We start from the raw sequence: 115,343 nt of genomic DNA on the forward strand, positions 1-115,343 counted from the left end.
CCTACGGGATCGGACGCAAGTTGTGGAGTCGGGCGGTGAAGAGGCCGGATGCGGCCAGGCCGAGGGCACTCAGGAGGATGGTGGAGGTGAGGATCGTGAAGTGCATGAGTCCGGTCGTGGCCCAGAAGATGACGAACGCGACCAGCATGTAGGCGGTCAGGGCGAGCAGGGTGGCTCGGGTGATGCGCAGGCGCGTTGCCAGAGCCTTATCGCTCATGCGGGTGACGGATGCGCAGCAGATGGCGACGGTCTCGACCTCGACGACGAGGAGCAGGACAGTTCCGATGATGATCGAGGCGGTGATGAACGGCTGGATGAACGCGATCTCCGGCCAGTTGCGGAATCCTTCGACGACCATCTCATGGATCACGGCGACGGCGAGCAGCGTGATGAGAGCGGCGGAGGACTGCAGGATGGCGACGAGAATCTTGCGGACAGTTACGGATTCCATGGCGGTTCCTCCTAGGGAAGAATATCGTAACTTGATACTAAGTGTATCGTATTTCGATATGTTGCGGCAGTGAAAAATGCCGGGATGATGTCCCGGCATTGCATGTGGATTCTGGATTCAGCGCACGTATTACTCGGAGATGCCGCCGTCGGTGACGAGGTAGTCGGCGGAGGCGAGGGCGCGTGCGGCACGGTCCTTGACGGTCGAGAGGAACACGCCTTCTCGAGCGAACAGGAGGATCTGGCCTTCGGTGCCGTAGGGGGAGAACCCGGTGAACTTGACCAGCGGGGGATTGTCCGGCTGGGTCATGTCCGCGGTGGCCTCGGTCACGCGCTTGAGCATGTCGCGGCTCACGGCCTCCGGATCGCTGCCGCCCTTGACTGTGAACGGCACGGAGACGGATCCTTCGGACGCGGCCGTGAGCTTGGTCAGCGACGCCGTGTTGAGCACCGAGTTGGGGATCACCATGCGATCACCCGAACGGGTCTCGATCACCGTGTGGCGCCATGTGATGTCCACGACCGTGCCGGTCACGCTTTGAATGGTGACCGGATCGCCCGGCTGGATCACGCGTCCGACCATCAGACCGAATCCGCCGATCACGTTCGCGATCGTGTCCTTCAAACCGAAGGAGATCGCGACGCCGCCGACGCCGAGTGCGGTGACCAGTGTCGTCGGGTCGATGCCGAACACCGGCTTGAGCACCATACCCGCCGCGAGGCACCACAGCACCACGCGCATCAGGTTGATGAAGATCGACGCGCTCGGGATCGGTACCTGCGAATTATCGAGCACCTTGCGCACCAGTCGACGCAGCACGCGATCCGCGATCGCGGCGACGATCAACACGATCAGCAGCCAGATCAGCTTGCTCGCGTTCGCGTGGAACCAGGCCACCACCATCTCATTGAAATCAGTCATACGCCCACCATAACGGATCCGTGAAACGTCACTTCTGATGCTCGCGGCAGGTCTGGCCGAGGCCGCGGGCGAGGCGGATCGGATCGAGGATCTCGTCGAGCTGATCCGCGGGCAGATCGGTCTGCTCGCCGACGATCTCGCGCACCGTGCGGCCGGTGCGCACCGCTTCGGCCGCGATCGCCGAACCCTTCTCGTAGCCGATGTAGTGGTTGAGCGCGGCCGCGATCGACGGTGACGTCTCCGCGTGCGCGCGTCCGATCTCGGTGTGCACGACGATGCCCTCGACGCAGTTGACGCGGAACGTGTCCATCGCGTTGGTGAGCAATGCCATGCCGGAGAGGATCTCATGCACCATCACCGGGTCGAAGGCGTTCAACTGCAGCTGGCCTTCGGCGACGGCCCAGTTGACGGTCACGTCCATGCCGAACACCATGAAGCAGCACTGGTTGACGCACTCCGGAATCACCGGGTTGACCTTCGCCGGCATGATGCTGGAGCCCGCCTGACGGGCCGGCACGTCGAGGTCATTGAAACCGGCGCGCGGACCGGAGTTGAGCAGTCGCAGATCGTCGGCCGCCTTCTTCAAGTGCACGGCGAGGTTCTTCAATGCGGCGGAGGTGGCCACGTACGCGCCCATGTCGGTCATCGCGGCCACCGGATCGGGGGCAGCCGTGATCGGCAGGCCGGTGATGCGCGCCAGATGCTCGGTGGCGGACTTGCGGAATCGCAGATCCGCGCAGATGCCGGTGCCGATGGCGGTGGCGCCGAGGTTCAGCTGCGCGAGCTGCGGCACGAGTCGTTCGAAGCCGGCCAGATCGGACTTGAGGAGCGTGGCGAACGCGTGGAACTCCTGACCGAAGGTCATCGGCACGGCGTCCTGCAGCTGCGTGCGCCCGATCGTCACGTCGTTGATGTGCTTGTCGGCGAGGTCGTGGAACGCCTGCGCGAGACGTTTCGTTGACTCGGCGAGCGGGTGGATCGCGTCGATCAGGGCGAGCTTGCAGGCTGCCGGGTACGTGTCGTTGGTCGACTGCGACTCGTTGACGTCGTCGTTCGGGTGGATGTACGCGTAGTCGCCGCGCCTGTGACCGGCGAGTTCGAGCGCGCGGTTGGCGATCACCTCGTTCATGTTCATGTTCGACGAGGTGCCGGCGCCGCCCTGCATGACGTCCACCGGGAACTGGTCGGCGAGTTTGCCGGATTCGATCTCGAGGCACGCCTCGCGGATGAATCGCGCCTTGTCCTTGTCGAGGATGCCCAGCTCCTCGTTGGCGCTCGCGCAGGCGCGCTTGACCGTCGCGAACGCGCGGATCAGCTCCGGGTGCGACGAGTCGGCGATGCCGGAGACGGGGAAGTTGCTGATCGCGCGCTGCGTGTGGATGCCCCAGTACACGTCGTCCGGCACCGGCAGCTCGCCGATGCAGTCGTGTTCGATGCGCGTGCGATGTTCGTTGCCGCGAACGATGCCGGCCGCCTTGTCGACCAGCTGCGCGGTGTAGGGCACGGAAGTCGCAGATACCGCGGGTGCCTTGGCCTTGGGATCGATGTTCGAATCGTTGTTCGTCATACTTCCCATCATCCCGTGCGGCCGCGCGAAACGCCATGATGATCGTGTGATTCGGCTCTGTGAGAAAGCTTACTGCTGCTTGTTGAAGATGCGATTCCAGTAGTCGAGCATGTTCTCCTTGGACATCGACAGGTAGATGCCAAGGGCAAGCACGGCGACGTCCTCGTTGAGCAGGTCCTTGATCGAGGCCGACTGTCGCAGTTCGGGCCAGCGGCGAAGCACCGTGAGCAGGCCACCGACGGTGAAGTCGAGCATCAGATCGGTTTTGAGATCGATGCGCTCCGGGTCGAGCTCGAGCATCTCCATCAGTGACAGACGTTCGAAGTCGCGCAGTGATTCGACCAGTTCGGGGGAGCTGTGGGGGCCGGCGAGCATGGCGAGGCGATTGAGGCGTTCGCGCTCGCGCGGCGTGCTGATGAGCTGGGTGACGTGCTTGCGCCACTGCTCCTTGAGGTGCTCCTGCTCCTCCGGGCTGGGCGGCACCTCCTGCATCAGCGGGGAGGTCTTGATCTCCGAGAGGATCGCCGCGTCGGCCAGTTCGGGCAGTCCGGAGAAGTGGTAGTAGAACGAGTTGCGGTTCACCTGTGCCTTGCGCACGACGTCGGTGACGGTGATGCGCCGGTACTCGCGATCCGCGAGCAGCTCCCAGAAGGCGTCCTCCATGCGCTGCTTGGCGGGTGGAACGTTCGAATCCCTGCGTGGACGTGGCATGATGACGACCCCTTCTACTTCATTATTGGGCGACCTGTTGAGACGATTTGTCTAGACAGTATAACCAATAATGCGACATGGCGGAAGAGATGGGACTACCGCTTGCTGTTGCGGGCGATCGTGGCCTTGACCAGAATCGCCACCGCCTCCAGAAGGTGCTTGCGATCCTGCGCGGACAGGCCCAGCATCGACCCGATCATCGCCGGAATCGAACCGGGGAATCCGGCGATCACCTCGGAGAACGTCGTCGCGCCGTTCGCGTGCAGCACCGCGAACAGGGCGTCCACCGCCCGCTCGCGCTGCTCGACCGTCAGCCCCTGCATCCAGTTGTTCAGCGACTCGTTGAACAACTGCGAACTCGGTGCCAGATCGGGCTCGGAGACGAAATGATCGCCCTCCACCTGCCAGGAGAACGTGAAATGCTGCATGATGCCGTCCGAATCGGACGTCACCACGCGGCACGGCTCCGGCGTCTCGAAGATCTGTCCGACGATCGACGAACTCGGCACGATCTTCGTCACCTTCGGCTGGATGTCGATGTACTGACGGGACGTGACCACGTTCGGCGGGAATCCCGGGCCGTCAAGCGAATAGACGTGGCGTATGCGCTTCTGCACGGCCTTGGTCGCGTTCATCGCCGCATACACGGCCAGATTGCCGCCCTTCGAATGGCCGGTCAACACGATCGGGCCGCGCCACAGACGGGCCACCATGTCGAGGTACGCGCTCGCCGCCCGCTGCGCCGGCACCGGGTACTGGAAGGCCATGTTGAAGTCCTCCTTCCAGCCGATGAGCGAATCATCGGTGCCTCGGAAGGCGAGGACCAGCGTGCCGCCGCGCGTCGGGTCCTTGACGCGCGGCTTGCCGTTCCAGCCTCGGCCGTCGGGGAGCATGAACGTCATCGCGGCGAACTGCGTCTGCTCGCCGGGGTTCACATGCTCGACCACCGCGCCGAGACGGGCCTCGGCGAATCGCGGGGAATCGGCCACGGCGTCGAAGAAGTCGTGCGTCTTGTTCGGATCGACCAGTCCGACCGTCTGCGTGTCGAGATCCCCGGCCTCCGTGCCTTCGCCGTCATGCAGCGACGCCTTCGCCTCGGCGAGCGTCACCGAATCGAACGGCTCGCGCACGAGGCCCTTGAGCCACGCCCACGGGTGATCCGGCTCGAAGGCGCGCAGTCGGGCCGGGAAGGAGACCTCGCGATCCTCGTCGAGTGAAATCGTGGGGGAGAAGGCGGTCACGTCCTCGTAGGAGAGCGAGGAGAAGACGAGGGCGTCGATCTCGTTGAACGGCGCGTCAGGGTCGGTGAGAGGCCGCCGTTCCGTCATGACGTAATCGAACACGTTGGTCATGGACGCGCCTCCTTTCGGGCTTCGCCTCAATAGTAGTCGGGGAGGGGTGGTGTATCCGCTGGATAAACCTGAGGATTTCGTGTGATATTCGGCGGATATCGGGGAATCGTGTGGTTGGGGAATGGGTTGCGAATCGGCGCGACACGCCGAGGATGCGCGACGGCGGAATGTCGTGTATATTATCCCCCTGTTGCTTCGCTTCGAGCGTTGCACTGCGGACATAGCTTAGTTGGTAAAGCGCAACCTTGCCAAGGTTGAGACCGCGGGTTCGAGTCCCGTTGTCCGCTCTCGGAAAGCCGGTTTCGGCTGGATGAATGACCCGGGCGGTTGGCGCAGTGGTAGCGCACTTCCCTGACACGGAAGGGGTCACAAGTTCGAATCTTGTATCGCCCACTCGAAAACGGCCGGCAGGTGACTGCCGGTTTTGTTTTTCGTAAGCCAATAATCGAAGATTCGGGCGATTGGCGCAGCGGCTAGCGCACTTCGTTCACACCGAAGGGGTCGTAGGTTCGATTCCTACATCGCCCACCTGAACATGAAGAGCCTCCACCGGAATCCGGCAGAGGCTCTTCGCATATCAGTGCGTGTCAGTGCAGGTCGAGCTCGGGGGTCGGATGACGCTTGCGCCACCACTGCTGGACGAAGTAGGCGGCGTAGCACACGATGATGAAGACGATCTCGGCGCCGAGAGCGAACCGCTGTTCCTTGTCGAAGAAGACCAGGAGGAACGAGGCGGTGCACAGGATGAACGCGCCCCACGAGGTGTACGGGTAGCCCGGCGTCGCGTACTTGAGCTCCTTGACCGTGTGTCCCGAGGCGATCCATCGCTTGCGGAACACGATCTGGCAGTAGGCGATCGCGATCCACACCACCACCGCGGACAGGCCGGAGAGAGCCACCAATACCAAGTACACGGTCGAGGCGGCGATCACCGAACTCAGCAGGGCAAGGAGTCCGCCGGCCATCGCCGCGCACAGGGCCAGCATCGGCACACCGTGGCGGTTCGTCTTGGCGAACCAGCGGGGGATCATGCCCTCGTTGCCCATCGACCACACCATGCGCGTGGAGGCGTACAGGCCCGAGTTCGATGCGGACAGCACGGCCGTCAGCACCACGAAGTTCATGATGTCGGCCGCGTACGGGATGCCGATCGAATTGAACACGAGCACGAACGGGCTTTCGCCCACGCCGGCCTCGCGCCATGGGATCAGCGCGCACATCACGGTGATCGATCCGATGAAGAACAGAACGAGGCGCCACAATGTCGTGTGGATCGCCTTCGGCACGGCGGTCTCCGGATCGCGCGTCTCGCCGGCGGTCACGCCGATCAGCTCGGTGCCGGAGAACGCGAAGTTGACGGTGAGGATCGTTGCGAACACCGGCATGAAGCCGTTGGGGAAGATGCCGTCCTTGACGAGGTTGCCGAACAGAGGAGCGTGATCGTAGCCGGAGATCGGCACCGCGCCGAAGATCGCCAATAGGCCGATGAGGATGAACGCGCAGATCGCGAACACCTTGATCGAGGCGAACAGGAACTCCGCCTCGGCGAAGAATCGCACCGACAGGGCGTTGGCGACGAAGATCAATACGATGCACGCCGCCGACCATATCCATGTGGGCGTGTGCGGGAACCATCGCTGCATGAGCAGACCCGCGGCCGTGAACTCCGATCCCAAGGCCACCGTCCAGGTGAGCCAGTACTGGATCGCGATGACGAAGCCGGTGCCCGGTCCGATGAACTTCTCGGCGTAGACGTGGAACGAGCCGGTCACCGGCATCGCCACGGACAGCTCGCCGAGCGTGAGCATCACCAGGTACACGATGACGGCTCCGATGCCGTACGCGAGGATCGTGCCGATCGGGCCCGCCTGCTGGATCGTGTAGCCGGAGCTCAGGAACAGGCCGGTGCCGATCACGCCGCCGAGCGAGATCATCTGCAGGTGTCGCGATTCCATGCCGCGCCTGAGGTTGGTGTGCAGCGCGTGCTTGCTATTGCTGTTGCGGTCGGTGGCCTCGCTGCCGCCGGCCATGGTATGTGCGGTCGTCGCGTCGTCGTTGGACGGGGGTGCGGGTTCGGGTCGTTTCCTCATGTCGGTGTCGGTCTTGATCATGCTCTCTCTCGATCGATGATGGTCGTTGTCGTGTGCTGCTTCCTCATATGCGGTCGCCGTCCGGGGTTGCCCGGAGCTGTCCGGAACGGAAACGGCGGGTGTCCGCGAAAAGGCCGCGAACAGTATACGCGCGGGGTCCGCATTTCGGCGGGCGCGCGTTGGGACGATCCGGCCAGTGGTGGTTACGATGGAGAGTGAGGAGGCATATATGCAGTACATCGAGCGGACGATCGAGGGCATCGACGGCAGTGAGGCACGGTTCGTCGGATACGTGGCGGACAACAGTCGGGAGATGGACCCGGTGCGGCGCCGCACGTCCATCCTGATCCTGCCCGGCGGCGGGTACGCAATGACCTCGGACCGTGAGGCCGAGCCGGTGGCGCTCAGGTTCCTCGGCCGCGGATTCAATGTGTTCATCCTGCGGTATTCGGTCCGTCCGAGCCGGTATCCGGTGGCGTTGGTCGAGGCGGGTGAGGCGATGCGCCTCATTCGCGATCATGCCGACGACTGGCATGTGGACCCACGGCGCGTGGCGGTGCTGGGCTTCTCGGCCGGCGGCCATCTGGCGGCGAACCTCGCCACCGCGGCCGGCGACGACGACCTTCGCGCGCACGGTCTGGACCCGGACGAGGTCCGTCCGGACGTGCTGATGCTGGCCTATCCGGTCATCACCTCCGGGCCGCTGGCCCATCACGGCAGTTTCCGCTGCCTATTGGACGACGCGGCGGATGATGCGGCGATGCTGGAGCGCCTGTCGATCGAACGGCACATCGACGCGAAGACCCCACCGGTGTTCGTCTGGCATACGATGACCGATGCCACCGTGCCGGTGGAGAACACGCTCATGCTCGTCCAAGCCTGTCATGCCGCCGGCGTGAGCGTCGAGGCGCACCTCTTCCCCGAGGGCAGCCACGGGTTGTCATTGGGCGACGAGGAGACCGCGGGCGACGGCAAATTCGCCAACGTCGTCCCGTGCGTGCAATGTTGGCCGCGCCTGGCGGAGGACTGGCTGCGCCGCACCTTCGCGGACGCGTCCGGTCATAGGCCGGCTCGGGTGCCGGCGGATCGGTGAGGGATCGATGAATCAGAACATCGGATCCCGCGGGCGTCCTTCCGCGTCGTTGAATTGGTCCGACATCCCCGTCCACATCTCGTAGATGTACTGGGGGAACGGGTAGCCGCCGTTCTCCGGCGAGAAATGGAAGTTCCGTCCGGGGTCGGTGGCGTCGGCGTAGTCGGTGACCACATATCCGTCATCCTGCGGTGACAGGGTGACACATTCGGCGCTGACGGTGTCCGGGGACAATCCGTATTCATTGCGTTCGGCCGCTATGGCGTAGACGACCACCGTGCCGTCCTCCTGCGGCATGCAGTTGGCTACCCAGACGCCTTCGATGCCGTCGTCGTAACCCGTCACCTCGGCGCTGTGGCGGTGGAATACGGCCTTCCTCGTCGCCCGGAGAATGGGCTCCGGGCGCTTGGTGCAGTCCGTATCGGTCCGCCATATCGGCGAGATGTCCATGTATCGGTCGTGCTCGGTGCGCAGTCCGGTGACCTCGTACCCCGGTCCGATCGCCCGCTCTACAGTCGTTCCCGCTTCGGAGCGGCTGCTGTGCGCGGCGAAGACGGGCATCTCCCAATGCAGGTACTGGATTCCGTCGAGCATCGGCATGGCGGCGAGACCGCCGATGAGCAGGACGATGAATCCCGCGATCTTGGCCATGTGTCGTGCGTTCATGATGCCGTCTCCCGTCTCGTTCGCGAGTGGCCGCGATTCCGTGCTGTCACCACCATTGTGAACCGGCCGATCCCGCCCGCCAAGACGCGGTAAAGGGATCGTTTACTTCGATTAGGGGATCATCGGCCGGCTCCCTAGCATGGGCCTCATGAACAACAACAGCCGTGCATCGGAATCATCGGGATCTCCCCGCGACGGGTCCTCGGGACCCGTGAGGTCCGCGCATGCCGTCGCCATCGGGCTGGTGGATAACGATCCGTACGCCCTGGCGTACCTTCGCGTGGCCATCGAACGACTCGACCCGAGATTCCATATGATCTGGGCGGTCTCCACCGGGGCCGCGGCGATCCACCGGTGTCTGCACACGCCGAAGCCGCCGGACGTGCTGGTGAGCGACATGTCGCTCACCGACATGACCGGGCCGGAGGTGTGCGCCGCCCTGCGCCGGGGCGGATCGACGATCGGTGTCGTCGGCATCACAGCCCTCGACCCGGAGTCGTTCGCCGACAGTCTGGCTCGGGCCGGCGGGCAGGCGCTCGTCGCTAAAGAGGATATTCCGCGCGTACTCGGTTCCGCGATAGTCAAGGCGGCACAGGGCTGGAGTCGACCGGAGTCGTCCGACGGCCACAGTCAACCGGCCGCGGGTCCTGATCGTCTCGGCCGTCTCAGCGAACGCGAGCTGGCGGTCGCGAGACTGTACGGCAGGCATCTGACGACCGGGGAGATCGCGCGGGCACTCGGCATCAGCGAATCCACCGTCCACGTGCACATGCACCACGCCATGAGGAAACTGGGAGTCGCCACGCGACAGGAGGTAATACGGATATGTCAGGTACAGCATCGCATATGACGTTCATGACATCGTTGACGGGGCTAATGAGGCTGTTCCGGCCGAGAACCGCGGCGGAGGGTGGGCTGGCCGATGGCCGTCCGCATCCGTTGCTGACGGTGGTGGCCGTGCTGATCGCGGTCGCCAATCTGGTCGATACGGGCAACCTCCTCATGAACGGGTGGTTTTCGCTCGACGATCCCCGATACGCGCTCATGGGTGTCTGTTCCCTCGCGGGCACGGCGTGCCTTGTGGTCGCGACGCCGTTCATCGGCCGCACGCCATACCGTGCGGCGCATGTCGTGTGCGGGATATGGCTCGTCATGTGCTGCGTTCCCGCGTCGCTGTTCACGTCGTCGTGGACGCTGATGCTCAACGTGCTGCTCGCCATCGCCGTGACCGCGCACGGGAACGTGCTGGCGGGACAGATCGCGTTTGATCTGTGCGTGCTGACGCCGCTGGTCACTGGGTCAATCGCGGACGTGGTGCATCCCGACTACCTGATGGTGGTGTTGTGTGCCTTCATCATGGTGTGCCTCAACGCCGTGATGGCGGTGATCGTGGCGGCGTCCGCGCTCCGTCGCCGTGAGCGTGACCAGTGGGAGCGCGATCAGCGGTTGCGCCGCGACCAGGTCGTTCATCAGCTGCACGACGACGTGGCGAACCGGTTGAGCTACGTGCTGCTCCGGTTTCAGCGCGACGAACGCGATGATCGGGACGGTCGTGATGGCGGTCGGCCTGATCGCGATCAGGAGATGGTTCAGGACGTGCGTGACGCACTGGACAGTACGCGGCGGGCGGTGCATGTGCTCTCGGGAAATGAGGGCGCGGATGCGGCGGGCCCCGGCGTCGGTGATCCGGCCGATCCGTCTGGCGCGTCCGGCGGGTCCGTCTGTGACGAAACGTCGTGGGGTGCGTTGCGCGCCTTGGTGACGGCCGAATCCGCGCGGCTCGAGCGGATCGGATGCAATGGCACCGTGGTGATGCCGCAGAGTGTGCCGACCGGTCTGGGGCGCGCGGATCTGACGATGGCGGCGTCCTTCCTCAAGGAGTGTTTCGCGAACATCGCCAAGCACGCCGATCCCGAACGGGGCTATGCATTGGGCGTTTCGGGGCGCGCGGAAGGCATCGTCGTGTCACTGGCGGATACGCCGAAGCGGGCTGGCGCGCACGGCGCCGACCGTGATCGTCCGGCCGAGGGGGCTTCCACCGGCCGAGGGCTCGCCTACTACCGGGACTTCGCGGAGCGGCGCGGCGGCTCGCTCACCATTGAGGAGGACGCTGGTAACTGGTCCATGACCGCGCTCTTCCCCTGCTGACGGGTTGTTTTCTGGCCGATTACGTCCAGTGGTTTTGACTCGTCGGACATGTGGGCGTATGGTGAAGACCATGATGTCATTGCTGAAGGTCGCAGCGCCGCGACTGGAAAGAACGAGATCGGTCGCGGACATGGTTGTCTCGGTGGCCGACATGGATTCGACTCATGCGGAGGCGCGACGCATGGTCGAGCGTGGCGAGATCGTCGTGAACGTGGGCGAGTCCGGGGAACTGGCCTCGGGCCACCTGCCGATCACAGTGATCGCCGCCGACTACCTGAGCAACGCGCTGGTGCGGTTCGGCCGGCCGTGGATCACGGTGCCGGGCAAATCGCTCACTGCGACGGCGGTCGTGCCGGTGCCGACACGGGTCGCCGACGACGAGCTGTTCAACGGCTGGCTGGCGATGATCGGCGAGCTCGCCGCGCTGGACGCGCTCGAAGGCGAGATCGACGCGTGCGGCGCCCGCCCGTACGACGAGGACTGCGGGTTCAAACTGAAATGGCCGAACGACATCTACTGCCACGGGCTCAAGATCGGCGGCACCGTCACCGAGGTGATGCCGTCGCCGTCCGGTGGCCCCGCGTCCGGAGCGTGGCGCGTGGTGGCGTTCAGCTTCGGCGCGAATCTGCTGGTGCCCGCCGACCACCTGCCCACGCCGCAGGCCACGTCGCTGCAGATGAACGTGGGGCCCCTGCCCGGCATCGAGGAGCTGCGCGACGGCGTGCTCTCCCGGTTCGTCGAGTCGCTGCGCAGGCGGCTGGAGACGTTCGCGGACTCGCCGATGGTCGAGGCCGGGCGGCTGCGTTCGGAGATGCGTCACGTCTGCTGGATGATGGGACGCGAGATCGAAGCGCAGCTGATCGACGGGTCGGCCGTGCGCGGCGTGGTCGTCGCGTTGAACGACGACGCGTCGATCAACGTCGAGACGCCCGATGGCGTGACGCGAGCGCTGTTGACGAGCGAGGTGGGGTTGCTGCAGTAGCCATCCCGCGGTCTGGACTACCCCTCAGTCCCGCTTTGCGGGCCGGCTCCCCTGACAAGGGGAGCCGGAAGGACAGGGGCCTGCCGGCCGATTCAGCGCAGGCGCGCGAGGCCGGCGGCGGCGAGGGAGGCGACGAACGCCTTGACGATGTCGCCGATGATGAAGGCCATCGAGGCGGCGGTCACGGCGGCGACCGGCAGACCGGTCAGCGTCGACTGGATGAGGATGCCGAACGTGTAGACGACCACGACGCCGCCGACGAACGCCGCGGCGAAGTAGCGCAGTGCGGTCAGGATCGTGGCGGGCTTGCCCTTGGAGTCCTTGGAGTCCTTGGAGCCCTTGAGCAGCGCAATCACGACGACGCCCGGCAGGAAGCCGAGCAGGAAGCCGGCGCTCGGGCCGACCAGCGCCATCGTCGAGGCGCCGCCGGCGAACACCGGCAGGCCCGCCGCGCCCGCGGCGAGGTAGGCGGCGACGGCCGCGCCGGCCTGGCGCCACGTGAGCATGAGACCCGCGAGCATGACGACGAAGGTCTGCAGCGTGATCGGCACCGGGGTCCCCGGAACCGGGATCTGGCCGGCCGCGGCGGAGACCCACATGAGCACGGCGAACAGCACCGGCTTCCACGAAACGGCGGCCACACGGCGCGCGGTGGAGACGGTCTTGGATTCGGTCGCCTCGGCGGTCCGGGCGGTGGTTTCAGGCGTATTGGACATGATGTTCCCCTTCTTTTGAGTGATTGACCCCGACGATAATCCCGTTAAGCTACGGTGACGTTTGTGGAACGTGACAAAAGTTCCACGGTCGTTTTGTAGACATTTCGATTGAAAGCGTCAGTAATCAGGAGAAGAATCTGACGCTATGGGGCATATTGTCAAGAAACTGCTGATCGCCAATCGTGGTGAGATCGCCCTGCGCGTGGTGAGGACCGCGCGCGAGATGGGCATCGCCACGGTGGCCGTGTACGCCGAACAGGACCGCGGATCGCAATACGTCAGTCTCGCGGACGAGGCGTACCTCCTGCCCGGCGACACCTATCAGGACACGTATCTCAACGAGGATCTGCTGATCGACATCATCCACCGTTCCGGTGCCGACGCGGTGCACCCGGGCTACGGGTTCCTCTCCGAAGTGCCGAGCTTCGCGCAGAAGGTCGAGGCGGCCGGCGCGATCTGGGTCGGTCCGCATCACACCGCGCTCGTCGATCTCGGCGACAAGATCACCGCTCGCAGGGTCGCCCTGCGCGCCAAGGTGCCGCCGGTGCCGGGCCTGTCCGAATCGGTCAAGGACATCCGCACGCTGCTCGACTTCGCGCACACGCACGGCTATCCGATCATGATGAAGCGCACGGACGGCGGCGGCGGACACGGCATCACCGTCGTGCGCGACGACGAGGAGCTGCGCCGCTTCTACACCAATCACGACGCGCTCGAGGGCGGCGACCTCGACGAGTACTTCATCGAGAAGTTCATCGACAAGGCGCGTCACGTCGAAACCCAGTCCGGACGCGACTCCCACGGCAACTTCACCGTCTATTCGACGCGTGACTGCTCGCTGCAGCGTCGCAATCAGAAGCTCGTCGAGGAGGCGCCCGCGCCGTTCCTGTCCGAGAAGGTCGTCGAGACCCTCAAGGAGTACTCGCGCCGCCTGTTCGAGACGGTCGGCTACACCGGGCTCGGCACCTGCGAGTTCATGGTGACGCCGTACGGCAAGGTCTACTTCCTCGAGGTCAATCCGCGACTCCAGGTCGAGCACACCGTCTCCGAGGAGGTCTCCGGCCTCGATCTCGTGCGCGAGCAGCTCGTCATCGCCTCCGGCGGCGAGCTGACCCCCGCTCCCGAGCCTCGCGGCCACAGCTTCGAGCTGCGCATCACCTCCGAGGACCCGGCCACGAACCTGACCCCGTCGGCCGGCACGCTGGAGCGCATCGTCTGGCCGTCCGGCCCGGGCGTGCGCATCGACACCGGCGTGGTCGAGGGCGACACCGTCTCCCCGAAGTTTGATTCGATGATGGGCAAGGTCGTCGTCACCGCGCAGAACCGCCTCGACGCGGTCGCGCGCGTGCGCCGCGTGCTCGACGAGATGACGATCGAGGGCGTGCCCACGCCGATCCCGCTGTTCAAGAGGATCTTCCGCGACGACGCGTTCACCGCCGAACACGGCCACGCCTTCGACGTGAGCACGAAGTGGCTGGAACGCACGTATCTCAACCGCGAGCCGGACACGGTGCACGCGGGCCAGCCCGCATCCCTCGCCGGAGCGACGGCGGGAGCGGATGCGAATGGCGAGAAGAAGGAGACCACCGAGACGTTCGTCATCGAGATGAACGACAAGCGGGTCAAGCTCACCGTGCCGATCGACATCGTCGAGAACCTGACCGGCGGCGTGCGTGCGCGCGGAGCGAAGCGCCCGACGCAGCCGTTGCGTGGCTCCGGCTCGCACAGCGCCGGCCCCGCCCGCGGCGCGGTCGACGACGGCGCCAAGTCCGGCATCATCGCCTCCCCGATGCAGGCGGTCGTCACGCGCATCAACGTCGCCGAAGGACAGCAGGTCGCGAAGGGCGATCTGCTCGTCGTGCTCGAATCCATGAAGATGGAGAACTACGTGTACGCGCCGGCCGCCGGCACGGTCACGAAGATCTTCGTCGGCCCCGCCGATGGCGTGGAGGCCGGTGACACGTTGGTCACGCTGGACGTGGTTGGGGCGTCCGGCTCGGCCAAGGATCCGGCCAAGGGTGAGGAGGCCGCGAAATGACCGACATCGTGAACAGCCCCGCCGTGCGTGACGCCGTGAAACAACCCGTGGAACAGAGCGTCCAGCCGCTACGCGCCGCCGTGATCCGCGCGGCGCAGCTCGCCCGCGACGCCGAAAGCCGCGCCCGCGACAAGCAGCACGCCAAGCACAAGAAGACCGCGCGCGAGCGCCTCGACCTGCTGTTCGACACCGGCAGCTTCGAGGAGATCGGCCGCTTCCAGGGCGGCAACATCAACGCGGGCAACGCCGGATCGGCCGTGATCTGCGGCTTCGGACTCGTCTACGGGCGCAAGGTCGCCGTCTACGCGCAGGACTTCTCCGTGCGCGGCGGCACGCTCGGCACCGCTGAGGGCGAGAAGATCTGCCATCTGATGGACATGGCGATCAGCCTCAAGGTGCCGGTCGTCGCGATCGTCGACTCCGGCGGCGCGCGCATCCAGGAGGGCGTCGCCGCGCTCACCCAGTACGGGCGCATCTTCCGCAAGACGTGCGAGGCGAGCGGCTTCATCCCCCAGATCTCCCTGATCCTCGGCCCCTGCGCCGGCGGCGCCGTCTACTGCCCGGCCCTGACGGACCTCATCATCATGACGCGCGAGAACTCGAACATGTTCGTCACCGGACCGGACGTGGTCAAGGCCGCGACCGGCGAGACCATCTCGATGGCCGATCTGGGCGGCGGCGACGTGCACAGCCGCAAGTCCGGCGTCGCGCACTACCTCGGCGAGGACGAGTCCGACGCGATCGACTACGCGCGCACCGTGCTCGCCTACCTGCCGTCCAATTCGGACGAGCGACCGCCGGTCTACGCCTACGCCGCCACGCGCGCCGAACGTGACACCGCCAAGCGTCTCGCCGAGATCGTGCCGGACAACGATCGTCAGCCCTACGACATGCTCGACGTGATCCGCTGCATCGTCGACTACGGCGAGTTCGTGCAGGTGCACGAACGCTTCGCCGCGTCCGCGCTCGTCGGCTTCGCCTGCATCGACGGGCATCCGGTCGGCGTGGTCGCCAACCAGCCGAACGTCAACGCCGGCATCCTCGACGTCGACGCCTCCGAGAAGATCGCCCGGTTCGTGCGTCTGTGCGACGCGTTCAACCTGCCGGTCATCACCCTCGTGGACACCCCCGGATACAAGCCCGGCGCCGAACAGGAGCACGCCGGCATCATCCGCCGCGGCGCCAAGGTGATCTACGCCTACGCCAACGCGCAGGTGCCGCTCGTCACCGTCGTGCTGCGCAAGGCGTTCGGCGGCGCGTACATCGTGATGGGATCCAAGGCGATCGGCGCCGACATGAACTTCGCGTGGCCGTCCTCGCAGATCGCCGTCCTTGGTGCGGCCGGCGCGGTCAACATCATCCACCGTCACGACCTCGCCAAGGCCAAGGCCGCCGGCAAGGACGTGGAGGCGCTGCGTGCGCAGTACATCGCCGACTACGAGGAGACCACCGTCAACGCGAACCTCTCGCTCGAACTCGGGCAGATCGACGCGATGATCGACCCCGAGCAGACGCGCGAGGCGATCGTCGAATCGCTCGCGACGCTCGCCACCAAGCGGCGCGTGCGGCACACGACCAAGCACCACGGCAACCAGCCGCTCTGACTCATCGACTCATCGCATAACAGCACGTAAGAAAAACACACAGATAGGAACACACATGACCACCTTCTTCCTCAACCGCCTGGCCGAAGGCGAACCGCACGCGCTCGCCTTCGCCGGCCAGTCCACGCCGTGGCCGGTCGCGCTCGCCGATCAGACCGCCGACCCCGAGCTGGCCGACGCGCTCCACGCCCACGTGGATGCCGCCTATGCCAAGCTCACCCCCGTCAACGCCGAACTGCTGGCCACCACCGGCCGTCCGGTCGACCTGTTCGGCTTCACCCCGAACCCGGCCCGACTCGGCGCCGCGGCCGACGCCACCGCCTCGGTCGAGGGCATCGCCCTGACCCAGCTCGGCGCGCTCATCGACCTGAACCACCTGGGCTACGACGTCACCCGCGCCAACCCGACCGCCGTGCTCGGCCACTCGCAGGGCGTACTCGCCGTGCACATGGTCAAGGCCATCCGCGAGGCCGGATCGATCGACGCCGCACGCGACCAGATCGACGAGATCCTCGCCACCGCCGCACTGATCGGCGCCGCCGGCACCCGCGCCGCCCGCGAACTCGCGCTGAGCCCGCGCGCCGGCGAGGCCACGCCGATGCTGTCCGTGCGCGGCGCCACCCGCGCGCAGGTCGAGGCGCTCGCCGCCCGCGTCAACAACCCGCGCGGCCCCATCTCCATCGCCGTGACCAACTCCGCCAACCATCACGTGCTCTCCGGATTCCCGGACGATCTGGCCGCATTCGGCGTCGAAACCGCCAAGGAGCACAGGAAGCAGGCGCGTCTGCGCGAGGAGAAGGTGCGCGGCGGCGCCGTGTTCGCCCCCGTCCTCGAATACCTCGATGTCACCCTGCCGTTCCACTCGCCGCTCATGCAGCCGGCCGTCGACCGGACCGTCGAATGGGCGCGCGCCTGCGGCTTCGACGAGGATCGCGCCCGCGCGCTCGCCGAAGAAGTGCTCCTGAACCACGTCGACTGGGCCGCCCGCGTGCGCGCCACGCTCGAGGACACCGATCCGGCCAAGCTGTGGATCGTCGACCTGGGCCCGGGCACGACGCTCGGCAAGCTTATCGGACACGTCGCGGAAGGCACCGGCGCCGGCATCGTCGAGGCGACCACGCTCGCCGAGCGCGCCGCCCTGTCCACCGCGACCGACGAGCCCGCGCGCACCCAGAACTGGAAGGTGTTCGCCCCGCGTCTGGCGCATACGCCCGCCGGCGACAGGCTCGTCACCAGGTTCTCCGAGCTCACCGGCAAGCCGCCGGTGCTGCTGCCCGGCATGACCCCCACCACCGTCGATCCGGAGATCGTCGCGGCCGCCGCGAACGCCGGATACTGGGCCGAGCTCGCCGGCGGCGGCCAGGTCACCGCAGAGGTGTTCGACCGCCACGTCGCGCGTCTCGAGGAGCTGCTCGACGAGGGTCGCACCGTCGAATTCAACGCGATGTTCATGGACCGCTACCTGTGGAATCTCCAGTTCGGCTCGACCCGCATCGTGCCGAAGAAGCGCGCGTCCGGAGCCCCGATCGACGGCGTTGTCATCTCCGCCGGTGTGCCCGAACTCGACGAGGCCGTCGAACTCATCGCCAAGCTGCGGAAGGACGGCCTGCCGTACGTGAGCTTCAAGCCCGGCACCGTCGACCAGATCCGCCAGGTGATCCGCATCGCCAAGGCCGTGGCCCCGACCGTCATCCTCATGCAGGTCGAAGGCGGCGCCGCGGGCGGCCACCACAGCTGGGAGTCGCTCGACGACCTGCTGACCTCCACCTACGCCGAGGTGCGCGCCTGCGACAACCTCGTGCTCGTCGCCGGCGGCGGCATCGGCACGCCCGACCGTGCGGCCGACTACCTGTCCGGCCAGTGGTCGCGCGCCTATGGCCTGCCCGACATGCCGGTCGACGGCGTGCTCGTCGGCACCGCCGTGATGACTGCCAAGGAGGCGCACACCAGCCCCGAGGTCAAGAAGCTGCTCGTCGCGACCCCCGGCATCACCGCCGACACCGCGGCCGACTCCGACACCGACCCGTTCGCCCCCGCCGGCGAGCGCTGGGTGCCGTCCGGCAAGTCGATCGGCGGCGTCGCCTCCGGTCTGTCCCACCTGCACGCCGACATCTACGAGGTGGAGAATTCCTCCGCCGAGTGCGGTCGACTGCTGGTGCGCGTGATGAAGCACCCGGAGGAGCTGGAGTCGCGTCGCGCCGAGATCATCGAGGCGCTCGACAGGACCGCCAAGCCGTACTTCGGTGATTTGAAGACCATGACCTACTTGCAGTGGGCGCAGCGTTTCGCCGAACTCGCCTACCCGTGGGTGGATGACACGTACGCCGACCGTTTCCTCGACCTGCTGCATCGCATCGAGGCGCGTGTCGCCGACGTCGACTCCGGCGAGTTCGTCTCGAAGCTCGACGTGACGCGCGATGATGTGATCAAGGATCCGGCTCCGGCGCTCGCCGCGTTGGAGCGCGAGTATCCGCAGGCCGCCGGCATCACGGTGACGCCCGCCGACGAGGCGTGGTTCCCGGTGCTGGTTCGCGAGTATCCCAAGCCGATGCCGTTCGTGCCGGTGATCGACAACGATCTGCTGCGCTGGTGGGGTCAGGATCAGCTGTGGCAGTCCGAGGATCCGCGTTATTCTGCCGATTCCGTGCGTGTGATTCCGGGCCCGATCTCCGTGGCCGGCATCACGACCGTCGACGAGCCGGTGGCCGACATCCTCGGCCGCTTCGAGACGGCCGCGATCGAACGCGCCAAGGAACTGACGGAGGCGGAGACCGCCGCGCCGCTGTACGCGACGCTCGGCGAGGCGGCCAGCGCCGAGGACTTCATCCGCAAGTCCCCGAACGTCTCCTGGGTCGGCCACGTGACCGACAACCCGGCCTACGGCACGCCGCTCGGCGACAAGAACTACGAGATCCGCGCCGTCGACGAGGCGAAGGGCGAGTACGATCTCGACATCCATCTCGACACCTACTGGGACAACGATCCGGACGGCGGCACCTCGAAGCACGCCGTGCGCGACATCGTCATCCCGCTCACCGTGCCGGCCGACGCGACCGGCGGCATGCCGATCGTCAACCGTGAGCGTCTGATCCCGGACGTGTATGCGATGCTCGCCGCCACGGCCGGCATCGGCAACACCGCCATCACCGGCGACGTGCTCGCCGCCATGCCCGAGATCGAGAAGACGGATGGTGACAAGGAGCATGTGTTCGGCGTCGCCACCGCCGCCTACACGTTCTCCGCGAACCTCGGCTACGACCACGAGGCCGCGACCGGCGGCGCACTGCCCGCCAGCCTCAGGGCCTCGCGCATCGCGCCCGACGCGCTGGTCGGCCCGGCGTGGCCGGCGATCTACGCGGCGCTCGGCTCGGTGTCCGTCCACGGCTACCCGGTCATCGAGGGTCTGCTCAACGCCGTCCACCTCGACCACCTCATCGAACTTGAACAGACCGAGGACGAGCTGCTGAAGCACGTCGGCGAGACCGTCACCTTGAAGTCGTGGGCCGAGGACTACTTCGAATCCGCCTCCGGCCGCGTCGTCACGATCCATGTGACGCACACCGCCGCCGACGGCACGCTGCTGGCGCGCGAGACCGAACGCTTCGCGATCCGCGGCCGCGTCTACTCCGACGTGCTGCCGGCGGACGCGCCCGAATACGGCGACTGGCTCGCCGCGCATCCGAGCGAATCGGACGAGCGTGGCGAGGAGCAGACCCGGATCCTGCCCACGCAGAGGCGCCTGCTGCGCCGCGTCAAGGTCACCGCGCCCGGCGATATGACCGCGTTCGCGCGCACGTCCGGCGACTTCAACCCGATCCACACCTCGAAGCGCGGCGCCGCGATCTCCGGACTGGCCGCCCCGCTCGTGCACGGCATGTGGCTGTCCGCCACCGCCCAGCACGCGGTGCAGGCGCTCGACGACAAGGGCGCCCACTACGAGATCGCCGGATGGACGTACAACATGTACGGCATGGTCCAGCTGAACGACCAGGTCGAGATCTCCATCGAACGCGTCGGCCGCGTCGAACACGGCGGCATGGCCCTCGAGGTCACCTGCCGCATCGACGGCCAGCTCGTCTCCCGCGGCACCGCGCTCGTGCGCGCCCCGCGTGCGGCGTTCGTCTACCCCGGACAGGGCATCCAGAAGCAGGGCATGGTCCTCGACGAGCGCGCCAAGTCGCCCGCCGCCCGCGACGTGTGGGAGCGCGCCGACAAGCTCACCCGCGCCAAGCTCGGCTTCTCGATCATCGCCCTCGTGCGCGATAACCCGAAGGAGCTCACCGCCAACGGCGTCACCTACCGCCACCCGGAGGGACTGCTCAACCTGACGCAGTTCACGCAGGTCGCGCTCGCCACCGTCGCGTTCGCCCAGACCGCGCGACTGCGCGAGGCCGGCGCCGACATCTGGCCCGCCTACTTCGCCGGACACTCGCTCGGCGAATACAACGCGCTGTCCGCGTTCGCCGGCGTGATCCCGCTGGAGACCGTGCTCGAGCTGGTCTTCCACCGCGGCTCGACGATGCACCACCTGATCCCGCGCGACGCGCAGGGCCGCTCCAACTACCGCATGGGAGCCCTGCGTCCGAACCAGTTCGGCGTCGACGACGCGCACGTCAAGGCGTACATCGAATCCGTGGCCGAGCAGTGCGGCGAGTTCCTGCAGATCGTCAACTACAACCTCGCGGGCGCGCAGTACGCGGTCGCCGGCACCATCGCGGGATTGAAGTTCCTCAAGGAGGATGCGAACCGCCGTGCCAGGGAGGCGGGCGGCAAGCCGGCGTTCATGCTCGTGCCGGGCATCGACGTGCCGTTCCACTCCACGCTGCTCAGGAAGGGCGTGCCGGAGTTCCGCGACAAGCTCGACGCGCTGCTGCCGCAGTACATCGACTACCGCGGACGACTGGTAGGCCGCTACATTCCGAACCTCGTGGCCTGCCCGTTCGAAATGACCAAGGAGTTCGCCGCGAAGATCCTTCAGGTCGTGCCCTCCGAGCGCATCAAGGCCGCGCTCGACGATTCGGCCGTGTGGGACTCCTACGCCGCCGACGACCAGAAGCTCGGCCGACTGCTGCTGACCGAACTGCTCTCCTGGCAGTTCGCCTCCCCGGTGCGCTGGATCGAAACCCAGTCGCTGCTCTTCCGCCACGCGGCGCAGGGCGGTCTGGGCGTCGAGGAGTACGTCGAGGTCGGTCTCGGCAACGCCCCGACCCTCGCGAACCTCGGTTCCAAGACCCTGCGTCTGCCCGAGTTCTCCGGCACCGACGTGACCGTGTACAACGTCGGTCGCGACGAAGGCCGCGTGTACATGACCGACACCGATTCGCTCGTGCCGGACGAGTCGGCTGAGTCGGCTGAGTCGGCCCCGGCGCCCGTCGAAGCCGCCCCCGCCGGCGGATCCGCCGTCGCCAAGCTCGGCTCGGCCTCTGCCGACGGGGGAGAGAAGCCCGCCGCGGCTGCCGCAGCTGGTCAAGCGGATGGCTCCGTCGCCGGACAGTCCATTGGACTGTCCGACTCCTCGCGCGGCCTGCAATCAGGGCAGGCCGCCGGTCCATCCGGCGCCGACGTGCCCGACATCCCCTTCAAGGCGTCCGACGCGATCGGCGTGCTCATGGCCTACTCGACCAAGATCCGCATCGACCAGATCGGCACCTCCGACACCACCGACACCCTGACCAACGGCGTCTCCTCGCGCCGCAACCAGCTGCTCATGGACATCAGCTCCGAGCTGGGCGTGGCCAGCGTCGACGGCGCCGCCGAGGCGACCCTCGACCAGCTCGCCAAGATCGTCAACAAGGTGGCACCGAACTACAAGCCGTTCGGACCGGTCCTCTCCGAGGCGATCCGCGACCGTCTGCGCGCCCTGTTCGGTGCGGCCGGCGTCAAGCCCACGCACATCCGCGAGCGCGTCACCGGCGTGTGGGGCCTCAGCGAAGGCTGGGTCGCGGCCACGACCGCCGCGCTCCTGCTCGACACCCGCGAGGGTTCGAGCTCGCGTGGCGGCGATCTCGCCAAGCTGCCCACCGGCGCCGCCGCCAACCAGGCCGCCGCCGATCAGCTCATCGACGACGCCGTGGCGCTGGTCGGCCAGACCAAGGGCGTGCCGGTCTCCAAGCCATCCGCGGGAGGCGCCGCGGGTGGAGCGGTGGTCGACTCCGCCGCGCTCGACGCCTTCGCCGAGAAGGTGACCGGCTCCAACGGCGTGCTCGCCGCCACCGCCCGATTCGTGCTGAACGAGCTCGGCGTGGCCGCCCCGGCCCCCGAGGCTGGCGAGGATGAGAACGCGGCCGTGGTCGCGGCCGTCGAAGCCGAGCTCGGCTCCGACTGGCCCAAGCAGGTCGAGCCGCGCTTCGACGCGAACAAGGCGATCCTCCTCGACGATCGTTGGGCGTCGGCCCGCGAGGATCTCGCCCGCGCCTTCTACGAGAAGGACGCGGACCTGCTCTCCGGCGGATTCGTCGGCCTCGGCAAGCCGGTCGCCGACGAGGCGCAGTGGTTCGCGGTGAAGACCGATCCGGCCGATGCCGCGCTGAAGGCCGCCTTCGCGCGCATCGCCTCCGAGGCGCTGGAGCCCGTCAGCGAGGACCCGGCCGCCTCCCGCTTCGCGCGTGACATCGCCGTGGTCACCGGGGTCAGCCCGAACTCGATCGCCGCGCAGGTGGTCGAGGGACTGCTTGCGGGAGGCGCGACCGTGATCGCCACGTCGCACAGCTTCAGGCCGTCCATCAAGGAATGGGCCAAGCGCGCCTACCGCACCCACGCGGCCGAAGGCGCCAGGCTGTGGCTCGTGCCCGCGAACCTGTCCAGCTTCCGCGACGTGGACGCGCTCGTCGACTGGGTCGGCAACGTCCAGAAGAAGACGACCGGCGCGACCACCACGATCCTCAAGCCCGCGTACGAGCCGACCCTGTTCTTCCCGTTCGCGGCCCCGCCGGTGCACGGCACGCTCGCCGATTCCGGCGAACTGTTCGAATCGCAGGCGCGCCTCATGCTCTGGGGCGTCGAGCGTGCGATCGCCGGCCTGTCGAGGATCGGCGCCGACACCGATGTGCAGCATCGCCTGCACGTGGTCCTGCCCGGTTCCCCGAACCGCGGCGTGTTCGGCGGCGACGGCGCATACGGCGAGGTCAAGTCGGCCTTCGACGCGATCGTCAACCGCGCCCACGCCGAGCGCGTGTGGTCCGACCGCGTGACCTTCGCCCACCCGAAGATCGGCTGGGTGCGCGGCACCGGACTCATGGGCGGCAACGATCCGCTGGTCGCCGTCGTCGAACGCCACGGCATCCACACGTACTCGACCGCGCAGATCGCCGCCAAGCTGCTCGACCTGTGCACCGCCGAATCGCGTGCCGCCGCCGCGAAGGCGCCGCTCGACGTGGACCTGACCGGCGGACTCGGCTCCGAGCCGATCGACATCAAGGCCCTGCGCGCCGAGGCCGAAGCCGATGCGGCAAAGGCATCGGCTCCCTCCGACGAGGCAGAGAAGGCGCAGGAAACGGATGGCTCCGTCGTCGGACAGCGAATCAAGGCGCTGCCCACACCTCACACTCCGCACCAGCCGCACGTCGACCTCGCCGACTGGGCGAACGTGACCGCCCGCCCTGAGGATGAGATCGTCATCGTCTCCATCGGCGAGCTCGGACCGTGGGGCTCCGGACGCACGCGCGCCCAGGCCGAACTCGGCATCCACTCCGACGGTTCCGTCGACCTCAACGCGGGAGCCGTGCTGGAGCTCGCATGGAACATGGGCCTGCTCACGTGGGCCGACAGCCCCAAGCCCGGCTGGTACGACACCGACGGCAACCTCGTGCCCGAGGAGGACATCGCCGAGCGCTACCACGACGAGGTCGTGGCCCGCTCCGGCATCCGCCCGTTCGAGGAGGGCATGGGCAACGACTACAAGGATGGCTCCGACGAGGAGGAAAGCGAAGTCTACCTCGACCACGACGTCACCTTCTCCGTGCCCAGCGAGGACGTCGCCCGCGAATACGTCAAGCTTGACGAGGCCCACACCTCCTACGCGAAGGACGACGAGTCCGGAGAATGGAACGTGACCCGTCACGCCGGCTCGATGATCCGCGTGCCGCGCCGCGCCACCATGACGCGCACGGTCGGCGGCCAGTTCCCGAAGGGCTTCGACCCGATCAAGTGGGGCATCCCCGCCTCCATGGTCGGCGACGTCGACGAGATCGCGCTGTGGAACATCGTCACCACGGTCGACGCGTACCTGTCCGCCGGATTCAACCCGGCCGAGATCCTCGAGGCGATCCACCCGTCGATGGTCGCGTCCACGCAGGGCACCGGCTTCGGCGGCATGATGTCGATGCGCAAGCTCTACCTCGACCGCTTCCTGAACCACGAGATCCCGACCGACATCCTGCAGGAGGCGCTGCCGAACGTCGTCGCCGCGCATGTGATGCAGAGCTACATCGGCGGCTACGGCAACATGGTCCAGCCGGTCTCCGCCTGCGCCACCGCCGCGGTGTCGCTCGAGGAGGGCGCCGACAAGATCGCGCTTGGCAAGGCCGACTTCGTCGTCACCGGAGCGATCGACGACATCGGCGTCGAATCCGTGATCGGATTCGGCAACATGAACGCGACCGCCAACTCCGAGGAGATGTACGCCAAGGGCATCGACGCGCGGTTCTTCTCCCGTGCGAACGATCGTCGCCGCGGCGGCTTCCTCGAATCCCAGGGCGGCGGCACGATCCTCTTGACCCGTGGCGACATCGCGTTGAAGCTCGGCCTGCCGGTCGCCGGCGTCGTCGGCTTCATCCACTCCTACGCGGACGGCGCCCACACGTCGATCCCGGCCCCGGGCCTCGGCGCTCTGGCCGCCGGCCTCGGCGGGCGCGACGCGAAGCTCGTGAAGGATCTTGCGAAGCTCGGCGTCACGCCGGACGACATCGCCGTGGTCTCCAAGCACGACACGTCCACCAACGCCAACGATCCGAACGAGTCCGAGCTGCACAACACGCTCGCCCGCGCGATCGGACGCACCGACGGCAACCCGCTGTTCGTCATCTCGCAGAAGACCCTCACCGGCCACGCGAAGGGCGGCGCCTGCATCTTCCAGGTCAACGGCCTGACGCAGCTGTTCGCCTCCGGCGTCATCCCGGCGAACGCCTCGCTCGACTGCGTCGACCCGAAGCTCGAACGCGATGACCACATGGTGTGGTTGAGGAAGCCGCTGCGCATCGGCGGCGGTGAGGACGCGTTCGGCCGCGCCGCGGACGGCAAACCGGTCAAGGCCGGACTCGCCACGTCGCTCGGCTTCGGCCACGTCTCCGGCTTCGTGGCGCTCGTCCACCCCGGTGCCTTCGAGGCGGCCGTCGCCAAGGCCGACGGCGAGGAGGCGCTGGAGTCGTGGCGCAAGCGCGCCAACGCGCGCCTCGCGGCCGGTCAGCGTCGTCTCGAGGAGGGCATGATGGGTCGCGCCGCGCTCTACGAGCCGATCGACAACCGCCGCTTCCGCGAGGACGGCACGCGTCTCGCCTCCGGCGGCCGCTACGACGCGCACGAGGTCGAGAAGGCCATGCTCCTCGACCCGAACGCCCGCCTCGGCGCCTCCGGCTACTTCGAGGCGTGAGCCGGTAACCGGTCATCCGCGCCTGTCATGTGAGATGGGCGAGTGAAGGCCGGTGCGCCGGTGTGAAAAACCGGCGTGGCAAGGCTGGGGTAACGGGCTATGTGCCCGTTGCCCCAGCCTTTCTTCGTTATAAGGGGTACTTCTGCGGTTTTGCGGACATCTATCTCGCTTATGAGGGGTACCTGCCGCGGGTATAGAGGCATCAAAATGGCTTGACTCCAACGGAATCAAGCCACATATGGGCTTTGATACTTCGCGTGGATACCCCTCGTAAGCGAGATAGATGTCCGCAATCGACGAAATGTACCCCTTGTAACGCAGATAGCGTCTGTGGGGATATTGTTGTGACGCATGAAGTTGATGTTTGTCGGGCATGTCGATGACGCACATGGCAGTGGCGCATGCATGCTGTTGACATGCGTGCTGTTGACATGCGTGCCGTTGACGCAAGGTGAAAGGGAACCGCAATGAGCGTATATGGACTGGGCCATGATGTGGTGGACGTCGCGGCGTTCGGCGAGCAGCTGGCCGAGCCGGGCTCGCGTATGCGTAACCTGTTCTCGGTGCGCGAGGTGCGGCAGGCCTCGGCCCGCGCACGTCTGAAGAACGACGGCGAGGCCGTGCACCTCGCCGCCAAGTGGGCCGGCAAGGAGGCGTTCCTCAAGGCGTGGTGCGAGGCGTTGGGGGAGGGCGACTACCCGTTCACGCTGGATGATTTCCCGTGGTCAGGCGTCGAGATTCTCGACGATTCGCGCGGCGTACCCCACGTAACGCTGACCGGTCGGCTCGCCGAGGCGTTCCGTGACTCGATCGGAGGTGTGCTCGGTGGTGCGGGTGCCTCGGGCGTCGAAGGCGTCGGCCGGTCGGGCATCGGCTCGACTTCGGGTTTGGGGGCCGGCGGAGCGGAGACGAGCCCGTACGCCGTGATGCGCGGCTCCCGACCGGTTGATCCCTCCATGGGGCCGTACGCCGTGATGCGCGGCGCTTCCGGCGCATCGCCTCGTGGCGCCGCATCGGGCGCCGCCGGCAACCTGCCGGCGCGCATCCACGTCTCCTTGAGCCACGACGGCCCTGTCGCCTCCGCCGTGGTGGTCATCGACGGCGACTGATCGTCAACGTAGCCGAGTCTGCCCATGCGTGGGACGGTTGCCGTGCCGTATCGACGGAGCATCGATGACGGTCGGTGTCGAACCGTTTCGACACGCCGATATCGAACCGGTTTGATATTACGTGCGCGCGCGTATACCATGAGGTCAACGCCGATGCAGCACAACGGCATCGAACGACAGAACAATGAAGTGAAGTTGAGTGCAGTCCAGCACGACCAGTCAAGGAGCGATGATGTCCGCCAAGTCCCACGCCGCGAAGTCCAAGTCCGTCAAGCCGTCGCAGCCTGTCGAGCCGGCCGAGGCCGTCGAGCCGGCCGTCGCCGCTTCCGCCACGGCGTCCGACGACGGAATCTTCTCCGCCCGATTCGACCGCCACCGCGATGAGCTCGAATCGCTCTTCCGCATGCTCTACGGCGAGTCCGCCGAACTCAACGAGTTCGAACGCGCGATGGCCGACGCCTACGCCGCTCGACCCGCCGACCTGAAGGCCCTCGACATCACCCGCGAGCAGGACCCGCAGTGGTACAAGCGCGGCGACATGTTCGGCATGACCATGTACACCGACCTGTTCGCCGGCGACCTGAAGAAGCTCGCGGGCAAAATCGACTACCTGAAGGAGCAGAAGCTCACCTACCTGCACCTCATGCCCCTGCTCCAGATGCCCCACCCGGACAACGACGGCGGCTATGCCATCGAGGACTTCGACGCCGTCGACCCGCGCATCGGCACCAACGAGGACCTCGCCGCGCTCACCAGGAAGCTGCGCGAGGCCGGCATCAGCCTGTGCCTCGACTTCGTGATGAACCACACCGCCTCCTCCCATCGCTGGGCCAAGGCCGCCGAGGCGGGCGATCCGAAGTATCAGGACTACTACTTCTGCTACGACGACCGCACCGTCCCCGACCAGTACGACGCGCAGGTGCCGCAGGTCTTCCCGAACACCGCACCCGGCAACTTCACGTACAACGAGAAGATGGGCAAGTGGGTGATGACCCAGTTCTACCCGTTCCAGTGGGACCTCAACTACCGCAATCCCAAGGTGTTCGTCGCGATGATGAGCTCCGTCCTGCACCTGGCGAACCTCGGCGTCGAGGTGTTCCGACTCGACGCGGTGCCCTACATCTGGAAGCAGATCGGCACCAACTGCCGCAACCTGCCGCAGGTCCACACGATCGTGCGCATGATGCGCATGATGCTTGAGATCGTCTGCCCGGCCGTCGTCCTCAAGGGCGAGGTCGTCATGGCCCCCAAGGAGCTCGCCGCCTACTTCGGCACGCCCGAGCGACCCGAATGCCACATGCTGTACAACGTCTCGATCATGGTGAACCTGTGGAGCGCGCTCGCCAACGGCGACACCCGACTGCTCAAGGCCCAGATCGACAAGCTCGACGCCCTGCCCGAGAACTGCTGGTTCGTCAACTACCTGCGCTGCCACGACGACATCGGCTGGGGCCTCGACGAGGACGAGGAGGTGCGCCTCGCCATCGACCCGCTCAAGCACAAGGAGTTCCTCTACCACTTCTACGAGGGCGCGGAGCCCGGCAGCTGGGCGATGGGCGAACTGTACAACTACGACGAGGCGTCCAGGGACGCGCGCAGCTGCGGCACCACCGCCTCCCTGTGCGGCGTCGAGAAGGCGATCATCACCCACGACAAGCCGGCCTACGAGAAGGCCATCGGACGCGACCTGCTCATGCATCGCGCGATGGCGTTCCTGCGCGGCTTCCCGATGCTCAACTGCGGCGACGAGATCGGCCAGCTCAACGGCTGGGAGTACAAGGAGGATCCGGATCGCGTCGAGGACAGCCGCAACCTGCACCGCAGCCCGTTCGACTGGAACAAGGCAGACGAGCGCCACACCGAGGGCACGCTGCAGAGCCGCCTGTGGGAGGGCATGGAGGGGCTGCGTGAGATGCGCTCCGACCCCTGCTTCGCGCCCGACGCGTGGGTCACCACCTGGGACACGCGCGACGACGGCGTCCTCGCCGTGGTTCGCAAGCAGGGCGAGCGCACGATCGTCGGCCTGTTCAACTTCGCCGACCGCGACGCCACCGCCACGATGGACAGCACCGCCGACGCGACGCTGCCCGCCGAGCCGGTCGCCCTCACCCCGTACGAGTACAAGGTGATCGTCACCCACGAGTGACGTCCGGCCGACGCGCGCGCCAGACATCCTGATGCCGCCGGAACGAGACGGCAGCGAGGACTTCGCCGATCGCGTCCTATCGTGGAGGGCATGGTGCTCAACAATGCGATGTCCACGGATGGCACGTCGGCCGCGTCCGTGAGAATGCCGGCGACCTGCCGCGCCGCCGATCAGGTGACGCTTCTCGACGAGGTCGGTTCGACCAACACGCTCGCCCGTCAGATGGTGGCGGACGGTCGAATCGACCTGGTCGGGCTGTCCAATCCCGCCAATCCCATGAAGATCGCGGTCGTCGCGGCCGACACGCAGTCCGCCGGCCGCGGTCGCCTCGACCACACGTGGACGAGCCGGCCGGGCGAGTCGTTCACCGTGACCTTCGTCGTCGCCGTGCCGCGCGCGGTCGTCGTCGACGAATCCGTCAACGGCTGGCTGCAGATGATCGCGGGGCTGTCCGCGCTCGACGCCATCGATGACGCGCTCGCCGTCAGCGGTGCCCGCCCATTGGCGGCCGATACGGCCGGCGTGGCCGCCGCCCCGCGGCTCAAATGGCCGAACGACGTATATCTCGCCGGTCGCAAGCTCGGCGGCATACTCGCCGAAATGGTCCCGCTGCCGCAACAGGGCGATGACGCGGACGCGTCGTCCGTCGCCATCGTCTTCGGCATCGGACTGAACCTCGACGTGCCGGCCGATCGACTGCCGACGGACGAATCGACCTCGCTGCAGCTGCATTACGCGCCGCTGCCCTTGCCCGACGGTCTGCGCGACGCGATCGCCGCCGGCGTCGTGCGCTCCCTGCGCCGTCGCCTCGCCACGTTCGTATCCGATCCGGGGCGACGCGCGGCCGTGCTGCTGCGCGAGACGCGCGAACGCAGCTACACGCTCGGACGACACGCCGTCGCGCACTTCGTCGACGGCACGGAGCTGGAGGGCGTGGCCGAGGACCTGAACCCCGACGCCTCGCTGATCCTGCGTACCGCCGACGGCGCGGAACACACGGTGCGCACCGCCGACGTCGGCGTATTGCCCACACCTCGTGTATAATTGCTCGAGTTGTTTCGTTCGTCCGGGTGCATCCCGGCGCGAACGGTGCGGCACGCGGATGTAGCTCAATGGTAGAGCCTCAGTCTTCCAAACTGATTACGCGGGTTCGATTCCCGTCATCCGCTCCACCTGACAGGCCTTGGAATCACGCGATCCCGGGGCCTGTTCGCGTATCCGGGGCCGCCCGGGCGGGAGAGACGCCGTGCGCGCATCCGAGTACCATGTAACCGACAATGCAGGAACGGACGTGTCGATGGGAGGGCTATGACACACGCCAGCGAGGACAGCGAGGACAACGAGGCCGTCGAGATCGTCAACGGCAGGGTCGAGACGGTCGAGGTGTCCAAGCACCCCGAAGCCACCATCCCAGTGACGGAGCTCTCCCTCGCCGACATCGAACGCCGTCGCTCGCACCCCGCGCAATGGGCCGTGTACTTCACCGCCGTGCTCGCCGCGATCATCGGACCGTACTGGCTGGGCCGCGCGCTCGCCGTCGGCAGCACCGCGTGGCTGACCGAGCGCCTGAGCATGTTCACGCCGCAGGGCGCCGCGTTCGTCTCGTGGACCGTGACCCTCGTCGCCGTCGCCAGTCTGGGCCTCGCCGTCGTCGATTCGGGCCGGTGGCTGTGGCGCATCGTGTTCGCGATAGGTCTTGCCGCCGAACAGTTCGTGGCCGGCATCTGCCTGCTCAAATTCGACTTCTGGTATTCGACGTACGTCATCTACGGTGATTCCGCCGCCGTTGCGAACGCCACGAACCTCGGCATCATCGCCGCCGGCTTCGGCGTGGCCGTGTTCGCCGTGGTCTGGGTGGGCCTGCTCGTCATCATCAAAAAGGATTCGCCCCTGAATGTCCTGACCCGCAGCTGGGCCTCGTTCATCCTCTTCTTCATCATCGAGATCGTCGCCCTTCTGGTCGTCATGTTCGGCGGCCTGCTCACCACGGTGTGATCGGTACGCATTGTGCTGGTCCGCACTGTGCCCTATACTTGCCAGTTGGCGTAAATCGCCCGCGGATAGAGAGCGCTTCAGGCAGCGTGCCTGAGGCACCGCGCAACAAACAACCTTGAAGGAGGACGCCGTGGCACTGACGGCTGAACAGAAGTCCCAGATTATCAACGAGTTCGCGACGCACGAAGGCGACACCGGCTCCCCGGAGGTCCAGGTCGCTCTGCTGTCCAAGCGCATCGCCGATCTGACCGAGCACCTGAAGGAGCACAAGCACGATCATCACTCCCGTCGTGGTATGCAGATGATGATCGGTTCTCGTCGTTCCCTGCTTGACTACCTCAAGCGTAACGACATCAACCGCTACCGTGCGCTGATCGAGAAGCTTGGTCTGCGTCGATAGAAGACTTCCGCCCGGGCGCCAATGGCACTCGGGCGTTTTACATACGCCTGACAATGGCAACACGAACGAAGTAGGAACGAGCCAGGAGGATAGGCTCCGCAGGCCGGAAGGTCCGGACCGGTCGGGGTCGACAAGAGGACTCACCTCTCGGGGTTGACACGAGGGAAACGCGGTCGAGGCACGTCACGGAGGAAACCAGAGGCGGCCGGAAACGACAATGACAGAAGGCCGCGGGGTCGCAAGGCCGAAGCACACGCCCGCAACACATGCGAATGTAAGAGCCCGCCCAGCTGAAGATGGGCACATGTCCGTAGGAAAAAGAACACACGATAACAGAAAAAGGAGGAACCCTATGGAGGGTCCCGAAATCAAGGCCACCGAGGCCGTGATCGACAATGGTTCATTCGGTAAGCGCACGCTGCGCTTCGAGACCGGCCGCCTCGCCCAGCAGGCCGACGGCGCCGTCGCCGCCTATCTGGACGACGACACGATGGTGCTGAGCACCACCACCGCCGGCTCCAGCCCGAAGGAGAACTACGACTTCTTCCCGCTGACCGTCGACGTCGAGGAGAAGATGTACGCCGCGGGCAAGATCCCGGGCTCGTTCTTCCGCCGCGAAGGCCGTCCGTCCAACGACGCGATCCTGGCCTGCCGCATCATCGACCGTCCGCTGCGCCCGCTGTTCCCGCACACGCTGCGCAACGAGGTGCAGGTCGTCGAGACCGTGCTCGCCGTCAACCCGGACGACGCGTACGATGTGCTCGCCCTGAACGCCGCCTCCGCCTCCACCATGATCTCCGGTCTGCCGTTCTCCGGCCCGGTCTCCGGCGTGCGTCTGGCTCTGATCGACGGCCAGTGGGTCGCCTTCCCGAAGTGGAGCGAGCGCGAGCGCGCCGTCTTCGAGATCGTGGTCGCCGGCCGCGTGATCGACAACGGTGACGTCGCCATCGCCATGATCGAGGCGGGGGCCGGCAAGAACGCCTGGCACCTGATCTACGACGAGGGCCAGATCAAGCCGGACGAGGCCGTCGTGGCCGAGGGCCTCGAGGCCGCCAAGCCGTTCATCAAGACCATCTGCGTGGCGCAGAACGAGCTCAAGGAGAAGGCCTCCAAGGAGACCAAGGAGTTCCCGCTCTTCCCGGAGTACACCGACGAGCTGTACGCCCGCATCGACGAGATCGCCCACAAGGATCTCGATGAGGCCCTGACCATCGCGGAGAAGCTGCCGCGTCAGGATCGCATCCACGAGATCAAGGAGCACGTGCGCGCCATCCTCGCCAACGAGTTCACCGACATGGCGGACGACGAGAAGGACAAGGAGCTGTCCAACGCGTTCAAGGAGCTGCAGCGCCAGATCGTGCGTCGTCGCATCCTCACCGAGGACTACCGCATCGACGGCCGTGGCCTGAAGGACATCCGCACCCTGTCCGCCGAGGTGGACATCGTGCCGCGCGTCCACGGTTCCGCCCTCTTCCAGCGCGGCGAGACCCAGATCCTGGGCATCACCACGCTGAACATGCTCAAGATGGAGCAGCAGCTCGACTCCCTGTCCGGCCCGCAGTCGAAGCGCTACATGCACAACTACGAGATGCCGCCGTACTCCACCGGCGAGACCGGCCGCGTCGGCTCTCCGAAGCGCCGCGAGATCGGCCACGGCGCCCTCGCCGAGAAGGCTCTCGTTCCGGTGCTGCCGGATCGCGAGGAGTTCCCCTACGCCATCCGTCAGGTCTCCGAGGCCATCGGCTCCAACGGTTCCACGTCGATGGGCTCCGTGTGCGCCTCCACCCTGTCCCTGCTGGCCGCCGGCGTGCCGCTGAAGGCCCCGGTCGCGGGCATCGCGATGGGTCTGGTCTCCGGTGACGTGGACGGCAAGCACGTCTACAAGACCCTCACCGACATCCTGGGTGCCGAGGACGCGTTCGGCGACATGGACTTCAAGGTCGCCGGCACCTCCGAGTTCATCACCGCCCTGCAGCTCGATACCAAGCTCGACGGCATCCCCGCCGATATCCTGGCCGCCGCCCTGCAGCAGGCCAAGGACGCCCGTACGACGATCCTCGAGGTCATCAACGAGTGCATCGATGGCCCGGCCGAGATGAGCGAGTTCGCTCCGCGCATCATCACCACCACGATCCCGGTCGAGAAGATCGGCGAGGTCATCGGCCCGAAGGGCAAGATGATCAACCAGATCCAGGAAGACACCGGCGCCGAGATCGCGATCGAGGACGACGGCACCGTCTTCATCTCCTCCGAGGGCGGCGAGGCCGCCGAGAAGGCGAAGCAGATCATCGACTCCATCGCCAACCCGCACGTGCCGGAGGCCGGCGAGGTGTACAACGGCAAGGTCGTCAAGACCACGAGCTTCGGCGCGTTCGTGAACCTCACGCCGGGCACCGACGGCCTGCTGCACATCTCCCAGATCCGCAACCTCGCCAACGGCGAGCGCATCGATCAGGTCGAGGATGTGTTGAAGGAGGGTGACACCGTCGAGGTCGTCGTTCAGGGCGTCGACGATCGCGGCAAGATCAGCCTTGCGATCCCGGGCTTCGAGGATCAGGAATCCGGCGCCGACCGTGGCTCTCGCGGTGGCGATCGCGATGATCGCCGCGGTGGCCGTGACGATCGCCGTTCCGCCGGCCGTGGCCGTCGTGGTGACGACCGTGACTTCGATGACCGTCCGCGTCGCCGCCGTCCGGCCGATGATGACGATCGCGATTACGATGATCGTCCGCGTCGCCGCCGTGCCGCCGATCGTGACGATCTCGACTCCCGTGACGACGATCGTCGCGCCTCCCGCGGCTATGATCGTGACGACCGCGATGACGATTACGATGATCGTCCGCGTCGCCGCCGTCCCGCCGACCGCGATGACGACCACGGCTACGATCGCGATGACCGTCGCGCCTCCCGTGTCTCCCGCGATGACGACCGTCCGCGTCGCCGTCGCTCCTCCGACCGTGACGACGACCGTCGTTCCTCGCGTGGTGGCCGTGGCGGCTACGATCGCAACCCGCGCTACGCCACCGACGAGAACTACGACGAGTACCACGCCGACCGCATCGAGCGCACCGAGCGTCCGCGCCGCCGCGTGCGTCGCGACTTTGATCCGTTCGAGGACTGATCGTCCTCTCACGGATCCCTCGCGGCATAGCCGCTCGCTTCACCTACGGAAAGCCCGCTGGGCTTTCCGCTTGGCGGTTCGGCATTCGAGGACTGATCGTCCTCTTACGGATCCCTCGCGGCATAGCCGCTGAGTGATGAAAGGGGTCTGTCACCGGTTGATTTCCGGTGACAGACCCCTTCTGCGTCCGGTTGCCGCTAGCAGACATGCACAACCGATATGATCCGGACTTGCCCCCTTACAACTCCGCTTCGGCCAGCGCGTGGTCGATGTCGCGGATCAGGTCGTCGGTGTCCTCGAGACCGACGGCGAGACGGAAGAATCCGCGGTGGAACTCCGGCGGGTAGAGGTACTGGCGTTCGTCATCCTCGCCGAGGAACACGATCAGGCTCTCGTCATGGCCGAGCGAGACGGCCGAGGTGATCACGTTGAGCTTGGAGACGAAGCGGTTGTGGCCGTCGTGATCGGTGTCGAGGCCGAAGGCGAGCACGCCGCCGAAGCCTGAATCCGGGCGGGCGAGCTGACGGGCCGCAACATCATGGTGCGGATGCGATTCGAGTCCCGGATAGGCGACGAACCGCACCTGCGGCAGCGATTCGAGGTGCTTCGCGATGGCCAGTGCGGAGGCGTTGTGCTGCCGCATGCGTAAGGGGAGCGTCACCGAACCGCGGTTGATGAGCCACGCGTTGAACGGCGAGATGATGCCGCCGTAGTTCACCTGATACGTGAAGCGGATCTGGTCGGTAAGCTCCTTGCGTGTGGCGATCGCGCCGCCCAAGGCGTCGCCGTGGCCGTTGATGTACTTGGTGAGGCTTTCGATGACGATGTCCGCGCCGAGGTCGATCGGTCGCACGTTGAACGGGGAGTTGAACGTGTTGTCGACCGACAGCAGTGCCCCCGCATCGTGCGCGAGCTTCGCCGCCGCCTCGATGTCCGTGACTTTGAGCGTCGGGTTCGCGGGCGTCTCGATGTGGACGAGCTTCGTGTTCGGACGGATCGCGTCGGCGATGTTCCTCGGATCCGACGTGTCGACGATCGACGTCTCGATGCCGTACTTCTCGGGCAGGATCTGGTTGAGCAGACGGTAGGCGGCGATGTACGTCGTGTCGGAGAAGATCGCGTGGTCGCCGCGGTTCAGCACCGTGGTGAAGGTCGCCGCAAGCGCCGCGACGCCGGAGGCGAGCACGACCGCGTCCTCGGCGCCCTCGAGATTGGCGAGCTTCGCCTCGAGATAGCGCTGGTTCGGGTGGCCGTTGCGCGTGTACAGGTTCACGTCGGAGCTCGACCAGTTGATGTCGGACGGGTCGTAGGGCAGCGCGTAGGCATTCGCCAGGGTGATCGGGCGGCGGATCGCGCCGGTTTCGGCGTCGACCCCGTTGCCGAGGTGGATGGATTTGGTCGCGAAGCCGAGCGGCGTGCCGTCGAAGGATTCGCCATGATGCACAAGATCTGAAGTCATGTCTCAAGTCTGCCAGCCGTGCTCTCGTTGCGCACCTTGTCTCGGTAGCCCGAAAACGTTGCGATTCCGGCGTTTGATAGCCGTTCATAGTTAGAAACGAATACGGGATGGCCGGGCTCCCCACTCCCCTTGATCGTGAGGTGATTCGCTGATCCCGCCGATTGTGTGAGACAATGGAAGGGCGACCAATAGGGGGACGCTCCGAAGAAGGGGAATGGTCATGGGTACGGGAACGGTGTTGTTGATAGTGGTGGTTGTGCTGCTGCTGATCGTCGTCGGGTTGGTCGTGTGGGCGATCGGTGCCTACAACGGACTGGTTGCGCTGCGCAATCGCGTGGGGAACGGATGGGCGCAGATCGACGTGCAGTTGAAGCAGCGCGCCGTGCCTCAGGTCCGGTTCTGAAGACGGTTCAGTCGGGCGCACCCTGTACGCAATGAAGCGAAGGACATAAGCCATGAGAAACCGCATCGTCCGCGCCGCTCTCCAGTCGGTGCTCATCACGCTTATCGTCGCACTCATCGTCGGCGGCGCCGCCTTCATCGTCACGGTGGCCGATGACGATTCCGCCAGCCTGAGCTACCGTTCCATCGACTATGAGGCGACGGCGACGAAGGACGGCGACCTCAAGGTCACGCAGCGTCTCGACTACAAGCTGCAATCCCGTGATGACGAGGACGGCAATACCAAGCCGTGGAAGCAGCTGTACTGGCGGTACACGCTCGACCCGTCGAACCTCATCGACATCACCGACATCCGGGTGCGCAACGCTGACACCGGGCAGGCGTTCACGCAGACCGAGTTCCGCAACCCGAACCAGGTCGGCGACACCAGTTGGGACAGCGACTACGCGAACCGCTGGTACATTGTCGACGTCACCGGCGGCGACTCCAATCCGCAGCCGTACGAACCCGGTTCGAACCTCGCGCCGAACACGCAGCCCGGGAAGCGGATCATCGAGATCGGCTGGAACATCCCCGCCACGGACAATGCGAAGAGCCTCAAGATCGACGTATCGTTCACGATGCGCGGCGTCGCCACGAAATACGACGACGTGACCACCTTCCAGTGGGAGCCGATCGCCAAGGAGAACGAGGTGCCGGCCGGCAAGGTCACCGGCGTCGTACGATTCCCCGAGGGCGCGGGCTCGTCCGGTGCGCCGGATGCCTCCGACCCCACCGTCTCGCACACCTGGCTGCATACCGCCAACACGAACGAGGTCACGCGTGAGTCGGACGGCACGATGCGATTCACCATATACGATCTCAAGGCCGGCGGGTACATCAACGTGATCGGCGCCTTCGACTCCGCCCGCGCCGGCGACGTGGCGCGCACGGCGGCCGGCGGTCGTCTGCAATCGCTCAACGACGAGGAGGATGTGAAGGCGCGCTATGCCGCCGATCGCAAGCGCGAGAGCGCACGTGTCACGGTCATGATATGGGCGGCCAGCGTCGTGCTCGCCATCGCGCTCGGCATATGGGGCGTGCTTGGCGCGCTCTACACGCTCCGCGCCGCCCGCTACAAGGGAGACATCGAATACTGGCGTGACAAACCGGGCATCAGCCCCGACTCCGCCGCACGGCTCGTCGACGTGTTCGATGCCGCGGGCTCGAACATCCACCACTCCGGCAAACTGGACGACCGGTCGCTCTCCGCCACCGTCATGTCCCTCGCCGTGAAGAAGGCGATCGCGCTCTACCCCGGCCCGTCCGACCTGTACCGCGACCTCGACATGGCTCACGCCGACCCCGCCGCCATCGCGCAGCGGATCGGACGGCAAACGAGGCGAGTCAGGGCCGCGCAATCGACCACCACGGTCGTGATCCTGCCGGCGGCGCTCGCCGTCCCCTACGATCCGCGACGTAAGACGCTGGAACTGAGCCGGTCGGAATCCGCCTGCCTCGATCTGCTCGTCGACATCTCGCGGCGGGTCGGCGGACCGGTGTTCGATTTCGTGCAGATGAAGCACGCATGCGAGGACTGGAAGACGGGCTACCAGTCGCTCGAACGGTTCCGCACCACCGTGCGCAGCGAGTTCGCCCTGCTCGGCGCGACCAGATCGATCTCAGGGTATTACGTTCTGCCTGCCGTCCTCGAGACGATGCTCGGGGTGGTGTGCTTCATCTTCAACCTCGCCGTCGCCGGCAATGCCGTGGCCGCCCTGTGCTTCGGATTGCCGCCGTTCGCGATCGGCCTGTTCTGCGCTCTGGCCGGGGTGGAGGATGTCCCCACAACGGCCGGTCAGGAGTACGGCGGCCGATGCCTGGGGCTGAGACGCTACATGGTCGATTTCTCCGACTTCACCGACCGTGGCGTGCCTGATCTGGCGCTGTGGGACTGGTACATGGTGTATGCGGCCGCGTTCGGCATCTCGCGCGAGGCCATCGCGCAGCTTGCCAAGGCGTATCCGCAGGTCAGGGATTCCGAATGGCTCGACGGGCACGCCTCCGATTCGCTGTGGTACTGGACGTACCGTCCGTACCTCTGGAACGCCGGTTATTCCGGTTCGGACCGATCGGGCGGCGGGTCGACGGGTGATTTCGCGTTTGGCGGCGACTCGTTCGCGTCCGGTCTATCCGATCTCGGCACGCAGATCAGCGCCGGTTTCGCCGACATCTCCTCGACGATCAGCGCCGCGGCCCCCTCGTCGTCGTCCGGTTCCTCGAGCTTCGGCGGCGGCTTCGACGGAGGCGGCGGTGGTTCCGGCGGCGGTACCTCCGGCGGCCGCTGACCGGTCAGCCGACCAACTGGTCGACTGCTACAGCGATTGGAGATACTGCCCGAGATGCGGCACGGCGAATTCAAGCTGCCCGTGTCCGGCAGACCGGATGAGTCGGTCCTTGATGAGTGCCGCGCGGTACTTGCTCACCCAGCTGCGGCTGCGTTTGGTGCGTTCCGCGATGTCCCCGACCTGCGTGGGGTCGGGGACATCCTTCGCCATGGCCTTGAGGAACAGTCGCTCCGCACTGGTGGTTCCGTCCATGGCGGGAGCGCAGACGGCGTCGTCGAAGGCGAGCAAGGCATCCGCCGCGCCGGTCGCGATGTCCGAAGCGGTGATGACGTCGGAGTGACGTCGCTGCGCGGACTGCCACATGTAGTAGCCGACAAGCTGCACCATATACGGATATCCGTCGGAAAGCCTCGCCGCTTCGCGTGCGTCGGGCTCGCTGACAGTCTTGCCCGAATCCAAAACGGTCTCCAGAAAGGCGTTCCTGACGTCCGGCAACGGCACGTTCTCCAGTTCCCGTCGGAGTGCGCGGCGCAGGAAGGTGGTCACTTCGTTGTCCAGCAGATCGTTGAGCATGTATGGCAATCCCGCGAATACGATGGCGACGCCCTTCTTGTCGGCGTCGGGGACGTCGCTTTCATCGGCATCGGTGATGACATGCTGTACGGCGGTGGCGATCGCGACCAGATCCTCGTGTGCGGCGGCCTGCGTCTCGTCGATGGTGATGAGGATGCCTCTGCCGATCTTCCTGGAGTTCAGGCGTCTGTTCAATGCATTGCGCAGGGTGAGCGGATTGGATTCCGCGGAGAATCGTGCCTGGCCGAGACTCGCGGTTGCGATGCCTGCGATTCCGATTGACGGACTGATGTCGGCCTGATCCAGTCGCATGCCGGTGGGGGAGAGAGTGGCTATAAGTCGTGCGACGAGGCCTGTGGACGCGGTTTCCGCGATGACCTCCCAATGTCGTGCCTTGGCTATGCGTCGGAATTCCGTCAGCATGACGGTTTTGCCGAAGCCACGTTGCCCGGTGATCAGCATGATGCGTCCCGGAGCGCCGACTCCGTTGTCAAGCGCCTCCGAGAAGTCGTCGATGATCGGCTGCCGTCCGATGAGGATCGGCGGCATCTTGCCGGCAGTCGGTTTGAACGGATTGATGGATGGCATGACGGAGTCTCATTCCTTCCTGGAAGCATTGCTGATGCGGTTTCGTATTGCCGTTGCATCTTCCTTCAGTATATGCGAATACGTACCAAGTTACACGAATGCGTACCAAAGTACACGAATGTACACTATTGCGTACCATCTTCCACCGGTACGCGTCAGTGGATGCGTATCGGACGTCCGTGTGGCGAAAACCGTGCGGTACGCCTACGCTTGGCACTGTCACCGTTTCGACGAATGAAGGGAGCAGCCATGGCGCTGTATCGTAATCTGGGACCGTTCTCCACCACCGCGATCGGCCACGGCGAGATGCCGCTGACCATCGAGAACAACCGTGGACATGACGTCGGCATCGAGACGCTGCACGCCTCGCTCGATGCCGGATGCCGCCACATCGACACCGCGTGGGCGTACTACACGCCGGGCGAGGAGGAGCAGACCGGCGAGAAGCTGGTGCGTGAGGCGCTCGCCACATGGAAGGGCCCGAAGAGCGAGGTCACCGTCGCCACGAAGATCGGCCTGCGCCGCGTCTGGGGCGAGCACGGCGAGCCGCTGTGGCCGCGCGACGGCAAGCCCGAGCACCTCATCGAGTACGGCAAGCAGTCCGCGCTCGCACTCGGCGTCGATACGATCGACCTGCTCTACCTGCACCGCCACGATCCGGAGGTGCCGTACAACGAGTCGATCGAGGCGCTCAAGCAGCTCGTCGACGAGGGCGTTGCCCGCGTGGCCGGCGTCTCCAACGCCTCGATCGAGCAGATCGACATCGCCCGTTCGATCCTGGGGGACAAGCTCGTCGCCGTGCAGAACCAGTACTCGCCGATCCACCTCGACACGCAGGACACGCTTGACTACTGCGCCAAGCTCGGTCTCGCGTTCGTGTGCTGGAGCCCGCTCGGCGGCTACCGTCACCCGTACGACGAGTCGAAGTTCGACCCGTTCCGCGAGGTCGCGGCCGCCCACGGCGTCAGCTACCAGCAGGTCGTGCTCGCGTGGGAGCTTGCCAAGGGCGATCACATGTTCGTCATCCCCGGCGCCCACCGCCCCGAGACGATCCTCGACTCCCTCAAGGCCGACCAGCTCGAGCTCTCCCCGGACGAGCTCGCCAAGCTCGGCTGATTTCCGTTTCACGGCCGTTGCATTTACCGGCTGACCGCCATCGGCATTCGCGTGATGCGGTCAGCCGGTCGTCTACTTCCGGCGTCCAATCCCAGCCGAAATCATAGGCAATGCGCCATGTAGAGCGGTAGGTAGATCCTGTCCCCATCCGTGCGGAGCTCCTTGGGATGCAGAATCACCTGTTCTCCGACACGAGAGCCGAACTTGCTTTTGAACTTGTCAAGGGATTTCGTGCCGTATTTCAATGATTATCATGCATGGTATCACGAAAATGAAGATATGAAAGTGCTTATGCATCACGAAAATGACGGTATGAAGACATGGTTTTCGCACGATAATGATGTCCGGAATAACTACGCCAATCCCGCCAGCACCTGCGCCGCCCCGGCGAACTCCTCCGGGGTGGTGTAGACATAGCTCAGACGCAGCGCGTTGTTGCTCCGGAAGTCGTAGATGTCTCCGGGGTTGAGCAGTATGCCGTGATCGATCGCCCGCTGGAACAGGCGTCCCATATGCACCGGCTCGTCGAACGTGAGCCAGATGTAGAAACCGCCGCGCGGCACGTTCCAGTGGGCGCGGCCGGCGAAGAGGCGGTCGAGCGTCTCCAGCGCGGCGTCGCGACGCCGGCGCAGTTCGGTGCGCAGCGACTCCAGATACTCCGCGTACAGGCCGGAGTCGAGGAATCGCGCGAACACCCACTGGCTCAGTGCGCTTGCGCCGTAGTCCATCTGCATCTTCACGTCGGCGAGACGATGCACGATGCGCTCGTCGGCGCACACCCAGCCGATTCTCAGCCCCGGCGCCAGCGCCTTCGACGCGCTGCCCACCGTGATCACCATGCCGTTGTCGTCCAACGCGGCGAGTGAGCGCGGCGTCGGCCCCTCGAAGACGAGGTCCTGATACGCGCAGTCCTCGATGATCGGCAGACGATGCTCCGTGCAGGCGGCGAGAAGCGCGCGTCTGCGCTCCTCGGGCATCGTGATTCCCGTGGGATTGTGATTGGTGGGAATCGTGTACAGCACCGCGTCGCCGTGGTCGGTGGCCCTGATCGGGTTGAGCGTCGGCGCGACCGTCGCCGTGTCATCTCCGAGTAGCTTCCCCAGCGCGTTCACGTCGAGTCCCCGCCCGTCCATCGGCACGCCGGTCAGCCGCATGCCGGCCGACTGGAACACCTGCAGCGACTTGATGTAGCTCGGCGCCTCCGCGTACACGGTGGATCCTGCCGACAGCAGGCTCACCGAGATCATCTGCAGACCCTGCAGCGCGCCCGAGGAGACGAGTATCCGCTCGGGTCGGCAGTCGACGCCCCATTCGCGCATGTGCGCGGCGATCGCCTCGCGCAGCACGTCCAACCCCTCCGGCGGCGGGTAGCCGAGCGAATCGATCCGGTCGGCGGCCTCGCGTGCCACGCGCCGCCACATGTCACGCGGGAAGAGCCGCGGGTCGAGTTCGCCGGTGCCGAGGCGCGTCTTCGTATGGTCGAATTCCAGACGGTTGATGGCCTGGATCGTCGTGTTGTTCGCCTTGAAAAAGCCGGAGGAGACGTAGTCGGCCCAATCGGGCGCGCCCGGCAGCATCAGCGACCACGTGTTGCTCACGATGCGCGTGCCGCCGCCGCGCCGCCCCTCGACGATGCCGTAGTCGGCGAGCTCCTCGACGGCCGCGATGACCGTGGACCGGTTCACGCCGAAACGCTCCGCCATCGCGCGCTGACTGGGCAGGCGCGAGCCGATCGGCCAGGCGCCCGAGGAAATGCGCTCACACATGAAGTCGACGATCTGTTCGGTGACGGGCCTGCCGGACGTGCGATCCGGAGCCCAGTCGATGTCGAGTGGTGCGCTGCGTGCCATCCATACTCCTTTGGCTGGGTCGCATGTGGTGTTCTTGGCTGGTTGTCAAGTGTAATGCGTTGCGTAGGATATGGCAATGGTATTGGAATATGGCGGATTTCCGTTCGAGGCATCCGCAAGGAAGAGTTCAGCTGAAGTTCATTTGGCTGGTTTGGCTGGGTGTGTATGGTCCAGCCAAACATGAAGACGTGGGGAGAGTGGACGATGGGCCTGTACATTCAGGGACTGACGATGGGATTGGCGTACATCGCGCCGATCGGCATGCAGAATCTGTTCGTCATCAATTCGGCGCTGACGCGCACGCGCCGCAACGCGCTCATCACGGCGCTCATCGTCATCTTCTTCGATATGGCGTTGAGCCTGTCCTGCTTCTTCGGCATCGGTGCGCTGATGCAGGCGAACCCGTGGCTCGAGACCATCGTGCTCGGCCTTGGCGGCCTCGTCGTGATCCGCATCGGCATGGGGCTCGTGCTGCCGAAGCGGAAGCGGCAGGGCGATGCGGCCGGGGCCGAACCCGTTTCGGCCGCCGCTCCGGCCGACCAGTCGGCTCCGTCCAAGCATCTCGGCATGCGCGGCCTGCTCGACACCATCGGCACCGCCTGCGCGGTCACCTGGTTCAACCCGCAGGCGATCATCGATGGCACGCTGATGCTCGGCGCGTTCGCCGCCACGCTCAACGCCGGCCAGACCACGCCGTTCATCACCGGCGTCGAAACCGCCTCCGTGCTGTGGTTCCTCGGCGTCACCCTCGTCGTCAACGCGTTCGCGCACAAGTTCAGCCCGAAGGTCATCGACGTGCTCAACCGCGTGTGCGGCGGCGTCATCACCCTCTACGGCATCAAGCTGCTCGTCGACTTCGTGCTTGCCGTCCTGTGATGCATCCCCGCGCGTCGCGGGGTCTGTTCGCGCCTTGTCGGGCTAGCCCCTGTGAAGGATCTGAACCGATCCGTGTCGCACTAGCTTCGCAAACATCTGCGCCGTCCCAAAGGAGTTCCTAGTATCCTGCGCCGTAGATTCGTTGTTGAATTGACTGCCTCTCAGACTCGCTTCGCGGTCCGGCTCGTTCTGCAATTATGGACGCGCTATGCGCGCGTCGTGCCGGCTTGCCTGTCGGCTCGCACGTCGCCCGCAAACAGCTCCGCCGTTCGCTTCGCGGCAACGTCCCGACGAGAGGAGCCGAGAACGGGATCAACGAATTTCTGAAGTGCGACACTAGGCCTGCGTCAACCATCCGCTCGCCAAACAAATCCGGCCCGAGCGTCCGGTCCGGTCCGAGCCCATTGCGTCCGATCCCATAGGATCCACCACGAGAACCCCCATTTCTCGCCTCATCGCGTCCGATCCCATAGGATCCGACGCTATGGGGGCCTGCAAGGCTGGGAAAACGTTCGACCCCATAGGATCCGCTGCGAAAGCCCCCATTCCTTGTTCCATTACGTCCGATCCCATAGGATCCGACGTTATGGGGGCCTGCGGGGTTGTGGAAACGTCCGATCCCATAGGATCCGATACGGCGATCGGGGCGGATCGGGGACGGATGCGTGAGGGGTCTGCCACTCAGCGCAGGTCAATCGGTTGATGTTCGTCGGGTGGCAGAAAACCGTGCCGCTCAACACGATTTCGGTGTTTTTCCGCGTTCAGTGGCAGACACATCGGCGGCAGGGACAGTCCTTGCGATATCGACTATCGCGGAATCGTTGGGAAACAGCCATTTTGACAACATGTCAACAAGGCGGTGAGGCGGCAATGACGCATCGTCGTGCCACTCAACGCCGAAACCGGTGGAAATTGCGTTGAATGGCACGGATAGGGGCGGGCATGGCCGAGGCGACGCAGCCGGGCATCATGACGCACGCGTAGCGCGTCCGTAATTGCGGAACGAGCCGGCCCACGAAGCAGGTCTGAGAGTCAGTCAATTCAACAACGAATTTACGGCGCAGGACACTAGGGCGGCGCAGATGCTGGCTCACGTACAGGGCATATCTTCTGTGAAGATAGATTCTTTCGTTGTTTTTCTTGCGATCCTGTATGGCGCTTTTTTATTAATGCTTCTTAAATGCTTTTATAAAAGCGTAAACTACTATGCCGATAACGCTGAATGCCATTATGCCGATAACGGCTTCTCCTATTAAAGCTCCCATAATATGCCTCATTGATACCTTGAAGAACAGATATTGTCATAACCGACAACGGCGCATTGCAAATACAACATGCCTCCTCCTCCGGCTGTCGTGGAGTAGATCCAAGTCATTTTTGCTGTCGTAGAATTATTCCATCAGTGCTGCTTATCGCTTGTGCCTGAATTTGGTCGTTGCAATACTCTGTAGCGTTAGCTGAAGTAGGCACTGTGCAGATGGTTGCTAGCATAAAAAGTGTGACAAAAAAGAAATATAACGATGCATTTTGTTCTCCTTTGAGCACATTTCCATTATATGTGCATAACGGTGAGATGTCAACGCCGACGCATACACCGCTACACCGTTCTCGCTACACTGTTGGGGTGATGAACGAGGACATGAGTAGGAATCTGCATATGCGCCGCAAGCCCGAGGTGCTTGCCCCGGCCGGCAATCTGCGCGGGCTCAAGACCGCCGTCGACTATGGCGCCGACGCCGTCTACTGCGGCGGCAAGGCCTTCGGCATGCGCTCCGCTCCGAAGAACCTGAGCCTGGAGGACTTCGAGGAGGGTGCCCGCTATGCGCACGAGCGCGGATCGCGCGTCTACGTCACTCTGAACGTACTGCCCCGCAATGCCGAGGTCGAGGCGATGCGCGACTACATCGGCCAGCTGAAGGACACCGGCATCGACGCGATGATCGTCACCGACATCGGCGTGATGATGATGGCCCATCAGATCGCCCCCGATGTCGAACTGCACGTCTCCACGCAGGCCGGCGTCACCAACTACGGTGCCGCGCAGGCTCTCTACGAGTTCGGCGCGCGCCGCGTCGTGCTTGCGCGCGAGATGGATCTCGAGGCCGTGCGCGACATCCGTGCCCGCATCCCCGACGACATGGACATCGAATGCTTCGTCCACGGCGCGATGTGCATGGCGTTCTCCGGCCGCTGCCTGTTCTCCAACTACCTGACCGGCCGCGACGGCAATCACGGCGAATGCGCCCAGCCCTGCCGCTGGAAGTACTCGATCGTCGAGGAGAAGCGCCCCGGACAGTACTTCCCGATCGAACAGACCGAGGAAGGCGCATACCTGTTCAACTCGCAGGACATGTGCATGCTCGAGCACATCGACGATCTCATCGACTCCGGCGCGACGAGCCTCAAGATCGAGGGTCGCTCCAAGTCCGCCTACTACATCGCGGCGATGACCAACGCGTACAAGACCGCCGTCAACGAGTACATGGTCCAGCGCGGCTTCGAAACCGCCGACGGCACGGTGCTGCAGCCGTTCCGCGATCGCGTGATCCGCGAGAGCGATCCCGACTACGCCGCCTCGATCGGCGAGAAGCCCGATCGGATCGAACGCGACGCCGACAAGGCGTTCGCCGGCGTGCCCGGAGGCGACATCGGGCTGGAGTTCGCGGGCGATGCCGCGCCGACCGCGCCGACAGTGCCGACCGAGGACGCCGCGGCCCGTTCCGCCGGCGGCGCCGAACTCGACGAACTGAGCTACAAGGCCCGCTCCGCACGCCGCAAGTCGAACACGCGCGAGGAGGTGCTGCCCGAAGGCTGGCATCACGCGAAGGTCCGCCCCGCCGAACACGTCACCCTGCCCGACTGGCTGCTCGACGAGCCGGACAAGGTCGCCCACCGCGACTACTCCACCGGCTTCTACTACCCGGAGCACAAGGTCACGCAGAACACCAACCGCTCCGCCTACTTCCGCGCGTGGATGGTCGTCGGCGAGGTGCTCTCGTGGAGCCCGGAGCGCGGCGGACGAGTCACCATCATGAGCCGCAACAAGATCGAACCCGGCCAGCTCGTCGAATTCGTGCTGCCCGGCGAGCCTCCGCTCGTCTACACCGTGCCGGCCCGCGGACTCGAGGACGCCGACGGCGTGCCGGTCTCGGCGATCAACAATCCGGCGCACGTGTTCTCGCTGCCATGCCCGCACGAGGTGCCGGACAACGCCGCCATCCGCTCGCGCACGAAGCATCCGACCCTCAAGGCCGAATAGCCCCGCATCCATCATCGCCAAGACTTCGACTGACTTCGACTGACTTCGACCGTAAGGAGAACCCACATGAGCGAATACGACGATACGATCATCGACTCCAACAAGATCAGCTCCACCGACCGCGACGGCCGTCCGATCCCGGTGACCATCCCGATCGCGCTCGCCCCCGGCGTGACCGTCGTCTACACCACCCGACTCGGCGGCCTGAGCACCGGCGACTACGGCAACCTCAACCTGGGCGGCAAGTCCGGCGACGACCCGGAGGCCGTGCTGTCCAACCGCGTGGCCCTCGCCGAGGCGATCGGCGCCCGACTTTCGCTCGTCTCGCAGGTCCACTCCGGCATCGCCGTCGACGTGGACAGCGCCTTCGAGATCAACACCCCGTTCGGCTTCGACGTCTCCGGCACGAATCATACGGGCGATGCCGCCGACTCCGCCGCGCCGCAGGTCAAGGAGGCCGACGGACAGGTGACCACGCGCACCGGCATCGCCCTGGGCATGTTCGCCGCCGACTGCCTGCCCGTGCTCATGGCCGACCCCGAGGCCGGCGTGATCGGCGCCGCCCACTGCGGCCGCCGCGGTCTCGAGAAGGGCGTGATCGGCGCAACCGTCGACCTGATGAAGCTCAAGGGCGCCGATCCGAACCGCATCGTCGCCACGCTCGGCCCCCGCATCTGCGGCGACTGCTACGAGGTCGGCGACGAGATCGCCGACACGTTCGAGAAGCGCTTCCCGCTGACCCGGACCACGACCCGATTCGGCGGCGCCGGCATCGACATCGCCGAAGCCGCGATGATCGACCTCGCCTTCGCCGGCGTGAGCCACGTCGTCGATTCGATGCCGCGCGTCCACGCCGCCACCGAATACCTCGAGGAGGATACGGAGCTCGCCGAACTGTGCCGCACCGACGGCGAGGGGCCGGCCGAGCTCGCCGAACGCATCGGCGCGATCAACCACTCGATGTGCACCCTCGAGAACCCGCTGTGGTACTCCCACCGCCGCGCCTCCAAGGCCGGCAAGACGCACGAGGGGCGCCTCCTCGCCCTCATCGTGCGTCACTAGTCACCGGTTGCCCTCGCGGCCGGCCCCTACCGGTACAGCTCCTTCGCCAGTTCGATCAGCGTCTTGTCCGAACCGGCGGGGCCGATGAGGCATGCGCCGCACGGCAGGCCGTCGGCGGTCTCCAGCGGGATGTTCACCGCCGGCAGACCGCCGACGCCCGCGATCGACGTGAGCCGCAGCGTCTGGGCGCGCGCATGCTCGACCATCGTCACATCCCCGTTGTTGACAAGGAACGGCGCCACCGACGACGCCGACGGGATGAGCAGCGCATGCCGTCCGATGATGCCGCGCACCAGCGTACGCGCCTGTTCGAGACGCGTGCACCCGCGCCTGTAGTCGTCCTCACCGATCGTCGCATCATGGCGGAACCGCTCGGCGATCTCCGGAGCCGGCGAATCCCAATGCCTCGAGATCCACGCGCCGTTGGCACGCCACGCCTCGAACCCGCGCACGACCTGGAAGATCGCGAGCAGCTCGTCGAGCATGTTCGGCGTGATGCCGGCGTTGTCCACCTGTTTGCCGCTCTTGCGCAGCGCCGTGTCGCGGAACGCCTCAAACGCCTCGCGCACATCGTGCTCGGCGAGAGGATCGAGGTCCGTCGCGATCGCGAGCCCGTCGATCGCGTCTCCCGATTCGCGATCCGGCATCAGCGCGCGGGCCACGAATCCCAGCGTCTGCGCATCGCGTGTCATCCAACCGACCGTGTCGAACGAGTCGGACAGCGGATGGATGCCCCTGCGGCTGATGCGGTCATGCGTCGTGCGAATGCCCCACAACCCCTGATACGACGCGGGAATGCGGATCGAACCGGCGGTGTCCGTGCCGAGACCGATCTGCGCCTGACCAAGCGCCACAGCCGACGCCGGACCGGACGACGAGCCGCCGCTGATGCGGTCCGGGGCCTTCGGATTCGGTGGCGTGCCGTAATGCACGTTCGCACCGGCCAGCGAATACGCGAACTCGTCCGTCTGCGCGATGCCGACGATCGACGCGCCCGCGTCGCGCAGCATATCCACCGCGTCGGCGTTCGTCTCGCACACGGGGGAGTCGGCGAGGAAATCGGGATTGCCCGCGCCGATGCGCTGCCCGGCGACGGCGTAGAGATCCTTGACCGCGACGCCCATGCCGCTCAACGGACCCTGCTTGGCCGCGGGCATCAGCGGAGTTCCCGCCACGCGCCACACGCGCCGGTCCAGCGCGGGAGCGGGGTAGGTCAGATGCGCGGCGACGATCCGCCACACGCCCGGCACGCCCGACGCATCGCGCGCGCCTCGATGGGCGTCCTGCGCACCTGCCGTCCCGGCGGCCTCGCCGTGGATCCGCATCCACACCTGCGTCTGGATCACCTTGCCGCCGGCGACCTTGTCGAACTCGGAGACGACGACCGCATTGTCCGCATCCAGCTGACGCGCCACGCGCCGGTGCAGTCTGCGGGCGGGAGCGCCGCCGCGCTTGGCGCGGAACGCGGTGATCGCATTGTGTCCCACGCGCATGCCCGCACCATCCGAGCGCACGACCGGAATGTCGTCGGGATTGTCCGCGAAGAGTTCGGAAAGCGTATCCGTGTCGTTCGCCATCAGCGCGCGCTCGTAGCGTTCGATCGCCGTGCGCAGCGCCGGGTCAAGCGTCTCCGCATTGTCGAATGCGGGCGCGCTCGTGGCCTTGGAAGCCGAAATCGCCATCACTGTCTCCTCATGTCGATGCGTACTGATTCAGCCGTGAACGATCCGATCGCGGCGATCGCCTCATCGTATCCGGGGCAGTCGCGGAACATCGTAAGATTCACGAGTCCGTGCGCTCCCTTGACGATGTCGACCGCCTGCGTCACGTCGAAGTCGACCGTCGCCGACAGCAGCAGATACGCCTGATGACGCGGCAGGCCGAACAGCGTCGAAACCATGTCGATCGTGTGCTCGACGCTCTGTTTGAGCGCGTCGTCGAGCGTGTCGCCGAGCCCCAGCGGAATGAGCGCACCGTGCGCCACCGCGAACGGCAGATCGGTGCGGCCGAACAGCGACTTCGCGCGCGAGACTGGCACGACCTCGACATGCAGCGTGGCCCTCAGGGAGGCCTCAAGCGCCGTCAGCGCCACCTCGCCGTTGCCTTGCGCGAAGTGCGGGTCGCCGACGTACAGGCCCGCGCCCTCGACCTGCACCGGCAGGAACAGCGTCGCGCCCTCGGTCAGGTCGTTCAGGTCGATGTTGCCGCCGAACTCGGCCGGCGGGATCGAGCTCGGCCGTGTTTCGCAGGCCGTCGTCACGCCCGTGATGCCGAGGAACGGCCGCATCGGGAATCGCACGGCCGGGCCGTCCGCGGCGGATGGGCAGACGCGGAACCAAGCGGTGCCCGTCTCCTCGTCGGCACGGCAGAACTGGCCGTAATCGCCGTCGAAGTCCGTGCTGTTCGCGAGCACGCCGCGCGCGTGTCGGGTCGAGATCACGCCGTAGGGCACGCGCGGCTCGAGCTTGACGATCGAGACGGCCAGCAGATCGCCGGGATGCGCGCCGGGCACGCGGATCGGGCCGGTGACCACATGCGGGCCGTCGGCGTCAGGATCGCGCGGCGCCTCGCGTACGATCGCCGCCGCGTCGTCGAGCACCTCGTCGGCCGGCACGCCGTGCGAGCCGAAATAGGCGATCGGATCACTGCCCTGGTCCGGCAGCAGCCCCTCATGACTCACCGTATCAATGACGATGCTGCCGCCCGGTTCGACCTCGCCGACCACGCGACCGGAGGATGCCATGTCGCCGCTCGCGGGCAGACGTCCCCACAGCACGTGGTCGGGGGTCGACGTCACATAGTTCGCGTCCGCCGGCACGTCGACGCCGGTCTGCAGAATGCGTGTCATATCGCTCCTTGCCCTTTCGGAACCGTTCAGAACCGTTCAGGACCGTTCGGAACCGGACGGTGCCGGTTCCTCCGTCGCGTACGGCCGACGAATCAGATTCGCCGGATCGCCGGCCTCGTTGAAGTCATCCGCATGCACCGTCACCCCGCCGATCATCGTACGGCTGATGACGCCGTCGAGCACGCGGCCGTCGAACGCGCTGATCGGATTGCGGCTCAGCAGCTCGTCCGCATGCACGGTGAACCGCTCGTCCGGCCTGATGACGACCAGATCGGCGCGCATGCCCGGCGCGATCGCACCGCGATCATGGAATCCGGCGAAACGGGCCGTGTTCTCGCTCATCCAACGCACCGCGTCGGCCAGCCCCAATCCACGACGCTTCGCCTCGGTCAGCACCGCGCGGAACCCGACCTGCAGACTGGAGACACCGCCCCACGCCTTCGCAAGACCTCCGGCCTTCATCGCGGCGGTCGCAGGCGAATGGTCGGTCGCGATGAAATCGAGCGTTCCGTCGACGAGCCCGGTCCACAGGGCATCCTGCTCGTCGAGGCTGCGGATCGGCGGGCAGCATTTGAACGCCGTGTTCCCGTCGGGGATGTGATCGCAGTCGATCGTCAGATAATGCGGACAGGTTTCGGCCGTGATCGGCAGGCCCTTGGCCTTGGCCTCGCGGATCACGTCGAGGGACGCGCCGCAGGAGATGTGCAGCAGATGCGTGCGGCACCCGGTGCGTTCGACCGCCTCGACGACCTGCGCCACCGCGTGCGCCTCGCACTCGGCGGGACGCGAGTCGGCGAAGCTGCGATACGAGTCGGTCACATGTCCGCCGTGCGCGGCGAGCTCGCGCGGATCCTCGGCGTGGATGATGAGCTGGCCACCGAAGGACGCGATCTCGCGCATCGCCGCCTCCAGCTTCGGGTAGGCGAGCGAACCGTACTCGTCGACGCCGCTGGGGGAGAGGAAGCATTTGAATCCGAACACGCCCTCATCCCACAGGCGCTTCAACATGCCGATGCCGAGATTCGTCTCGTCGACGCCGCCCCAGAAGCCGAGCTGCGTGTGCGCCTTATGCTCGGCGCAGGCCTTCTTCACGTTCAATGCATCGACGGTCAGCGTCGGCGGATTCGAGTTGAGCGGCATGTCGAGCACGGTCGTCACCCCGCCCGCCGCGGCCGCGCGGGTCGCATGGTCGAAGCCCTCCCATTCGGTGCGACCTGGCTCGTTGATGTGCACGTGCGTGTCCACAATGCCGGGGATGAGCACCTCGTCGTCGTGCAGGGCGATCGTCTCGCGGGCGGCGACGGGGGCTGCCGATTGCGCCTCATCCTCGTCGTCCAGCCCACGGCCGCGCGTCACCGAAATGATCCGTCCGTCGTTCACTAGCACGGTGCCGTTCACCACGGTTCCGCCGAGCAGCATCCGGCCGGTGATCCTCAGGTCGACGTCGTTCATCCCGCTCATCTCACGCCTCCATCGCCAGCACGACGTCCGCGTTCAGCGCCGCGGACCGGGCTTCGGCCTCATCGGCCGCCGCACGCAGTCGCGTCGCGACGTTCTCGATCGCATGCGCGAACGCGTCGGCACCGTACGCTACGTCGTCCTCGCGCACCGATTCGAGCGGACTGTGGCTGATGCCGCCCTTGCATCGCACGTACAGCATCGCGATCGGCAGCAGCCCGGCCACGGCCATGCCGTCATGGCCTGGATAGCTGATCAGTCCGAACGCCTCCTTGCCCTCCGACTGTTCGATGCCCTCCTCGATGCAGGAGCGCAGGAACGGGTCGCACTGCGCGCTGTCGGCGGTGTGGATGCACTCGCGATCCATCGTCACGTGATAGCGCTCGCACACGTCGGTGGCCATATCCCAGATCCTCGCGAACGTCTCGTCGCGCAGCTCGTCGGTACCGGCTCGCAGGTCGAGGCTGAACGTTGTCTTGCCGGCGATCACGTTGACGCCGCCCGGCTCGGCGCTGATCTCGCCGACGTTCGCGCGCGTGCCCGCCTCGCGGCTGATGCGGTCGATGCCGGTGATGATCTCGGCCGCCGCGGTCAGCGCGTCGTGACGCAGATCGTACGGGGTGGCGATATGACAGCTCAGGCCGTGGATCGTCACCATGTAGCGCGAGGCTGCGGCGATCGAACTGACGGACGAGAGCGCGCGGTCCCTCTGCTCGAGGATCGGCCCCTGCTCGATATGGAACTCGAGATAGCCGATCGCGTCCTCGGTGGTGTGCGCCGCCTCGGCGACGCGATCGGGGTCGAGACCGAAATCGCGGAACGCCTGTCGCATCGTGACGCCGTCCGCGTCTCTCAGATCGAGCCACTCGTCGTTCCAGCCGCCGCCGAGCGCGTAGGAGCCGAGCAGCGTCGCGCCGAATCGCGCGCCCTCCTCGTCGCCGAATCCGACGACCTCGAGGGCGAACGGCAGCGTCGCGGTCTCGCCGGACTTCACCAGATGTTCCGCCACGGACAGCGCCGTGATCACGCCGAGGATGCCGTCGTACTTGCCGGCGTCGGGCACCGAATCGAGGTGGGAGCCGAGCACCAGCGCGGGCAGTCCGTCGCGCTCGCCTTCGGCGCGGCCGCGCAGGTTGCCGGCCGGGTCGATGCTCACCTTGAGTCCGGCGTCCCTCATCCAGCCGCCGACCAGTTCGAAGGCCTTCGCCATCTGCGGTGACAGGTACGTGCGTTCGATGCCGTCCTTCATGCTGGTCAGTGTGGCCAGCTGATCGCACCGGTCCATGATCGTCCGGGCCGCGTCCTCGGCCCACTGCGCTGCGCTCATTTGATTGCCTCGGTTCAGTTGCGTGTGATGTGTGGTTGTTTCGATTACTCGCCGTAGACTTCGAGCGCCGCCTCGATGCCCTTGTCGGTGCTCACCTTGACGCCGTTGCGTTCGAGCACGTTGCCGAGCGCCGCCGCACAGGTCAGGACCGCGTCCTTGCGCGCGTTGACGCCCATCACGCCGATGCGCCAGATCGTGCCCTTGAGCGGGCCGAACGAGGAGGCGATCTCGACGGAGAAGTCGTTGAGCAGCTGCGCGCGGATGGCCGCATCGTCCACCCCTTCCGGGATGACCACGCCGACCACGTCGTTCATGCGGTGGGACTGGTCGCCGTACAGCTTCAGGCCCATGCCCTCGATGGCGGCCGACATCGCCCTGCCGTTGAGCGCATGGCGGGCGATCGCGTTGTCGATGCCCTCCTCGCACACGATGCGTGCGGCCTCGTGCACGGCGTACAGCGCATGTGTGGCCTCCGTGTGGTGGTTCAGGTGGCGCGGACCCCAGTAGTCGAAGATCTGCGCCATGTCGAAGTAGTTGCTGTGGATGCGATCCTCGTCCGGGGCGATCTCGCCGGCGTTGGCGACGCCCGCCTCGATGCTGCGGCGCTCGTTGATCACCTCGACCGCGCGGTCGGACACCGTGATCGGCGCGGAGCCGGACGGGCCGCCGAGGCACTTCTGCATGCCGGTGGTGACGATGTCGAGTCCCCACGCGTCGGCCTGCATGTCGTTGCCGACCAGGCTCGCGGTGGCGTCGGTGTAGAGCAGTGCGCCGTACCTGTGGCAGATGTCGCCCAGGCCTTCGAGCGGCTGGCACATCGTCGTGGAGGTGTCTCCCTGGACCGTGGCGACGAGCTTCGGCCTGACCTCCTTGATCGCCTCCTCGATCTCGGCGAGCGTGAACACCTCGCCCCACGGGCGTTCGATGACGTGCACGTCGGCGCCGGCGCGTTCGGCGATCTCCTTGAGCAGCATGCCGAATCGGCCGGCGCAGCACACGAGCACAGGGTCGCCGGGCGCGAGCACGGAGACCAGCGCCGCCTCGATGGCGGAGCGGGAGGTGCCGTCGACGACCATCGTCTGCTGGTTACGGGTCTTGAAGATGGTGCGGAACATCGCCTGCACCTCGCCCATCACCTTGAACATGTACGGGTCGAACTGGCCGACGGTGGGCTTGCTCATCGCGGTCAGGACGCGCGGATCCACGTTGACCGGGCCGGGCGCCATGAGCAGACGGTGCGGCGGGTTGACGGGCTTGATCTTGGACGTGTCGATGGTCTCTTCGGTGGTGACTGACATATCGCTCATCTCCTTGGCGGGAATCCTCGGTGAGGATGCGGTTCGTGTTCCTTGGGGCGGGTCCGTGCATGGTTTCCATTCATCGGACCCCGTCGTGATGAAAATTATTTCAGCACTGCCTCAATTCTGAAATTTTTCATTCATGTTAACGTGAGTTTTCGCGATGCGGGATGACGGGGCGCGGATGGAGCGTCCGTTCTCCGCTGGGAACGCCTCCGCACTCAACGGAATCGGACGCCGAAAGCCGGATTCGAGTCCGTTTGCCGTGGGCTGGGTCGGATCCTGGTGGGAAACGGGCGCAAAGAAACCGATAGGCGTCCGTTCCCCGCCAGAGTTCAGATGCTGTTGGTGGGAAACGGACGCCTATGGGGTGATACAGGATTACTTGGCAGTCGCCGTTGCCTTCAGTCGCGAGTGTGGGTGGGCGAAAGAGATCGACTGGTAGGGGTCTACTGGACAAATTGGTTGGTGTTTGATATATCGCCATTCGTTTCGGCGTACGGCGACGCGAGGCGTTGGAGAATGTCCAACTGTTTTCGATACGCGGCGGAGCCTTTGTCGGTGAGGGATACTTCGGTAAGTACCTGCCTTCCGCGCGCGATTTTGGACACCTCAACATAACCGGCATCCTCGAGAACGGTGATCTGTTTGCTCAATGTCGGCGCTGATACTTGCAATGCCGATCGCAGCGTGCGGTAATTCGCGGAATCCACTTCGGACAGTATTGACATCAGCGCGAAACGTATGGGAGACTGTACGGTCTTATCCCAAGACGATAGGTCCTCGGCTAATGTCACAGGTGATTCCCCTTCTTCAGCAGGTGTACGGCAAAGACGACGGTAGGAGCAGCTGCTGTTGCAAGCAACAGGCATGCGACGATGGCCGCCCATCCAAGTCCTTGGTTTGGGGTGCCCAAAGCGACGGGCATTCCGGCCTTCGATGCCGTTGCTCCCAAGAGTATGATGCCTGCTAGCGACAGCGCGTTACGCCAGTGCTTTGCAAAGTTCTCCAAGTTCCTCCCGCCATGGGGAATAAGCTGCCGGCTATGCGCCTCCGCCCTGGTCCAGAAGAATGAGAGTGCGACTGCAAACCCCGCAAACAGGAATATCGTCGCCCAGGACCAATCGTTTGCCAGAAAGACTCCACTGACAAGAAACAGCAGCATCTGAAGGATGCTGCCTGCGAGAACAACCAGTCCGTAACGTTTGGACAACGATGGATCCAGACGCTGTTGTGCTTGACGCGACTCCTGCAGGATCTGACGTGCCATATCGCTGGGTTTTGTGTCAATCATTATGGGGCCTCCTTATGCGACCGCTTATTATTATAGTAAAAATTGGCTGTACGTCAAGAGTTGCCGAAAATACAACACAAAACAAACTTGCAACTATTCCCTTTGTGTTATCGTGCGTAGTGCTGCGCCAAGAAGACCACAGCAGAAAAGAAGATAAAGTCATGAATCTCATGCACTCCAAGAAGGTAATCGCAGCATCGCTGGCCGCGATCGCATTGCTCGTTCCGGCTTCGCAGGCAAATGCCTCTATGACGACTGGCAGTTCATATGCCACGGACGTCATGTCGCAATCGACGAATTCGGGAGAACGGCTGAAGCCGCACACCTATGCGCTGGCGGTGGATACTAATCAGAGCTCAACCGCAATCAGGTTGACGCTTTCGCTTGGTGCCGGCAACTCTGTTGCATCGGTATCGGACGGGTCCGTCAACATTCTTGATTCTGCTGGCAATCTGGTGACTAATCTTCCTACCGATGCCGAGATGATCGAAAAGCAGAATCCCGACTTCATAGTGGGTAAGTGGGTGGTGGAATCCCCGAGTCAAGCGTCTCTCTTCATTGCGAGTAAGGATGCTTCATCGACGGTTTCTACCCTTGGATTCCGCTGGCCGAGGAAGGGTTGGTATCAATGCTTGTCCGACCATGGGATCTCGGGAGCTATCGCTGGTGCCGTTGCGGGTTGCGCCGGCACGGCGACAGAGGGATGCGTCGCCGGCGCATTGGCGGGATTCCCGGTTGCTGGTATTGCCGGCATCGTGTCTGGTTTGTGGCTCTGCAGAAGCAAGTACTGATGTAGTTGCTTTCCGGCGGGATTACGCCATTGTGTTTCACCCGTAGAATGGGTGAAACACAAGAAGGCGCTCTCGTCGACCTTTGGGCATGGCGTCCAATTGGTCGACATGAAGAATTCGGATGCGTCAAGTCCTGCGATCAGGCGGTTTCGCAGACCTCCTGATCGCGGACGGACGCGGCCTTCCCGCGGCGGGCGGCCTTGTCGGCGGCGAAGACTCGCGTCATCTTCTCGTGGTCGAGATCGCCCTCCCAGTTGGCCACCACGAAGGTCGCCACGCAGTTGCCGAGCAGGTTGATGAACACGCGCATCGAATCCATGATGCGATCCGCGCCGAGCAGCAGCGCCACGCCCGAGACCGGGAAGATGCCCAATGCGGTCGCCGTGGCGGACAGGGCGAGGAACGCCGAACCGGGTACGCCGGCCATGCCCTTGGAGGTGAGCAGCAGCACGCCGATCGCGACCAGCTGCTGGCCGAGGCTCAGATGCACGTCGAACGCTTGCGCGAGGAACAGCAGCGAGGTGGACAGGTAGATCGCCGCACCGTCGAGGTTGAACGAGTATCCGGTCGGCACCACGAGACCGGCCACACCGCGTGGGGCGCCCGCATCGATGAGCTTTTCGATGATCTGCGGCATCACCGCTTCGGTGGATGCGGTGCCGAGCGCCGTGCCGAATTCGGAGCGCGCGTAGGAGATGAAGGAGCCGAGCGGCACGCGGGCGAAGACCCATGCGATGAGGAACAGGATCGCGGCGAAGCAGACCGCGGCGCCGTAGCAGGCGGCGATGAGCTTGGCGTACTGGCCGAGCGTGCCGATGCCGTACTGGCCGATGATGTACGCCATCGCACCGAACGCGCCCAATGGCGCCACGCGCATGATCCAGCGCATGATGGTGAAGATCACGGTAAGTCCGGCATCCATGACGTCGAGCAGCGGCCTGACCTTCTCCTGGCCGACGGCGACGACCGCAAGACCGGCGAACACGGAGAACACCAGCACCTGCAGAATGTTGTTGTTGGCCAGAGCGTCGAAGATGCTCGACGGCAGTGCGCTCAGCACGAACGCGGAGAACGACGTCGTGGCGCTCGCCCCGTTGGTCTTGGCGTCAAGCGCGGAGGTGTCCAGAGAATTCGGATCGATGTTGAGTCCGGCTCCCGGTTGGACGAGGTTGCCGGTGATCATGCCGAAGACGATCGCGAACGTGGAGACGGCGAGGAAGTAGAGCAGCGCCTTGCCGCCCACGCGCCCCACGGCCTTGATGTCGCCCATGCGCGCGATGCCGGTGATGACGACCAGCAGGATCAGCGGCGAGATCACCATCTTGATGAGCACGATGAACGCGTCGCCCAGCAGCTTCACCTGTGCGGCGAATGACGGCCAGAGCATGCCGACGACGATGCCCGCGACGATCGCGACGACGAGCTGGAAGAACAGGGATCCGGCGATCGCCCTGATCGTGGCGCCGATGGAGGCGCGCGGGTGGCCGGAGCCGTTGCCGGACCCGCCGGGGCCGCCGGTTGCAGTGCGTGGTGCGATTGGTGCGGATTCCTTGACTTGTCCGATGGTGATGGCGGTCATCGTGCGCTCCTTGGCTGTATGGGGGAGCTCTCTGCGGGCTCTGTGATGGTGGAAGATGTTGGAAGATGTTGGAAGATGTTGGAGGTGACCTCAGTCGCGGGTGAAGGGGGAGAGGAGGCCGACGACCTCCTTGGCGGGCGGGGTGGCGAACTCGTCGCGTTTGGAGGTTTTCGCGCCGATGCGGACCATCGCCTCGACGAGGGAGGTGGCCGCGGCCACGCCGTCGATCACCGGCAGGCCGAGTTCCGACTGCAGTCGGGCGCACATGCCGGCCATGCCGGCGCATCCGAGCACGATCGCATCGGGCGAGGCGTCGGCGATCGTGCGCTCGCATTCGGCCCTGAGCGCCGCATACGCGCTCTCGGGGTCCTCGTCGAGTCCCAGCACCGGTACCTCGCATGCGCGGTAGGCGACGCATGCGCGCGTGAAGCCGTATTCGTCGACCAGATCGCGCGCCCGCCCGAGCGTGCGTCCGAGCGTGGTGACGATCGCGAACGACCGTCCGAGGAAGCTCGCCGCGTGGAACGCGCCCTCGGCGATGCCGATCACCGGGCCCGAGGCGAGTTCGCGCGCCGCGTGCAGGCCCGGATCGCCGAAGCATGCGAGCACGTATCCGTCGCATCCGTCGGCCTCGCCCTTGCGGATCTCGTCCATGACGCCGACGGCGGCCAACGCCTCGTCCGCGTGCGATTCGATCGACACCGGTCCCATCGTGGGACTGACCGCCTCGATCTCGACGTCCGACGAGACGGATGCGCGTGCCGCCGCCTCGATCGTGCGGGTCATGGACCACGTGGTGTTCGGATTGATGACCTTGATCCTCATGGGATGCCCCCGGTCAGTCCTTGATCGCCGCGCCGTCGTTGACGCTCGGATCGTCTGCGGCCAGCGGCACCATCTGCGGGCGCTTGGCCTCGAGCAGCGCGAAGAACAGGAATCCGAGACCGGCGCCGATGAACCAGCTGAAGTTGGACAGCCAGGTCACGTCGATGACGCCCATCTGCTTCAGAGGCGAGGGCAGCACGGCGCAGACGATGGACGGCACGCCGGCCAGCACGATCGCGAGCACCGCGTTCGGGTTGAATCCGTTGCGGTACCAGTAGCGTCCGCGAGGATCCATCGTGAACATGTCATCGACGGCGATGCGCTGGTGGGAGACCACGAAGTAGCCGGCCACGAGGATACCGAACAGCGGTCCGATGAGCGATCCGAGCAGATCGAGCGTGTAGTGGATGGCCTGATCGTTCGAGTACCAGTTCCACGGGGTGATGATCACGGAGCCGACCGCGGCGATCATGCCGCCGGTGCGCCAGCTGATCTTGCGCGGGTTGACGTGCGAGAAGTCGAAGGCGGGGGAGACGAAGTTCGCCACGATGTTGATGCCGACGGTCGCCACCACGAACGTGAGTCCGCCCAGAAGGATCGCGAACGGGGTGTCGATGCGCTCGACGGTCTTGATCGGGTCGGTGATGAGCTCGCCGAACACCGGCACGGTGGCGGAGGCGCACACCACGGTCAGCAGGGAGAAGACGAGGAAGTTGACCGGCAGGCCCCAGAAGTTGCCGCGCTTGACCGCGCCGTAGGTCTTGCCGTAGCGGGAGAAGTCGCCGAAGTTGAGCATCGGGCCGGAGAAGTAGGAGACGACGAGCGCGATGGCGGTGATCATCACCGGAATGGACTCCATGAAGCCCATCGGCCTGCCGCTGGAGAGGTTCAGGTCGATGGCGCCGAGACCGCCGGCGCGCGCCACGAGGTAGATCGCGAGGACGAACATGACCGCGTAGACCAGCGGGCCGGCCCAGTCGATGAACTTGCGGATCGTGTCCATGCCGGTCCAGAACACGCATGCCTGCGCCACCCACAGAATGCCGTACGAGATCCAGCCGAGCGCCGACAGGCCGAGGAACGAGTAGTCGGTGGCGAGCGGCTGGGCCGCCGGAATGAACTTGAGGAAGATGATGTTGAGCGACTCGCTGGCCAGGTAGGTCTGCACGCCGTACCAGGCGACCGCGATGATGCCGCGGATGATCGCCGGGATGTTCGCGCCCTTGACGCCGAACACGAAGCGCATCGTCACCGGGAACGGCACGCCGGCGCGCTGGCTGGGCTTGGCGATCAGGTTGACGAGCGCCTGGACGATGACGATGCCGACGATCAGGGCGATGAACACCTGCCAGCTGGCGATGCCGAGCGCGAACAGGCTGCCGGCGGTCACGTAGCCGCCGACGGAGTGCACGTCGGACATCCAGAACGCGAAGATGTTGTACCACGACCACGTCTGGTGCTTGAGCGGCGCGAGGTCGGCGTTGGCCAGCCTCGGATCGTATCCGTCCTTGATGATGGTGGCGTCGTCCGGTTCTGCGGGTTCCGGTACCGGCGGCTCCTTGACTTGTCCGATGGTGATGGCGGTCATCGCGTGCTCCTTACGTTCTGTGGTCGGCTGTGGTTTTCGACCTGCCATCATTAACGGAAATTAATATTTCACTTCCGCCGATCCGAAAATTTCGTTTTCTTTTCCGCATGCCCGATTTGGAAACCCGCATGACACATACCGTCCCGAGAAGCCCGATTCAGGACTCGAAACCGCCCCATCCGTTTACCCCGGGGAAACAATCATCCGAAACAGTGTGATTCATGACCGCTGAAATCCATCTTTCAGACCCCGATGCCACGTCCGGCGCCACGTCCGGCGCGTCGAACGACGTGTCCGCCGTCGACCGCATCCGGCGGACCTTCGACGAGCTCACCGCCACCGAGCAGGAGGCCGCGCGATTCATCCTCGGCCACCTGACCGACGTGCTCGTGTGCAATTCGGCCGAACTCGCCGAACTGAGCGGCGTCTCCCAGCCGACGATGAGCCGCCTGTACCGCAAGCTCGGCTACGCCAACGCCGGTGAGTTCCGCCGTGACGTGCGTCGCTTCCACCAGCCCGGATCGCCCGAACTCGCCAGCGTCGGCGAGGACGACGAAGCCGGCGGGCTCGTCGCCTCGCATATGGACCGCGAGCTCACCGCCGTGCGCCGCACCTTCTCCAGACTCGACGAGACGTCCATACGTCAGGCGGCCAAGGCGATCGTCAACGCCCGCCGCGTATGCGTCATCGGACTGAGAAACGGATATCCGATCGCCCTGCATCTGCGCGAACAGCTCATCCAGCTGCGCGCCGACGTGCGCGTCCTGCCGCAGCCCGGCCAGTCCATCGCCGAGGAGATCGTCGACTACGGACCCGCCGACGTCGCGATCGTCATCGGCGTGCGCCGCCGCCCAGCGACGTTCCCCGCCCTCGTCGCCGCGCTCGCCGACGCCCGGGTGCCGATGATCGTCATCGGCGACGCCACCGTGCGCTCGTCACTGCCCGCGTCCGCCCCGCCGATCACCGTCCTCGAGGCCGACCTGAGTTCGCACGTGCTCTCCAGCTACACGGCCGCCTTCGCGCTCGCCGCCCTGCTGGTCGATGCCGTCTCCGACTGTCTGCCGGCCGAGGAGTCGGCCGCCCGCATCAGCGCGATCAATCGCCTGTTCGACGACATGGGCGAACTGGAGTCATCCCCCCGCCGTCGCCAGTAGCTTCCGTTGTGAATTCATTGATGAATCGACTGCCTCTCAGACCTGCTTCGCGGGCCGGCTCGTCATGCAATTACGGACGCGCTGCGCGCGTGTCTTGTCGGTTCGCATGTTGCCTGCAAGCAGCTTCTCCGTTTGCTCCATGGCAACGTCCCGACAGGGGTGGGGTAACGCCCTGGCCAACAGCAACGTCCTGACAAGGGGAGCTGGGAATGAGGCCAAATGCGCTTCCGACGCGAGGTGCCAGACACTCGGCCGCGCCATTACAGGCTGACTCAATTGTGCCGCCCAGCCGCGCCGCCCGACCACATGCCGACCGTCTGTGCCCCTGCTGTGCCGTCCAATTGTGCCTCCCGGTCGCACCCCCTGCTGTGCTGCCCGGCTGTGCCTCCATCTATGCCTCCATCTGTGCCGCTCAACGCATTTTTCGGTGTTTTTGGCGTTGAGCGGCACGACGATACATCATTACCGCCTCACCGCCTTTTTGACACATTGTCAAAATGGCTATTTTCCAACGATTCTGCAATGGCCAGTATTCCAAGAACTGCCCCTGCCGCCGATGCGTCTGCCGTTGAACGTGAAAAACCGCCGAAATCGCGTTGAGCGGCACGGTTTTCTGCCACTCAACGAACATCAACCGATTGACGTGCGCTGAGTGGCAGACTTGTCACGCGTTCATCCCTGATCCGCCCCGGACACCGTATCGGCCCCCACGTGATCGGACGTTTTCGTCATTTCCCCTACCCCTCTCAACGCCGGTTCCTACGGGATCAGACGTAACGGAACAAGAAATGCGGGTTATTGCAACGGATTCTACAGGATCGGACGTTTTCCCCCGACCTTGCAAGCTCCCATAACGTCGGATCCTGCGGGATCGGGCACAATGGGGCGGGGAATGTGGGTTGCTGCGGCGGATCCTATGGGGTCGGGCGCAATGGGCTCGGACCGGACTGGACGCTCGGGCTGGATTTGTTTGGCGGGCGGATAGTTGACGCAGGCCTGTGCGACACCTGCGTGACGCAGACCTGAGAGGCAGTCAATTCAACAACGAACGACGCCAGTAGGCCCCCGTGCGCGTACACATTCCGTGCAGACACCGTGAGCCGACTCACACTCGCCCGCCCCTCGTTCTACGGTTGGAGTCATTATGACCGAGAGAGAACAGAATACCCCCGTCCAGTCTGCCCCGGCGCCCGTCGTCGCCGTGGTTCTCGCCGCCGGATTCGGCACGCGATTCGACCCCGACAACCCCAAGCAGCTCGTCTCCGTGGGCGGCAAACCGATCGTGTGCTGGAGCATCGAGGCGTTCGAGCGCTGCGAACGCGTCACCGACATCGTCGTGGTCGTCAACGAGAAGGTGCGTGCCACCGTCGAGGAGCTGATCGAGGAGGCCGGATACGGCAAGGTCCGCGTCGTCATCGACGGCGGCGCCGAACGCGTCGACAGCACCGCGGCCGCGCTCGACATGCTCGCGCAGGCGGGCATCCCCGACAACGCGAAGATCCTCATCCACGACGCGGTCCGCCCGTTCGTCGCGCCGTCCGCGATCGACGGGTCGATCGACGCGCTCGACCAGTTCAACGCCGCCACCGTCGCGTTCGCCTCCACCGACACGATCCTCCTGACCGAGGATCTGGGCGATCGCAAGGTCGTCAAGGCCGTGCCCGATCGTCCGAACACGTTCCGAGCGCAGACGCCGCAGTCGTTCCGTTTCGCGACGATCCGCCACGCGTACGAACTGGCGTCCGCCGACCCCGACTTCCATCCGACCGACGACACGCGCGTCGTCGTCGACTATCTGCCCGACGAGCCGGTCGCGATCGTCGCCGGTGCCGAGACGAACCTGAAGATCACGACGATGGCCGACATCCCCGTCGCCGAGCGCATCGCCGCCGATCTGACGCACCACATGACCAAGGAGGAGGCCAAGGCCCGCATGCACGCGCTGCTGAGCGGCGCCGCGGCCCAGATGGCACGCAGGTAGCGGCTCGGCGCGGGTAGACTTGGTGTCATGCAGCAGCTCAGTGTCGTGATCTCCGGCTTCGATCATTACGATGACGTCCGCGTCAACCCGTCCTACGAGGTGCCCAAGGCATTGGCCGAAAAGGGTGTGGACGGGCTTGATGACGTGGAGCTCGCCATCAGCGCGGTGAGCCTGCCCGTGAGCTTCGCGAAGGCATGGCCGACCCTGCGCGAGACCATCGAGGCCGCGCATCCGAACATCGTCATCGCCACGGGTCTCAAGCACGCGGCCCGCGGCGTGATGCTCGAACGGTGCGCCACGAACCTGATGGACGCCGCCAAGCCGGACGTCGACAACATGACGCCCCGCCGCGCTCCGATCGATCCGAACGGTCCGGCCGCGTACTGGACGCGTCTGCCGCTGCGTTCGATCCTTGCCGATTTCACGCGTGACGGCATTCCCGCCACCCTAAGCTCCGACGCCGGCACCTTCGTGTGCAATTCGCTGTTCTACAACCTGCTCAACTGGGCGTCGGGTCAGGACAAGGTGCTCGCCGGATTCGTGAGCTTCCCGCTGATCAACGAATCGCGCCACCCGCAGCACGGTCTGCCGCTGCGCCATCTGGTGACCGCCGGTGCCGACGTCGTGCGCGACAGCGTGCGCTACTATCGCAGACCCACGTCGGGCGACATCCTCATCGCCTGATTTCGGCCTTTCGCCTCCGGTCGAACGAAAATGGATGAAGCTGTGTGAATCGCAGATAATCGCTGCTCGTCTCCGGCGTGTTTGGGCTACGATGCTGAAAGCGTACGGGGCCCGTCTCGGACGGGACAACGAGTGATGTGCTGAGCCCGATCAGGCGAAAGGAATGAGGGACATGGATCAGTTCCCGATTGTGTTGAGGGGATACGACAAGGACAAGGTCGACGAAGCATTCGCCACCGCGCAGGCCAGCGTGCGTCAGGCGCAGCAGACCCTCGCGGGCATGCGCGAGCAGATCGCCGCGAGCGACGCCCGCATTCTCAAGCTGCAGGCGCAGCTCGAGGAGGAGAAGAAGCGCAAGCCGAAGTCGAGCAGCTTCGCCTCGCTCGGCGCCAACGCACAGCAGATGCTCGCCTCCGCCGAACAGACCAGCTCCGAGCTGCTCGAGCGCGCCAAGTCCGACGCCGCGGCAACCCGCAAGGCCGCGCAGGCGCAGGCCCAGACCCTGATCAACAACGCCAAGCTCGACGCCAAGCACATCGTCGACGACGCCTCCCAGAAGGCGTCCACGATCCTCGCCCAGGCCAACACCGAAGCGGACACCATCACCACCTCCGCGAAGAACAACGCCGCCCAGCTGCGCGCGGAAACCGCGAAGAACGTCACCGAGCAGCGTCAGACCGTCGAACTGGAGCTGAGCAACTCCCGTGAGGCGCACGACAAGCAGCTCGCCTCCGAGAAGGCCAAGCAGGAGCGCGAGCTCTCCGATCTCAAGGCCGAGGCCACCGCGCAGATCGCCGCCCAGCGCAAGAGCACCAATGAGGAGCTGGCCCGTCTCAAGTCCGAGGCGAATGACCAGATCGAGGCCGCGCTCGCCGAGGCGAACAAGAAGCTCGCCGACGTGCGCGAGCAGGTCTCCAAGATGATGACCGACGCGCAGCGCCGCGCCGGCGAGATCGTCGACGACGCCAAGTCCAAGGCGCAGGAGATCAACGACGAGGCCGAGGTCAAGCGCACCAAGACGATGAGCCAGGTCAACGCGGAGGTCGAGCAGATCCGCACCGATATCGCCGCCCAGCAGGACGAGGCCACGAAGAAGGTCTCCGAGCTGCTCGACAACCTCGAGGAGCGTCGTACCGCCGCCAAGAAGGAGGCCGACGAGCTGGTCGGCCAGGCCAAGACCGCCCGCGAGGAGGCCGATGCCTACGCCGCCGCGAAGCGCGCCGCCGCAGACGAACAGGCCACCGCCACCCTGCGCAAGGCCAGCGAGGACGCCGAACGTCAGATCGAGGAGCGTCGCACCGCCGCCCAGCAGGAGCTCGATGGTCTCAAGCACCACATCGCCGCCCTGCAGCAGCGCGAGGCGCAGATCACCCAGCGTGTCAGCGAGCTGCGTGCCATGTTCTCCAACGCCTTCGCCGGCTTCGTCGGCGGCGAGGAGACCCCCGCCCCCGACGTTCCGGTCAACGCCCCGGTCCCCGGCGCCTCCGGCGAGCCTGCTGCTGTCGCCGAAGCGGAGCAGCCCACCTCCGAGGCCGGCCCCGAGGCCGAGCCTGAGGCCGAGTCTGACGAAACGGTAGCCCTCCCCACCAACCCGGCCACCACTCAGGAATCCCCGGAGGCGCAGAAGTAACAGCCAGTCGCAGTTAGTCACGCGTTTACTGCTTCCCTTGGGGTTGACCGGATTGTAAGGTAGTGCCCCGAAACCAACCCACAAGGTCAGTAAAAGGAGCACAAAGCTATGACCACCCTGCAGCCGTTGAGCAGCGAGGCCCTGTCCGCCCTGCGCGAGGAATTCGACGCGGACGGCACCAACCGCATGGCGATGAACGCGGTGACCGCCGCCGGCATCAACACCGTCGCCAAGAACTACGATCGCGCCCGCCTGCTGCAGCGTCGCTTCTCCACCGTCATCGACAACGGCGAGGCCACGCATCAGGATCACTCCGGCCGCTGCTGGCTGTTCAGCTCGCTGAACGTCGCCCGCTTCGTCGCAAAGAAGAACCTGAACGTCAAGGAGTTCGAGTTCTCGCAGAACTACGCGATGTACTACGACAAGCTCGAGCGCATCAACTACTTCCTGCAGGACGTCGCGGCCCTCGTGCGCGCCGGCGAACCGGCTGATTCCCGTCTGATCCAGCACCTGCTCGCCGACGTGATGGGCGACGGCGGCCAGTGGACGATGGCGATGAACGTGTACAAGAAGTACGGTGCGGTGCCGAAGGACCTGTTCCCGGAGACCGAGTCCTCGAAGAACACCGGCCCGATGAACACGCAGCTGCGTCACATGCTGCACACCGCCGTCGCGCACATGTTCGCCGCGCACACCGCCGGTGAGGACGCCGGCATCGACGAGACCATCGCCGACGCCCGCGCCGCCGGTCACCGCATGCTGACCATCCACCTCGGCGAGCCGCCGGTCTCCTTCGACTGGGAGTGGACGGACAAGGACGGCGAGTTCCACCGCGATGGCGAGATCACCCCGCAGGAGTTCTGGGCGAAGTACGTCGGCTCCGCCGATCTGGAGAGCTACGTGTGCCTGGTCGACGATCCGCGTCAGGAGCACCCGAAGGGCAGGAAGATCGCCATCGAGCATCTGGGCAACGTCGCCGGCGGCGACGCGACCGAGTACCTCAACGTGCCGAACCAGTTCATGAAGGACTGCGTCAAGCAGATCCTCGTCGAGCAGGGCATCCCGGTGTGGTTCGGCGCTGACTGCGGTCCGTTCATGGACCGCGAGTCCGGCGCGTGGGCGACCGACCTGTTCGAGTACGGTTCGATCTACGACGTCGACTTCGATCTCGACAAGGAGGCTCGCGTGCGCTTCGCCGATTCCGCGATGAACCACGCGATGGCCTTCGCCGGCGTGGATGTCGCCGATGACGGCTCCACCCGCCGTTGGCGCGTCGAGAACTCCTGGGGCACCAAGATCGCCGACAAGGGCTACTTCACGATGAGCGACGACTGGTTCACCGAGTACGTCTACGAGGTCGCCGTCCCGAAGGCGCTCCTGCCCGAGGAATACCTCAAGGCCCTCGAAGAGCCCGCCATCTCCCTGCCCGCATGGGATCCGATGGGAGCTCTTGCCTGAGTCGACACGCCGTGTGGCGGACGGCTTCTGCCAATAACCTTCACTAATCTGCCGATCGTTCCACAGAACGGTCGGCAGATGCCGTTTTCGTGGCATGATCGCTACAGTAAGGTCCTTGTTGCATAGCAAGTATCGATGCAGGCCGATGTACGTACACCGATGAGAAAGGAGAGTCGGCATGGCAGCACTTCGTGGCCCGGATAGTTCCGAGGACGTTCAGCGTTTGGGGGAGCAGGCCGTCTTTCCTGAGACCGTCGACGTCAACATCCGTCAGCTTGACCCGATCCCCGCGCCCCGCGCGTTTCTGAAGGAACTGCCGCTCACCAAGTCGATGAGCGATCTGGTCCTCACCTCCCGTCAGGAGATCCGCGATATCCTGCATGGTCGCGATGACCGTCTGCTGGTCATCGTCGGTCCCTGTTCGATCCATGATCCGAAGGCCGCGCACGAGTATGCGACCAAGCTGGCCGCCGTCTCCAGGCAGCTGGATGACCGGCTGCTCATCGTCATGCGCGTCTACTTCGAGAAGCCGCGTACGACGATCGGCTGGAAGGGCCTGATCAACGATCCGGATCTGGATGGGCGTTTCAACATTCGCAAGGGCATGTGGCTGGCGCGCAAGGTGCTGACCGACGTGCTGAATCTCGGTCTGCCCACCGCCACCGAGTGGCTCGATCCGATCACCCCGCAGTACATCTGCGATCTGATCAGCTGGGGCGCGATCGGCGCTCGCAACACCGAAAGCCAGGTGCACCGCGAGCTGGCGAGCGGCCTGTCGATGCCGGTCGGCTTCAAGAACGCGACCGACGGTTCGATCAAGCCGGCCGCCGATTCCTGCTATGCCGCCGCGTTCGAGCATCATTTCCTGTCCATCAATCTGGATGGTCGCGTGATCTCCGCCGAGACGAAGGGCAATCCCGATTGCCATCTGGTGCTGCGCGGTTCCAACCATGGTCCGAACTATGACCGTGATTCCGTCGCGCAGGCGCTGGCGGACCTCAAGAAGTCCAAGGCGTCGGGGCCGAGCGAGCATGGTCTGATCATCGATGCCGCGCACGGCAACTGCGGCAAGGACGAGGTGCGTGAGGCCGAGGTCGTCGAGGAGATCGCCGAGCGTGTCGCTCATGGTGAGCCGGGCATTCTCGGTGTGATGATGGAGAGCTTCCTCGTCGCGGGCCATCAGAAGCCGGCTCCGCTCGACCAGCTGGTCTACGGACAGTCCGTGACCGACTCCTGCGTGCCGTGGGATCGCACCGAGGAGCTGCTGCGTTGTTTGGCTGACGCCGTTTCGGCCAGGCGCGCCCTCTAACGGTTGCAGCGAATCGTTCTCAATAAGAAAAGTGTGAGGGTTGACAGATCGTCAATCGCCCATAACATCGCCCGGAATGGCTATTTCCCGCCGTTTCGGGCGATGTTCGTTTGTGCGATCGTGTGCGTTGGGCTCACACTTTTCTAATTGAGAACGATTCGCTGTAAGTCATCCACTATCCTATAAGGGGAATATCGGATAAAGGGAGAGAAGACCATGCAGCAGCAGCCGCTCAACAAGCCGGAGGACCTCAGGGCGATCCAGGAGGCGATGGACGCGGGCAAGAATCCGCTGATCGCCACCGACGTGCCTCGTTGGGAGGATCAGGTCGGCATCAGCCGCATCGTCAACCGCCGCGTACTCGAGTTCGAGGTGCTGCCCACCCCGGCTCAGGTGCTCGCCGATCTCCCGCTGACCGATGCCGCGCAGGAGATCGTCGCCTACTCGCGCGATGAGATCCGTGCGTGCCTCTACGGTCAGGATGATCGATTGCTCGTCATCGTCGGCCCGTGCTCGGTGCACGATCCCGCCGCCGCGCTCGACTACGCGCGTCGTCTCGCCAAGCTCAAGGATGAGCTCGACGAGCAGCTGCTCATCGTCATGCGCGTCTACTTCGAAAAGCCCCGCACCACCGTCGGGTGGAAGGGCCTGATCAACGATCCGGACATCGACGGATCGTGCAACATCAAGAAGGGCCTGCTGCTCGCCCGCCGCACGCTGCTCGGCGTGCTGGGGGAGGGACTCGCCGCCGCCACCGAGTTCCTCGAGCCGACCAGCCCGCAGTTCATCGCCGACGCCGTCAGCTGGGGCGCGATCGGCGCGCGCAACACCGAAAGCCAGGTGCATCGCCAGCTGGCGAGCGGCCTGTCGATGCCGATCGGATTCAAGAACGCGACCGACGGTTCGGTCAAGGCCGCGTCCGACTCCTGTTTCGCCGCCGCGCAGCAGCACACGTTCTTCGGCATCGACCACAGGGGCCGTGCCGCCGTCGTCAAGACGCTCGGCAACCCCGACTGCCATGTCGTGCTGCGCGGATCCAGCTCCGGGCCGAACTACTCCAAGGAGGACGTCGCCGCCGCGCTTGAGACGATCCGGGAGCGCATGCCGGCCGATTCCGCCGCCTCGCATGGCCTGATCGTCGACTGCTCGCACGGCAACTCCGGCAAGGACGAGCATCGTCAGGCCGAGGTCGTGCGCGAGATCGCCGCCCGCATCGCCGACGGCGAGCGCGGCATCACCGGCGTGATGATGGAGAGCTTCCTCGAGGGCGGCAACCAGCCCGCGGCGCCCCTAAGCCAGCTCGTCTACGGCAAGTCGATCACCGACAAGTGCCTGAGCTGGCCCGTTACCGAGCAGCTGCTGCGCACGCTCGCCGAAGCCGTCGCCACGCGCCGTTGGCGCTGAATCGCGCGTTTTCTCCTGCGTCCGCGAGCCGGACGATTCCACGGCAAGCGTGAAAATATGAGATCGCATTCCACAATGTGAGCGATATCACCATCGACCTCGGAGTGCGAGTAGACCTATACCTCAGCACAGCGGTGTGCGGACGCCGCTGCAAGCCACAAGCTCCAGTCGGTCGGACCGCATCCCGCCATTGACGTGGGACGCCCCGTTACCCCGGGTGCGCTCCCCGCGTGAGAGAAGCTGTTATCACATAAGGGGTATTTCCAATCATGTCCGCAACTGCAGTCGCAGCGGCCACGTCCGAGAAGAAGGATTCGGTTCCCGAGATCATCGCCGCGTCGATGGTGGGCACCGCCATCGAGTTCTACGACAACTACTGCTATTCCATCGCATCCGCCAGCTACTTCGGCGCGATCTTCTTCCCGGCCGCCACCAAGGCCAACCCGGCCATCGGCACGATGCTCGCGTTCCTGACGTTCGCCGTGTCGTTCCTGGCCCGCCCGTTCGGCTCGATGCTCTTCGGCCACTTCGGCGACAAGATCGGCCGCAAGACCACGCTGGTCGTCGCCCTGATGACCATGGGCATCTCCACGTTCCTCGTCGGCTGCCTGCCGAGCTACGACCAGCTCGGCATCCTCGCCATCATCATCCTGTGCATCTGCCGTGCCTGCCAGGGCGTCGGCCTCGCCGGCGAATGGTCCGGCGCAGCCCTTGTCGCCACCGAGAACGCACCGGCCAACAAGCGCGCCCTGTACGGTTCCTTCCCGAACCTCGGCGCCCCGATCGGCTTCTTCTGCGCCTACGGCCTGAACCTCCTGCTCGACTCCACCCTCGGCCCCGACAAGATGCAGGCCTGGGGCTGGCGTATCCCGTTCCTGTGCTCCGCGGTCCTCGTCGCCATCGGCCTGTACGTGCGTCTGCGCATGACCGAGACCCCGATCTTCCGCAAGGCCGTCGAGAACGACCGTGTCGTCAAGCACCCGCTGCGCGCCCTCGTGCCGTACTGGAAGGAAGTGCTCCTCGGCACCTTCGCCATGGGCATCACCTACACCCTGTTCTACGTGCTCGGCACTTGGTCCCTGAGCTACGGCGTCAAGGTCATGAAGCCCGCGTTCACGCAGAACGAGTACCTCGCCATGCAGATGACGTCAGTCGTGTTCTTCGCGATCTTCATCCTCATCTCCTGCATCTACTCCGATAGGATCGGCCGCAAGAAGGTCCTCATCACCACCACCGCTCTGACGCTGGTCTTCTCGCTGTTCGCGATGCACCTGCTCCAGCACAACGTCGTCACCGTGATGATCTTCCTGTGCGTCGGCTTCGCCCTCATGGGTGGCCTGTTCGGACCGTGCGGCGCCTACCTGCCCGAGCTGTTCCCGACCAACGTGCGCTACTCCGGCGCCGGCCTGAGCTACAACCTCGCCGCCATCCTCGGTGGCGCCTTCGCCCCGACCATCGCCACCGCTCTGGTGCAGTCCACCGGTTCCGTGGTGTCCGTCGGCTGGTACATGGCCATCATGGCCGCCCTCGCCCTCATCGCCCTCTTCCTCATCAAGGAGAGCAAGGACAAGGATTACGAGGAGTGATCGGTGATCGATTGATCGATCACCTACACGCGATCGCCGTTTGACCAGAAGCTCCCCTAAGCTCGGAAATGACATTGAATCCGAGCATAGGGGAGTTTTTGTTATGGGCAGGACGATCGCCATCATCGGAGCGCTGGACGAGGAGGTCGCGCTGATCGCGCGAGCCCTCGACGATGTCGAGCATGACAGGGCCGCCAGTCTCGACGTGGCGCGCGGCACCATCACCACGAACGCGGGCGAGCGCGTGACCGTCGTCGCCACCGTCGGCGGCATGGGTCTGGTCGCCGCCGCCGCGACCACGCAGCATCTGATCAGCGTCTACCATCCGCAGGCCGTGATCTTCTCCGGCATCGCGGGCAATCTCAACACGAATCTGCACATCAACGACGTCGTGCTCGGCGGCACGCTGCGCTTCCTCGACACCGACATGCGTCTGGTCGGCCAGTGGAAGCCCGGCACGCCCGACGCTCCGGTCGACGAGTTCCATTCCGACGACCATCTGCTCGAGTTGGCCGACGAGGCGCTCACCGCGGCCGGCATCACGCACATCACCGGCATCATCGCCTCGGGCAACTATTTCGTCGATACCGATGCGCAGGTGCGCAAGGTCGTGCATGACACGGGCGCCGACGCGGTCGAGATGGAGGGTGCGGCCGTCGCGCAGGTCGCGGCGCGCAACGAGGTGCCGGCGCTGGTCATCCGTGCCCTGTCGGACAACGCGGATACCGATTACGAGGTCTTCAAGGAGTTCGATATCAGCGAGTACGCCGACACGGCGGCCACGCTGGCGGTCGACATTCTCAAGCGCCTGTAGCCAACCAAGTCGTAGGGTCACCCCCGTTCATGTCCTCGATTGCGTATACCGCCTGCGACGAGTGCATGAACTTCTGCTGAACTTACGTAGTTTGCCGTATCGCATAACGCTTCGGCGGCTATCGTGGTTACCCGAACACAACAGATATAGCGGGTTCCGGGCGTCCTACGAGTGGGGTGGAGCATGGTGTGGTGGCAGATTCTGATCGTTGCGGTCATCGTCGGCGGCATCGCCGCAGCGATCGCCTATTCCACCGGTCTTGAGCGGGGAGAGCGTCTGGGGCTCGAGACCCGTTCTCGCGCCCAGGCCGAGCTGTCCGAGAATGATGTGCTGTTCGGCGTCGTACCGTCCGTTCGCGTCGCCGAGGAGTCGTTCGTCCATGCGATGCCCGAAGCGGTGATTCTCGTCAGCGGCAAGGGCGACGTCGTCTATATGGGCAAGCGATGCATGGGTCTCGGCTTGACCGAATCAGGGAAGCTTTCCGACGAGGACGCCGCCGGTATCCTCGCCCGAGTCGCGTCCGACGGCCAGCCGCGCGAGCGTGAGATCGAACTGCCGATCGATCCGGTGCACGCCGGCGCGCCGGTCGTTCCGGGCAATTCCGGTCATGGCGTGCAGGCGGGGGAGCGGATCCCCTCGAACACGCGGTATCTGAAGCTTCGCGTCGCGGCGATCGGTGACGACCGGTACGCGATCTTCGTCAGCGACATGAGCGAGCAGCGTCGATTCGAGGCGATGCGCCGCGACTTCATGACCAACGTCTCGCATGAGCTCAAGACCCCGGCGGGCGCGATCTCCCTGCTGGCCGAGACGATCGGCGACGCCGCCGACGATCCGGACGCCGTGCGCTACTTCTCCGGGCGCATCGCCAAGGAGTCGACGCGACTGACCGAACTCGTCCACCGTCTGATCGATCTGCAGAAGGCTCAGGACGCCGGCGGCGTGCTTGACGCGAAACGCCTGTCCGTGCTTTCCGTCGTGCGTCACGCGATCGCCGAGAACCAGGTGCAGGCCGATGCCAGCCATATCGAGCTCGATCTGTCGTTCGGCGGGGAACCGGTTCCGCTCGAACACGCCAAGGGCGAGCCGGATGCGACGATCTCCTGCGATGAGGAGTCGATCACCACTTCGGTGAAGAATCTCATCGAGAACGCGATCCACTATTCGCCCGAGCACACCACGGTGCGCATCGCCATCTCGGCGCATGACGGCAAGGTCAAGATCCGCGTCATCGATCAGGGCATCGGCATTCCGGCCGAATCGATTGACCGTGTCTTCGAACGCTTCTACCGGGTCGATCCGGCCCGTTCCCGCCAGACCGGAGGCACGGGGCTCGGATTGGCGATCGTCAAGCACTGCGTGGCCGATTGCGGCGGCACGGTGTCCGTCTGGTCGCGTGAGGGCGAGGGATCCACGTTCACGATCGAACTGCCGCTGGCCGAGGACGTGGACGCGCAGGCGCAGACAGGCGCGGACGATGCGCAGGACGCGGATGGCGCGGACGATGCATCCGGAGCATCCGAAACCCTGGATGCCTCATTGGATGCTGCACCAGGTACTGCACAATCGGCCGAATAGGCATCAAAAGGAACGTAGTCGTCATTTCTGGACGACGACGAAGAACGGCGCACAACCGGCTGAAATTCCTGTACCGAAGGTTCGCGGCTTGCCAATACGCTCTCAGAAGTTACGTATCTCAAGACGAAGAGCGGATGAACATGCGGCGAACGGCTAGGATGGCTTAGGTAAGCTCACAGGATTTTCACTGGTACCACTGGCAATGAAAGGTGATCATGACGCGCATTCTCATCGTGGAAGACGAGGAATCCTACAGGGAACCGCTGGTCTATCAGCTCACACGCGAGGGGTATGACGTGTCCGCCGCGGCCACCGGCGAGGAGGGCCTCGAGCTGTTCACCAAGGGCGGCATCGACTTCGTGCTGCTCGATCTCATGCTTCCCGGTATCGATGGCACCGCGCTGTGCCGTCGCATCCGCGAGCAGAGCCGGGTTCCGATCATCATGCTCACCGCCAAGAGCGCCGAGATCGATAAGGTCGTCGGCCTTGAGATCGGTGCCGACGATTACGTCACGAAACCGTACTCCTTCCGCGAGCTGCTCGCCCGCATCCGCGCGGTCATGCGTCGCAACCAGCAGGCGGGCGGTGCCGCGGACGGCTCCGCCGCCGGCGACGACGTGCCGCTGACCTGCGGCGACATCTCGATGCAGGTCGGACAGCATCAGGTCACCGTGCGTGGCGAGAACGTGTTCTTCCCCCTGAAGGAGTTCGAGCTGCTCGAATACCTGCTGCAGAACAAGGGGCGCGTGATGACCCGTCACCAGCTCATCGATCGCATCTGGGGCTCCGATTACGTCGGCGACACCAAGACCCTCGACGTGCATGTCAAGCGAGTGCGCGCCAAGATCGAGGAGGACCCGAGCCATCCGAAGTACCTGACCACCGTGCGTGGCCTCGGCTACAAGATCGATCAGCCGGTCGCCTGAGGCGCTTCTTCTTAAAGATGCTTCTGACCGCGCCCTTGGCGCTAAGACGGCGCTAAGGGCGCAAACTACGCCGGTGCCCCTGAAAACGACGTAGGCACATATCTCGGATTGTTCATCATCCGTTCACCGGTTTCGGCCCTCACGACTTCCCAACGCCAATAGGCTTGTAGATGTCAAGAATTGACGGGCGGCCCTCTCATGGCCGTCAAGTTAGTTGAATGAGGGAAAGAAATGCGTAAGAACATCTTCGTGCGTACTATTGCCGCGATTTCCGGCATTGCTATGCTCGCTGGTCTTGCCGCCTGCGGCGACAACACGACCGCCAGCACCAGCAGCTCCAGCTCTTCCGACAGCTCCTCCAAGACCGAGCCGATCTCCGGCGACTTCCAGGGTGCTGGCGCCTCCTCCCAGCAGGCCGCCGTTGAGGCTTGGATCGCCGGCTTCCAGGGCACCAACCCGGACGCCAAGATCGCCTACAACCCGACCGGTTCCGGCGCTGGTGTCTCCACCTTCCTGACCGGCGCCACCGCGTGGGCCGGCTCCGACAAGGCCCTGTCCGACGACGAGGTCACCAAGTCCGAGACCGTGTGCGCCTCCGGTGCCGCCTTCGACGTCCCGGTCTACATCTCCCCGATCGCTGTCATCTTCAACCTCAAGGGCATCTCCGACGCCGGCAAGCACGTCAACATGGACGCTGCCACTATCGCCAAGGTCTTCGACGGCAAGATCACCAAGTGGAACGACCCGGCCATCGCCGATCAGAACAAGGACCTCAAGCTCCCTGACACCGCGATCACCGTCGTGCACCGCTCCGATAAGTCCGGCACCACCCAGAACTTCGTCTCCTACTTCAAGGATGCCGCTCCGGACGCCTGGACCTACGACCTGTCCGAGAACTGGCCGAACAACGTCGGCCAGGGCGCCAAGGGCACTTCGGGTGTCGTCTCCACCGTCCAGCAGGCTGATGGCACCATCGGCTACGCCGACTTCTCTCAGGTCGGCAAGCTCGGCACCGTCGCCGTCAAGGTCGGCGACTCCTACAACGAGATCTCCGCTGAGGGTGGCTCCAAGGTCATCGAGGACTCCAAGCAGGACGACACCGCCAAGGGTGACAACCGTGTTGTGATCAAGATCAACCACGAGACCACCGCCGAGGGCGCCTACCCGATCGTCCTCGTCTCCTACGCGATCGCCTGCCCGGCCTACAAGGACGCCAAGCAGGGCGAGTTCGTCAAGGCCTGGCTGACCTACATCACCTCCGATGAGGGCCAGAAGACCGCTCAGGATGCCGCTGGCTCCGCTCCGCTGCCGGCCAGCCTGACCTCCCAGATCTCGAAGTCCATCGAGGCCATCAAGACCAAGTGATGAGACTTCCGGCCGCAAGGCCGGAACGTACGAATCTTCGACAGACCACATAATCAAATAGCAACCACCAAGCAAGCCGCAGTCGTTCTAACGGTTGCGGCTTGCGGTCGGTCGAAGGTTCCCAACTCATTGCACACGTCTTTTCAATCCCATTTCCTCCACACGCAATTCCATTTCCGTAAGGAGATTTCGTGACTTCGCAAGACAAACCGGTTGTTGAACCGGTTACCGGCAAGACTGCCGACAAGGTCTTCAAGGGTGTGGCCTACGCCTGTGGCATCCTGATCCTCGTCGTGCTCGCCGCCGTGTTCCTCTTCCTGTTCTTCCGCGCGTGGCCGCTTATCGGCGGCGACCAGAAGGCGAATTCCGAGACCGTCGCCAACTTCACCGGCGGTGCCACCAGCAACTTCTGGGGCTATGTGCTCCCGCTGCTGTTCGGTACCGTGCTCGTCTCCGTGCTGGCACTGATCATCGCCTTCTTCGTTGCAATCGGCATCGCACTGTTCATCTCTCACTACGCGTCCAAGAAGGTCGCCACCGGCCTGAGCTACGTGGTCGACCTGCTCGCTGCAATTCCTTCCGTTATCTACGGTCTGTGGGGCGGTCTGATCTTGGTCCCGGCCATCTACCCGTTCTGGAACTGGGTGGCCACCTACCTCGGATGGATCCCACTGTTCCAGGGCCCCGCGGCGAATCCGCAGCGCACCATCGGCACTGTCTCGGTGGTGCTGGCCGTCATGATCCTGCCGATCATCACCTCCATGTCGCGTGACATCTTCCTGCAGACCCCGACCCTCCAGCAGGAGGCCGCCTACGGTCTGGGTGCCACCAAGTGGGAGATGATCAAGCTCGCCGTCATCCCGTTCGGCAAGTCCGGTATCGTGTCCGCCTCCATGCTGGCACTCGGTCGTGCACTCGGTGAGACGATGGCCGTCTTGATGATCCTGTCCCCTGGCCTCACCTACTCCATCAAGCTGCTGCAGGCTTCCCAGAACCAGACCATCGCCGCCAACATCGCCGCGCAGTACCCGGAAGCCAACGATCTGGGCGTCTCCGTCCTGATCGGAACCGGTTTGATCCTGTTCCTCATCACCTTCGTGGTCAACTACGCCGCGCGTAAGATCACTGAGAAAGCGAGCGCATGATGGCTGAAGAAACCAAGCAGAAGAACCTCGACGGCGCTCCCGTCATCGACTTCGACAAGTTCGCTCCGAAGACCTCGTACTCCAACTACCGCAAGTACAAGGACTACTTCATGACGGGGCTCATCGTCCTCGCCTTCGTCATCGCCTGCATCCCGCTGGTCTCCGTCCTGTGGACGACGATCGTCAACGGTCTCAAGCGTCTGAACCTCAACTTCCTGTCCTTCAACATGACCGGTGTGGTCGGCGGCAACCCGACCCCGTCCGGCGGCTACGGTGGTGTTCTTCACGCCATCATCGGTACGCTGGAGATCACCGGTGGTGCAATGGTCATCTCCATCCCGATCGGCATCATGTGCGCCGTCTACCTGGTGGAGTACGCGAAGGGCAGCAAGCTGGCGATGACGGTCTCCATGCTCGTCGACGTCATGAGCGGTATCCCGTCCATCGTCGCCGGTTTGTTCGCATTCTCGATGTTCACCATCGTCTTCGGTCCCGGTACGATCAACGGCTTCGAAGGCTCCGTGGCATTGTCCCTGCTGATGCTGCCGACCGTCGTCAAGTCCTGCGAGGAAATGCTCAAGATCGTTCCGAACGATCTTCGTGAGGCCTCTCTGGCGCTTGGCGTCACCAAGCAGCGCACGATCACCAAGATCGTGCTGCGCACGGCTCTGCCGGGCATCGTCTCCGGCTGCATCCTCGCCATCGCCCGTGTCATCGGCGAGACCGCGCCTCTGCTCATGACCGCAGGCTACATCTCCTCTACGAACGTCAACCTGTTCTCCGGCCAGATGACCACCCTGCCTGTGTACGTCTACCAGGAGTACAGCAAGCTGCACGCGAACTGCCCGGCTGCCGCCACCTCCTCCTGCGTGGCCGACATCCCGATGGAACGCTCGTGGGCCGCCGCCCTCGTCCTGATCGTGATCGTTCTGGTGCTCAACCTGATCGGTCGTCTGGTCGCCAAGATCTTCGCCGTCAAGACCGAGCGCTGATCGGTTAACCCGTTCGAATCGCTTCGAATTTCAAGGAATCAAGGAAAATATCATGGGACAACGTATTGACGTCAACCACGAGAACATCTACTACGGCGACTTCCTCGCCGTCGAGGATGTGAACATCAACATCGAGGCCAACAAGGTCACCGCCTTCATCGGCCCGTCCGGCTGCGGCAAGTCCACCGTGCTCCGCACGCTCGACCGCATGCACGAGCTCATCAACGGCGCTCACGTCGAGGGCGAGGTGCTGCTCGAGGGCAAGAACATCTACGACAAGGACATGGACCCGGTCGCCATCCGTCGTGACGTCGGCATGGTCTTCCAGCGCCCGAACCCGTTCCCGACGATGTCCATTCGTGAGAACGTGCTCGCCGGTGTTCGCCTGAACAACCGCCACATCTCCAAGTCCGACGCCGACGATCTCGTCGAGTGGGCCCTGCGTGGCGCCAACCTGTGGAACGAGGTCAAGGATCGTCTTGACAATCCGGGCATCGGCCTGTCCGGTGGTCAGCAGCAGCGTCTGTGCATCGCGCGCGCCGTCGCCGTCCACCCGAAGGTGATTCTCATGGACGAGCCCTGCTCCGCTCTGGACCCGATCTCCACGCTCGCCGTCGAGGACCTGATCAACGAGATCAAGAACGACTACACGATCGTGATCGTGACCCACAACATGCAGCAGGCCGCCCGTATCGCCGACTACACCGCCTTCTTCAACCTGAAGGCCGTCGGCCAGCCGGGTCACCTCGAGTACTTCGCGGACACCACCACGATGTTCAACAACCCGCAGAACGAAGAGGCCGAGCGTTACATCTCCGGCCGCTTCGGCTGATCGCGCGACGCGACTAAGCCGTCCCCTCAACGGAAAGCCCCCGTACCGGTCCTCACCGGTGCGGGGGCTTTCCCGTTTGTTGGGGGGCTCCCCGGTCTTCCCTGTGCGAGTGATCCATGTCGCCAGAAGGTAATGTGCGTTCTTCGAGGCTAATTACTTCACTCCCACAAGCAACGTATGCTGACTTCCTCCATCCGTACGGCCTTTGTGGTTGTAGGCCGGTAGTCACCCGTTTTCGTACGAATAGTGACTGTAAGCGTACGAAATCGGGTGATTGGGTTGCAATAGCCACTATCGCCGTACACCTGTGTCGTCTCAGAGTACGTTGCCGGTGGGCTTCAACTGGTTGGCAACCATGTCCGTCCGGGATTGTCTCCGATCCTGTAGGTTCGAACGTTTTGCACGTTTGACAGGCCATTTCAGCGTCCGATCCTGTAGGATCCGTCGTGCGTACTGCAAAGCCCCCCGTGTGGCTCATGGCCATACAGGGGGCTTGAAGAAACTGTGTCGATCGGACTAACCGACTATCAGAGCACCGCCATGCACACGAAGTCGATGATGAACAGCGTGGCGACGACCCAGATGAGTGGGTGGACCTCCTTGGCCTTGCCCTTGCAGGTCTTCACGATGCAGTACATGATGAAGCCGCCGGCGATGCCGTAGGAGATGGAGTAGGAGTACGCCATGAAGGCGGTGGCGAAGAACGCCGGAATCGCCTCGGAGATGTCGGCCCAGTCGATCTCCTTGAGGGAGGCGGCCATCATGCAGCCGACGATCACCAGCACGCCGGCGGTCGCGGCGGACGGCACGGCGGAGATGACCGGGGCGAAGAAGATGGACAATGCGAAGCAGATGGAGACGACCACGGAGGTCAGACCGGTACGGCCGCCCGCCGCGATGCCCGCGGAGGACTCGACGTACGTGGTCGTGTTCGAGGTGCCGAAGATCGCGCCGATGGAGGTGGCGATCGAGTCGGCGAACAGGGCCTTGTCCATCTTGGAGGAGAAACCGGAGCCGTTCTCCAGAGCCTTCTCATCCTCGAGGGAGAAGATGCCGGTGCGGCGTCCGGTGCCGAGGAACGTGCCGAGCGTGTCGAACGTGTCGGACATCGAGAACGCGAAGATCGTGACGATCACGAGCGGCAGCTTGGCCGGATCGGAGAACAGCGCCGGGAAGCCCTCGGCGCTGAAGATCGCGCCGAACGTGACCGGCAGCTCGGAGAAGGTCTGCGACAGCGACTGGGAGGAGCCGAAGTTGGTCACGCCGAACGGGATGCCGACGATCGTGGTGATGACGATGGCCAGCAGCATGCCGCCCTTGACCTTGAGCACGGTGAAGACGATCGCGAGCACGAGGCCGATGAGGAAGACCCACAGGACCTTGTCGTTGAAGTTCGCAAGCCCCGGGGTGGCGGCGACGGCACCGCCCTTGGCGGCGGCCTTCGGGTCGCCCGGCGTGAACTTGATCAGGCCGACGTTGAGCATGCCGACGTAGGCGACGAACAGGCCGATGCCGCCGCCGATCGCCTGCTGCAGCGATTCGGGGATGGCCATGATGATCATCTTGCGGATCTTGGTGACGGTGATCACGATGTTGATCAGACCGCACAGGAACACCATGCACATCGTCTGCTGCCACGGGAAGCCGAGGCCGAAGCAGACCGTGTAGGTGAAGAACGCGTTGAGACCCATGCCGGCGGCCTGGGCGTACGGCACGTTGGCGAACAGGCCCATGATGAGCGTGCCGATGATCGCCGCGATGATCGTGGCGAGGAAGACGCCACCCCACGGCATGCCGGTGGACGACAGGATCTGCGGGTTGACGACGATGATGTACGCCATCGCGAAGAACGTGGTCAGACCGGCCAGCACCTCGGTCGAGACCGTCGTTCCGCTCTCCTTCAAATGGAAGAACTTCTCCATGTTTTCTTTCTTTTCCTTGGGTTGTGCGGGATCTCCGTCCGCCACGGTCACGTTCGCGCTGTCGCGATGGGTGGGGATCCCGGCGAGAATTGCGACTCGCCCCGGCCCTGCTTGCGGCGTGTCGATATGCGAGAAGCATATTGACAAACCGTCTTCGGTCGGAACCGAAGGTGATTATAGCGCGGACCCATTGCGCGAAATCCGCGGGTCGAGAGGTGGCCAGCATGGTCAACATGACAACTAGACTTGGATCTCGGATATGCCGGAAGCACGACGAGGGGAGTGGCATATGGCCAAGCAGCCGGTCGAGGTGTCGATTCGCGCGTGGAAGAAGAACACGGTCAAGCCGGGGCAGGAGCACGGTCGCGTGCTGCTTATGCCCGGCACCGGCTATAACTGCGATCGCCCGCTGCTGTACTGGTCGGCGCAGGCGCTCGTCGAGGGCGGGTGGCGCATCGACCGTATGAACGTGGCGCATGCGTCCGACGATCTGTCCACCGTGATCCCCGTCATCAATCGGGCGATCGACGAGTGGGTGGCCTCGGTGCGTGCGGAGTCGCCCGATGTCAGGCTCCTGCTGATCGGCAAGTCGCTGACGACGATGACCTACCCGCACGTCGCCACGCGCTATGGTCTGCCGTTCGTGCTGTTGACCCCGGTCCTGCATCACGCCGATTTCGACCCGTCCGCCCGGGTGATCCCGGTCCCGCGCGTCGGCGACGACATCGTGTCCGAGTCGGACGCGCCGTCCGTGGAGGTCGCCAGGGCTCTGGTTTCCGGCGAGTCCAATGCCGATTCGCGTTACCCGGGCCCCGCTCCGCTGGTGTGCGCCGGCACTGCGGATCCTTTCTATGATCATGCTCGCGCCAACGCGTTGACTCCGCACGTCCATGAATACCCCGACGCCAATCACTCGATCGAGGTCCCCGGCCACTGGCGTCGCTCCCTCGACTACTTGAAGGAGGTCTCCGCCTCCGTCTCCCAATACGCCGCCACTTTATAGACGCGACACGCCGAAGCTTGTCGTTGTCGCAGCCAAGTCGTAATTTATCCCTTCGTAAACCACAGACCGTTGGTTGGAGCGTGCATGCGCTCCCGAAGTTTGGTTCGCCAAGCCAGCGCAGGTTGAGAGATGTAAGCCCGTTACGGGCAGCCGGAAACGGCCTTATGTTGCTCTGCCTGCGTGCAGGGCTTTTTTCATGCCCGAATGGCGTGCCGGACCGGAACAGATCAACGGCCGATCTAGGAAGGAACGCCATGAAGAGGCCCGAAAAGGAAGCGGTGGTTGCCCAGCTTACGGCTCAGTTCCGTGCTGCTGACGCGATCTACCTCACCGAGTACCGCGGGCTTACCGTTCCGCAGGTCAGTGATCTGCGCGAAAAGCTAGGCCGCGATACTTCCTACACCGTGGCAAAGAACACGCTGGCACGCATCGCCGCCAAGGAAGCGGGCATCGAGGGTCTCGACGAGATCCTTTCCGGCCCGACCGCCATCACCTTCGTGAAGGGCGACTTCATCGAGGCTGCGAAGACCATCCGTGACTTCGCCAAGACCAACAAGGCCCTTGTCATCAAGGGTGGTTACGCCGACGGCACCGTGTACGATGCCGAGGGCGCTACCAAGCTGGCGGATCTCAAGTCCCGCCCGCAGCTGCTCGCCGAGTTCGCCGGCGACATCAAGGCTACGATGTCCAAGGCCGCGTACCTGTTCAACGCCCTGCCGACCAAGGCCGTGCGTACGATCGATGCGCTGCGCGAGAAGCAGGAGAAGGCTGCCTGATCATCCTGCCGGTCCGCGTGGCCGGCGCCCGATCGCACAGTCGGAACCATAAAGAGAAAAATTTTTTAGGTGACGGGCAACCTCTTCAACCCCAACCCGTCGCCATGATTGAAAGGAAGCCATTATGGCTAAGTTCACCCAGGATGAGCTGCTGGAAGCCTTCGGTGAGATGACCCTCGTCGAGCTCTCCGAGTTCGTGAAGGCCTTCGAGGAGAAGTTCGACGTTGAGGCTGCCGCCCCGGCCGCCGCCGTCATCGCCGCCCCGGCCGCCGGCGCTGCTGCCGAGGAAGAGGAGAAGACCGAGTTCGACGTCGTCCTCTCCGCCGTCGGTGACAAGAAGATCCAGGTCATCAAGGCCGTCAAGGCCATCACCGGTGCCGGCCTGGCTGACGCCAAGGGCATGGTTGACGGTGCTCCGACCACCATCCTCGAGAAGGCCAAGAAGGAAGACGCCGAGAAGGCGAAGTCCCAGCTGGAAGAGGCTGGCGCCACCGTCGAGCTCAAGTGATTGTCGCGGCTTGAAGCCGCACATCATCGCTCTACCTAGCGCAGGAAACCCCGCATCCGCTTCGTGCCGATGCGGGGTTTTTAGTTGATTCATGGGTGGATACTGCATCAAATGCGGCAAATGCCGGTGCGGCATGACACAATAAGAAATAGTGTGTGGATGCAGTCCATGCCTGCGCATACCCGTACGTGCCTGCACGAGCGTGCCTGTGGACGTGATTTAGGCGTGTGCGCCAACGCATGTGCCGTGAAGATGCAAGAGGAAAGGAAGGCCGACACCGTGAGTGACCATACGACGAGCCAGTGGCGGGTGAAGGTCAGTGGCGGCACCCAGGTCGGCGTCCGCCCGGGAGAGAGCCTGGAAATCGGCCGTAAGCCGTTGCGTCCGTTGCCGGATACCGGCGTCGCGCGCCTTGAGGTGGAGGATTCGGCCAAGTCCATGTCGAAGCGGCACGCGCTGCTCACCGTCACCGCCGAGGGTGACGCGCTGCTGCGTGATCTCAATTCCACGAACGGCTCCTATGTCGTCAACCCCGATGGCGAGCTGATGCGTCTTCCTGCGGGGCGCGACTTCCCGCTGCCGACGTCTCCGATCCGTCTGCAGTTCGGTGACGTGCCGGTCGATTTCGTGCGCGTCGACAAGCCCGAACCTGCGGTCAAGCCGTTCACGCCGCATGTGCCGAATCTGTTCGACTATTCGTCGCCGACGGCCACGCATCAGGAGCCTGATGCGGCCGATATGTCCGTTGCGGACATTCTTGATCTGCGTGCCGGCGAGCCGACCGCGGTGTTCGATGCGCAGTCCGCGCGTCCGGCCGCGCCGCTGACGCCGCTCAAGTCGTTGGCCGGTGTCGGTCCGGAGCATGACGAGCCTGTTCAGCATGCTCCGTCCGATGCGTCCTCCTCGTCAGCCTCCGATGACGAGCCTGCGTCCGATTTCCATATCGATATCGATTTTCCGACGATCGCGTCCGGTCCGGTGATCGCACCCGCATCCGGTGACGGCGACGCCAGTGACGCCGGGATGCCGCCGCGCCCACGGCCGAGAGCGGCGTCGCGTCCGCCTCCACGCCCGAGACGCCTTCCCTGTCCGATCAGGACGACGACCATGCCTCCGATTCGATGCCGCTGCGGTTGGGCGACGCACACGGCGGATCCGCGCCCCGCGATCTCTTCGCCGATGCCCGCGGCGTGGAACATGCCGTGGAACAGCCTGCGGATGCTCCGGAGACCTTCCCCACGCAGGACAATACGATGCCGCTGGAGAATCAGGTGGCAAGCCAGGTGGTCAATCAGGTGGTGAACCAGAACGTCGTCGCTGACAACGCCTCCACCTTCGAGCCGGAGCCGGGCTCCGTGTTCGAAAAGGTCTCCAACGGAGACTTCGACCGCCCGCAGCCGCGCATCATCGAGGCCGGTGGATACACCTCCGAGGACGCCCGGCACACCACCGACATGACCAAGCAGTTCGAGATGGCCCGTCACCGTGAACTGCTGCCGTTCCTTGCGATGAACCCCGCCCTCTACGACGACCTGTACGCATGGCTTGCGGCGCAGGGCAACAGCGATATCGACGAGGCACTCGCACACAACGCGGGCTATCAGGATTACCGTGAAGCGGTAGGAAAGTGAGCGCACGATGAGCACACAGCTGACGCTTGACCGTCTGCAGGAGTGGCACGACAAATACCGTGCCTCCCTGGTGCCCTCCCCGCTGGAAAACATCAACCAGCTCGCGGCGCAGCTCGACCTGACCCATGCGCATCCCTCCGGCATCGCGCAGCTGTTCGCGTCCGGACACGTCACGCTCGAATCGCTGTTCCGCGACAACGGCATGCTGCGCGCCGCCGAGCGTCGTCTCGGCCGCGTGCTCGACGATCGCGCCGCGAAGAAGCGCGTCAGCGGCGTCGCCGAACTCTCGCTCGTCGTCGGCGTGGCCACGTGGAAGGGCAATGCCCTGCCCGTGCTGCTCTACCCGGTCTCCGCCGAGGCCAGCGATACGCTCGGCCATTCGTCGATCACCTTCACAGGCAACGTCGCGCTCAACGCGTCGTTCGTCTCCGTCATGCATTCGATCGGCGTCGATCTCGACGAGGACTATCTGTTCGACGGCTCCCACTACGCGTCCGGCACGCCGGAGACATCGGCCGTGTTCGCCGCGATCACCAGCCAGATCAAGTCGCGTATCGCCGACTTCTCGATCGAACGCCACATCATCCTCGGCTGCTTCATGGAGCCCGCCGCGCAGATCCTCACCGAGACCCAGCACATCATCGACGATCTCGGCGACGGCCCCAGCGGCAATACGCTGCTCGACGCGATCGCCGGCGATGAGGACGCCGCCAAGACGCTGCGCAATGCCGCCATCCCCGAATACAGTCCGTTCGATGCCGATCCGCACACCGAATACGAGATCGGCGACGTCGACAACACCGTGCGCTATGCCGCGCAATTGGCCGCATCCGGCCATTCGATCAGCGTGGATGGCGCGCTCGGGCGCGACACCGCCGAGCAGGCGGCCGCCATCGCCTCCCGTTGCGTGATGAACGGACGCTCCGTGCTGTACGTGCCGGGCGTCGCCGAGCAGAAGCGCCGCTTCACGCAGGTGATCCGATCGAACGAGATGCAGGGCATGCTGCTCGACATCGCCGACGAGAACGCGAACGCGAGCATCGACCGTCAGCTCATCACCGCCGTCGGATTCCAGGAGGGCGTCGCCACCCAGCATTTCGACCAGCTGGCAGACGAGCTGGTCGGCGTGCGATCCCGCCTGACCCGCTATCTGGGCGACCTGCACGGCGTGAGCGACAAGTGGGGCGTCTCCGCCTACCAGACCATTCAGAACCTCGCCGCGATCTCCATCGCACCGACCCATCCGGCCACGCGCGTGCGCCTGACCGAGGCGGCCGCGCGCGGCATCAGCGGCCATCTGGATGAGTGGACCGCCAAGCTGCAGCGCGCCGGCGAAGTCGGCGAGTACACGATCGGACCGGACGACACCGCCTGGTACAAGGCGTCCCTCACCAGCGAGAAGGATGCCGTCGCCACCTACCAGCGCGTCATGGATCTGCTGCAGAAGGTGCTGCCGGCCGTGCGCGAGCATGTCGCCTCCACGGTGCAGACCTGCGGATTCCCGGTGCCCGAGACCGCCCGCGACTGGGGGCTGCAGATCATCGTCCTGAAAAACCTGCGCCGCGTGCTCGACGTGTTCCAGCCGGAGATCTTCGAGCGTGACGTCGATTCGATGATCGAGGCCACCAAGTCGAAGGCCGACCGCAAGGCCGAAGGCACCACGATGGGCTTCTGGGAGCGCCGCCGCCATGCGCGCGAGGCCAAGTCCCTGCTGCGCGTCGGAGCCCAGGTCGAGGACATGCACGCCGCGCTCGTCATCGTCAAGAAGCAGGCCGAGCAGTGGCATTCCCTGGTGCCGCACGGCGGATGGCCGGTGCTGCCGCCCAAGCTCGACCAGATGATCGCCGCGCAGGAGACCATGGCGCAGGACATGGTCGCGCTCGACGCCGTGCTGAGCACCACGCCGGCCGGCGGCGAACTCGAGACCCGCAACTTCAACGACGTCGAGACGAGACTCAAGGCGCTGCTCGACGATCGCAAGGCTTTGGACACGCTGCCGGAGCGCTGCCGTCTCGAGAACGAGTTCCAGTCCGCGGGGCTCAACGATCTGGTCGCCGACTTCACGAACCGTCATATCTCCGGCGAGGCCGTCGGCGCCGAACTGCAGCTGGCCTGGTGGACCACCGTGTTCGAGGACATCGTGCGCTCCTCGCCGATCATCTCGAACCAGGATGGCTCCGTGCTGGCCAACGCCACCGAGCGGTTCGAGCAGGTCGACGTCGAGCATGTGCGCTCCGTCGGCCCGATGGTCGCCCAGGAGTCGATGCGTAGGCTGTGCGACATGCTGTTCGCCCGCACGCAGGAGGCGAATCTGCTGCACACGCAGCTCGCCGGCCGCGGACACGTCACGCTCGACCACATCCGTCGTGACCATCCGGCGATTCTGGCGGCCGCCAAGCCGATCCTCATGGCGACTCCGGACACGCTCGCCTCGCTCACGCATCCGCATCTGCTCGCCGACGTCGCCATCGTCGACGCCTGCGCGCACATTCCCGCGATCCAGCTGCTGAGCGTGCTGGTGCGCGTCAAGCAGGTCGTCGTCATCGCGCATCGCGGCACCGTCACCTGCCCGAGCCTGAAGCAGCTCATCGACATGCTGCCCGCCGTTGAGGTCGGCTCGCATCCGGTGCGTCGCGCGCCGCGTCTGACCGCGTTCCTCGAGACCGAGGGCTACGGCGCCGTGCGCTACGACGTGACGACCGAAGGTGCGGTCGGACGCGTGGCCTACCACAAGGTCGAGGCCAGCGGCACCCCGGTCTTCGCCAGTGGTCTGGTCGAATCCAGCCAGACGGAGATCGACGAGGTGGTGCGACTCATCACCGAGCGCGCCGCCAGCTTCACGATCGTGCCGGCGGGCTACATGCTCACCGTCGTGACGATGACCGAGGGATTCCGCGTCCGTCTCGGCTCCGAGCTGAAGGCCCTGGCCGGCAGGAACAAGTCGATGGGCAGCTTCCTGCGCCACGTGCGCATCGTCGGCATCCGTGAGGTCGCCGGAGCGCAGGCCACCGATGTGATCTTCTCGATGTGCTATGCGAAGACCGCGTACGGCAAGCTGCTGCAGCAGTTCGGCGCCATCGAGGAGCCGGGCGGCAGGAACCTGCTGCTCGACGCGCTGGCCCTCGCTGATCGCAACGTCGACATCGTCTCCGCGTTCACCTCGGACGAGATGCTCGACGAGCGCATCCACTCGGCCGGTCCGCAGCTGCTCAAGACCATGCTCAAATGGGCCGAGCAGCTCACCGACGACAACGTGCGTCCGAGCGAGACCCAGAGCGGCAACAACACGCTGTTCAACGATCTGGCCGATCGCATCCGCTCGCGTGGTCTCAAGGTGGCCATCGACTATGGCTTCGACAAGGGCCTCAAGATCCCGATGGTCGTGGGATTGAAGGACCAGCCGTATGCGCTGGCCGTGCTGACCGACGACGCCGGATACATGTCCATCCAATCCACGAGGGAGCGTCACCGCATGCTCGCGGCCGACCTCATGACCCTCGGCTGGTCGGTTACCACCGTGTGGAGCGTCGGCGCGTTCGTCAACCCGGAGAAGGAAGTCGATCGCATCGTCGCCAAGCTCGGCGAGATCTACCGGGAGATCAAGTGATGGCCGAATATTCCGCGCAGCGACGCACACCGCGCAAGCATAGGCGCGTCGTGCGGGAGGGCACCGAGCGCTTCGACGCCGACGGCGTCAAGCTGGAGCCCTCGGACATGATGACCGAGGGCCAGCGTGACGCCGACGACGACAAGCGGATCCTCGGGGAGCTGCCGCCTCACTGGGCGGTGTTCAACACCAACCAGTGAGGCGGCAGTGAGGGGCCCGTCTTTCGCCGCTTCACTGCTCCACCGCGACGATGGCACCGGCCTCGGCCGATTCCATGATGCGCAGCGCCGCATCCGGTTCCACCGCCACCTCGATCGTCGTGACGCCGGAATCCTCGGTGACGGCCCGTCCCATTATCAGCGCCTGATTCGTCAGCGTGCACAGTTCCGGCTGATCATCGGGCGAATCGAGGATGTCCGACTGCCCGGCGGCACAGCCGACCGCGGACACCAATGAGACCACGTCTCCCGGCAGCAGCATCGACACGTCATTGGAGACCTCCACCTCAAGGGCGCTGCGGCCTCGGGGAATCACCGGGGCGTCGCGGACAAGCGGGGCATACAGCGGCTGATTGGTGCCGATATCGACCTGAGCGACCAGACCGACCGCATCGTCGGTTCTTGTCATCGCTTCGGCGAAGGCCTGGGACGCGGGCACTTCGAGTATGGTCACGTCCTTGCGGCCGATGACGCTGCCGCGTTCGATCGAGCGGGACGCCACGACCACGGAGACGGTGGCGGTGACGGCCTTGAACGCGGACAGCGTGACGAACACGGCAAGCCCGACGCACAGCGCCGCGGCGAGCCGCACCAGACGCACGCGAATGCGGCGTCCGTACAGAGTGGGGCGCATAAGCCGCGCCCAGGGCGGGGTGTTCTTCGTCATACCCGCCATCGTCCGAGCGGCGTCGACTCCCCGTCAAGCCGAACGGACGATGTGGACGAAACCCCTCGGAGTCTTCACACAAGGCTTCGCGACAGGCGAAGCGAGGCGGCGATCACTTCTTGCCCGAGTCGGTGCGGTAGAAGCCGCTGCCCTTGAATTCGATCGGCACGGCGGAGAAGATCTTGCGCACCTGCTCCTCATGGCATTGGGGGCACACGGTGATCGGTGCGTCATCGAACGACTGGTGCTCGGTGAAATCGTATCCGCAGTTCTTGCAACGGTAATGATAGGTAGGCAACGTGATCCTCCTGAATAACTGAAATAGCAGCGTCTGGCATGACGGCGCGGATGGCGTCCGTCGCGTGCGATGGCAACCGTACATATCCTAATCGCCGTCCGGACGCGCATGGGCGTACGGTTTCACATGCAGTGAACCGATTTTCCTCCGGCTCCCCTTGCCAGGCGAGCTGGTCTGCGAGGCGGGGCTGAGGGGTAGTGCATTTGCATCACTCGTAGTACCTCAATCGAACAGCATGATCCCGCCCGGAGTGAGCGCTCCGTCCACCGGCAGATCATGCGCCTCACAGGGCAGCGGATCCGCGTCGAGGGCGCGCACCTCCCAATCCCAGCACACCGCAAGCACAGGGCAACCGGGGGAGCGGTATCCGAGCGCCCGGTCGTACCAGCCTCCGCCGCGGCCCAGCCGGGTGCCGCAGCGATCCACCGCCAGCGCCGGCACCAGCACCAGCGAGGCGTCTTCCAACGACTGCGGCGGCAGCGTCTCCCCCTCGGGCTCGTCGGGGCGATGATGCGTCGGCGAACCCGGCGCGTCCATACGGGCGAGCAGCCCGGTGGCGGCGAGCTCGCCCCAGCCTACGTCGAGCCCCGCGCCCAGTCGCGGCACGAGCACGCGGTATCCGGCCGAGAGCAGCGCGTCGAGCAGCGGCCTCGTCTCGATCTCCGACCCCATCGACACGTATGCGGCCACCGTCACGCTCGTATCCGGCCCCGCAGGTGCCGGCAGCGGCAGCCGATCGGCCAGTGCGGCGAGCCGTTCGCCCGCCGTCATGCGTGCGGCGGGATCCACCAGCTTGCGACGCGCGATCGCCTCGCGACGCAACGTCCGTTTGCTCTCCTCATTCATGCGTCACAGCATACGCATCCGTCGTTGCCCATCGATGTCGGAACGCGCGTCACTGAACGCGCGTTACCCCCGTGCGGTGGCACAATGGATCCGTGTCAGTATTCCAAACGCTCCGTGAAGTCTTCGCCCCGGAGGACCCGCACGCGATCCGCACCCCGATCACGCTCAGCGCACCGATGGGAGCGGTGCCGATCACGCTGCGCACGATGAGCCAGGACGATGCGGACGCATGGAACGAGGTGCGCTGGAGCAACGACGGCTGGCTGCGACCATGGGAATCGGGCGATCCGATGCATGGCCCGGGCATCACCTTCAACCAGTGGATAGCGGGCCAGCGGCGCAACGAGCAGCGCGGCGTCGGCATCGTATTCCTCATCGAGCTCAACATGCGCGTCGTCGGGCAGATCTCCCTCGGCGCCATCAACTACGGGGCGATGCGCACCGGCGTCGTCGGCTACTGGGTGTCGCAGGATCACGCGGGCCGCGGGATCGCCCCCACCGCGCTCGCGATGCTGGCCGACTGGGCGCTCGCCGACCCCACCGGGCCGCGTCTGCACCGTCTGGAGATTGCGATCCTGCCGGAGAACGAACGGTCGCTCGCCGTCGTGCGCAAGGTCGGCGCCCGGCATGAGGGATTGCGGCCGAACTACATGTACGTGGCCGGACGGTGGCGCACGCATGAGACGTTCTGTCTGCTGGCCGAGGATGTGGGTGAGGGGTTCGCCGCGCGACTGGTCTCTCGCTTCTCCCGCAAAGCGGCCTGATTCGTCCCTGATTCGTCCCTGATTCGTCCGATGGTGGTCGGATAATGGACAAGTTTGGGTGGATTTGGTGATGATCGTGTGATGTCCGTTCGGCGGGGCCGAGGATTCGATGCGAGGCGAGTCGCGGCGTCGCGTCGACCGACACGCCGAATTTCAATCTGGTGAATGTGACGGGCGTCTCCTATTGTATGTGCATATGGGTTACGAGCAGTTGAGCACCGTCATCGTGCTGATCATCGTACTCATAGGAGTCGTGGTCTGGCTGCCCATTCGTACGTCCAACAGCATGCGGCACGTGGAGGAACACCGGGATGATCGGTATTCGACGTCGCTGCATCTGGTCGACGAGCACAGCGGGACTCGATTCAGTGACGACACGACCTTTGCGAAAGGGGTACAGATGCAGCCGAGTGAGAGGCGCGCGAGCAAGCTCACCCCGGAACGTATAGCCGAGGTGCGGCGCTTGCGTCATGCCGCTGTCCGTCGTCGTCAGATGATCGTAGCCGCGTTGCTGGTGATCACCGTTGTCGTGCTGGTGCTCGCCGTCACGCTGCATTTCAGCACGCTGTTCGCATTGATTCCCGCCGCCCTGACCGCCGTTGTGCTGGCGTTGGGCGCGCATGCCGCAAGTCAGGCCCGCGCATGGGAGCGCAAGGTGGCCGAGGCGAAGGCCCGGGAACGCAAGTCGAAGGCCGCGCGCGCCAAGGCCCGGAAGGCTGCCCAGGCGCAGGCGGCCCAGGTCGGGTCTTCGCCGAGGGGCGAGTCCGCGGGGGATGCCGCTCCGACCGACGAGATGACCAGCCTTGAGATCCGCAGGGCGTTGCGTCAGGCGCAGATCGAGCAGAAGCGCGCGCTGGCCGAACGCGCCCGCAAGATCGCCGAGGCGCAGGCGCGTGTGGAGGCCGAGCAGGCCCGTCTGGCCGCGGCGCAGGCCGAGGCCGAGGCCCGCGCGGCCGCGCAGGCTCAGGCTGTTGCGCAGGCTCAGGCCGCTCAGGTTGCGCAGGCCGCCCAGGACCAGCAGACGTCCGCCGCGCCGGCTGCATCGCCGGAATCCTCCGCCCCGCAGACGCAGTCCGCGTCCAATGTCGGTGCTCCCGTCATGGTCGCACCTCAGCAGGCGGTCTCCGGTGCCACCGGTTCCCCGGTCGTCTCGAAGAACACGTCGAAGACGAAGGATGCGGCTGCCTCGCAGTCGGATGCCTCCGACCACACCACCGAACTTGCCGAGGTGCATCCCGCCCGTGCGCTGGACGCCTATGACATGGCCACGAGTCAGGACCTCATCTCCTTCTCGCTGGGCGAGGCGCGTAACGTCGAGGCCGAGTCGGTGGCTCCGGAGAGCCGCGAGATCAAGTCGATGCGCCAGGTCGCCAAGGCCGAGCCGGTCGACGCCGAGCGCGAGCGCGAGCTCGCCGAGGAGGCCAAGGTCGAGACCGCGCCGGCGCGTCAGGCCGATGCCCATGTTGAGCATGAGGGCCAGCAGCCGGCTGAGGCGACTCAGTCGGCCGAACCGGTCGCCGAGACGAACGGCGTCGGCGCGAACGAGTCCGATGCCGGCATGAGCGATGTCGAGGCGTTCCACGAGTCCGAGGAGCAGGCGAAGGTCGCGGTGCCCGCGGCCACCTCCGATTCGCTGGGTAACAACCTTGCCGCCATCCTCGCGCGTCGTGGAGCGTGAGGATGGCGTCGGTGAACCGGCTGGACCGGTCGCGGTCTTTTCTCTCACAGCGTTAGCACTCGAGTTGGCAGAGTGCTAAAAAGCGCGCTACCATGTGAACCAGTGCTTGGGATCGCGCAAGTGATCGTCAGCCTCTTGGGCAGTCCTGGCGCAGAGACATCGAACTACGAGAAATACGAGGTGACCCACAGTGTCGATTAAGCTCACACCGCTGGAAGACAAGATCATCGTCAAGCAGGCCGAGGCCGAGACCCAGACCGCGTCCGGTCTGTACATCCCGGACAACGCCAAGGAGAAGCCGCAGCAGGGCGAAGTCCTGGCCGTCGGCCCGGGCCGTCGTGACGACAAGGGCGAGCGCATCCCGGTCGACGTCAAGGTCGGCGACAAGGTGCTGTACTCCAAGTACGGCGGCACCGAGGTGCACTACGAGGGTGAGGACTACCTCATCATCGGTGCTCGCGATGTCCTCGCCATCCTCGGCTGAGATCCAAGCCTCACGGACATATCGGGAAACCCCGTACGCCATCAGCGTACGGGGTTTCCCGTCTTTTCCGCTAGACTGTGCGCGTAGAGGGAACTCATCACATTCGTTGAAGTGAGGCATCATGGCGATCGCACCCGAGTCCGCAGGCATCGATGAGATCGCGCGCGTCCCCGCCCGCATCGCCGATGAACTGGAACGGGCGCTGTCATGTTCCCGAGAGGTCGTCGACCTCGCCGTCACCACGTTCGCGGCCGGCGGACATCTGCTGCTCGAGGACGTGCCCGGAGTCGGCAAGACCACGCTGGCGCGCGCCCTCGCCCAGGCCGTCGGCGGACAGGTGCGCCGCATCCAGTTCACTCCGGACATGCTGCCCAGCGACCTGACCGGCGTGAACGTCTGGTCTCAGGCCGAGAACCGCTTCGTCTTCCATCACGGTCCGCTGTTCGCCAACGTCGTCATCGCCGACGAGATCAATCGCGCGAACCCCAAGACCCAATCCGCCATGCTGGAGGCGATGGGTGAGGGCAGCGTCAGCGTCGACGGCGTCTCCTACGACCTGCCCGACCCGTATTTTGTCGTAGCCACGCAGAACCCGATCGAACTGGAGGGCACGTATCCGCTGCCTGAAGCACAGCTGGACCGTTTCATGGCGTGCACGAGCTTCGGATACCCCAGTGCCGAGGCCGAGTCCCACATGCTCACCGCGGCGGACTGGTCGCACCCGTTGGGCCGCGTCGAGCAGGTCTGCAGCCCGGACATCGCCATCCGCATCCGTAGCGCGGCGCGGCGCGTCACCATCGCCGAGCCGGTCGCCGACTATATCGTCGCCCTGACTCGTGCCACGCGCGAGCATGACGGCGTGAGGTACGGCGCATCCCCGCGAGCCAGTCTGTTCCTTGGGGCCATGGCGCGTGCCCGCGCGATGTTCGATGGGCGCTCCTACGTGCTGCCGGACGATGTGCAGCAGCTGGCAGTGCCCGTACTCGCGCACCGTCTCGTCCTCGACGATGCAGGCTATGGCAGCGAGACGCTTGCCACGGCCCGTGCGATGATCGCCGAACTCGTGCGTACCGTTCCCGTGCCCAGGGTGTAGACGCATGGCCGGTGCAACGGGGATGTCGACGAAGATGTCGGCGACGAGGTCTCAATCGACGGCGGCGTCCGCGACGGCGTCGGCCTCCGCGTCGCCGTCACCCCGATTGCGCAGGCACGGGCTGATCCGCCCTGCCCTGCCCATGCTGTGGCTGGTCCTGATCGGCGGTGTCCTGTGCTACATGGGGATGCTGCTCGACGAACGGACCCTGATGGCGGCTGCCGTCGCGTTGTGCGCCATGACCGTCGTGTCCCTGATCGGCGCGCTCGCGCAATGGCTATGGGGATTCCCCGCCGGCGAGCGAACCGTCACCGCGCAGTACGAGCGTCTTGATCATCACGGCAATGTGGTCTCTCATGTGATCGGCGAGCTTCCCGACCGGCGCGGTCTCTACCGCACGCACAGCGTCGTCGTGCGCTGGTACTCGCCGTTCGGCCTGTTCGCCGCAAGCAAGGTGGAAAAGGCGGCGGGAGAGACCCTGATCCTGCCCGATGACGAACGGTCCGTTCCCGCGGACGCGGCACGGGCGATCGGCAGACGCGTGGCGGGGTTGGCGCAATCCGAACAGATGGGCAGCGTGCGTGGCTATACGCCCGGAGATCCGATCAAGCTCATCTCCTGGAAGCACACCGCACGACGCGGCAAACTGATGACCCGTGAGACCGGCCGGGATGAGCGTGCCACGTTGCTACTGGCCGTGAACACGCGCGGTGCCGACGGTCTGGACGCCGAGCGCATGGACAGTGAGGTCGCGGCATTGGTGCCGTTCCTTGCAGGTATGGGACCGGGTATGGTGCCGGGTGCCGTGTCCGGTGCCGGCATGCGCGTGGTCGTCACCGACGGCGTCACCTTCCATGAGGGGGAATCCGCGGCAAGACGGTTTCTTGCCGCTGTATGCGTAGATGGCGATGCCGCTTGCGCACCCACCGATACCGCTTGTGCGGCAGGGGTCAGTAGATTCGCCCAGAATCAGAGCGGCCCCGTCACGGTCGTGATCTGCGATGCCAGTGATTCCAAGGGTTTTGAGCATGCGCTGGAATCCACGCCGTTCGCCGATCGGCTCCGGATACTGACCCCCATGCGTCAGGCGACGGAACGATTCGCGCAAACAGTGCTTTCCAGCAGTGCACAGATGCCCTCATCGACTGCGCAGGCGGCACCGCGAACCGTGCAAACGCCGGTTCGGATCGCGCAGACATTCGCCCGGATCGGGCGTCTGACAGACAAGGTGCGCTCGATGGAGGCCGGCCCGATACTGCCGATCGCAATCTGCGCGCTGATGCTGCTCACCGTCTTCGCCCTCACCCTCAAAGGCCTGAGCGGTCTCGTCTCGCCGAGCGGAGCATGGATCTGGTTCGCGGGCGCGCTGCTGGCCGTCGCATCCATCGAGGCAAGCATCCCATGGAGCGTATTGCGGGCGCGGAGCGCGCGGGACGGCACATGGCGCAGCCGCCTCCGTCTCGAGCTGATCCGTATAGGTGCGTACACGCTGCTGACGGCGCTGGTCACCGCGATCCTGCTCGTCGTCCGTCTGCACGATCTCACCGGCGAATGGCCGTTCAGTCGGGAGCAGGGTATCGGCGGCAGCTGGGCGATGGTCAAATACTCCGTCCTCGGAGGATTCAACGAACTGAACCTGCAGCTGCCGCCGCTCAAGGTCAGCATCCTCGGCGACATATTCCTCATCCTCGTCGTGGCCATCTCGGCCATCGTCATCCGCTGCCTGCTGACCGTCAGAGCCCTCATGCCGGCGATGGGCCTGCTGGCCGTCACGGCGCTCGCCGCCGACTATGCGATCGTCGGACACGTGACGCCATGGTGGCAGATCGCCGTGCTCGTCATGGCGTTTGCGATGGGCGTGTGGGCGCTTCGCCCGCGCCGGATGCGTCCGCCTGCGGCGATCGTCGCATCCATCGTGGTCGTCGCCATCACCTTGGCCGGCGGACCGAGCGCCGAGACGCTCGCCTATGACGTGCCATTGTCGATCGGCGAAGGCGGCGGCATGTTCACGTCGAACACCGTCAGCCCGATGATCGACCTCAAACGCAATATCGCGGCCGGCTCCGACACCACCGTGCTGCGCTACCGCTCCTACCGGCGCATGTACCTGCGCATGACCACGCTCGACCAGTTCGACGGCGACACGTGGGGCTACAACAAGGATCTCGCCCTCGACGCGGGACTCTACGGCGCCGGCATCCAGCTCGGGCGGAACGCGTCGGACGATCTGCGCATCGAGCAGCGCCGGGTGAACTCACCGCTGGCCGCATACATGCAGCTGCTCGGCTACTTCGGCTACGACGTGGCCGGCGTCAGCCAGGACACGCTCGAACGGTTCATGGGGTATGCGCGGGTGCGTGTCGACACGCTCAGATCCCGGTTCCTACCGATGCCGGGATTGACCACCGACGTCGACGGACTCGGCTCCGACTGGCTCAAGTATCAGGACGGCAGCGTCTACAACCGGTCCGGATCCACCTCCTCGGACACCGCGTACACCGCATCCGGCTCCTATATCGACCCGATCCGCTCGTCCTCCGGGTTCAGCGAGCTCAACGTCATCGACGACACCGTCGCCAAGCTGAACAGCCAGAACGCGAACGAGGAGGCCAATACGCAGCAGTGGCTTCAGGCGCGCAGCGCCCTGCCGGGAGCCGGTCTGGGCGAGATCCGGCAGGACAGCGTGCTCATCCACGCCACCATCGGCTCCGATGGCGTGGTGCGTGGGCCGAACGACTGGGAGCTCGGCAGGGTGAGCACCTACGACATAGTTTGGGGCGCCGATGCGGGCCCGAACGGTCAGGACGGTCAAAGCGGTCAGGACGGTCAGGACGGCGACGGCCACACCGTCATCGGCGGCGCCGGCCGTCCCAGTGACATCACCTTCAACTCCACCGTCATCGAACAGCTGGGCATCGGCGAGGACGGCGTCATGCTCGGTTTCTCCGACGACGGCAGGAGCGTGACCATCGCCATGCCGATCAAGCCGCTCGATATCGGCACGATATGGAGCGACGAAACCAGCGAATACTATTCCTCGGGCGAGGACGGGCTGTCCCAGTGGATGGGGGAGACCTCCCAGCTGCTGGCGTCGATGGGTCTGAACAACATCAACGGCCGCTCGGAGAGCGGCCGTGCCGACGCCACCAACCGCATGCTCAGGTGGATTCGCGACGCCGTCAAAGAGTCCGATGAGCGGGCGCACTCCTCCCAGTACACTTCGTTGCCGAAGAGTCTGCCCGCCAATGTGAAGGCGATCATCGCTCAGGCGCAGGCCGCCGGAATCCCGATCAAGGGCTCCGGCTACGACAACCAGATTCGCGTCATGCGCTGGCTCGTCGACTACTTCACCAGCGCCGACAACCACTTCACCTACTCGCTCGACGCGCCCGACGGCGACGGCCGGTCGAACATGGAGGTCATCAACGATTTCCTCGACCCGGACTCCGGCCATGCCGGCTACTGCCAGCACTACGCCTCCGCGCTTGCGGTGCTGGCGCGTGCGATGGGCGTGCCCACCCGCATCGTCCTCGGCTACAACTCCGGTTCCGACGACGAGAAGGACGCCGACGGCTATATTGCGGTCAAGTCCCGCCAGCTGCACGCGTGGGTCGAGGCCTACCTTGACGGCGTCGGCTGGGTTCCGTTCGATGTGACTCCCGCCAGCGAGCAGAACGGCACGCTCGGTGATGCGGCGTCCGCGACCACGCAGCAGTCTCAGTCCACCGATTCCTCCGATCAGGCCACCACCGACACGCAGTCCGATCAGAGTGATGCGAACGATTCCTCCTCCCAGTCGTCCTCCGATTCCGCCTCGTCCGATTCCTCGCAGGAGGTCGATGATCAGACGGGAGAGCAGACGGGCACGCGGGGGAAGGCCTCCTCTTCCTCAGCCGCCGAGAAGTCCATATGGTCGCGGGCGTCCGCGTGGTTCGGCTCCCTGCCGATGTGGGGGCGTGCGTTGTTCGGCACGGGAGGCGCCGTGGCGCTGATCATGCTGCTTGTGTTCGCGCCCCGTGGCGTGCGCTGGTGGCGGCGCCGGCGGTGCATCGCTTTGACGCGCGCGTCCGCTGAGCAGCCGGATGACGCGGCGTTGCGCGCCCGCGCGTGGCGTGCGGCGTGGGAGCAGCTCAAACGCGAGGGGCGGCGCCGTGGCGTGCGCTGGTCCCCGTCCGACACGGACATGGCGATCGCCGCCCGCATCGCCGATGCGTATGGGCAGCGGTCCAGTGAGCGACGGCCGGATGGCAGTGCGAATGGCGGCACCTCCGTAGGCGTGGCCGGTGATGCGCCGGCCGGCGTCTCAGACGACACGCCGAAGACCGTCCTTCGCGTATCCCGAAACGCCGCCGCGGCCGCTTTCGGCGGTGAGACCGAACACGTCGGGAGGCTCCCGCATGATCTCCGACGCCTGTTCACGGCGCCGCGACACGCCGATGGGCGATGATTCCCGGTCCGATTTCAGCTGCTCATGAGGCGCGCATGAGGCCTCGAAACCCTGTTTTAAGGCCTCGCGACACGCCGATGGACGCTTTTCGCCGAAAATTCATCTTTCGTTGGAATTCCAACGATTTGAGGATGTCAAAATGATGTTTTTGAACCTGATTTGCCGACACCGACTTGCGCGCCCGGAAATCCCATGGCATGATGTTCGAGTTGCCTGACGAGGTCAAAACAAACAAGACCTCCGAGAGTGACGACTGGCGGGTTTCCCAAGCGGTCAAAGGGAGCTGACTGTAAATCAGCCGCTTCGTGCTTCATAGGTTCGAATCCTATACCCGCCACGCCCCGATAGCTCAGTGGTAGAGCACTTCCTTGGTAAGGAAGAGGTCGTGAGTCCAATTCTCACTCGGGGCTCTCTGGCGGGGTAGCTCAGCTGGCTAGAGCGTACGACTCATAATCGTAAGGTCAAGAGTTCGAGCCTCTTCCTCGCTACAAATGCGCCCGTCGGCTGACGGGCGTTCCTTTTAGACTACAGAGGTGAATGAACATGGCTAAGAGCGCCGACATCCGTCCCGGCATCACGCTGGCATGCACCGAGTGCAAGGAGCGTAACTACATCACGACGAAGAACCGTCGTAACACGCCCGATCGCCTCGAGCTGAAGAAGTTCTGCCCGCGCTGCGGCAAGCAGACCGTGCACCGCGAGACCCGCTGAGCACGCTAAGGCTTTCCCAAGGAACCCGGCCCCAACAGGCCGGGTTCCTTGCGTTGTATGGGCGGTCGTCTCATTCACGTTCGCAACCAACGAGTGGAAGGGGCGGTCCATGCGCGCGACCGTAGGCTTGGCCGAACGGCCTTGAGTGTGTCGAGTCGCATGGACCGCCCCTTCCACGGTCCGCGGGGTTGTCCGTGATTCCCAAGCCGCCCCGCGTGTTCACGAAACCATAAGTACGATAGTCAGTTATGACCAGCTTTGCAGAGATCACCACGATCGGAGTGGGCGGGCACATCGCCCGTTTCGTAGAGCCGACCACCCGCGTCGGCGTCATCGAGGCCGTTGAGGAGACCGATTCCAAGGGACTGCCGCTGTGCGTCATCGGCGGTGGCTCCAACATGCTCGTTTCCGATGAGCCGTTCGAAGGCGTCGTCGTGCGCGACGCTCGCCGGCGCATCACCGTGCCTGACGAGGCCGCGCCCGTCGAGGGGGAGGACCGCACCGTCCATGTCAACGCGGAGGCCGGTGCCAACTGGGACGATTTCGTGGCGTTCACCGTTTCGCTCGGCCTCGAGGGCGTCGAGGGCCTGTCCGGCATCCCCGGCACGGTCGGCGCCTGCGTGGTGCAGAACATCGGCGCATACGGTCAGGAGGTCGCGACCTGCGTCGAATCGGTCGAGGTGTGGGACCGCGAGACCAAGACCACCTGCGAGCTCACGCCTGAGAACCTTCACTTCGGATACCGCTCCTCGGCGCTCAAGACGAGCATGTATGCCGCGCCGGCGACGCCCGCCGACCGGTTCTTCCCCACGCCACGCTACGTGGTGCTGTCCGTCACGTTCGCGCTCAGGCATTCGGCGAACGGCACGGTCGGTTTCGGACAGCTCGCCAAGGCGCTCGGCGTCGACGTGGGGGCGCGGATGAGGACGACCGCGATCCGCGACGCCGTGCTCGCCGTGCGCGCCTCCAAGGGCATGCTCGAGGATCCGACCCGATATGTCGAGACGGCCATGATCGGCACCAAGCGCGAGGAGAACATCATCGCCGACCTGAGGCGTCTCGCTGACGGCGCCGCGTCAGACGGCCATGCCGGCCGGGACCACTCCGGACTGCCCGCGGCCGACTACGACCGCCACAGCTGCGGCTCGTTCTTCATGAATCCGATACTGACGCCCGAGGAGGCCGCGAAGCTGCCCGAGGACGCGCCGCGGTTCGCGGCGACGCTGCCCGACGGGGGCGAAGGCGTCAAGACCTCCGCCGCGTGGCTCATTGATCACGCCGGATTCCACAAGGGATTCGCGCTCGCCGGCGCATCCGGGAGGGACGGCGTCCCCGCCAGCCTGTCCACGCGGCACACGCTGGCGCTGACCAATCGTGGCGACGCCTCCTCGGATGACATTGTCGCCCTCGCCAAGGCCGTGCAGGCGGGCGTCAGGGAGCGTTTCGGCGTCGCGCTGGTTCCGGAGCCGGTGTGCGTGGGCATCGATCTGCGCCCGTGACATCGTGATCGTCCGTGGATCGTCCGCGAACGCTCCGTGGACGCTCACGGACGATCGCCGTCGTCCAGCATCCGGAAGGCTTGACACATTCTCGTAACGTTGTCTTCCGTAATGAGCGGTTTTCGGCCTATACTCTCTACTCGAACAAATTCTGGAGAGCAGAAGGCCATAACCAACATGCAACTATTCCGAACCAAATCCGTCGAGCAGACCATCGCCGAAACCGGCGAGGAGGGTCGCACGCTCAAGCGCAACCTCACGTGGTGGGATCTGTCCATCATGGGCGTCGCCGTCGCCGTCGGCGCCGGCATCTTCTCGGTCGGCGCGCAGGCCGCCGCGTTCCACGCCGGCCCCGCCGTCATCATCAGCTTCCTGATCGCCGGCATCGTATGCGGCGCGGCCGTCATGTGCTACGCCGAATTCGCCTCGATGATCCCGGTGGCGGGCTCCGCCTACACCTTCACGTACACCACGGTCGGCGAGATCATGGCGTGGATCATCGGCTGGGACCTGATCTTGGAGATGCTCATGGCGGGTTCCGTGATCTCCAAGTACTGGGGCGTCTATCTCAACGACTTCATGCGTCTGATGGGCTGGGACGCCAACACGAACATCGCCATCGGCTCGTTCAACCTCGACGTCGCCCCGATCATCATCGTCGCGTTCTTCACCACGCTGCTCGTGTTCGGCACCAAGATCGGCGCCCGCGTGGACGGCGCGATGACCGTGCTCAAGATCGCGATCGTGTTCTTCGTCGTGATCGTTGGCTTCTTCTACGTCAAGGCGTCCAACTTCACGCCGTTCATCCCGCCGAGCGAGCCCGCCTCCAACGTGCAGAGCTCCGCGGCCGTCGCCGGCGCGATGGGCCAGCCGCTGTGGCAGTGGGCCACCGGCATGACCCCGTCCATCTACGGTGTGCCCGGCATCCTGTCCGGCGCGGCGCTCGTGTTCTTCGCGTTCATCGGCTTCGACGTCGTGGCCACCGCCTCCGAGGAGACGAAGAACCCGCACCGGAACGTGCCGCTCGGCATCGGCGTCGGCATGGCGCTGATCATCGTCATGTACATGCTCGTCGCCGTCGTCACCACCGGCATGGTCTCCTACAAGGATCTCGCCAAGCAGGACAGCCCGTCGCTGGCCACCGCGTTCGAGCTGGTCGGCGCCAACTGGGCCGCCAAGATCATCAGCTTCGGCATCGTGCTGGGGCTCGCCACCGTCGTCATGGTGCTGCTGCTGGGCCTGACCCGCATCGTCTTCGCGATGAGCCGTGACGGCCTGCTGCCGCGTAGCCTGTCCAAGACCGGCAAGCACGGCACCCCGGCCGGCCTGCAGATCGGCGTCGGCGTGGTCGTCGCCCTCGTCGCCGCATGCTTCGACATCGGCGTCCTCTCCGACATGGTGAACATCGGCACGCTTTCCGCGTTCACGCTCGTCGCGATCTCCATCCCGATCATGCGAGCCAAGCGCCCCGACCTGCCGCGCGCCTTCAAGATGCCCGGCAATCCGTGGATCCCGATCCTCATCGGTCTGGCGAACCTGTGGCTCATGCTCAACCTCACGGTCCTGACCTGGATCCGTTTCGTCGTGTGGCTCGTCGTCGGCTTCGCGATCTACTTCGGCTACGGCTACTGGCATGCGCGACTCGGCAAGGGCGACCTGACCGACAAGCTCTCCGCCGAAACCGACAAGGCGGTCAACGGCTGAGTCAACGGTTGAGTCAACGGCTGACGCGGCAGGGGACGCGGCGAATGCGGCACAGCGAGTCCGCGCGCGAGACTATCCTTAGAGCAGTTTGATCTAAGGAGGATCCGATGCCATACGTTGTCGCTCAGCCTTGCGTTGACGTCAAGGACAAGGCCTGCGTGGACGAGTGCCCGGTCGACTGCATCTACGAGGGCTCCCGCTCGCTGTACATCAACCCGAACGAGTGCGTCGACTGCGGCGCGTGCGAGCCGGTCTGCCCGACCGAGGCCATCTTCTACGAGGATGATCTGCCGGACGAGTGGGCCTGGTACAAGGATGCCGCCGCCAACTTCTTCGCCGAGGTCGGCGATTTCGGCGGCGCCTCCGCCCACGGCCCGATCGGCAAGGACCCCGAGCAGGTCGCGGCGCTGCCCCCGCAGAATCAGGACTGATCGCCTCCGATCGCAAGCGGGTACGGGCGTTTCCGTATCGAAATCCTCCCCACCACGGGGAGGATTTTTCGTAAGACGGCTATCCTTGTTGCACAACCGTTCCCGCTTTTCCGGTCCCGGCGCTCCATCGCGAACGCCCGGCAAGCCGGCGAGGCGGGACAAGCAGAGAGAAAGGCTTCACGCCCATGGGTTTCCACGCGTATTCATCGCCGTATGACTGGTCCCGCATCGCGGGCTACAAGAAGACCGCGCAGACGGTCGAAGGCGGCATGATCGACCTGTCCGTCGGCTCCCCGGTCGATCCGGTCCCGGCATCCGTGCGGGACGCCCTCGCGGGCGGATCCGACGCGGCGAACGCCCACGGATACCCCGTCACCGCAGGCACCGCCGACCTCAAGGGGGCGATCGACTGGTGGTTCCGTCACCTGCGCGGCGTGGACCTGAAGTCGATCAACGCGGCCGTCGTCCCCACCGTCGGCTCCAAGGAGGCCGTCGCGCTGATGGCCTCGCTGCTGCATCTGGGCGAGGGCGACGTCGTCGTCCAGCCGAAGGTCTCCTACCCGACGTACGAGATCGGCACCCAGCTGGCCGGGGCGACGGTGCTCAAGGTCGACGACGTGGCCGACGTGGAGTCGTGGCGGCACGTGCCGAACGTGAAGGCCGTATGGGTCAACTCGCCGTGCAACCCCACCGGTGAGGTGCTCGGCGCCGACTGGCTCGCCGACATCGTGGCGGCCGCGCGTTCGATCGGCGCGGTCGTCCTGTCCGACGAATGCTACGCGCTTATGGACTGGCGGTCGGCCACGACCGCCTCGATCGCTCCGGCCGCCGAATCGAACGAAACCACCGCGGCCGACGCATTCAACCTCTCCGCCACGCCCTGCGCGCTGAACCTGCGCGTGTGCGAGAACAGCGCCGACGGCGTGCTCGTCCTCTACTCGCTGTCCAAGCAGAGCAACATGGCCGGCTATCGCACCGCGCTCATCGCCGGCGACTACCGGCTCGTCACGGACATGGCCGAATACCGCAAGCAGATCGGCCAGATCATCCCCGGCCCGGTGCAGGCCGCCATGGCCGCCGGCCTGCGTGATGTCGAATCGGTGCGCGAGCAGTGGAGCCGCTACCATGATCGGCTGATCCGACTCGTCGACGCCCTGCGCGCGCACGGCTACGACGCGGCGATGCCGTCCGGAGCGCTGTACGTGTGGGTCAGGGCCATCACCGGCGACTGCTGGGCCGACATGGCCGATCTCGCCCGTATCGGCATCATCGCCAGCCCCGGCGAGTTCTACGGCGCCCCCGCATACCTTCGCTTCTCCGCCACCGCCACCGACGAGGCGGTCGACGCCGCCTGCGCCCGCCTGCGCGCCGCGTGATTGCCTTGTCTGCTACGCGCCGAACTTGACCGCTTGATTGCCGAACCGTTGCCGCACCGCATCCAGTGCGGCCTCGGCCCGGCGTCTTCGATCGCTCGTCGTGCTCGCATCGGCGCTTTCCGCCTCCTCGATCATGTCGTCCAACGACGGCTGCACCGCCGTCGCAGCCGTGTCCGATAGACCGCTGGCGCTCATCCCCGCCAGCCGGATCAGCTTCGGCAACGGGGTATCGCCCGCATCCATATCCATCCCCAGCATCTCATGCAGCAGACGCACGCACTGCGGATACAGGGCGCTCGCCGTATCCACCGGGCGCTGCAGCGTACGCGACCGCGTGCGATAGCTCAGGTCGGCGAACCGCAGCTTGACCGTGACCGTGCGCGCCACGAAACCCCGGCGACGCAGCGAGCCGGCCACCTCATCGCACGCCTCGCGCAACAGACGACACACCACACGCTGATCGGTGGTGTCCTCGAGCAGCGTCTCCTCCGAGCCGATCGACTTCTCCACGCGAATCGGCGTCACCGTGCGATCATCAAGACCGCGCGACGCCATCCACAGGCCGTGCGCGGCCGCCGGAGAGCCGGTCGCCCGTTGCAGCGTCTCCATGCTCGTCGCCGCCAGATCGGCCACCGAATCGATGCCCCACGAGTTGAGCCGCTTCTCCAGCGACGGGCCGATGCCGGGAATGCCGCGCAACGGCATCAGCTGCACGAACTCGGCCGACCGGGCCTTCGGGATCAGCAGCATGCCGTTCGGCTTGGCGTTCGTCGACGCCATCTTCGCGATGAGCTTGTTCGCCGCGACGCCCACAGAACAGGTCACATGGAACCGGCGCTCCACCTCGGCGCGGATCCATGCGCCGATCGCGCTCGGCCGTTTCCAGGCGAGCAGCGCGCCCGAGACATCCATATACCCTTCATCGACCGACACCTGCTCCACCTGATCGGTGACGGCGTGGAAGACGGTGGTCATGATCTCGCGTGACACCGACCGGTAGTAGCGCATGTCCACCGGCAGGAAGACGCCGTCCGGGCACAGCTGACGGGCGCGGGCCGAAGGCATCGCCGAGTTGATGCCGTATCGTCTCGCCTCGTAGCTGGCGGCGGACACCACCGAGCGCGGGCCCGTGCCGATGATCACCGGTCTGCCCTTGAGCTCCGGGTGACGCGCCACCTCGAGCGAGGCGTAGAACGCGTCCATATCGATATGCAGCACGGTGCATCCGGTCTCGTCGTGCCCCCAATCGCGTTTGGCGGCGGCCAGTCTCGGTGCGGTGCTCATATCGCCGATTGTAGCTGTATGCTGAGGCTCCTCTCTTCGGATCTCGGTACCGCGGTCGGCCATGCCGTCCTGTTCACGACACGCTCAAGGCCGCTCGGCCAGGCCTACGGTCGTGAACAGGACGGCACGGCCGACCGCTCGTGTGTCTGGATTTTCTACCTTCCTACGTGGTTCGATCGTGGACTTCGTCCACTTTTCTGTCCGTATCATGACTGCGTATCGTGGGGGATCGGTGGCATTAGGCGGGGGAGCGCGGCTCGTGTAGCGTTGACGGATATGAAGAGAGCTGTGGTCGATGTGCTGAACCGTGTGCCTGTTGTCGTGATCGTCGTATGCGAGGCGATCATTATCTACTCGGCGACCGCCATCGCCAAACTCGCGTTCACGCAGCTCGACCCGCTGTACGCGGTGTGGTATCGCGTCGGATTCATGGCGGTGCTGTTGCTGCTGTGGCGTCGTCCCTGGTCCGCGGCCAAACGCGCGCACCTGTTCCGCCGCGATGCGCGCAGCTGGGGCTGGGTGGTGCTGCTCGGCGTGTCGCTCGTGCTCATGAACACGATGTTCTACGTCGCGATCAGCAACATGGACATGGGCATCGCCGTCGCGATCGAATTCGTGGGTCCGCTGTCGGTCGCCGTGATCACCGGACACAGCTGGCGCGAACGGGTCGGCATCGCCATCGCGGCGGTCGGCGTCGTCCTGCTCGCGGGCATCTCGCTCGCCAACCCGGACGGCAACGGCAACTTCCTCATCGGCCTGGTCGCGATCCTCATCGGCGGATCGATGTGGGGCGTGTACATCGTCACCGGCCGGCACATCGCCTCCGGCGGCAACTCGCTCGACAACCTGTGCATCGCGATCGCGATCGGCTGGGCTTTGCAGTCGCTGTTCCTCGGCGTTCCCGCAGTCCGGCATCTGGTACATCCCAAGGCGAGCGCCACGTGGGCGCTCGAACCTGCAGGGCCGCTGAAGCTGTTCGGTCTGTTGTTCGTCGTCTCGCTGCTCGCCTCGTTCTTCCCCTACGTCATCGAACAGGTCACGATGCGTCGCGTGACGCCGGCCGCGTTCTCCGTCATGCAGTCCATCAATCCCGCGGTCGCGATCGCGGTCGGACTGTTCCTCGGCGAGATACCGGGCGTCGCCGAGATGATCGGCGTCGGACTGGTCATCCTCGCCGTGATCGTCACCTTCTCCGGTGACAACACCCCGGCTCCGGGCGACTGATCATACCTTGGGAGATTTCAGGGTCATCATCCCCGAAACAGGGGGCGGCCATCCGCTCGGACTGGATGAAAGGGGATACCGGCGTCCTGAGCGTCCTGAGCGTCCTGAGCGTCCTGAGCGTCCTGAGCGTCACTTATTCCCGAAGTTCGTCCATTGCTCGGGAATAAGTGACGCCCAGAAATCGCCAGCGTCACATATTCCCGAGCAATGGGGTGATTTCGGAAAAAAATGACGCTGAGGAGCGAGAGAGGGGTGAAGGGAGCGCTGTGACGGTCGATTGAACGTGTGTCGGTTGGTTTGACGGGTGTCGGTTGGGTGAGCAGAGGGGCGATTGGCTGAAAGGTTGAGCCATGGGAACTTTTGTGGTGCTTTTGGGGCTCCGTGGCGAGCGCTGGAAGGCCTTGAAACCGTTGGAATACCGCCGTTTTCGGCATGAAAAAAGGGATTCACGGTTTCCCGTAAATCCCTTGATCGCGGAGTGAGGGGGATTCGAACCCCCGAGCCGCTAACGCAACTAACACCTTAGCAGGGTGCCCCTTTCGGCCACTCAGGCATCACTCCGTGTTGCATCAGACAGGCGTTGTCGCAGTCTGAAGCGCAACAGCATGTAACTATACACCATGATCGAGGTGCGACCCGCCAAATCGAAGAAAAAACAAAAATCCGTCAGACGAATCAGAAATTCATGCGTCTGACGGCGCTTTCTATGAAGCTCTCCGGCACCGCCCTGTGTAAACACGTGTAGGCGGAGCCGGAGGTACGCCATTGTCCGTCCGTCTCCGCGGACTATTCTAGACCTAAACAACCGACGACACCCCCCCCGAATCGCTGTGATCGTCATGACGCAGTCGCATGTCGGAGCGGAGTCGTGAGGGCACAGAGAGCGGGAGTCAGAATGGTCCGGAACAGTCGCCATAGCGGAAGATATACCGGTCGTCATACCGGTGAATACGGTCGTCACGCCCGTACCGGAGGCGGGAGCAGAGCGGCATCGCGCGCGATCGCCATATTGGCGGCCGTGCTCGCCGTCGCGCTTGCGGTCGCGCTCGGCGCCGGGGCGAGGGCGATGATCGAACGCTTCGGAACCGCACCCGCGCCGAGCGCCGCGAACGGGGCTGGATCCTCCGCCGGCGCGCTCGACCGCCCCCAGACCGCGCCCAAGCCGGTCGCCATCGAACACCACGGCAATTCGCCCGACTGCCCCGACCAGGACTGCATCGCGATGCTCGTCAACGGCGACCTGCTCTTCCATCCCAACCTGTGGAAGCACTTCGCCTCCGCCAACACCGCGGCGACCGACGGCACGGCGTTCGACTTCGACCCGCTGTTCGAGCCGATGCGCAAGTACATCCAGGCCTCCGACATCGCGGTATGCGAGTTCGAGACGCCGATCGCCCAGCGCGGTGGCCCCTACACCGGATGGCCGGTGTTCAACATCCCGCCCGAGGTGGCCGACGCGGCACAGCATGTCGGCTATCACGCGTGCACGCATGCGACCAACCACTCCTGGGATCAGGGCGCCGCCGGCATCGACCGGTTGTGGGACACGCTTGCGGCGAACGGCATCGCCCAGACCGGCTCCTACAAGACCGAGGAGGACTCCCTCAAACCCCTGGTCATCGACTCGCCGACCGGCGGCGGCAAGCTGGGACTCGTCACCGGCACCGTCTCGCTCAACGGCATGACCGCGGACGCCGATTGGCGCGTGGACCGTCTGCGTCAGAGCGGCGACCCCAACCACGATTCGGACATCCGCCGGCTCGTCGACAAGGCGAACAAGGCGCGCGAACAGGGCGCCGACGTGGTCGCCGTCGCCATGCACTCCCTGCAGGAGTACCTCGACTATGCGGACTCCTACCAGCAGTCCGAGGCGCACGCGCTCGCCGACACCGGCGCGTTCGACGTCATCTACGGCGCCGGATGCCACTGCGCGCAGCCGATCGAGCATTACAACGGCACCTGGATCATCTACGGACTGGGCAATGCGGTGAGCGTCGTCAGCACGATCCCCGGCCATGACGTCAACAATCAGGGCGTCACCGCGCGCATCCAGTTCGCGGGCCGCAAGGGCGTGAAGGGCTCATGGCGGGTCAATCGCATCGACTGGGTGCCCAGCGTGAGCATGCGTCAGGGCTCCTATGCATGGTGCCCGATATCCTCCGACAAGCCGGACGGCGTATGCAATTCCGAAGCGGCGGACACGGCGCAGCGTCAACGCATCTCCAAGGTGATCTATTCGATGGGCGCCGATCCGAACGTCGTACGCGAATGGCGTCTCACCGACGAAACGTCGTCGACATCGACCAAGTAGTCCAAATAGGCCGGATGAAAATACTAAGGTGGAGACTATGACCGAGAAGACCACGATCACACAGAGCAACGGCATACAGGGCAACGGCATACGGAGCAACGGCATCGGTGGCACCGCAACGGCGTCCGCTCCGAGGGTATTCGAAACGCAACCCGAACGCGACGACCTGCCGCTGGTCGTCATGCCGTCCGCCATCGTCTCGATCATCGCACCGTTCAAGGCAAGACTGGAGGCGCTGCGCGACATCGCCCGGGTGCGTATCTTCGAGGAGTTCACCGAGGACGCCGACACGATCGCGCGACGCGTGGCCGACGCCGACGTGATGATCAACGCCGGTCCGCACATTTCCGACGATCTGCTGCGCCGCATATCGGCAGGCGTTCGCGCAGGCGGCGAGGAGGGCGGCCATGTCAGGTGCATCGTCTTCTCCGGCACCGGCGTCGCCAGCTACATCAACCTCGCGCTCGCCCGCGAACTCGGCGTACGCGTCTGCAACGCCGAACACTACGGCGACAATGCGGTGGCCGAACACACGTTCGCCCTGCTGTTCGAACTGCTACGCCACGTCGGCGAACTCGACGACCGTATGAAGCGAGGCGGTTGGGGTGGGCCCCACGCCGACGGCCTCCAGCTCGCCGGCCGCAGACTCGCCATCATCGGACTCGGCGGCATCGGCTCCACCGTGGCGCGCATCGCGAAGGCCTTCGGCATGGAGGTCACGGCGTGGAGCAGCGGACACACGCCCTCCGCCCGATTCGCCGAACTCGGCGTCACCCCGATCGCGGATATGAACGAGCTCATCGCCGCGGCCGACGTCGTCTCCATCCACCTGCCGCTCATCGACGGCGCCACGCGCGGACTCATCACCGCCGACAATCTCGCGCATCTCAAACCCGGCGCGATGCTTGTCAACACCGCCCGCGCCGAGGTCATCGAACCCGGCGCGCTCGCGGCCCGTCTCGCACAGGGCGACGTGGCCGCGGCACTCGACGTGTACGATCGGGAGCCGCTGCCCGCCGACGACCCGTTGCGTGCGATGCCCGGGGTCGTACTCACCCCGCACGTCGCATGGCGCACCGATGGCGCGTTCTCGGACCTCACGCGCCAGATGGTCGAGGCCACGCGCGCCTTCCTCACCGGCGGCGAGGTCAACGTCGTCGTCTCCGAGCATGACGCCGAGCATGACGCCGTCGAATCCGGCGCACGGCGGAACTGAGCCGGCCGATGCAGACGATCCTTGACCCCGTGAACGAACCCGCGCATGACGCGTTCGTTGAGAAGAAGTCCGAGTTCATTGGCGACGCCGCGCACGTCGACACGCTCGACGAGGCGCTCGCCTTTGTTGAATCGATCCGCGAACGTCACCCCAAATCCCGTCACGTCGCCTATGCGGCCGTCACCGGCGGTGCCGACGGGCGTGTGGCCGAACGCATGAGCGATGACGGTGAACCGTCCGGCACCGCCGGCAAGCCGATCCTCGACGTGCTGCGTGCCAACGATCTGACCGACTGCGTCGTGGCTGTCACCCGCTATTTCGGCGGCATCCTGCTCGGCTCCGGCGGGCTCATCCGCGCGTACTCGACCGGTGCCTCGATCGCCGTCAAGGCCGCGCGCAAGGCCGCGATCGTGCCGTGCCGACGCTATCTCGTCTCCCTTGAGTACCCGCAGCTCAAGCGATTCGGGCAGATCCTCGCCGCCGTCGACGGCACGCAGTCCGACGAGACGTACGCGGCCGACGTCACGCTCGTCGCCTCGATGCCGCTCGACAACACCGCACGCTTCGAGGAACTCGTCACGGAGACCTTCAACGCGACCGTGACCCCGGAGCCTATGGACGTGGTGAACCGCGCGGTCGCCCTCGACTAGGAACTAAGCTGATACCCATGACCGATCAACAAGCCGACCAATCGACCGACCAGTCGACCGAGCAGCAGTTCGAACCGCTGACCGTCACCTACGAGCATCTGCGCCATTCCACCGATGCCGCCGAACTGTCCGAGTTCGCGCGTCGTGATCTGCCGGACCGGGCCGATCAGGCCGCGTTCTCCCGCGCCACCGCACTGCTGGAGGCCGTGGGCGGCAATCCGAACACGCCGGTCGAGGACCGTGTCTTCCTGGCGCAGACCATGCCGTTCCCGAACGTGCTGGTCAAACTGGCGAAGGACCCCGATCCGGCGGTGCGCAAGGCCGTGGCGGGCAATGCCGACGACAAGAACTGGCTGGTCGGACGCCTGACCAAGGACCCGGTGCCCGAAGTGCGCGACACCGCCCTGCGCAACAAGAAGACCTCATGGAAGATGCGTCTCGAGGGCGCACAGAACCCCGAGGTCGATGCCGCCACGCTCGCCTTCCTCGCCACTCTCGGCACCGAGATCGAGGAGGGGGCGCCCGCGGTGCTCTCCTCGATGGTACGCCGGGCGGTCGCGCTCAACCCGAACACCACCGACGAGACGCTGAACAAGCTCGCCGACGATCCTTCCGCAGAGGTGCGTCACGCTGTCGCCAAACGACGTAACGCGTGACCGTCTCGCCATAGTGCATCGCCAAGTTTCACGCGGTGTTTCACGCCGGTTCATCTGCCGTCCAGCGGAGTGTTTCCAAGACGTTTCCGAAGGCGTTTCTGCGGTCTCGCGCACGGTCGTGGCATAGGGCGTTTTTTCCGTGCGGGCGCTACACTTGGAACCATGACAGAGAGAACGGAAAGTGCGGAGCGTCTTGAGCGCCCGCTCATTCAGCTGGCCAAGCTTGTAGGCATCGGCACCAGTTATGTCGGCATGAGCAACGACTACCACGAGATCGATGATGACGTCCTCGTGGCGGTGCTCGCCGCACTCGGTGTCGACGCCTCCAGCGACGAGGCGATCGCGCAGTCAAGCAAGCGCATCCGTGATGCGCGTCGCACCCGACTGGTCGCACCGACGCTGCTGCACACGGTGGGTGAGGAGACCCGCATCCCGGTGAATGTCGGCGTGTTCGACATCCCGTCCGCCAAGATCACCCTGGAAGACGGCACGCGCTACCCCGGCAGGATCGCCTACGGTCCCGGCGACGGCTCCAAGGCCTACGTGCTCAACGACAAGTTCATCACCACCGCGGCGCTCATCATCCCCGCGGACCTTCCCGCCGGATACCACACGCTGCACGTCAGCGTGGCCGGCCGCAAGCAGGACGCCACGCTGATCAGCGCCCCCGCGCGAGTCGAGCTGCTCGACCAGATGAAGTACGGCCACCTGTGGGGATGGATGGCTCAGCTGTACTCGATCCGCTCCGCGAACTCGTGGGGCGTGGGCGACTTCGAGGATCTGTCGAATCTGCTGGTGGATTCCAAGAAGCACACGGGCAGCGACTTCATGCTCATCAACCCGGTGCACGCCGCCGAGCCCGTCTCTCCGCTCACTCCGTCCCCGTACCTGCCGATCTCCCGCGGTCTGGTCAACTTCACGTACATCCGTCCCGAGGCGATCGAGGAGTACCGGCTGCTCGGCAAGGAGAGCCTTGACCAGATCAACCAGCTGCACGCCACCGTCGAACCGCTCAACGGCGATTCCCAGCTGATCGATCGCGATGCGATGTGGCGCGCCAAGATGCACGCCCTGTGGATCATCTTCAAGGTCGGTCGCAGCCCGGTGCGTCAGCAGGAGTTCGACGATTTCGTGCACGAGGGCGGCGATGCCCTCGAGGGCTACGCCACATGGTGCCTGTGCTACGACAAGTGGGGCGCACCCAGCCGTGAATCGACGAACTGGGAGCAGCGTCTCGACAAGAACTCCGCCGAGGTGGCCGCGCTGCGCCAGCAGTTCCCCGACACGCTCAACTTCTACCGCTGGCTCGAATGGATCGCCTCCCAGCAGCTCGACCGCGCCCAGAAGCGCGCCCGCGAGAACGGCATGCGCATCGGCATCATGGCCGATATGGCCGTCGGCGTCCACCCGCTCGGCTCCGAGGTGTGGTGGAACCCGGAGAGCTTCGCCAAGGGCGCCACCGTCGGCGCTCCACCGGACATGTTCAACCAGCAGGGTCAGGACTGGAGCCAGCCTCCGCTCAACCCGATCGTGCTGGAGAACACCGGATTCGCCGCCTACCGCAATCTGGTGCACAACATGTTCTCCCACGCCGGTGCCGTGCGCATCGACCACATCCTCGGCCTGTTCCGCCTGTGGTGGGTCCCGGCCGACAAGAAGCCGATCGACGGCGCATACGTCTACTACAACTCCGACGTCATGCTCGGCATCCTCGCGCTCGAAGCGTCCCGTGCCGACGGCGTGGTCGTCGGCGAGGATCTGGGCGTCGTGCCGGATTACGTGTCCGATTCGCTCAAGAAGCACGGTCTGCTCGGTTGCGCGGTCGAATGGTTCGAGCAGTTCAACGGCACGTTCCGTGCTCCGTCCGACTGGCGTCCGTATGCGCTCGCCTCGGTCAACACGCATGATCTGCCGCCGGCAGCCGGCTATCTGGAGTTCGAACACGTCAACATCCGCGAACGCCTCGGTCTGCTGACCGGTCCGAAGGAGGAGTTTGAGCGGTCCGCCAAGGCGGAACAGGATGCGATGCTTCGCATGCTGGTGGAACAGGGCTACCTGCAGGATGCGCTCGCCGAGGACGTCAAGACCAATGAGGCTGCGGTCATCGAGGCGCAGTACCGTGCGCTCAAGGGCTCGCCGTGCAAGCTGCTCGCCGCCTCCATCACCGATGCGGTGGGTGAGAAGCGTGCGCAGAACCAGCCGGGCACCAACAACGAGTATCCGAACTGGCGCATCCCGCTCGCCGACGGCAACGGCAACGTGGTG

The 115,343-nt window shown here is 65.2% G+C and carries 83 protein-coding genes, 8 tRNA genes and 3 pseudogenes (1 of these 94 running past the window's edge); 67 read left to right on the top strand and 27 right to left on the bottom strand.

Annotated elements, in window-relative coordinates; translation table 11 throughout:
- Nucleotide 1: 1 nt before the first annotated feature.
- From BW11_RS02345 to BW11_RS02365, 5 genes are all read right to left on the bottom strand, one after another.
- Nucleotides 2-451, bottom strand: a complete 450-nt coding sequence (locus BW11_RS02345) for a hypothetical protein (RefSeq protein ID WP_140444579.1) — start codon at nucleotides 449-451, stop codon at nucleotides 2-4.
- Nucleotides 452-580: 129 nt separating this feature from the next.
- The gene (locus tag BW11_RS02350) at nucleotides 581-1,372 is read right to left on the bottom strand and encodes a mechanosensitive ion channel family protein (RefSeq protein WP_043164682.1); all 792 of its coding nucleotides are present in this window, start codon (nucleotides 1,370-1,372) and stop codon (nucleotides 581-583) included.
- Between the two features lie 28 nt (nucleotides 1,373-1,400).
- Nucleotides 1,401-2,939: an aspartate ammonia-lyase gene (locus tag BW11_RS02355; protein WP_140444578.1), complete on the bottom strand. Its 1,539-nt coding sequence runs from the start codon at nucleotides 2,937-2,939 to the stop codon at nucleotides 1,401-1,403.
- A gap of 69 nt (nucleotides 2,940-3,008) precedes the next feature.
- Complete coding sequence (locus tag BW11_RS02360; protein ID WP_140444577.1) at nucleotides 3,009-3,650, bottom strand: TetR/AcrR family transcriptional regulator; 642 nt, start codon at nucleotides 3,648-3,650, stop codon at nucleotides 3,009-3,011.
- A gap of 95 nt (nucleotides 3,651-3,745) precedes the next feature.
- The gene (locus tag BW11_RS02365) at nucleotides 3,746-5,002 is read right to left on the bottom strand and encodes a DUF2974 domain-containing protein (protein WP_140444576.1); all 1,257 of its coding nucleotides are present in this window, start codon (nucleotides 5,000-5,002) and stop codon (nucleotides 3,746-3,748) included.
- A gap of 214 nt (nucleotides 5,003-5,216) precedes the next feature.
- Between BW11_RS02365 and BW11_RS02370 the strand changes: the two genes are divergently transcribed.
- The 3 genes from BW11_RS02370 to BW11_RS02380 all read left to right on the top strand — a co-directional run bounded on the left by BW11_RS02370 (nucleotide 5,217) and on the right by BW11_RS02380 (nucleotide 5,530).
- Nucleotides 5,217-5,289, top strand: a tRNA-Gly gene (locus BW11_RS02370).
- A 34-nt stretch (nucleotides 5,290-5,323) separates the two neighbouring features.
- Nucleotides 5,324-5,395 (top strand) — tRNA-Val (locus BW11_RS02375).
- Between the two features lie 62 nt (nucleotides 5,396-5,457).
- Nucleotides 5,458-5,530: transfer RNA gene (locus BW11_RS02380), tRNA-Val, on the top strand.
- Between the two features lie 59 nt (nucleotides 5,531-5,589).
- Here the strand turns inward: BW11_RS02380 and BW11_RS02385 are convergent.
- Entirely contained in the window at nucleotides 5,590-7,113 is a 1,524-nt protein-coding gene (locus BW11_RS02385) for an amino acid permease (RefSeq protein WP_140444575.1), read from the bottom strand.
- A 208-nt stretch (nucleotides 7,114-7,321) separates the two neighbouring features.
- On the opposite strand from BW11_RS02385, the gene BW11_RS02390 reads away from it, so the two are divergent.
- Nucleotides 7,322-8,185, top strand: a complete 864-nt coding sequence (locus BW11_RS02390; protein ID WP_140444574.1) for an alpha/beta hydrolase — start codon at nucleotides 7,322-7,324, stop codon at nucleotides 8,183-8,185.
- A gap of 12 nt (nucleotides 8,186-8,197) precedes the next feature.
- Here BW11_RS02390 and BW11_RS02395 read toward each other — a convergent pair whose 3' ends face one another.
- Nucleotides 8,198-8,851, bottom strand: coding sequence for a hypothetical protein (locus BW11_RS02395; protein ID WP_140444573.1), 654 nt, complete (start codon nucleotides 8,849-8,851; stop codon nucleotides 8,198-8,200).
- Between the two features lie 244 nt (nucleotides 8,852-9,095).
- On the opposite strand from BW11_RS02395, the gene BW11_RS02400 reads away from it, so the two are divergent.
- From BW11_RS02400 to BW11_RS02410, 3 genes are all read left to right on the top strand, one after another.
- Nucleotides 9,096-9,701, top strand: a complete 606-nt coding sequence (locus tag BW11_RS02400; protein ID WP_160268281.1) for a response regulator transcription factor — start codon at nucleotides 9,096-9,098, stop codon at nucleotides 9,699-9,701.
- A complete protein-coding gene (locus BW11_RS02405; RefSeq protein ID WP_140444572.1) occupies nucleotides 9,698-10,999 on the top strand; it encodes a hypothetical protein in 1,302 nt (433 codons plus the stop codon). The genes BW11_RS02400 and BW11_RS02405 overlap by 4 nt, the downstream gene beginning before the upstream one ends.
- 70 nt (nucleotides 11,000-11,069) lie before the next feature.
- The gene (locus tag BW11_RS02410) at nucleotides 11,070-11,981 is read left to right on the top strand and encodes a biotin--[acetyl-CoA-carboxylase] ligase (protein WP_140444571.1); all 912 of its coding nucleotides are present in this window, start codon (nucleotides 11,070-11,072) and stop codon (nucleotides 11,979-11,981) included.
- A 92-nt stretch (nucleotides 11,982-12,073) separates the two neighbouring features.
- On the opposite strand, the gene BW11_RS02415 is transcribed toward BW11_RS02410, so the two are convergent.
- The gene (locus BW11_RS02415; protein ID WP_043164671.1) at nucleotides 12,074-12,697 is read right to left on the bottom strand and encodes a biotin transporter BioY; all 624 of its coding nucleotides are present in this window, start codon (nucleotides 12,695-12,697) and stop codon (nucleotides 12,074-12,076) included.
- A 145-nt stretch (nucleotides 12,698-12,842) separates the two neighbouring features.
- Between BW11_RS02415 and BW11_RS02420 the strand changes: the two genes are divergently transcribed.
- From BW11_RS02420 to BW11_RS02465, 11 genes and pseudogenes are all read left to right on the top strand, one after another.
- A complete protein-coding gene (locus BW11_RS02420; protein ID WP_140444570.1) occupies nucleotides 12,843-14,735 on the top strand; it encodes a biotin carboxylase N-terminal domain-containing protein in 1,893 nt (630 codons plus the stop codon).
- Entirely contained in the window at nucleotides 14,732-16,339 is a 1,608-nt protein-coding gene (locus tag BW11_RS02425) for an acyl-CoA carboxylase subunit beta (protein ID WP_140444569.1), read from the top strand. The genes BW11_RS02420 and BW11_RS02425 overlap by 4 nt, the downstream gene beginning before the upstream one ends.
- A gap of 55 nt (nucleotides 16,340-16,394) precedes the next feature.
- Nucleotides 16,395-18,995: pseudogene (locus BW11_RS12015) on the top strand (fatty acid synthase subunit beta domain-containing protein); the annotation flags it as partial.
- A gap of 153 nt (nucleotides 18,996-19,148) precedes the next feature.
- Nucleotides 19,149-25,925 (top strand): annotated as a pseudogene (locus BW11_RS02430) (acyltransferase domain-containing protein); the annotation flags it as partial.
- Between the two features lie 467 nt (nucleotides 25,926-26,392).
- Nucleotides 26,393-27,034, top strand: coding sequence for a holo-ACP synthase (locus BW11_RS02435; RefSeq protein ID WP_140444567.1), 642 nt, complete (start codon nucleotides 26,393-26,395; stop codon nucleotides 27,032-27,034).
- A 232-nt stretch (nucleotides 27,035-27,266) separates the two neighbouring features.
- A complete protein-coding gene (locus BW11_RS02440) occupies nucleotides 27,267-29,180 on the top strand; it encodes an alpha-amylase family protein (protein WP_140444566.1) in 1,914 nt (637 codons plus the stop codon).
- Nucleotides 29,181-29,270: 90 nt separating this feature from the next.
- A complete protein-coding gene (locus BW11_RS02445) occupies nucleotides 29,271-30,224 on the top strand; it encodes a biotin--[acetyl-CoA-carboxylase] ligase (protein ID WP_258184512.1) in 954 nt (317 codons plus the stop codon).
- 54 nt (nucleotides 30,225-30,278) lie between these two features.
- Nucleotides 30,279-30,352: transfer RNA gene (locus BW11_RS02450), tRNA-Gly, on the top strand.
- 136 nt (nucleotides 30,353-30,488) lie between these two features.
- Nucleotides 30,489-31,175 (top strand): hypothetical protein, encoded by a 687-nt coding sequence (locus BW11_RS02455; protein WP_140444565.1) that lies wholly within the window; start codon nucleotides 30,489-30,491, stop codon nucleotides 31,173-31,175.
- Nucleotides 31,176-31,305: 130 nt separating this feature from the next.
- Nucleotides 31,306-31,575: a 30S ribosomal protein S15 gene (gene rpsO, locus BW11_RS02460; protein WP_043164734.1), complete on the top strand. Its 270-nt coding sequence runs from the start codon at nucleotides 31,306-31,308 to the stop codon at nucleotides 31,573-31,575.
- 352 nt (nucleotides 31,576-31,927) lie between these two features.
- The gene (locus BW11_RS02465; RefSeq protein WP_140444564.1) at nucleotides 31,928-34,696 is read left to right on the top strand and encodes a polyribonucleotide nucleotidyltransferase; all 2,769 of its coding nucleotides are present in this window, start codon (nucleotides 31,928-31,930) and stop codon (nucleotides 34,694-34,696) included.
- A 238-nt stretch (nucleotides 34,697-34,934) separates the two neighbouring features.
- Here the strand turns inward: BW11_RS02465 and BW11_RS02470 are convergent, their stop codons facing one another.
- Nucleotides 34,935-36,155 (bottom strand): PLP-dependent aspartate aminotransferase family protein, encoded by a 1,221-nt coding sequence (locus tag BW11_RS02470; RefSeq protein ID WP_107043940.1) that lies wholly within the window; start codon nucleotides 36,153-36,155, stop codon nucleotides 34,935-34,937.
- Nucleotides 36,156-36,375: 220 nt separating this feature from the next.
- Between BW11_RS02470 and BW11_RS02475 the strand changes: the two are divergent.
- A pseudogene (locus tag BW11_RS02475) lies at nucleotides 36,376-36,537 on the top strand (LemA family protein); the annotation flags it as partial.
- 73 nt (nucleotides 36,538-36,610) lie between these two features.
- The gene (locus BW11_RS02480) at nucleotides 36,611-38,884 is read left to right on the top strand and encodes a DUF2207 domain-containing protein (RefSeq protein ID WP_140444562.1); all 2,274 of its coding nucleotides are present in this window, start codon (nucleotides 36,611-36,613) and stop codon (nucleotides 38,882-38,884) included.
- A gap of 27 nt (nucleotides 38,885-38,911) precedes the next feature.
- Here BW11_RS02480 and BW11_RS02485 read toward each other — a convergent pair whose 3' ends face one another.
- The gene (locus BW11_RS02485; protein WP_140444561.1) at nucleotides 38,912-40,045 is read right to left on the bottom strand and encodes an ATP-binding protein; all 1,134 of its coding nucleotides are present in this window, start codon (nucleotides 40,043-40,045) and stop codon (nucleotides 38,912-38,914) included.
- A gap of 249 nt (nucleotides 40,046-40,294) precedes the next feature.
- Between BW11_RS02485 and BW11_RS02490 the strand changes: the two genes are divergently transcribed.
- Nucleotides 40,295-41,161: an aldo/keto reductase gene (locus tag BW11_RS02490; protein WP_043164648.1), complete on the top strand. Its 867-nt coding sequence runs from the start codon at nucleotides 40,295-40,297 to the stop codon at nucleotides 41,159-41,161.
- Nucleotides 41,162-41,514: 353 nt separating this feature from the next.
- On the opposite strand, the gene BW11_RS02500 is transcribed toward BW11_RS02490, so the two are convergent.
- On the bottom strand, nucleotides 41,515-43,011 hold the full coding sequence (locus tag BW11_RS02500) for a PLP-dependent aminotransferase family protein (RefSeq protein ID WP_140444560.1): 1,497 nt from the start codon (nucleotides 43,009-43,011) through the stop codon (nucleotides 41,515-41,517).
- 204 nt (nucleotides 43,012-43,215) lie between these two features.
- On the opposite strand from BW11_RS02500, the gene BW11_RS02505 reads away from it, so the two are divergent.
- The 3 genes from BW11_RS02505 (at nucleotide 43,216) to BW11_RS02515 (ending at nucleotide 48,208) form a co-directional block, all read left to right on the top strand.
- A complete protein-coding gene (locus BW11_RS02505) occupies nucleotides 43,216-43,887 on the top strand; it encodes a LysE/ArgO family amino acid transporter (protein WP_107043944.1) in 672 nt (223 codons plus the stop codon).
- 1,639 nt (nucleotides 43,888-45,526) lie between these two features.
- Nucleotides 45,527-47,146 carry a U32 family peptidase gene (locus BW11_RS02510; protein ID WP_181162460.1) on the top strand — a complete coding sequence of 540 codons (1,620 nt, stop codon included), beginning with the start codon at nucleotides 45,527-45,529 and terminating at the stop codon, nucleotides 47,144-47,146.
- 66 nt (nucleotides 47,147-47,212) lie between these two features.
- Complete coding sequence (locus BW11_RS02515) at nucleotides 47,213-48,208, top strand: polyphenol oxidase family protein (RefSeq protein ID WP_043164641.1); 996 nt, start codon at nucleotides 47,213-47,215, stop codon at nucleotides 48,206-48,208.
- A 26-nt stretch (nucleotides 48,209-48,234) separates the two neighbouring features.
- On the opposite strand, the gene BW11_RS02520 is transcribed toward BW11_RS02515, so the two are convergent.
- The 7 genes from BW11_RS02520 to BW11_RS02550 all read right to left on the bottom strand — a co-directional run bounded on the left by BW11_RS02520 (nucleotide 48,235) and on the right by BW11_RS02550 (nucleotide 56,433).
- On the bottom strand, nucleotides 48,235-49,890 hold the full coding sequence (locus BW11_RS02520; RefSeq protein ID WP_140444558.1) for an AtzH-like domain-containing protein: 1,656 nt from the start codon (nucleotides 49,888-49,890) through the stop codon (nucleotides 48,235-48,237).
- Nucleotides 49,890-51,056: an acetamidase/formamidase family protein gene (locus BW11_RS02525; protein ID WP_140444557.1), complete on the bottom strand. Its 1,167-nt coding sequence runs from the start codon at nucleotides 51,054-51,056 to the stop codon at nucleotides 49,890-49,892. The genes BW11_RS02520 and BW11_RS02525 overlap by 1 nt, the downstream gene beginning before the upstream one ends.
- A gap of 36 nt (nucleotides 51,057-51,092) precedes the next feature.
- Nucleotides 51,093-52,517 (bottom strand): allantoinase AllB, encoded by a 1,425-nt coding sequence (allB, locus tag BW11_RS02530; RefSeq protein WP_258184510.1) that lies wholly within the window; start codon nucleotides 52,515-52,517, stop codon nucleotides 51,093-51,095.
- Between the two features lies 1 nt (nucleotide 52,518).
- Nucleotides 52,519-53,841 carry a Zn-dependent hydrolase gene (locus BW11_RS02535; RefSeq protein ID WP_140444556.1) on the bottom strand — a complete coding sequence of 441 codons (1,323 nt, stop codon included), beginning with the start codon at nucleotides 53,839-53,841 and terminating at the stop codon, nucleotides 52,519-52,521.
- 44 nt (nucleotides 53,842-53,885) lie between these two features.
- Nucleotides 53,886-55,139, bottom strand: a complete 1,254-nt coding sequence (locus tag BW11_RS02540; protein WP_140444555.1) for an alanine--glyoxylate aminotransferase family protein — start codon at nucleotides 55,137-55,139, stop codon at nucleotides 53,886-53,888.
- A gap of 449 nt (nucleotides 55,140-55,588) precedes the next feature.
- Nucleotides 55,589-56,029: a transcriptional regulator gene (locus BW11_RS11490; protein WP_140444554.1), complete on the bottom strand. Its 441-nt coding sequence runs from the start codon at nucleotides 56,027-56,029 to the stop codon at nucleotides 55,589-55,591.
- Complete coding sequence (locus BW11_RS02550; RefSeq protein WP_140476340.1) at nucleotides 55,933-56,433, bottom strand: hypothetical protein; 501 nt, start codon at nucleotides 56,431-56,433, stop codon at nucleotides 55,933-55,935. Before BW11_RS02550 ends, BW11_RS11490 begins: the two co-directional genes overlap by 97 nt.
- 161 nt (nucleotides 56,434-56,594) lie before the next feature.
- Here BW11_RS02550 and BW11_RS02555 point away from each other — a divergent pair, with 161 nt between their 5' ends.
- A complete protein-coding gene (locus tag BW11_RS02555; RefSeq protein WP_140444553.1) occupies nucleotides 56,595-57,224 on the top strand; it encodes a hypothetical protein in 630 nt (209 codons plus the stop codon).
- 139 nt (nucleotides 57,225-57,363) lie between these two features.
- Here BW11_RS02555 and BW11_RS02560 read toward each other — a convergent pair whose 3' ends face one another.
- From BW11_RS02560 to BW11_RS02570, 3 genes are all read right to left on the bottom strand, one after another.
- Nucleotides 57,364-58,803 carry a cation:dicarboxylate symporter family transporter gene (locus BW11_RS02560; RefSeq protein WP_140444552.1) on the bottom strand — a complete coding sequence of 480 codons (1,440 nt, stop codon included), beginning with the start codon at nucleotides 58,801-58,803 and terminating at the stop codon, nucleotides 57,364-57,366.
- A gap of 90 nt (nucleotides 58,804-58,893) precedes the next feature.
- Nucleotides 58,894-59,628, bottom strand: coding sequence for an aspartate/glutamate racemase family protein (locus BW11_RS02565; protein ID WP_140444551.1), 735 nt, complete (start codon nucleotides 59,626-59,628; stop codon nucleotides 58,894-58,896).
- Between the two features lie 13 nt (nucleotides 59,629-59,641).
- Nucleotides 59,642-61,216 (bottom strand): NCS1 family nucleobase:cation symporter-1, encoded by a 1,575-nt coding sequence (locus BW11_RS02570; RefSeq protein WP_140444550.1) that lies wholly within the window; start codon nucleotides 61,214-61,216, stop codon nucleotides 59,642-59,644.
- Between the two features lie 221 nt (nucleotides 61,217-61,437).
- Here BW11_RS02570 and BW11_RS02575 point away from each other — a divergent pair, with 221 nt between their 5' ends.
- The 16 genes from BW11_RS02575 to pstB all read left to right on the top strand — a co-directional run bounded on the left by BW11_RS02575 (nucleotide 61,438) and on the right by pstB (nucleotide 80,074).
- The gene (locus BW11_RS02575) at nucleotides 61,438-62,370 is read left to right on the top strand and encodes a MurR/RpiR family transcriptional regulator (protein WP_140444549.1); all 933 of its coding nucleotides are present in this window, start codon (nucleotides 61,438-61,440) and stop codon (nucleotides 62,368-62,370) included.
- 405 nt (nucleotides 62,371-62,775) lie between these two features.
- Complete coding sequence (locus tag BW11_RS02580) at nucleotides 62,776-62,970, top strand: hypothetical protein (protein WP_140444548.1); 195 nt, start codon at nucleotides 62,776-62,778, stop codon at nucleotides 62,968-62,970.
- Between the two features lie 544 nt (nucleotides 62,971-63,514).
- The gene (locus tag BW11_RS02585; RefSeq protein ID WP_043164632.1) at nucleotides 63,515-64,351 is read left to right on the top strand and encodes an IspD/TarI family cytidylyltransferase; all 837 of its coding nucleotides are present in this window, start codon (nucleotides 63,515-63,517) and stop codon (nucleotides 64,349-64,351) included.
- 27 nt (nucleotides 64,352-64,378) lie between these two features.
- Nucleotides 64,379-65,035 (top strand): pyroglutamyl-peptidase I, encoded by a 657-nt coding sequence (locus BW11_RS02590; protein WP_140444547.1) that lies wholly within the window; start codon nucleotides 64,379-64,381, stop codon nucleotides 65,033-65,035.
- A 172-nt stretch (nucleotides 65,036-65,207) separates the two neighbouring features.
- Nucleotides 65,208-66,665 (top strand): cell division protein, encoded by a 1,458-nt coding sequence (locus tag BW11_RS02595; protein WP_140444546.1) that lies wholly within the window; start codon nucleotides 65,208-65,210, stop codon nucleotides 66,663-66,665.
- A gap of 108 nt (nucleotides 66,666-66,773) precedes the next feature.
- The gene (locus BW11_RS02600) at nucleotides 66,774-68,123 is read left to right on the top strand and encodes a C1 family peptidase (RefSeq protein WP_140444545.1); all 1,350 of its coding nucleotides are present in this window, start codon (nucleotides 66,774-66,776) and stop codon (nucleotides 68,121-68,123) included.
- A 178-nt stretch (nucleotides 68,124-68,301) separates the two neighbouring features.
- Complete coding sequence (locus BW11_RS02605) at nucleotides 68,302-69,432, top strand: 3-deoxy-7-phosphoheptulonate synthase (protein WP_140444544.1); 1,131 nt, start codon at nucleotides 68,302-68,304, stop codon at nucleotides 69,430-69,432.
- A 216-nt stretch (nucleotides 69,433-69,648) separates the two neighbouring features.
- Complete coding sequence (locus tag BW11_RS02610) at nucleotides 69,649-70,836, top strand: 3-deoxy-7-phosphoheptulonate synthase (RefSeq protein WP_140444543.1); 1,188 nt, start codon at nucleotides 69,649-69,651, stop codon at nucleotides 70,834-70,836.
- A 269-nt stretch (nucleotides 70,837-71,105) separates the two neighbouring features.
- Nucleotides 71,106-72,422, top strand: coding sequence for an MFS transporter (locus BW11_RS02615; RefSeq protein WP_107043958.1), 1,317 nt, complete (start codon nucleotides 71,106-71,108; stop codon nucleotides 72,420-72,422).
- A 103-nt stretch (nucleotides 72,423-72,525) separates the two neighbouring features.
- Complete coding sequence (gene mtnN, locus BW11_RS02620) at nucleotides 72,526-73,236, top strand: 5'-methylthioadenosine/S-adenosylhomocysteine nucleosidase (protein ID WP_140444542.1); 711 nt, start codon at nucleotides 72,526-72,528, stop codon at nucleotides 73,234-73,236.
- 183 nt (nucleotides 73,237-73,419) lie between these two features.
- On the top strand, nucleotides 73,420-74,814 hold the full coding sequence (locus tag BW11_RS02625) for a cell wall metabolism sensor histidine kinase WalK (RefSeq protein WP_140444541.1): 1,395 nt from the start codon (nucleotides 73,420-73,422) through the stop codon (nucleotides 74,812-74,814).
- A 215-nt stretch (nucleotides 74,815-75,029) separates the two neighbouring features.
- Entirely contained in the window at nucleotides 75,030-75,740 is a 711-nt protein-coding gene (locus tag BW11_RS02630) for a response regulator transcription factor (protein ID WP_043164620.1), read from the top strand.
- A gap of 231 nt (nucleotides 75,741-75,971) precedes the next feature.
- Nucleotides 75,972-77,105 (top strand): phosphate ABC transporter substrate-binding protein PstS, encoded by a 1,134-nt coding sequence (gene pstS, locus BW11_RS02635; protein ID WP_043164619.1) that lies wholly within the window; start codon nucleotides 75,972-75,974, stop codon nucleotides 77,103-77,105.
- Between the two features lie 191 nt (nucleotides 77,106-77,296).
- Nucleotides 77,297-78,250 (top strand): phosphate ABC transporter permease subunit PstC, encoded by a 954-nt coding sequence (gene pstC / locus BW11_RS02640; RefSeq protein ID WP_140444540.1) that lies wholly within the window; start codon nucleotides 77,297-77,299, stop codon nucleotides 78,248-78,250.
- Nucleotides 78,247-79,242, top strand: coding sequence for a phosphate ABC transporter permease PstA (gene pstA, locus BW11_RS02645; RefSeq protein WP_140444539.1), 996 nt, complete (start codon nucleotides 78,247-78,249; stop codon nucleotides 79,240-79,242). The genes pstC and pstA overlap by 4 nt, the downstream gene beginning before the upstream one ends.
- 52 nt (nucleotides 79,243-79,294) lie before the next feature.
- Complete coding sequence (gene pstB, locus BW11_RS02650) at nucleotides 79,295-80,074, top strand: phosphate ABC transporter ATP-binding protein PstB (protein WP_043164614.1); 780 nt, start codon at nucleotides 79,295-79,297, stop codon at nucleotides 80,072-80,074.
- Between the two features lie 527 nt (nucleotides 80,075-80,601).
- On the opposite strand, the gene BW11_RS02655 is transcribed toward pstB, so the two are convergent.
- Entirely contained in the window at nucleotides 80,602-81,996 is a 1,395-nt protein-coding gene (locus tag BW11_RS02655) for an NCS2 family permease (RefSeq protein ID WP_107043964.1), read from the bottom strand.
- A gap of 289 nt (nucleotides 81,997-82,285) precedes the next feature.
- Here BW11_RS02655 and BW11_RS02660 point away from each other — a divergent pair, with 289 nt between their 5' ends.
- The 7 genes from BW11_RS02660 (at nucleotide 82,286) to BW11_RS02695 (ending at nucleotide 89,721) form a co-directional block, all read left to right on the top strand.
- Complete coding sequence (locus BW11_RS02660; RefSeq protein WP_140444538.1) at nucleotides 82,286-82,999, top strand: hypothetical protein; 714 nt, start codon at nucleotides 82,286-82,288, stop codon at nucleotides 82,997-82,999.
- Between the two features lie 254 nt (nucleotides 83,000-83,253).
- Nucleotides 83,254-83,775, top strand: a complete 522-nt coding sequence (gene rplJ / locus BW11_RS02670; protein WP_043164609.1) for a 50S ribosomal protein L10 — start codon at nucleotides 83,254-83,256, stop codon at nucleotides 83,773-83,775.
- 124 nt (nucleotides 83,776-83,899) lie between these two features.
- On the top strand, nucleotides 83,900-84,283 hold the full coding sequence (rplL, locus tag BW11_RS02675) for a 50S ribosomal protein L7/L12 (RefSeq protein WP_043164607.1): 384 nt from the start codon (nucleotides 83,900-83,902) through the stop codon (nucleotides 84,281-84,283).
- Between the two features lie 279 nt (nucleotides 84,284-84,562).
- Nucleotides 84,563-85,585 carry an FHA domain-containing protein gene (locus BW11_RS12020; protein ID WP_375137623.1) on the top strand — a complete coding sequence of 341 codons (1,023 nt, stop codon included), beginning with the start codon at nucleotides 84,563-84,565 and terminating at the stop codon, nucleotides 85,583-85,585.
- A complete protein-coding gene (locus tag BW11_RS02685) occupies nucleotides 85,537-85,914 on the top strand; it encodes a hypothetical protein (protein WP_375137624.1) in 378 nt (125 codons plus the stop codon). The genes BW11_RS12020 and BW11_RS02685 overlap by 49 nt, the downstream gene beginning before the upstream one ends.
- Before the next feature lie 7 nt (nucleotides 85,915-85,921).
- Nucleotides 85,922-89,521 (top strand): helicase, encoded by a 3,600-nt coding sequence (locus tag BW11_RS02690; protein WP_140444536.1) that lies wholly within the window; start codon nucleotides 85,922-85,924, stop codon nucleotides 89,519-89,521.
- A complete protein-coding gene (locus BW11_RS02695) occupies nucleotides 89,521-89,721 on the top strand; it encodes a hypothetical protein (RefSeq protein WP_043164604.1) in 201 nt (66 codons plus the stop codon). The genes BW11_RS02690 and BW11_RS02695 overlap by 1 nt, the downstream gene beginning before the upstream one ends.
- A gap of 31 nt (nucleotides 89,722-89,752) precedes the next feature.
- Here the strand turns inward: BW11_RS02695 and BW11_RS02700 are convergent, their stop codons facing one another.
- The 3 genes from BW11_RS02700 to BW11_RS02710 all read right to left on the bottom strand — a co-directional run bounded on the left by BW11_RS02700 (nucleotide 89,753) and on the right by BW11_RS02710 (nucleotide 91,550).
- The gene (locus BW11_RS02700) at nucleotides 89,753-90,406 is read right to left on the bottom strand and encodes an SAF domain-containing protein (RefSeq protein ID WP_181162457.1); all 654 of its coding nucleotides are present in this window, start codon (nucleotides 90,404-90,406) and stop codon (nucleotides 89,753-89,755) included.
- A 112-nt stretch (nucleotides 90,407-90,518) separates the two neighbouring features.
- Nucleotides 90,519-90,704, bottom strand: coding sequence for an FmdB family zinc ribbon protein (locus BW11_RS02705; RefSeq protein ID WP_107043970.1), 186 nt, complete (start codon nucleotides 90,702-90,704; stop codon nucleotides 90,519-90,521).
- A gap of 222 nt (nucleotides 90,705-90,926) precedes the next feature.
- Nucleotides 90,927-91,550, bottom strand: coding sequence for a 5-formyltetrahydrofolate cyclo-ligase (locus BW11_RS02710; protein ID WP_140476341.1), 624 nt, complete (start codon nucleotides 91,548-91,550; stop codon nucleotides 90,927-90,929).
- A 92-nt stretch (nucleotides 91,551-91,642) separates the two neighbouring features.
- On the opposite strand from BW11_RS02710, the gene BW11_RS02715 reads away from it, so the two are divergent.
- The 13 genes from BW11_RS02715 to dapC all read left to right on the top strand — a co-directional run bounded on the left by BW11_RS02715 (nucleotide 91,643) and on the right by dapC (nucleotide 105,737).
- Nucleotides 91,643-92,314 carry a GNAT family N-acetyltransferase gene (locus tag BW11_RS02715; RefSeq protein WP_258184500.1) on the top strand — a complete coding sequence of 224 codons (672 nt, stop codon included), beginning with the start codon at nucleotides 91,643-91,645 and terminating at the stop codon, nucleotides 92,312-92,314.
- Nucleotides 92,315-92,510: 196 nt separating this feature from the next.
- Nucleotides 92,511-93,992: a hypothetical protein gene (locus BW11_RS02720; protein ID WP_140444524.1), complete on the top strand. Its 1,482-nt coding sequence runs from the start codon at nucleotides 92,511-92,513 to the stop codon at nucleotides 93,990-93,992.
- A 190-nt stretch (nucleotides 93,993-94,182) separates the two neighbouring features.
- Nucleotides 94,183-94,476 (top strand): co-chaperone GroES, encoded by a 294-nt coding sequence (gene groES, locus BW11_RS02725; RefSeq protein ID WP_034527158.1) that lies wholly within the window; start codon nucleotides 94,183-94,185, stop codon nucleotides 94,474-94,476.
- Nucleotides 94,477-94,597: 121 nt separating this feature from the next.
- Nucleotides 94,598-95,569 carry a MoxR family ATPase gene (locus tag BW11_RS02730; protein WP_140444523.1) on the top strand — a complete coding sequence of 324 codons (972 nt, stop codon included), beginning with the start codon at nucleotides 94,598-94,600 and terminating at the stop codon, nucleotides 95,567-95,569.
- A gap of 142 nt (nucleotides 95,570-95,711) precedes the next feature.
- Entirely contained in the window at nucleotides 95,712-100,016 is a 4,305-nt protein-coding gene (locus BW11_RS02735; RefSeq protein ID WP_181162455.1) for a transglutaminase domain-containing protein, read from the top strand.
- A 255-nt stretch (nucleotides 100,017-100,271) separates the two neighbouring features.
- Nucleotides 100,272-100,353 (top strand) — tRNA-Tyr (locus BW11_RS02740).
- Between the two features lies 1 nt (nucleotide 100,354).
- Nucleotides 100,355-100,426: transfer RNA gene (locus BW11_RS02745), tRNA-Thr, on the top strand.
- Between the two features lie 4 nt (nucleotides 100,427-100,430).
- Nucleotides 100,431-100,504, top strand: a tRNA-Met gene (locus BW11_RS02750).
- 55 nt (nucleotides 100,505-100,559) lie between these two features.
- Entirely contained in the window at nucleotides 100,560-100,727 is a 168-nt protein-coding gene (gene rpmG, locus BW11_RS02755) for a 50S ribosomal protein L33 (RefSeq protein WP_007053013.1), read from the top strand.
- Nucleotides 100,728-100,975: 248 nt separating this feature from the next.
- Nucleotides 100,976-102,226 (top strand): UDP-N-acetylmuramate dehydrogenase, encoded by a 1,251-nt coding sequence (locus BW11_RS02760; protein ID WP_140444521.1) that lies wholly within the window; start codon nucleotides 100,976-100,978, stop codon nucleotides 102,224-102,226.
- Nucleotides 102,227-102,403: 177 nt separating this feature from the next.
- Complete coding sequence (locus BW11_RS02765; protein ID WP_140444520.1) at nucleotides 102,404-103,930, top strand: amino acid permease; 1,527 nt, start codon at nucleotides 102,404-102,406, stop codon at nucleotides 103,928-103,930.
- 107 nt (nucleotides 103,931-104,037) lie between these two features.
- Complete coding sequence (fdxA, locus tag BW11_RS02770; RefSeq protein ID WP_043164583.1) at nucleotides 104,038-104,361, top strand: ferredoxin; 324 nt, start codon at nucleotides 104,038-104,040, stop codon at nucleotides 104,359-104,361.
- Nucleotides 104,362-104,546: 185 nt separating this feature from the next.
- A complete protein-coding gene (gene dapC / locus BW11_RS02775; protein WP_140444519.1) occupies nucleotides 104,547-105,737 on the top strand; it encodes a succinyldiaminopimelate transaminase in 1,191 nt (396 codons plus the stop codon).
- A 12-nt stretch (nucleotides 105,738-105,749) separates the two neighbouring features.
- On the opposite strand, the gene dinB is transcribed toward dapC, so the two are convergent.
- The gene (gene dinB / locus BW11_RS02780; RefSeq protein WP_140444518.1) at nucleotides 105,750-107,021 is read right to left on the bottom strand and encodes a DNA polymerase IV; all 1,272 of its coding nucleotides are present in this window, start codon (nucleotides 107,019-107,021) and stop codon (nucleotides 105,750-105,752) included.
- A gap of 276 nt (nucleotides 107,022-107,297) precedes the next feature.
- Between dinB and BW11_RS02785 the strand changes: the two genes are divergently transcribed.
- On the top strand, nucleotides 107,298-108,245 hold the full coding sequence (locus BW11_RS02785; protein WP_140444517.1) for a DMT family transporter: 948 nt from the start codon (nucleotides 107,298-107,300) through the stop codon (nucleotides 108,243-108,245).
- A gap of 474 nt (nucleotides 108,246-108,719) precedes the next feature.
- Here BW11_RS02785 and BW11_RS02790 read toward each other — a convergent pair.
- A tRNA-Ser gene (locus BW11_RS02790) sits at nucleotides 108,720-108,806 on the bottom strand.
- A gap of 457 nt (nucleotides 108,807-109,263) precedes the next feature.
- Here BW11_RS02790 and BW11_RS02795 point away from each other — a divergent pair.
- From BW11_RS02795 to malQ, 5 genes are all read left to right on the top strand, one after another.
- Nucleotides 109,264-110,556, top strand: a complete 1,293-nt coding sequence (locus BW11_RS02795; protein ID WP_375137625.1) for a CapA family protein — start codon at nucleotides 109,264-109,266, stop codon at nucleotides 110,554-110,556.
- 181 nt (nucleotides 110,557-110,737) lie between these two features.
- Nucleotides 110,738-111,772 carry a D-2-hydroxyacid dehydrogenase family protein gene (locus BW11_RS02800; RefSeq protein WP_052119025.1) on the top strand — a complete coding sequence of 345 codons (1,035 nt, stop codon included), beginning with the start codon at nucleotides 110,738-110,740 and terminating at the stop codon, nucleotides 111,770-111,772.
- A gap of 8 nt (nucleotides 111,773-111,780) precedes the next feature.
- Nucleotides 111,781-112,422 (top strand): YigZ family protein, encoded by a 642-nt coding sequence (locus BW11_RS02805; RefSeq protein ID WP_043164555.1) that lies wholly within the window; start codon nucleotides 111,781-111,783, stop codon nucleotides 112,420-112,422.
- Between the two features lie 17 nt (nucleotides 112,423-112,439).
- Nucleotides 112,440-113,078 carry a HEAT repeat domain-containing protein gene (locus BW11_RS02810; RefSeq protein WP_052119012.1) on the top strand — a complete coding sequence of 213 codons (639 nt, stop codon included), beginning with the start codon at nucleotides 112,440-112,442 and terminating at the stop codon, nucleotides 113,076-113,078.
- A 162-nt stretch (nucleotides 113,079-113,240) separates the two neighbouring features.
- On the top strand, nucleotides 113,241-115,343 hold the 5' portion of the coding sequence (gene malQ / locus BW11_RS02815; RefSeq protein WP_140444514.1) for a 4-alpha-glucanotransferase. The gene runs 63 nt beyond the window's last position; only the first 2,103 of its 2,166 coding nucleotides appear in the window; it begins with the start codon at nucleotides 113,241-113,243; its stop codon lies off the right edge, out of view.

The sequence above is a fragment of the Bifidobacterium sp. UTCIF-38 genome, assembly GCF_006454495.1.
Classification (GTDB): Bacteria; Actinomycetota; Actinomycetes; order Actinomycetales; family Bifidobacteriaceae; genus Bifidobacterium; species Bifidobacterium callitrichos.

Excerpts from the sequence above, each read along its gene's own strand:
- BW11_RS02470 (WP_107043940.1), bottom strand. The coding sequence starts at position 36,155 with ATGACTTCAGATCTTGTGCATCATGGCGAATCCTTCGACGGCACGCCG.
- BW11_RS02465 (WP_140444564.1), top strand. The coding sequence starts at position 31,928 with ATGGAGGGTCCCGAAATCAAGGCCACCGAGGCCGTGATCGACAATGGT.
- BW11_RS02405 (WP_140444572.1), top strand. The coding sequence starts at position 9,698 with ATGACGTTCATGACATCGTTGACGGGGCTAATGAGGCTGTTCCGGCCG.
- BW11_RS02365 (WP_140444576.1), bottom strand. The coding sequence starts at position 5,002 with ATGACCAACGTGTTCGATTACGTCATGACGGAACGGCGGCCTCTCACC.
- BW11_RS02440 (WP_140444566.1), top strand. The coding sequence starts at position 27,267 with ATGTCCGCCAAGTCCCACGCCGCGAAGTCCAAGTCCGTCAAGCCGTCG.
- rpmG (WP_007053013.1), top strand. The coding sequence starts at position 100,560 with ATGGCTAAGAGCGCCGACATCCGTCCCGGCATCACGCTGGCATGCACC.
- BW11_RS02810 (WP_052119012.1), top strand. The coding sequence starts at position 112,440 with ATGACCGATCAACAAGCCGACCAATCGACCGACCAGTCGACCGAGCAG.
- BW11_RS02520 (WP_140444558.1), bottom strand. The coding sequence starts at position 49,890 with ATGGCGATTTCGGCTTCCAAGGCCACGAGCGCGCCCGCATTCGACAAT.
- pstB (WP_043164614.1), top strand. The coding sequence starts at position 79,295 with ATGGGACAACGTATTGACGTCAACCACGAGAACATCTACTACGGCGAC.
- BW11_RS02395 (WP_140444573.1), bottom strand. The coding sequence starts at position 8,851 with ATGAACGCACGACACATGGCCAAGATCGCGGGATTCATCGTCCTGCTC.
- BW11_RS02720 (WP_140444524.1), top strand. The coding sequence starts at position 92,511 with ATGGGTTACGAGCAGTTGAGCACCGTCATCGTGCTGATCATCGTACTC.
- BW11_RS02420 (WP_140444570.1), top strand. The coding sequence starts at position 12,843 with ATGGGGCATATTGTCAAGAAACTGCTGATCGCCAATCGTGGTGAGATC.
- BW11_RS02660 (WP_140444538.1), top strand. The coding sequence starts at position 82,286 with ATGGCCAAGCAGCCGGTCGAGGTGTCGATTCGCGCGTGGAAGAAGAAC.
- BW11_RS02760 (WP_140444521.1), top strand. The coding sequence starts at position 100,976 with ATGACCAGCTTTGCAGAGATCACCACGATCGGAGTGGGCGGGCACATC.
- BW11_RS02480 (WP_140444562.1), top strand. The coding sequence starts at position 36,611 with ATGAGAAACCGCATCGTCCGCGCCGCTCTCCAGTCGGTGCTCATCACG.
- BW11_RS02355 (WP_140444578.1), bottom strand. The coding sequence starts at position 2,939 with ATGACGAACAACGATTCGAACATCGATCCCAAGGCCAAGGCACCCGCG.
- BW11_RS02435 (WP_140444567.1), top strand. The coding sequence starts at position 26,393 with ATGAGCGTATATGGACTGGGCCATGATGTGGTGGACGTCGCGGCGTTC.
- BW11_RS02630 (WP_043164620.1), top strand. The coding sequence starts at position 75,030 with ATGACGCGCATTCTCATCGTGGAAGACGAGGAATCCTACAGGGAACCG.
- BW11_RS02525 (WP_140444557.1), bottom strand. The coding sequence starts at position 51,056 with ATGACACGCATTCTGCAGACCGGCGTCGACGTGCCGGCGGACGCGAAC.
- BW11_RS02700 (WP_181162457.1), bottom strand. The coding sequence starts at position 90,406 with ATGACGAAGAACACCCCGCCCTGGGCGCGGCTTATGCGCCCCACTCTG.
- allB (WP_258184510.1), bottom strand. The coding sequence starts at position 52,517 with ATGAGCGGGATGAACGACGTCGACCTGAGGATCACCGGCCGGATGCTG.
- mtnN (WP_140444542.1), top strand. The coding sequence starts at position 72,526 with ATGGGCAGGACGATCGCCATCATCGGAGCGCTGGACGAGGAGGTCGCG.
- BW11_RS02560 (WP_140444552.1), bottom strand. The coding sequence starts at position 58,803 with ATGACCGCCATCACCATCGGACAAGTCAAGGAATCCGCACCAATCGCA.
- BW11_RS02730 (WP_140444523.1), top strand. The coding sequence starts at position 94,598 with ATGGCGATCGCACCCGAGTCCGCAGGCATCGATGAGATCGCGCGCGTC.
- BW11_RS02410 (WP_140444571.1), top strand. The coding sequence starts at position 11,070 with ATGATGTCATTGCTGAAGGTCGCAGCGCCGCGACTGGAAAGAACGAGA.
- dapC (WP_140444519.1), top strand. The coding sequence starts at position 104,547 with ATGGGTTTCCACGCGTATTCATCGCCGTATGACTGGTCCCGCATCGCG.
- BW11_RS02570 (WP_140444550.1), bottom strand. The coding sequence starts at position 61,216 with ATGACCGCCATCACCATCGGACAAGTCAAGGAGCCGCCGGTACCGGAA.
- BW11_RS02390 (WP_140444574.1), top strand. The coding sequence starts at position 7,322 with ATGCAGTACATCGAGCGGACGATCGAGGGCATCGACGGCAGTGAGGCA.
- rplJ (WP_043164609.1), top strand. The coding sequence starts at position 83,254 with ATGAAGAGGCCCGAAAAGGAAGCGGTGGTTGCCCAGCTTACGGCTCAG.
- BW11_RS02500 (WP_140444560.1), bottom strand. The coding sequence starts at position 43,011 with ATGGCACGCAGCGCACCACTCGACATCGACTGGGCTCCGGATCGCACG.
- BW11_RS11490 (WP_140444554.1), bottom strand. The coding sequence starts at position 56,029 with ATGGGCGGCCATCGTCGCATGCCTGTTGCTTGCAACAGCAGCTGCTCC.
- BW11_RS02590 (WP_140444547.1), top strand. The coding sequence starts at position 64,379 with ATGCAGCAGCTCAGTGTCGTGATCTCCGGCTTCGATCATTACGATGAC.
- BW11_RS02625 (WP_140444541.1), top strand. The coding sequence starts at position 73,420 with ATGGTGTGGTGGCAGATTCTGATCGTTGCGGTCATCGTCGGCGGCATC.
- fdxA (WP_043164583.1), top strand. The coding sequence starts at position 104,038 with ATGCCATACGTTGTCGCTCAGCCTTGCGTTGACGTCAAGGACAAGGCC.
- BW11_RS02505 (WP_107043944.1), top strand. The coding sequence starts at position 43,216 with ATGGGCCTGTACATTCAGGGACTGACGATGGGATTGGCGTACATCGCG.
- BW11_RS02685 (WP_375137624.1), top strand. The coding sequence starts at position 85,537 with ATGCCGCTGGAGAATCAGGTGGCAAGCCAGGTGGTCAATCAGGTGGTG.
- BW11_RS02555 (WP_140444553.1), top strand. The coding sequence starts at position 56,595 with ATGAATCTCATGCACTCCAAGAAGGTAATCGCAGCATCGCTGGCCGCG.
- BW11_RS02425 (WP_140444569.1), top strand. The coding sequence starts at position 14,732 with ATGACCGACATCGTGAACAGCCCCGCCGTGCGTGACGCCGTGAAACAA.
- BW11_RS02600 (WP_140444545.1), top strand. The coding sequence starts at position 66,774 with ATGACCACCCTGCAGCCGTTGAGCAGCGAGGCCCTGTCCGCCCTGCGC.
- BW11_RS02510 (WP_181162460.1), top strand. The coding sequence starts at position 45,527 with ATGAGTAGGAATCTGCATATGCGCCGCAAGCCCGAGGTGCTTGCCCCG.
- pstS (WP_043164619.1), top strand. The coding sequence starts at position 75,972 with ATGCGTAAGAACATCTTCGTGCGTACTATTGCCGCGATTTCCGGCATT.
- BW11_RS02565 (WP_140444551.1), bottom strand. The coding sequence starts at position 59,628 with ATGAGGATCAAGGTCATCAATCCGAACACCACGTGGTCCATGACCCGC.
- BW11_RS02805 (WP_043164555.1), top strand. The coding sequence starts at position 111,781 with ATGCAGACGATCCTTGACCCCGTGAACGAACCCGCGCATGACGCGTTC.
- BW11_RS02690 (WP_140444536.1), top strand. The coding sequence starts at position 85,922 with ATGAGCACACAGCTGACGCTTGACCGTCTGCAGGAGTGGCACGACAAA.
- BW11_RS02350 (WP_043164682.1), bottom strand. The coding sequence starts at position 1,372 with ATGACTGATTTCAATGAGATGGTGGTGGCCTGGTTCCACGCGAACGCG.
- BW11_RS02535 (WP_140444556.1), bottom strand. The coding sequence starts at position 53,841 with ATGAGCGCAGCGCAGTGGGCCGAGGACGCGGCCCGGACGATCATGGAC.
- BW11_RS02785 (WP_140444517.1), top strand. The coding sequence starts at position 107,298 with ATGAAGAGAGCTGTGGTCGATGTGCTGAACCGTGTGCCTGTTGTCGTG.
- BW11_RS02735 (WP_181162455.1), top strand. The coding sequence starts at position 95,712 with ATGCTGTGGCTGGTCCTGATCGGCGGTGTCCTGTGCTACATGGGGATG.
- BW11_RS02385 (WP_140444575.1), bottom strand. The coding sequence starts at position 7,113 with ATGATCAAGACCGACACCGACATGAGGAAACGACCCGAACCCGCACCC.
- BW11_RS02765 (WP_140444520.1), top strand. The coding sequence starts at position 102,404 with ATGCAACTATTCCGAACCAAATCCGTCGAGCAGACCATCGCCGAAACC.
- dinB (WP_140444518.1), bottom strand. The coding sequence starts at position 107,021 with ATGAGCACCGCACCGAGACTGGCCGCCGCCAAACGCGATTGGGGGCAC.
- BW11_RS02360 (WP_140444577.1), bottom strand. The coding sequence starts at position 3,650 with ATGCCACGTCCACGCAGGGATTCGAACGTTCCACCCGCCAAGCAGCGC.
- BW11_RS02655 (WP_107043964.1), bottom strand. The coding sequence starts at position 81,996 with ATGGAGAAGTTCTTCCATTTGAAGGAGAGCGGAACGACGGTCTCGACC.
- BW11_RS02485 (WP_140444561.1), bottom strand. The coding sequence starts at position 40,045 with ATGCCATCCATCAATCCGTTCAAACCGACTGCCGGCAAGATGCCGCCG.
- BW11_RS02515 (WP_043164641.1), top strand. The coding sequence starts at position 47,213 with ATGAGCGAATACGACGATACGATCATCGACTCCAACAAGATCAGCTCC.
- rplL (WP_043164607.1), top strand. The coding sequence starts at position 83,900 with ATGGCTAAGTTCACCCAGGATGAGCTGCTGGAAGCCTTCGGTGAGATG.
- BW11_RS02615 (WP_107043958.1), top strand. The coding sequence starts at position 71,106 with ATGTCCGCAACTGCAGTCGCAGCGGCCACGTCCGAGAAGAAGGATTCG.
- BW11_RS02415 (WP_043164671.1), bottom strand. The coding sequence starts at position 12,697 with ATGTCCAATACGCCTGAAACCACCGCCCGGACCGCCGAGGCGACCGAA.
- BW11_RS02605 (WP_140444544.1), top strand. The coding sequence starts at position 68,302 with ATGGCAGCACTTCGTGGCCCGGATAGTTCCGAGGACGTTCAGCGTTTG.
- BW11_RS02585 (WP_043164632.1), top strand. The coding sequence starts at position 63,515 with ATGACCGAGAGAGAACAGAATACCCCCGTCCAGTCTGCCCCGGCGCCC.
- BW11_RS02345 (WP_140444579.1), bottom strand. The coding sequence starts at position 451 with ATGGAATCCGTAACTGTCCGCAAGATTCTCGTCGCCATCCTGCAGTCC.
- BW11_RS02445 (WP_258184512.1), top strand. The coding sequence starts at position 29,271 with ATGGTGCTCAACAATGCGATGTCCACGGATGGCACGTCGGCCGCGTCC.
- BW11_RS02610 (WP_140444543.1), top strand. The coding sequence starts at position 69,649 with ATGCAGCAGCAGCCGCTCAACAAGCCGGAGGACCTCAGGGCGATCCAG.
- BW11_RS02595 (WP_140444546.1), top strand. The coding sequence starts at position 65,208 with ATGGATCAGTTCCCGATTGTGTTGAGGGGATACGACAAGGACAAGGTC.
- BW11_RS02455 (WP_140444565.1), top strand. The coding sequence starts at position 30,489 with ATGACACACGCCAGCGAGGACAGCGAGGACAACGAGGCCGTCGAGATC.
- BW11_RS02695 (WP_043164604.1), top strand. The coding sequence starts at position 89,521 with ATGGCCGAATATTCCGCGCAGCGACGCACACCGCGCAAGCATAGGCGC.
- BW11_RS02710 (WP_140476341.1), bottom strand. The coding sequence starts at position 91,550 with ATGAATGAGGAGAGCAAACGGACGTTGCGTCGCGAGGCGATCGCGCGT.
- BW11_RS02800 (WP_052119025.1), top strand. The coding sequence starts at position 110,738 with ATGCCGTCCGCCATCGTCTCGATCATCGCACCGTTCAAGGCAAGACTG.
- pstA (WP_140444539.1), top strand. The coding sequence starts at position 78,247 with ATGATGGCTGAAGAAACCAAGCAGAAGAACCTCGACGGCGCTCCCGTC.
- BW11_RS02540 (WP_140444555.1), bottom strand. The coding sequence starts at position 55,139 with ATGTCAGTCACCACCGAAGAGACCATCGACACGTCCAAGATCAAGCCC.
- BW11_RS02575 (WP_140444549.1), top strand. The coding sequence starts at position 61,438 with ATGACCGCTGAAATCCATCTTTCAGACCCCGATGCCACGTCCGGCGCC.
- BW11_RS02550 (WP_140476340.1), bottom strand. The coding sequence starts at position 56,433 with ATGATTGACACAAAACCCAGCGATATGGCACGTCAGATCCTGCAGGAG.
- BW11_RS02490 (WP_043164648.1), top strand. The coding sequence starts at position 40,295 with ATGGCGCTGTATCGTAATCTGGGACCGTTCTCCACCACCGCGATCGGC.